Source organism: Variovorax sp. J31P207, from assembly GCF_030316965.1.
In the GTDB taxonomy this organism is placed as follows: Bacteria; Pseudomonadota; Gammaproteobacteria; order Burkholderiales; family Burkholderiaceae_C; genus Variovorax; species Variovorax ginsengisoli_B.
The window spans coordinates 489,707-601,651 of the sequence record NZ_JASZYN010000003.1 but is presented as its reverse complement, the minus strand read 5'-3'; the positions used below and the strand labels follow the sequence as shown (position 1 = coordinate 601,651).

Genomic DNA, 111,945 nt, shown 5'->3' with positions numbered 1-111,945 from the left:
GCTTGCGCGTCGGTGCGGCCACCGGTTCTGAACTGCTTGTGGCGCCAGAGGCGCTCGGCTCGTCGTTCTGCATGGGCGCGTGCAAAATGTAAAAAAATGATTCTCGCACGGGAACGTTAGCGCGCGCCAACCGGGCAAGCCCTGCCTGTCGCGCAGAATCGACAAATCATTCACGCTTCCGACACAAGACAGACCATGAGCCCAACCATTCTCGTGACCGGCGGCGCCGGATTCATCGGCAGCCACACCTGCGTCGCGCTGGCGGCTGCCGGCTATGTTCCGCTGGTGCTGGACAACCTGGGAAACAGCGACGTCCGTGTGTTCGAGCGGCTGGCGCGCATCATCGGCAGTGCGCCGCGCTTCGTCGAAGGCGACGTCCGCGACCGCGCCCTGCTCGACCGCCTGTTCGCCGAGCAGCCGATCGCCGGCGTGATCCACTTCGCCGGCCTCAAGTCGGTCGGCGAGTCGGTGTCCGACCCGCTGGCCTACTACGACAACAACGTGCACGGAAGCTTCGTGCTGGCCGCGGCCATGAAGGCCGCCGGGGTGCGCACGCTGATCTTCTCGTCGTCGGCGACGGTCTATGGCGACCCGGATCACTCGCCGATCCCAGAAGACGCGCCACGCCGACCGGCCAATCCGTACGGCCGCTCGAAGCTGATGGTCGAAGAGGCACTGGGCGACCTTCAGCGTTCGGACCCGACATGGCGGATTGCGCTGCTGCGCTATTTCAATCCCGTGGGCGCGCACGAGAGCGGGTTGATCGGGGAGCACCCGCAGGGGCGGCCCAACAACCTGATGCCTTTCGTCAGCCAGGTCGCCGTGGGCCTGCGCGACAAGCTCGCGGTGCATGGCGGCGACTACCCGACGCCCGACGGCACCGGCGTGCGCGACTACGTCCACGTGATGGACTTGGCCGAGGGCCACGTGGCGGCACTGAGGCATGCCGAAAGCCAGGCAGGACTCGCCACGCTCAACCTGGGGACCGGCCGGGGAGCATCGGTGCTTGAGGTGGTGAAGGCTTTCGAGCGGGCCTGCGGCCGCCCCATCCCCTACGAAATCGGTGAGCGCCGCCCGGGCGACGTCCCAGCCTACTGGGGCGATCCGGCACTGGCGCAAGCCACGCTCGGTTGGACGGCCCGCCGCGGCATCGACCAGATGTGCGCCGACAGCTGGCGCTGGCAGCAGGCCAACCCGCGGGGCTACGAAAGCTAGCCTGGCCCGGCGCCCTCAACGGGCGCGGATCATCGTGCCGTAGGCCTGGTCGGTGAGGATTTCCAGCAGCATCGCGTGCGGCACGCGGCCGTCGATGATGTGGACCGCATTGACGCCGCTCTTGGCGGCGTCGAGCGCGCCCTCGATCTTCGGCAGCATGCCGCCGGAGATGGTGCCGTCGGCGAACAGTTCGTCGATCTCGCGGGCGCTCAGGTCGGTCAGCAGCGTGCCGTTCTTGTCGAGCACGCCGGGGGTGTTGGTCAGCATCATGAGCTTTTCGGCCTGCAGCACGGTGGCCAGCTTGCCGGCGACGACATCGGCGTTGATGTTGTAGCTCTCGTTGTTCTCGCCGAAGCCGATCGGGCTCACCACCGGGATGAAGGCGTCGTCCTGCAGCGCCTTGACCACGCTCGGGTCGATCGAGACGATGTCGCCGACCTGGCCGACGTCGTGCTCGAGGTTGGGATCGTTGCGGTCGGCCATCTTGAGCTTCTGGGCCCGGATCAGGCCGCCGTCGCGCCCGGTCAGGCCCACCGCCTTGCCGCCGGCCTGATTGATCAGGCCCACGATGTCCTGCTGAACCTCACCGGCGAGCACCCACTCGACCACTTCCATGGTCTCGGAGTCGGTCACGCGCATGCCCTGGATGAAGTGGCCGGTCTTGCCGAGCTTCTTGAGCGCCGCCTCGATCTGCGGGCCGCCGCCATGCACCACCACCGGGTTCATGCCGACCAGCTTGAGCAGCACCACGTCCTCGGCGAAGTCGGCCTGCAGTTCGGGGTCGGTCATGGCATTGCCGCCGTACTTGATGACGATGGTCTTGCCGTGGAACTTGCGGATGTAGGGCAGCGCCTGGGCCAGGATCTCGGCCTTGTCGCGCGGAGGGATGTTGAGGACGGGATCAGTCATGGCGAGCGATGGAAAAGACGAATTTCCGGATTGTGGCGGAACTCGGCGACGCCGAGGTTACGGCCGCAGCCAGCGCGGCACCTTGAACCGGACGATCATCAGGTAGGCGGCGACGTAGGTGGCCACGAACAGGACGCAGAAGGCGATCAGCACCAGCGTGTTGTTCCAGAACAGCACCGCCGGCACCACGGTCAGCGCCGCGAAGATCCACAGGTACGGCGAGGTGCGGTTGTTGCGCGCCAGCAGCTGCCGGGCCTCGTCGTCGGCGAAGGCCACGCGCACGATGCGGCGGAAGATCAGCTGGTGGAAGTGCAGCGCGTCCGCCGTGCCCGGCGACTGGCCGCGCGCCACCTTGCGGTAGATCGAGAACAGCGTCTCCCAGACCGGGTAGATCAGCAGCAGCATCGGGAACCAGGGCGAGACCACGCGATGCCGCTGCACCAGCGTGACGGCGGCGATGGCGATCACCATGCCCCAGACATAGGCGCCGCCGTCGCCGGCGAAGATCTTGCCGCGCGGGTAGTTCCAGATCAGGAAGCCGAGCGTGGCGCCGACCAGGCAGATCACCATGGCGGCGAGCTGCCGGTCGCCGACCTGCAGCGCCACGTGCGAGATCGCCAGGCAGACCAGCACCGCGACCGTGCCGGCCAGGCCGTTGTAGCCGTCGATGATGTTGAAGGCGTGCGGCAGGCCGCCGATGGCCAGGGCGGCGAACACGATCGCGGCATAGGGCATGGCCTGCAGCCAGCCGTCGACCGCCGGGATGCCGACCCGCGCGAGGCCCAGGTTCAGCACCCAGCACAGCAGCAGCGCCGAGCCGATGGTCAGGCTGAGCCGGTAGCGCACCGACACCTGCTGGGTCACGTCCTCGATGATGCCGCCGAGCACGGCCGGCGCGATGCACAGCAGCGTCAGCGCCGAGCTCTTGAGCGGCCAGGAGACATTGAACGGGTCCGAGCCGATGCCCGCGACCAGCCAGGCGACGCCGGTGCCGATGAAGATGCCGGCCCCGCCCAGCCGCGGCACGTGCCCCTTGTGGAAGCGCTGCGGCATGTCGGCGCCGTAGCGACGTGCATGCCGACGGGCGCGGCGCATGAACAGCTGCACCGCGAAGGCGGAGAAGAGGAAGCTGATGACGATCAGGGCAATCATGGGTGGTGTTGGGGAACCCTAGAATTCCCGGACGAAATTAGACCATGCCGATGCCCCCCTCTTCCCCTGCCTCCATCACGGTGTCGATCGTGAGCCACGGCCAGCTCGACCTGGTGCGCCCCCTGATGGAGGAACTCGACCGCTTCAGCCGCGGCACGGTCGCCAAGGTGGTGCTGACGATCAACATCCCCGAGACCGACGCGCTCGCGGGCCTGCACTGGGGCTTCGAGGTGGAGCGGATCGAGAATCCGGCCCCGATGGGCTTCGGCGCCAACCACAACCAGGCCTTCGGCCACTGCGCGACGCCGTGGTTTTTGGTGCTGAACCCGGACATCCGTTTCGATCGCGACATCCTGGCGCCGCTGGTCGCCCAGGCGCGGCCGGACAGCGGCCTGCTGACGCCGCGCATCCTCGAGCCCGGCAAGGGCGAGCCCGAGCAGCACCGGGCGATCATCACGCCACACGAGATCCTGGTGCGCCGGCGGCCCGGGTACCAGCGCCCCGCGGTTCCGCACTGGATCCCGGGGCTGTTCATGCTGTTCCGCAGCGACGCCTACCGCGAGATCGGCGGCTTCGACGAGCGCTTCTTCATGTACGGGGAAGATTTCGACATCTGCGCCCGCACCCAGCTCGCGGGCTGGAAGCTGCAGGTGGCGGAAGACCTGTTGGCCCGGCACGACGCCCAACGCGCCAGCCGCACCAGCCATCGGCACCTGTACTGGCACGTGACCAGCCTGCTGAAGGTGTGGACGTCGCGGGCTTTCTGGCGGTTCAGAAAGCTGACGGACAGCTAGCCGAGCATGCGCCGCAAGGCGCGCAACCCCGGCAGCTTGGTGATCGCGCCGATCGTCCGGATCAGGCTCGGCGGACTGTGCTGCACCATGAAAACGGTCGCGTTCAACTTCGCCTTGGCAAGCCGGCCGACACTCGGGTTGGCGTTCACGATGGACGCGTACTCGGCCAGAATCCCGCTCATCTCGACCCGGCTCTCGTCCCCGGCCTTCGTCGCCTCGATCACATGGTCGACGAAGTAGCGGCCGAAGCGCGGCATGAGGTGGTCGCGCAGGTAGAAGCGATTGCGACGTGGCTCGTCCGGGAACATGCCGACCAGCTTCCTGAAATACTTGAAGCGACTGCGGATCATGCGCACGTCGAATGAAGTGCTGCCGGTATGAATACACCACACCGTCACCACCTTGTCGACGAAATGGTTCGTGTAGCCTTCGCGGAAGATGCGCAGGAAGAGATCGTCGTCCTCGAACCCCATGAACTGGGTGTCGAAACCTCCTACCGCCTCGAAAGCCCGTCGGCTTATCAGCGCCGCCGATGGCAGAACGAAGATGTCGTTGCGGAGCATGTCGAAGATGCTCTGCTTGGGATGCGCGCTGTGCTCCTTGACCATCGACGCGCGGATGATCCTGCCATCGCCATCGGCCTCGGCCAGGTCCCCGTACACATACCCGAATCGCGGTTCGTCGGAAGGAATGGCACGCGCAAGAATGCGGATGTGGTGCTCCAGGTAAAAGTCGTCCTGGTCGAGAAAGCAGATGAAATCGGATGTCGACGCCGCCACCCCGGCATTGCGCGCCGAACCCTGGCCACCATTGTCCTGGTCGATCAACTTGAACGGGTAGCGCGCCGTCAGGCCGTGCAGGAACTGCCGCTCATCGGGTCGCGAACCGTCGTTCACCACGACAACCTCGCGGGCGGGCTCGGACTGGGCGAAAACGCTGTCGAGCGCACGCTCGATGAAGCGCGCTCCGTTGTAGTACGGGATCACCACCGCCACGGAGGGCGGGACGGTCGGGGGGCAACGGCTCGTTTCGGACATCGAGGGAGACTTCAAGGCTTGGTGTTGTCAGACGGATTCGAACAGGTCACGGACCACGCCGCGCGCGCCCCGGCCGAACTTGTTGTAGCGCCCCGTCATCGCCTCGCGCAGCACGGGCACAGCCCGCGACCACCTGGAGGCCGGCAGCGCGGCACGAAAGCGCTGATGCTCCAGCTTGCTGCGCACTTTCTCGAGGGTGCCGCGCTCGACCTTGTCGCCGATCGTCTGCAGCCGCGCGAGCAGGAGTTCCGCCTTGACCGCCCGTTCGACGTGGGTGCTGCCACGCGAACCCAGTGCCTTGCGCACCTTCGCCAGCAGAGAGTCGCGGCGAGCTCCGATCTGGTTGGCCTCGTGCTGGCGATAGTCGATCAGGGGCACCTCGAGCACGTCCACACCAGCGACCGCGGCGGCAATGATCCCCAGCCACTCGTCATGCAGCCACTCGACCGGAAACGGCAACGCGAAGTCCAGCAGGGACCGTCGAAACACGGTGGTTGCTCCGGTCACCAGATTGCGACGCAGGTACACGTCGAACGCCGCGCCGGAATGGATGCGGTCCAGCTCATTGCGCTTGACCTCGAGGGCATGGAAAAGCGAGCCGCGCAAGGGCGCGCCCCGTGAGTCCACGAGGCATGCATCGGTGTGGAGCAGGGCCAGGTCGGGCCGTTGCGCGAAGCGGGCCGCCATCTGCGCCAGCCGCTCCTGATGCCATACGTCATCCTGGTCGGACAATGCGATCAGTTTCCCCCGGCAGGCGCGCACGGCCTGCTCGAAATTCCTGGTCACGCGCAACGCCGGGGAGTTTCGGAGTACGCGGAACTCGATCGACAGGCCTGGCCGCTCATCGAGACACTCCCTGTGCGCAGCGGCCGCCAGCTCGATGCAGCCGTCGACCGATGCGTCATCCGACAGGACGATTTCGCTGGGCGGCAGGGTCTGCAGGCAGATGCTGCGTACTTGCTCGCGAACGAAACGCGCACCGTTGTGAGTGCACAGGGCGACGGAAATGGCGGCCTCGGCCTCGGCCTCGGCGCTCGGTCGAGCCTCCGGGATTGTTGTCATGTTGCTTGCGTCCGATGCGCGCTCGGTGCGCGCGGCGGCCAAGCGTAGCCGAAGTTCTCGACCTCCAGGGTGAGGTTGGGGTTGTACGCCGGGTCTCTCGACAGCAGGTCTCCCCAGCGACTCTTCATGTGCGCTTCCTCGCTCTCGAAACGCGCACGCTGCGCCGGCGAGAGGTCGGATGGCCGCGTAGCCGATTCATGATGAAACAGCTCGGCATAGGGCGTCCAGATGTTGCGATACCCCGCCTCGCGCAAGCGAAGGCAGAAGTCGACATCGTTGTAGGCGACCTTCAGATTGCGCTCATCCAGACCGCCAACCTGTTCATAGAGTTCCTTGCGCACCACCAGGCAGGCGGCCGTCACGACCGAGAACGATTGCATCACTGCAGCGCGCCCGAAGTAGCCGTGGGCGCCCGCGGGCAGGTGCCGGTGAGCATGGTCGGCGACCTTGCCGCGATACCCCAGCACGACGCCACCATGCTGCAAGGTCATGTTCGGATACCAGAGCCTGGCCCCGACCGCACCGACGCCGGGCTGCCAGGCAATGCTGACCATTTCCGAGAGCCAGTCCGATGAAATGACCTCGACGTCGTTGTTGATCAGACCGACGATTTGCCCGGTCGCGACAGCGACGGCCTGATTGTTGAGTGCCGAATAATTGAAGTCGCGGTCGTCGCGCAGTACCCGCACGCCGGCCCGCCCGGCAACTTCCCGAAAGTAGTCCAGTGCGCCGACATCGTCCGAGCCATTGTCGACAAGGATGATCTCGTAATTGGGATAGCTCGTCTTGTCGAGGATGCTCTCGATGCACTGGCGTACCAACTGCAATGCGTTGCGCGTAGGGATGATCAACGACACACGGGGCGGATCGGCCGGGAGTTCATACCGCACCCGATAGCCGCCATCGGCGAGTTCGGCGCGTGCACGCACGCCCGTACGGCTCAAGTGCGCCTGCAACGCTCGCTCACCGCCGGCGGGCGCGTAGTCCCGGCCATCAGTCGCGTGGGCGTCGAATCCCGCCACGACATGCCTGTGATAGAGAATTTCGGGCACGTGGCCAACCTGGCTGCCGTCCAGCACTTCGACGCAGCGCAAGACCAGGTCGTAGACGGCCGTCGCATCTGCCTCTGAACCCCAACCACCCGCTGCCTCGACCAGATTCGCCTCGATCGCGCACAGGCGGGAAACATAGTCTTGAGAATAGAGCAGATCGACGTTCCAGTCCGGCTTGAAGTAGCCGGCCGACCTTTGGCCCTCGTCGTCGATGCGATCCTCGTCGGAGTAGATCAGTCGAGCATCGGGCGCGAGATCGATTTCCTCGGCGATCCGGAACAGCGCAACAGGGCTCAGCACGTCACGGAGATCGAATGGAATCATCCAATCGGCGCCGTCAACCCTCGACGCAGCGGGACCACTGCCGTCCACATGGATGCGCGGATCTATCGCGGCAATCGCCCGCACCGCGTCCAGCAACTCTTGAGGCAGCGCGTCATGGGCGACGATCCGCAACTGCCAGGAGGGATAGCACTGCGCCCGCACGGAGTCGATGGCGCGCGCTGCGATCCGAGCGGGCGGCGCTTCGTCGCAATTCACGACCAGTCCGAACACGGGTTGGGCCCTGAATTGCCCCATTCGGCGCGTCATGCGGGACCGGCCCATATCGTCGATCGGCTGATCGTAGCGGCGCACCCACTCACCGTACTGGAGCTGATCGGCGCGGGACGGATCCGCCATCAGAGGCGGGCCGTCTGCGCGCACCAGCACGTGGGCCGACCGAAAAAGACCTTGAACGCCAGATCGACGGAAGATCTGCCAGGCTCGGCGGGTGGCCCCGCCGACACCGCCGCCCTTGAGGATGGCATCGGAGACGAGGCGCTTGATGCGCTGCACCCGACCCGCGCAGGCGACAAAAAATGAGGACATCGATGCAAGAACGAATGAAGTGCGCTTGACGAGCGAGGACGTGGAACTCCAGGCAACCGCCACCAGTGAGCCACCGGGCCGAATCGGTTCGGACTGGCGCAGCGGATCGCGCATCAAACGACAATCCAAATCGCGCTCGATTCTACAAGCCTCCGCCCCCGGGCCTTCGAGCGTCTTGCGAACACTTATTCGGCGTTCCGCAGGATTCAATGGTCGATGACTGCTGTCGAGGCTTCATAAACGAAATTTCCTCCACCCCGCCGATCCAATTGGGCGGGTGCTCCAATTGCAGCGACGCTCTCTTTCGGTTCGCGAATTCCCATGACTCTCTTTTTCTCGGCAGAACCGAGACGACAAACAAATCCCTGGTTGATGTACTGCATCTGGAATCCGGAAAGCGGGGACGGCGCCGGCCGTCGCGACGCACGTGCCGAAGGAGCGCTCGACCGACATCGACGGCATCGACCGCCGGCCGCATTGGCGGTTTCCGGCCACGCATGCACCCCGACGGATCGCTTCTCAAGCGGGGCCGGAGGCCTGGCAAGGGTCGGCGGTAAACTTGGCGGGTTTCAGGACACACAAGGGGCAGTCATGGGGGTTCTTTCGGTTGTGCTTTCGGGAGGCGCCGGGTCCAGGTTGTGGCCGGTGTCGCGCAGTACGCTGCCCAAGCCTTTCCTGAAACTTGGCGGCGCCACGCTGCTGCAGCAGGCCATCGAGCGCGGCCAGGCCTGCGGCACGGGCGACCTCCTGGTCGTGACGAGCAAGGACCATCTCTTCCTGACGAAGGACGTGCTGCGCCAAATGGCCGACCCGCCCGAGACCACCTTCATGCTGGAGCCCAAGGGCCGCAACACCGGCCCCGCGATCGCGATCGCAGCCCTGCAATGCCAGCGGCAGTTCGGCGGAAGCACGGCGATGCTCGTCCTTTCCGCGGATCACCTCGTGCCGGATGTCGAGGCTTTCGTCGCCAGCGCGAGCGAGGCCATCCGGCTCGCAGAGACGGGAGCGCTGGTCGTGTTCGGAGTGAATCCGACCGGCCCGGATACCGGATTCGGCTACATCGAAGTCAAGCACGTATCGCGCGACAGCCAGCGCGTGGAACGCTTTGTCGAGAAGCCTGATCTCGAGACTGCTCAGCAATACCTCGCCACGGGCCGCTACTACTGGAACAGCGGCATGTTCTGTTTCACGGCCGACAGCATGATCGCCGCGTTGGAAGCGCATGCGCCGCAGGTCCTGAAGGCAGCCCGCCACGCGCTCGACTCCAGCAAGGCCGAAGGCCAGATGGTCAACTTCGATCTGCACGCCTTTGGCCTCCAGCCCGACATCAGCATCGACTACGCGGTCATGGAGCACTCGCGCAACGTTCACGTCGTTCCCGCGAAGTTCGGCTGGAGCGACGTGGGCTCCTGGCCAGCCGTCGCCAAGGCGCATCCGTCGGACGCCAGCGGCAACACCATGCCCGCGAATGTCGTGGCGATGGACACTACCGGGACCCATGTCCACGTGGACAGCCACGGCCCCAAGCTGGTCGCAACCCTGGGCGTGCACGATCTCGTGATCGTCGACACGCCCGACGCCCTGCTCGTCGCCCACAAGGACAGCGCCCAGAAGGTGAAGACCATCGTCGAGGCGCTCAAGGTGCGCAAGCACGAGACGGTCGACCTCCCGGCCGTGGTGCATCGCCCTTGGGGCACCTACGCCTCGCTGAAGGAGGAAGAGGGCTACAAGGTCAAGCGCATCACCGTCAAGCCCGGGGAGGCGCTTTCACTCCAGTACCACCATCAGCGCGCGGAGCACTGGGTGGTGGTGCAAGGCACGGCCCTGGTCCAGGTCGGCGATGCCGAACACGAAACGCTGCCGGGCCAGTACCGCTACATACCATTGAAGGAGAAACACCGTTTGACCAATGTCGGCAAGGATGAGTTGGTGCTCATCGAAGTCCAGTGCGGCGATTATCTTGGCGAGGACGACATCGTTCGCCTGGCAGACACCTACGGGCGCGCATGACACGCGCAGTCTCCAATCTGCACCGCAGCGCCTGGGCCGACTGGTGGGAAGGCACGCGCCGCACGGACATCTGGTGGACTCTGGCCTGGTTCGACATCGTCCTTCGCTACCGCCGATCGATGCTCGGGCCCCTGTGGCTCACGCTCAGCATGGGCGCCATGATCGGCGGCATGGGCCCGTTGTACAGCTCGCTGTTCGGCACGGAGCTGTCCAAGTTCTTTCCGCACCTGGCGCTCGGCATCATCTTCTGGAGCTTCTTCGCCAGCATGGTGACTGACGCTTGCAACGCCTTCGTGAGCTCGTCCAACTACCTCAAACAGGGGTATTTCCCGATCAGCTTGTTCGTCTGGCGCAGCATGGCCCGCAACCTGATCCAGTTTGCGCATCACATCGTCCTCTACGTACCGGTCGCCATCTGGGCCGGGATCACGCCGTCCTGGTCGATGCTCATGGTGGTGCCGGCGATGCTGGTGGCTCTCGTGAACGCGCACGCGCTGGGCCTCCTGCTGGGCCTGGTGTGCACACGTTTTCGCGATGTGACCCAGATCGTGACCAGCGTCATGCAGATGCTGATGTTCCTGACGCCGGTGTTCTGGCTCCCGTCGAGCCTGCCTGGACGTGCGCAGTACATCTTGTGGAATCCCTTCGCACAGATGCTGGACCTGCTTCGCACGCCCCTCATGGGGGGCGTCGCGGAATCCCACAATTGGTATGGCATCCTCATCTGGACAGCCATGACTCTGATCGCATCCAGCGTGCTGTTCAACAAGTACCGCAGACGCGTCGTCTATTGGCTCTAAGCATGGCTCTCATTTCCCTCAAGGACGTCTCGGTCAACTTCCCGATCTACGGTGCCGGTGCGGCGTCGTTCAAGAAGACGCTCGCCGCGTCGGTGACTGGCGGGCGCTTCGGCAAGGAAACCGGCGTCGCAGTGGTGCAGGCGCTCAGCAACATCACCCTGGAACTCAAGAGCGGCGACCGCCTCGGGCTCGTCGGACACAATGGAGCCGGCAAGTCGACGCTGCTGCGCACGCTCGCAGGCGTCTACGAACCATCTTCCGGCGAGTTCGTGCGACAGGGCTCGATTGCAAGCCTGATCGATCCATCCCTCGGCATCGAGCCCGATGCCACCGGCGTGGAGAACATCATGCTGCGCGGCCTCGTCATGGGCATGAGCAAGCGCATGGTCGATGACTTGACCCAGGACATCTGCGAGTTCAGCGGACTGGGCGACTATGTCAACATGCCCGTGCGAACCTACTCGACCGGCATGATGATGCGGCTGGCGTTTGCGATTTCCACCAGTGTGGAAGCCGACATCTTGCTGATGGACGAGTGGCTGTCGGTGGGCGACGCCGAGTTCACGGAAAAGGCCGAGAAGCGCATGCGCGACGTCGTCGCCAAGTCCGGCATTCTTGTTCTTGCGTCGCACTCGCCCGACCTGATCGCCAAGGAATGCAACCGGGTGATTCACCTGGAGCATGGACGCATCGTGGGCTAGCGCCTTGGAGCCACCGGCTGCGTTCCTGGCGCCCCGTGGCTCGAGCCACCCCAACCTCTTAGAATTGCGTCCCGCGCAGATTCGACGGAGTTCGGCACTCGACATTGAATTCGACGCCGCGGCCGAAACATACACCATAGGATTTCCATGAAAAAACGTGCAGTCGTTACCGGCATTACCGGCCAAGATGGGGCCTATCTGGCCGAGTTGCTGTTGAGCAAAGGCTACGTCGTCTATGGCACTTTTCGGCGCACCAGCTCGGTGAACTTCTGGCGCATCGAGGAGCTCGGCATTCAGAACAATCCCGACCTGCACCTGGTCGAACACGACCTGACCGACCTCGGAAGCTCGTTGACGCTGATCAAGAACGCCGCACCTCACGAGGTCTACAACCTGGCGGCGCAGAGCTTCGTCGGCGTGAGTTTCAACCAGCCGGAGGCGACCGCGCAGATCACGGGCATGGGCGCACTGCATCTGCTGGAGGCCATCCGGAACGTGGATCCCTCGATTCGCTTCTACCAGGCATCCACGTCGGAGATGTTCGGCAAGGTGCAGGCCATTCCTCAAAACGAGGATACGCCGTTCTATCCGCGCAGCCCCTACGGCGTAGCCAAGCTGTTTGCGCATTGGATGACCATCAACTACCGCGAGAGCTACGGCATATTCGGCTGCAGCGGCATCCTGTTCAATCACGAGAGCCCGTTGCGCGGCCGTGAATTCGTCACCCGCAAGATCACCGACAGCGTGGCCAAGATCAAGCTCGGCAAGCTCGAGGTGCTCGAGCTCGGCAACCTCGGCGCAAAGCGCGACTGGGGCTACGCCAAGGAATATGTCGAGGGCATGTGGCGCATGCTGCAGGCCGACGAACCGGACAGCTACGTGTTGGCGACCAACCGGACCGTCACGGTTCGCGACTTCGTCTCGATGGCCTTCAAGGCTGCCGGCTATGACTTGCGCTTCGAGGGCACGGAGCAGCACGAGGTCGGCATCGACACCCAGTCCGGCAAGACACTCGTGCGCGTCAATCCGAAATACTATCGCCCGGCCGAAGTCGACCTCTTGATCGGCAATCCGGCCCGGGCCAAGGAAAAGCTGGGCTGGGAGCCCAAGACGACGCTGGAAGAACTGTGCACGATGATGGTCGAGGCGGACCTGAAGCACAACATCAACGGGCAGTCGTTCTAGAGGCGCGAGGCGACTGAACCGCTGCACCGCAGCACCACCCCCGCTTCAGTCCCCCCGCAAGTCGAGCCTGCGCGTCCACGCAGGCTCGGAATCGGCGTCGCGCTGCGACGCAGCTTGGTAGTTTCCGAATCGATCATGATCTTCCGGCGTCTGGTACGACCGATCACGAAGCCGTTCATTCGGCTTTTCGCGCGCTATTTCGTACTTCGGTCCGAACACGAAGCCGTCTCCACGTCTCTCGGCCATTCGGTCGCCCGACTCGAAGAACTGACGATCGCGCAGGCCCGTCAGGCTGACGCGGCGATCGCACGTAGCAGCCAGCTGGACCAGTCGATCGCGCAGGTCCGACAGCACGCAGAGGCATCGATCGCACAACTCGTTCGGGACATCGCTTCCAGCAGGGAGCAGATTTCGGACTTGAGGACGGCCTGCGAGAAGTCCTTGTCCACGCTCGACAATCGAACAGGAGACCTGGAGCGCACGACAGCGTTCGATCGGCAAGCCATCCACGACCTCGGCCGCAGGATCTTCAGTTCACCGCCGAGCGAGGTCACGGGACCGGCCAGTGTCGGAGTGATCGTGCCCTCGTGTGATCGGCCATTGACGCTGGAGCGCGCGCTGTCATCTCTTGCGATCCAGACCCGGAAGCCGAACAAGGTGGTTGTGATCAACGACGGACGGGAGGATGTGACCCAGGTCGTCGAACGCTTTGCCAGCAGCCTGAATGTCGCAACCCTGAAGACGGCAACGCCGCGCAGTGGATCCTCGATCGCGCGGAACATGGCGCTGGACATGCTGGACACATCGCTTGTGGCATTCCTCGATGACGACAATCTGATGTGGCCTCGCTGGATCGAAGAAGCAGCCGCTTTTCTCGAAACAGACTCGACGATTGATATCGTTTATGGCGCACAATTGCGCGACGCAGAGGCCTCGACGATCAACAAGAGCTGGTTTCTTGTTCCCTTCGACTTCGAAAAGCTCAAGGAAGCCAATTTCATCGACCTGAATCAGGTCATGCATCGAGCGAGCGGCGTGCGCTTCAATCAGGATCTGAGACGCCTGGTCGATTGGGATTACACCTTGCGCTTGATCGACCATTCGCCAGATCGTATTGTTCCCGTGAATGCGATCGCTTCGATCTATTCGACTTCGGAGCCTGGTCGGATATCGGTCGTCCATTGGCCTCCCGACCTCGGTGAAATCGTCGGTCACCGCCTGCGCGGCGAGACCATGGTTCTTCCCGAAGGTAACCGTGCTTGCAGCTGCTGCGGCTACGTTGGCGAATTTTCACCCGGTCCCGGGCAGCGGCCCAAGGCGCAATGTCCTCGATGCGGATCGCTCGAGCGCCACCGCTTCCTCCAACTCCTGGCGCCCCTGCTGCGAACGCTCTGGATTCCAGAAACACGTCCCCATGCGAGGACAAGGATGATCGAAGTCGCGCCTTCGCACGCAACGCTGTCATTTCGCCGCATGTTCGGCGTCGTCACGACGGTGGGCGCGGATCCGGCCGCCGACGGCCGGATGGTGGATATCGTTGCCGCCTTGACGGAGTTGCCGTTTCCTTCGGAGTCGGCCGATGTCGCCCTTGTCTTGCGCGTTCTCGAGCACATTCCGGACGATCGCAAGGCAATGGCCGAAATCTTGCGCGTGTTGCGACCCGCCGGAATCGCGGTGCTTCAGGTTCCGCTCTCCGGACGGGAAGCAACGGATGAAGAGGTATTGGACAGTCCCGAGGAACGGAGCACACGCTATGGTCAGGCCGATCATGTCTGTCTGTACGGCGACGATTTCCTGACGCGTTTGGAGGAAGCGGGATTAACCTGCGCCGCGGTCAGCCCGCGAGAATCGATGCTTCCGGAAGCGATCGCCAAATTCGGACTGCTGCCTGATGAGGCTCTTGTCTTCGCCGTTCGATCCAGTTCCGCCTGGGCCAAGGAGCGGCTTGCGGCGTTCGAATCGATGCTTCGCAGGGGAAGTTGGGGTGTCGACGGCCGCGCGGGAGCTGACTCCACCGACGCCAGCGAGCCGGCCAACTGAAATGGTCTAAGAACATATGACGAACTCCGATTTCGATCTCGATTGGTATGTGACCACCTACCCGGATGTCTTATCCTTCGCCGCTGGGCCGCAGGAGCATTACCGCTTGTACGGAAACGCCGAGGGACGCCATCCCACGAAATCCGCCTACGAAGCTGCGCTGGGTTTCGATCGCAATTGGTATTTGACGGCGTACCCCGATGTCGCGGAAGCAGGAGGGGATCCGTTCGAGCATTATCTTTCGTATGGAAAAAAAGAGGGACGTCACTCCAACCAGTACTTTTCCTTCTTCCCCGGTCATCTGGAAGTACTGAAAAAATCATATCACTGTCCCCCCGACCCGCTCCGCGCAGAGCCTGCTGGCCAATCTTTCGACAGTGCGAAATACTGGTCCGATCGATATCGCACCGGGGGAAATTCAGGAGCAGGGTCCTACGGCAGATTGGCCCAGTTCAAAGCTGAAACAATAAATTCCTTCGTTCGCGAAAATGGAATTGACTCGGTCATCGAATTTGGCTGCGGCGATGGCGCCCAGCTTGCGCTGGCGGATTACCCCTCGTACCTCGGATTCGACGTTACGGATGCGAGCATCGAGCTATGCAAATCAAAATTCGGGCAGGACACGACCAAGAATTTTCTGAGTTCTTCCGCTTACGACTTCGAGCGTGCGGATCTCGTGCTGTCGCTTGACGTGATTTTCCATCTCATTGAAGATGAAGTTTTCCATGAGTACATGCAGAGGCTATTTGCATCAGCCGATCGCTATGTGATCATCTACTCATCGAACATGAATTCGGATTGGCCGGCGTCGCATGTCAAGCACCGGAAATTTTCCGACTGGATTGAAATCTATCATGCCGATTTCGAACGAGTCGGGTATGTTCCCAACCCTTACCCTCTCCATGGCGACCCTCAGAACGAGTCGTTCGCGGATTTCTACATCTATCGGAAGCGACCGCGCCACAAGCACTCATTGCCAGGCCAACTCCTGGTTTCGGTCACCAGCTACCCGAAACGCTTTAATACCCTTGAGCTGACACTGCGCCGCATCCTGCAGCAGAGCGTGCAGGCCGACGAGACGATCTTGTGGGTGGCGCAGGAGGACAGGGACCAGATTCCGCAAGGCGTCCTGGCTTTGCAGCGAAGTGGCTTGTCCATTCGCGTCACCGAGGATCTTCGTTCTTACAAGAAGATCATTCCCGCGCTAAAGGCCAGTCCCGCCAGCTTCATCCTCACCCTGGACGATGACACTGCCTACCCCCTCGATGTCATCGAGCCGCTGGTCGCCAACTACCGGCGCTCCGACGAAATACTCTGCCGCCGTGCTCATCGGGTCGCCTTCGACGAGAACGGCGAAGTGCTTCCCTACAAGCGCTGGCAATTCCAAACCGAGGTCGAGGAATCTTCGCCCAATCTGTTTCCTACCGGCGTGGGCGGCATTCTCTACCCGCCTGGTTCTCTTCACCCCGATGTGCTGGATCAGGCGACGTTCACGGCGTTGGCGCCGCTTGCAGACGACGTCTGGCTTTATTGGATGGAATGGTTGGCGGGCAGCACGGTCCGGCGCGTAGGGCCTGCGTACCTGGTGCAGCCATGGCCTGGATGCGACGAACAGGGCCTTTGGACTTCGCATAACTCAGCCGGTGGAAATGACAAGGCAATTCTCGGGCTCGGTGCACGCTACGGCTCGCCTTTTGGCGTCGATCATGCCCTGCCGAAATTGCCTGAACTACACACCCATTCTCCGCTGAGGTCCATGTTCAAGCGATTCGCTTGGTCGATCCCGTCTGCCGCGCGAAACGAACTGACCTGCCAGTACGAGCCCTTTCAGCCGTTCTTTTTTCTGAAGCTGGTGGCCCTTGCCCGCAGCAGGATTATTTTCGACGTCGGGGCCAACATTGGGGCGTACAGCATCCTTGCAAGCCAAGTGCCGACGATCGAGACCATTCACGCATTCGAAATCGAAGAAGCGGCTTACCAGCAGCTTGAATTTAACGTCTACGCCAATCGCCTGGAAGGCAGAGTCTTGCCTCATTTTCTGGCGGTGTCGAACAAGGATGGGGAGGTGGTTTTTGGCGTGGCACGTCCGATGGCCGGAAACAATGGCGTGATCGAAACCTCTTTTCACTCGCAAGATATCTACAGCGAGCAAAGAAGAGTGCGCTGCGTCGCCCTTGACAGCCTTCTTTCGTACGCCGACGAGCAAATTGCGCTGAAGATCGATATCGAGGGACATGAACTGCAGGCGCTTCAGGGCTGCAAGCGCATTCTTTCCAATAATCGATGCATGGCCCAGGTAGAAATCTACGAGAAAGACCAGGGGATCAAGTCCTTTCTGGAGGAAATCGGCTACAAGCTGATGTTCACTGCCGGCCCGGATCACTATTTTTCGAACATCGAAGATTTCTCCGACCCCAAAATCGTTCTGAGTGCCGTTGAATCATCGCTGGCTGATCTGCTGAAGTGCAGCCTGCGCGCTTAGCATCGGTGCGCAGCACGTGGCTGCAACTATCGACCTTCGGCAAAAAGCCAGATCGCACCCCCCATCGATCGATGCAGTAGTCGTCGCTCGACCTGACTTCTTCATTGCTCAATCCTCTGAGCGTGTTGCGCCCCCTCAAACCGCCGGCGATTCATGAGTTCGCGGCGACAAAATAGCTGCGCGCCGATGACGCGCGACAATAACCAACATGACATCCACCACTGCACTCGGCACACAAACGCAAGTCCTCTTGCCGCACAACCGCGGCGACCGTGTACGAGGCGTCGCAATCGCCATTTCAGCCGCCCTGACAATTCTGGCCCTCGTTCCTTTCATGCCTCAGTTTTCGGTCGCCAATCTGGATTCGTCTTGGTCATATGCGATGAACGTTGCAGTGGGCGAAGGTCTTCAGTTCGGACGAGATCTCATTTTCACCTATGGCCCCCTCGCGTCGATTGCCACGCATCAGTACTTCCCCGCGACCGACTCAATGATGATCATTGGGTCGTTGATCATCGCCGCCGCGGTCTTCCTGGTCTTCTGGGGCGTTTGCGACAAGCAGCGAGTGCTCTGGCTTCTCGCGCTTCCAGTGCTGCTCAGCCAGTCCTACCAACTCGATCCAGTCTTCACGTGTTTCCCGCTGCTATTTCTGTTGTTCTGCGTCAAGAACCGAGCAAGTGCAGTCGCGGAGCGTTTCATCATCATGGTCGGTGCGATCGCTCTCGGTCTAATGCCGCTGATCAAAGGAAATTATACGCCAGCCGTGCTCGCTTGCACGGCTGCTGCATTACCACTTATTTGGTAAAAATCTCATCGACTAACAATAATTTCTACGGCTGCTTTTGCAGCAACGATGCTCATTGCATGGAGCACAAGCCAACAGTCGATCCTCGGTCTACCGCGCTATTTTATCTCTCAGCTTCCAATCATTTCTGGATGCTCGGATGCGATGTCGTTGGAAGGACCAACATACGAAATCGCCATCTACATAGGATGCGCGTTGGCGCTTCTTATTACCATCTGGAAAGGCCGAACAAGGACTCCTTGGTTTGTCTTGCTCGCGGCCGCCCTCGTGTTGCTCCTCAATTTCAAGGGCGCATTTGTTCGACACGCGCACATGCGATCGCGGCCGGATTTGCGCTCGCTTATCTGTGCTATTTCGTTTTTCTGTGGAACCTTCGCTGCGAACGTTTGCACTGTTGATTGTGTCGATCGCCGCTTGGGCCGTGCTTTCGGCCAACTACATCGCGGTCAACCCTCAGACATTGGTGAACCGATTTTTGAACGGTGTCGCGGAACCTATTCGAGGGATTGGAATACGTTTGACCAACAGACAAAAACTCGATGAAAAACTGTCCCAAACCAACACAGAAATCAAGTCTAAATTCCCCCTTCCACTCACCGAGGGCGCTGCCGACCTCTACTCATCCAACCTTTCCGTGTTGTTCGCCAACGGCATCCGATGGGCACCTCGCCCGATCCTTCAAAGCTATTCGGCATATACGCCGGCACTTGCTATCCTGAACAGTGATCGGCTTGTGTCGGCGGGGACGAATCGAGTATTCTTCAAGATCGAACCCATCGACTGGCGGTATCCAGCTCTGGAAGATGGAAAGACTTGGATCACGCTGCTGACAAAATATCGGGCATCGGGCGTGGCGAGCGATTATGTCGTACTCGATAAGGCAACCGACTCGAATCGAGATCAGGTCGAAGTTCCCATATCCAGCTTCATTGGGCGCTTGGGGGAGGAGTTCAATGTACCGGATGTCAGCGGGGCAGTCGTGGCAAGCATCGACATACAGCCAACGCGGCTGGGGAAGCTGGCAACGCTTGCATTCGCGCCGACGCCCCTGCGCATGGCCGTCACCTACGACAACGGAAAGCAGGCTGAATACCGATATGTCGCCGAGATGGGCAGCAGCACCTTTCTCCTGTCACCGACGGTCTCCACCAGCAAGGAGTTCATGGCAATGCAGTCTGTCGTAGCGCAAGACTATTTCTATGGGCACAAACCGACCTCTATTCGAATTTTCGATCAAGGCGAGCTCGGTTTCTTGTGGAAAAGAGATTTCAAAGTACATCTGTCCCGTGTGCGCATCGAGCCCAACGAAGCCGTCGATGCAATGCTCTTTCAACAGCCGATCAAGGTTGGCAAGTTCGGAGAGTACAAGTCTTCGCCGGATTGCTTCATTGATTACGTCAACGAAGCCGACCCCAACGGCAGGCCCATCAGCACCGATTCCGACTTGCTCCGTTTGAAGGGCTGGGCAATGATTTCGGCGAAAGAGGGGATCCAGAGCGACGGTGTCTCTATCGCTTTGGTTTCGCCAGACGGCAGTGCATTGATCTACCCGCTTGATAAATCGAACAGGGAGGACGTCGGCATCCATTTCGGCCATCCCGATGCCAAGATGGTGGGCTTCGAAGATATGTTGAACATCAGGGCAGTTGACCCGGTGACAGACGTCAGAATCGTGCAAAAAGGGCGACGAGCACTATGTCTGCGATCGGACCTACCGCATGGAGCGGCGAGCCCGCGCTCCTGGGTAACTTGTAGCCGTCCACAAGGGCACGCGCCCGCCCACCGACAACGCGTGCGAGATCGAGCAATCGCTGTCGCAGCTCTGGCGCCCCGCAGACGGCGCGCCATCACGCCTGTCGACGCTGCGCGAGCTCCGGTCTGCGCGTGTTCGCTGCTCGGTGCGATTGATACTTCCGCAGCCTAGACCAACACGCTTGCCGGCGCAGCGTCGACGTCACGCGAAGTCACCTGGGCGCGCCAATTCGGAATCGCACCCAGCACGTCCCTGTGCTTCTTCGATTTCACCTGTGTCGCGAGCCAGGTAGCATCTACAGTCGCGCAGCCTCGCGCGCGCAAGCGGTTGCTGAGCATTTGCTCATTGAGAATCGCCATTGTCTTGCTCTCGAAGAACGACAGCGTCTCGGTGGTGAGCAAGAAGCGCGAATGCCACTCTGTCCCCTGGTCGGTGCCGTCGCCGGTCAGCCATCCCAAGATATTCTGGCGATAGCCTTCCGATATGGGGGCATCGACGCGAAACGGCGCGGCAGGATCGCCGCTGAAGAATCGTTCCCTGTCCGTGACACTGACAAAGGATCCCAACATGTCGATCTCCACCGGTGGCAGGAAAACGAAAGACGTCCGAAGCCACGACTGGCACGCCTGCCCGAGCAGGGTGACCGGATCGTTGTAGTAGTCGATGTGTCCCACCGCCGCCGCACGACCGTTGACCAGCTGCAACATTTGCGTGTCGAAGCGCTCAAGATAGGCGACATAGAGTTGGCGAAAGGCCGAGGTCGCCAAATGCACGAAATCGTAGGCGTGGAGCCGCTCGCCCAGGAAAGCAACGGCGCTATCCCAGGCCGAGAATTCCCACGCGGCGTTGGAACCACCAATGAGGGTCACGCCGGCGCTCACTGGTTCCACGTGTCCCACTGGCAACGCGTTGTCGACGATTACGGTTTCATGGCCCGCGTGGGGCATCCGACGCGCAAAAAGGGCATCGATGTCGCTTGCCGCATTGGTGTACTTGGCGACCCCATGGCGCGCAAGGAGTGTGACGATCTTCATGTTCGCTCTGCCGAAAGGCCAGCCAGCTGCAACGCTTCTTCACGGGCCATCCAGCGCGAAACCTCGGCCTGCGACAGGCAAGCGTCGACGACAGCGAGCGACTCCGCCGCGCACGAGCGCCATGAGACCGGCGACTCGCCATCGCGCAGGGCTGTCGCCGATGGAATGGTGTCCACGGGAAGCTCCGCGAGGACGCGGCCCAGGGCCTCGACGAGTGAGACGGTGTCATCGAATGCCACCATGCGACCGGCCAGGCGTGAGTGCGCGGCGATCTCGCTCCACAGAGCAGACGCCCGGACGAGCACCGGACGTCCATAGGCCAGCGCCTCGACCACCGGCAGGCCGAAGCCTTCGTAGAACGAGGGGAAGACGACAGCCCGGGCGGTCGCTATCAGGCGGTGGACTTCTTCATGGGATACCTTGCCACTCGGGATGACCTTGACCCTTGGCGAGGACGACTCGCGCCCTCCCAGCACAACGACCTGCTGCAAGGGGAAAGCGTCCAGAAGAATCGCCAGCGTGCGTTCTACGTCCTTGTGGTCATAGGCATTGCCGAACAACAGCACGTGATCGGCTGGCGGCAGATCGCGGCACGCAGGCAATACATGGTCCTCCTCTGCGAAGCTCAGGTGCACCACACGCTCCTTGACGCCGCCTTCCACCGGGAATCGCTGTCGAAAGCGATCGCGCGTGAAGCCGGAGATGTAGGACAAGCCATCCGAATGGCGCGCAACGAAACGCCACACCGCCTGAAGCCCCGCTTCGGCGGGATAGAGAATGTCCCAGGCGATGGTGTCGAGCATGTTGAACACAAGCACCAGCGCATGGTGGTGCAGTTCTGCGACCCGAAACAGCGCCCACGGCTGATTGGGGACCAGCGCAGCAGCGAAGCGGCCGCTGAGCGGGCCGTGTTGGTGCTCGAACGTCGGATAGCGTTGCGAGAGGCGATGGAACTCCGCTGCCTCGGCATCGCTCTGGACGTAGATGGCCCAGGGCGTCTTCAGTCCGGACATTCCATCCAGCAGCCCCAAGATGCATTCGGATGTTCCGTTGTGCCACGGCGCCAGGCCGCGACAGTCGACGAGGAGTCGTCGCGGCGCCCCATTGGCCGGATGGGCCGCCGTCAACAGCGATTCCAGCCTGCGCTGGGGTTCCCGATCGTTCTCCTCATCGGCACGGGCATGGTCCGGATACAGCGCGATCAGGCAGGTCGCATCGTCGGCGGGAATGCTCGGGTAGGCGGCCGCCAGGTCATGCATCGGGGTGGACGTCGACGGATGCTGGGAGGGGCTTCCGACTGGAGGCAGCGCCACGACAGTGTGATTGACCACCGCATTGCGGAAGCCGCGCCGCCGCGCGCGCACCAGCCCCAAAGCGAGCGCCCCCACCACGCTGACCACTTCTTCCGAAGCCTCCCATGCGGCGATGACTTCGCGGCGCAACAGAAGGCACCCGGCGGCCAACTCAGCGGTGACGGTCACGGCGGGCAATCGGGAAAGCGCGGCACGCGAACTCCAGGCCTCCATGACGACACGCCCGGAACGCGCTGGCAGCGGGCATATCCCATCCGTCAGCGCATTGGCGAATCTGGGTTGCGCGCTGCCGAAGAGCGGATCGACCTGCAAGGCCTCGAGCAACGGCGGCATCACCTCGTTGCGCGGCAAGACGGCACCGAAGACCACCAGAAGCGGACGTCGCGCGCTCGCGGCCCGCTCGACCGCGCGGAGAAATGCCGGCACGGGCTCGCCGTCCGATACCCACTGCGCGAACTCGCTCCCAATGTTGACGCCACCGGGCAGTACCGCGCTGATCCGAGACGATGCGAGATCAAAGCCGCAGACACGGACGAGTTGAGTGACATGGTGAGCGACCAGCTTCTGGTCAGGCGCCAAGCCCGAAAGGTCAGCGAAGACGTCATAGCTCCGCACGTCCACCGGAGCATTCAAAACGGCACCGCCGTGCGCATCATTTGATTTCATCGAGAACGTCGGCAAGTTGTGAGTAAACGACCCCAGGGGACAGGGCTTTTGCGAGCGCCACGCCATGCTCGGTCAGCGTCGACGCCGAAGGTGGTGACGCGAGCAGGCGCGCCACATGCTGGGCGAAGCCATACCAGTCCGTGGCAACATTGCAGAAAGGTGCGGCCGCTTCGTCGACACCATCGACGCCTGCGGGAAAAGTGACGAGGGGCCGCAGGAAGGAGAGCGCCTCGACAGTCTTGATCTTCAGCCCGGTCCCGGCGACCATTGGGTTGATGACCACGCCGGCCTCGGTGTAGGCCGCCTCGAGGTCGTCGAGCCTTCCGAGTATGTGCACGCCGTCGGGAACGATGCCCACGGACCGTCCCACGTCACCCACGACGCGAAACTCCGCCTCCGGCACCCGGCGCCGAATGAGCGGCCACGAGAAGCGAAGAAAATCGCGCAAACCCTTGGCATTCATCGCATTGTTGGAAGCGACGAGCAAAACCACTGACGGCGCTGAAGGCGCGCGAAACGCACGATCAACCGGAAAGTCAACGCCGGCATTGATGACCTTCGGATGCGAAGTCATGCGTGCAAGATCGAGCGTTTCCTGCGGCTGGATGCCAATGACGATGTTAGCCCTGTTCAAAAGCTTCGCTTCTTCCTCCTGGCTCAACGACAGGCCGTCCGAAATGCCGAATTGGCCGACCTTGCTCGCCTTCGTCGACAAGACGTCGTGCGTGTCCACGATCTTCGGCAGCTCAGGATTCAGGACCGCAAACGACCGCGTCATGAACACATACTCAGCCAAAAGGACGTCAGGCCGATAGGCGGCATCCAGCTTGCGCAGAAGTTCGACCAAGACATCCGGGCAGAAGGTCCGCATGATGCCCAGCAAATCGCTGTCGCGCCGGGTAATCCGACCATCTTCCTTCAACAAGCTGGTGAGGTCACGCGTGCGAAATCCGTCGATCGATCGCACCATCTCCGATGCTTCAGACAGGTTGTGTCGGATCGCACCATCCCGTCCACAAACGATCAATCCGGGGTAGACCGCAGCCGCCTCGGCAATTTGGCTGTCCGTCGGCATTTCGTTGGGCAACGGGCACACCACGAGGAGCACGTCATGACCACGATGTGCCAGCCAGCTCAGCATTCTATGAATGCGATATTCGTTGCCGGCGCGAGGCGGATAGGGCAGCACGTGCCCAACGCAAAGAACTCGCGTACCGGAGCCGCGGGGCAGCGAGGTCACCCCCCGACGACCTTCCTCGCCGATCAAAACGATCTTGGACGTCGTCAAGACCGGAAGCGATTGGAGTGCCGGCGCCGCGGGGCCCGCTCCGCCCGGGGGCGGGCCCGCGCGCAAGCGCCGCTGTGTCAGGAGTCGCCATCCGACCCGCGCCACACGGGCTGCACCAGCGCGCAGACGCGGGTGCCTTGACACGAAGTCGCGCAACCGGGCCGTCACCTGGGGATGGCGCGCCACGAAGAGGCGCAACGGAGCAGTCAAGCGCCAACTATGGGAGCTCAAGGTGGCATGCAGTTGCTGGCGTAGGTCCCGAAGGTCGGCGCGCAGCCGATCGACATCACCTTGCTGCACCAGGAGAGCCTCGTAGGTGACCATCAATCCCGCCAGTCGCTGCTCCAGTTCGTCCTCCCGGCCGGGTTCGGTTCGCCGGGGAGCTGCCACCCATCGCCCCTCCTCGACTCGCAACGCCTCCCGCACCTTCACTAGACTTTCCTGTGCGACAGCGAGTGCTTCCTGGAGAGGCAGGCCAGGCACATCGCACGACCGGCCCACCTGCGCCAGAATTCGGCCTTTGCGTGCGAGGTTGTTGTCCGACGATTGTTCCTGGTCGGTGCCAAGTTCGTCGCCCTTCGATTTGTCGTTCATCCCTCAACCTTATTTCATCGTCTGATCTCGATCGGGCAGCGCCCTGTTCGCCTGTTTGCCGCCCCACTATCGAATATTAAAGTGATGCAAACAGACACACTTTTCCCGTCAACATCTTGCTCAATCCTTGCCGGTCAACATCATCTCAGATGTCACCCGGGCCAAGCACCCGAGCCCCATCAGAATCGCAAACCAAAGCGTGACAAGGCGAACTGCGATGGCCGCTGCGACAGCCGTCGAATGAGACGTGCCGTGGTCGACCAGTTGGATCACCAATGAGGCCTCCATCGCTCCCAGCCCTCCCGGCACCATGCTGGCCGCTCCCAGAAGCGTCGCGTTGACGTAGATTTCCACGGCGCGTGAAAGCGGCAACGCGATGCCGACGCCGTCGCAGATCCAAGCGAAGACCAAGGCCTGGACGCCGTAGGCACAGGCAGCCAGGAAGGCAAAGAGCGCCGCATTCCGAAATGACCAGAGCCGCGCCCATTGCAAGATGGCCTCCGACAGCAGTCTTCCGGGTCTCCGGCCAATGAGTCCGATCAGTGTGGCGCAGCGCTCGAGCACGGGGGGATGCAGCGCTAAACACCGAATGAGGAAACAGGCCACGAGGAGAACGACCAGCGCCCAGCCTGCATAGTTGAATCGCGAATGGCCCAACCACCCGGCGAACGCACCCAGCAGGCAAACGCCCAGCACGTCCGACAGCCTGTCGGCAAGAAAAGCCGCGAGGCTTCGGGACACGGGCACTCCCCGGGGCGCAAGCAGCACTGAACGAATGGTTTCGCCGACTTTGCCTGGGGAGGCAGTGAGGGCGAGCCCCGATAGATAGATGGTGAGGTTGGCCGCGACCGGCACGCGGCTGCCCATCCAGGACAGCGCGGCATGCCAACGGGCAAAGCGCATGAAGAAACTGATGCTCGCCACACCAGCGGCCGCGAGCATCGCCGGCACTCCGAGCAATCCGAGCGCCTGCAAGATCTCGGCACGGCCGCTCCACAGCGCGGCGCCGAGATAGAGGGCCGCGCCGGCAAGCACGAAGAACACCAGGCGACGCACGAACTGCGGGCCAAGCAGGTCGCGCGATGGCGGTGTTCGCGGATTGCTCTCGCCTGCACTCATCGAAAGGTCAGCATCCGATGGCCAAAATAGCTCGTCACCGCCGGCACGGCCACGCCCACAAGGTGGCCGATGGCCTCCACGTGATCGACCACCCCCAAGAGTGGCAGCAGCCAGCGAGCCAGCAGAAGACTGATGATCAGCGTCTGCAGCACGGCCAACACGTTGACGGCTGCAAACTTGAGCACTTGCGGAGTGAGGGCACCCCCGCGCCCCGAGAAGACGTGATGTCGCATCAGGACGAACGCCACCAGCATCCCCACCAGGTAGGCCAGCACGATGGCGACGCCGTAGCCCAGCCACAGACTGAAGACGAAGCGCGAGCCGTAGTTGGCCGCCGCCGCCAGCCCTCCGGCCAGAAGAAAGCGAATGAACTGAGAGTTCGGCAAGACGCTCGTCACGTTGGGGAATCCGCCAGTTTGGCCGCCGCAGCGGAACGAGCAAGAAGGCGGCCGAAACCGATGCTCTCCGAGATGCCTCGATCTTCGGGGTAGTAGTGCGAGGTATCTGCAACCCACAGGCCCGGCACCGGCAGGGCGGCAGGCGGCAGGCGATCCAGATAGCCCGGCTCGCAGATCGGCTGCGCGAAGCGATAGCGGCTGGCCCGCATGTCCACGAAATCATCCTCGGTCAACGCCGGGTTGATCTTCATGCAATAGGACCTCACCTTGGACAAGAAGATCTCGTCCGTGTCTCGATACTTCGGATGCTCGCCGGGCATGTAGAACGGCACGTAGAGCACATGCGGATCCAGCGGCCGGAGGTTGCTGTATTCGACCAGTCCCGGAATGTCCATTTCCGGGTCGTTGATGTTCAGCCAGAAATTCTCCGTGAGAGGCTTGCGCAGCTTGGCGATCACGCAGACGACCGCAATGTTCTTCAAGGCGGCGAAGCGCTCGAGAATCGGTGCGGGGAGGTCAGGCACGAGGCGTGGAACATAGGGCAAGGGAACCGTGCTGACCACCTTGTCGAAACTCTCGAGTCCGGAGGCGGTCTGCAGCCCGCGCACGCATCCCTCCTCGATCACCACCCTCGACACAGGGGACGACAACCGAATCTCCCCGCCTTTGGCCTCGATGGCCGCCTTCAGCGCGTCGAGCAGTGTCTGGGAACCGCCTTCGAGGTAGCCGAGCTTTTCCTTGAACAAGTTGTAGCGGGATCTGCCGATGCGCCGAATGCGGCTCCAGATCCACGCGGCGGAGAGGTTGCTGCTGTAGTCGTAGAACTTGTACTCGAAGAGGCGTCGCCACAGCACTTCGTAGGCCTCGGCGCCTACCCAGCGCTTGATCCAGCCAACCGCATCGACATGATCGAGCGGCTTCCAGTCATCTCGCTTGGTCGATAGAAAGGCATGCAACCCATAGCGAAACTTCGCAATCCACCCCAAGCCCTTGAACCTCAGGAGGGCCATGGGATTGCCCCAGGGCTGCAAGCGGCCCTGATACCAATAGCCCATCTTGGTAGCGACCCAATGCATCTTTGAACTCAACCCGAGTTCGTTCAGGACTTGCAGGAACGCGGCGTCGGAGATGCAATGAAAATGGTAGTAGCGTTCAATCTGCAGGCCGCTGAAATCAAACGCAGCCGTCATGCCGCCGACCCGGTCGTCTGCTTCGAAGACCACCGGTCGATGGCCGTCGAGCACGAGCTGGTAGGCCACTGCGAGGCCCATGGGGCCCGCCCCCAGGACGGCGACGCGCTGCGAAGGGGGTGAAGAAGGCTGTGTCATCTCAGAATTCCAACGCAATGTGGCTGTAGACCGGATGGGTGAAGGTCTCTTCGATCGCCTTCGAGAAGGGCGTGCTCCGAATGCCGAAAATGCCTGGCCAGTCGATCACCTCGAACTCGTCTCGCGCGACCAGCGCCTGCAATTGCTGCGTGGTGAAAGGCGGACTGCGGTCGAACAGGGCCCAGACCCACAGGAGCGCATAAAAAAGGTTGTATGGAATCTTGACGATCCGTGCCCTGGCATGCGTGACACGCTTGATTTCGCGAATGATGTCGATGTAGTCGACCTGTTCATGGCCGGAGATATTGAAGGTGCCTTGAAGGACCTCGTTCTCGATGCAGCTGATGATCACATTGCAGAAATCGCCCACGTAGAGCGGCTGCCGCATGAAGCGCCCATCGCCCGGCACCGGAAACACCGGGACCTTCGCCATGAAGCGCGACAGCCATCCAAGGTGCTTTCTGTCGAACCAGCCGAACATGAGCGTGGGCCGGAGGATCGGGCATTCGATGCCACTGCTGCGCACCATGCGCTCCTGGTCCTTCTTGGTGTTCGTGTAGAAATCGTCGGCAGCGGATTCGACGACCGAGGAACTGATGTGAATCAACCGGGCAACCCCGTTGCGCTTGATTTCATCCAGGATGAGTTGGGTGGACGTCATGTTGTTGTCCACGAACTCCTGATAGTCGATGCCGCCGATCTGGGCCTGAAGCATGACGACCACATCGGCGTCCGCGAAGTGCCGCCGCCATTCGCCCGGGCTGGCCAGATCGGCATACTCGGCGACGACATCCGGCTGCGACTGCTGCAGAACTTGGAGGTTCGCGCGATGCTTGTCGATCACGACGATGTTCGAATAGCCGCGCTCGCGCAGACGAGCCACGAGGTTCTGACCAACCAGGCCGGCACCGCCCGGCAGCACGATTTTTTTTTCGAGGAGTTGATTCATGTTGTTTGATCCGGCGATTCCCGACTTGTCGTCGAGGACGCGCATATGAGGGCAAGACACGCAAGCACAGCGCCCAAGGCCAGGAATCGTTCGGCCAGGGCAAGCAGCCGATCGATCAGCGCATCGAATCTCCCGCTTCTCACAGGGTCGCCCACCGCCATCCAGCTCGACGGGCTGCTGTCGACGGCACGAAGCGCGAATGGCCCGGGCTTCACTTCAAAATACAGTGCCGCCCACTTCTCGCCCGGGTCCTCGCGCAGGCGGAGTGGCTTGACGACGCCATCCTGCACGACCTCGAGGCGGCCCGCTCGCGAAGGGTAGCCTGCCACTTTGACCTGCATCGTCTCGCGCTGGCCGGCGTTGGGGCGGGCCCCGTAGTGAACGGCAACCTCGCCGATCTGCGCATCGCCCGCAGAGCCATAGCTTCCGAGCGCGACGCAGCCGCAGTCGAGCGTCCCCGGATAGACACCTCCGCGGGTAAAGGCCTGACCCCCCGCATGCTCCACCGCCACGGGCACCAACGGCGTCTGCAGATTCATCGGCAGAAACGACCGAACGACCGGCGATTCGAGAATGCGTATCAGGCCACCTGCGTCGTAGTACGGCAGTTCGAAGAACGGCAACGCCTTGGCTGCTGTTTCATCGTCGGTTCGAAGATATCGCACCAGGTTCACTTCCTGCTTGACCGCACCGGCACGCTTGCCGGCGGCGTTGGCCAGGATGGTGTCCATCTGCGCCATCAACGCATTCACGAAGAACGCGAGCCAGCAGGCCGCCATCAGCACCGCGCCGACGCGCGCGCGTGTCTTCATCCCCGCCATCAGCGTGAGCAGTGCCGCGAAATTGATCAGCAGCCCGATCGAATGGAGGTCGAGGTAGCGAGAGACCATGACATCGGACGCCCTGCCGAATGCGATGGCCACCGTCTGTCCTGCCAACCAGACCCCCATCGCGACCAGGAACCATCTCGGGTCGTTCGCTGCAGCGCGCTGCCGGAACACGGATACGGTCAACAGAATCCAAGGCAGATTCCGAACCAGAGCTGCCGGACCGGTGTGGTGCATCGCTGGCCACGCCAGGGCCGCATTCGCGGCGCGAGCGAACTGCTGCACATTAGCGGCCCTGAGTGCGCCGTGCTCGGCCACGCGCGGCACGCTGAGGACGCAGGCAGCAAACAGCGCGAGCAAGAGCAGCAGGGCAACCCACTCGCGCCGGCCGCGATGCGTCACGAGGCAGCATCGGGCAGCGACCGTTGCCAGCGCAGCGGCCGGCGCGAACGCGCCCGAAGCGAATGAAAAATAGGCGATCACCGCCATCGCTACCCCACCCCACCATGGGTTGCTCAGCGGGGCCGCCGTGACCAGCCACCAGATCGACAGCACGCTGAACAAGAGCAGGAAGTAGAACTGGCCCTGAAACCCGGTGATCGTGTTTTCCCATGCATATGGCACGGCGAAGATCGTCAGCGTGAACAACAGCATGGCCGAAATGCCCGTTCGGCCGGTCGCCTTGCCGAGCAGCCACACCAAGGTGGCGAGCGCCAGGACGTGCAGGCCCGCATTGACGACCATCTCCATCAAGGGGCTCCACAACTGGTTGAGGTAGAGCAGCGCGACGGCGAGCATGCGCGTTGTGAGAATCCGGTGCTCGTTGTGAGCCGACAACCAACGATCCCATGCCCAGTCGCCGTTCAGCAGCCTCTCGAACAACCGGGCTTCGGCATCCCATTGATCCCAATACGGCGTTCCGTTGGCATAGACACGAATCAGCCACAGCTTGGCCCCGAACAAGGCGACTGCGAAAGCGAGAAACTGAAGGCAGAGAACGCCCCACCGCAGATCGCGATCGCGTCGGAGGCTGACTGTCTGGAGCTTCACAGGCTCAGGCGTTTGAAGATTCCGCCGGGAATCGCACGAATGATCCGCATGATCCAGGCCCAGAACCAGGGCGTATAGAGCACATCGCGCCCACGCGAGACCGCGCGCTCGATGTCCGCGGCGACGCGATCGGGCGTGACCGTCAATCGCACAGGCAAGTCCAGACGCGCCGTCATCGCCGTCGCGACGAAGCCGGGCTTGATGAGCAACAAGTGGGCCCCGCGCTTTGCGAGTCGGGCGCGCAAACCGGAAGCGCAAGCCTCCACCGCGGCCTTGGCCGCGCCGTACACGAAGTTGCTGGGTCGACCACGATCGCCCGCAACCGAGCCGATCACGGCCAAGGTGCCGCTGCCCTGCGCTTCGAAATGTCCGGCCAATGCAAGCATGCAGACGATCGCACTCTCGCCATTGATTCGCAACTGATCCACGGCATAGCCGAGATCGTTGGCGGCGCGCTCCTGGTCAGGCAAGGAGCCGTGTGCGATCAAGGCGAGGTCGATCGAACCCAGTTCCTTCCATGCGGCTGCAACGAACGCCGCAACCGCCGAATTGTCACTCGCCTCCCACACGACAGCGCCCGCCTGGCCGGCACCGCGCGCAAGGAGGTCGACGGCGATCGCGTCGAGTTTCGCGGCGTCTCGCGCCACCAGCACAAAGCGACCGCCCGCACTTGCGTAGCGGCGCGCGACGGCCTCCGCCATGCCGGAGGTCGCACCGATGATGAGGATGTTTTTCTTGATGGTCATAGGTTTTTGGGTCAGCCGGCGACGCGCCGCCAGAAGCGCGACATCAGCTTCGGGTCGCGCAATGCCTCGACTTGCTCCCACGCTGGGTAGGCGCCCCGGAAGTGCCGTGCACTCATGTGCGCATCCTTGGCCGGATAGAGTCGCCCGCCCGCCTCGTGCACGATCGCATCGAGACTGGCGAACAGGCGCTCGTTGGCGCGATCGTGCTGCGCGAAATCGAGAGCAAGCGAGGTGCCAGGCAGGGGAAAGGAAAGCAGGCCCGGCGACGCGATGTCGCCGCATTGCTTGAGCACGGCCAGAAACGATCCGGTGCCGCTGCGGGCAATCTCGCGAAGCACGCTGCGCACAGCCTCCCGTGCGTGCGCACGCGGCACCACGCACTGGTATTGCTGGAAGCCGGCACGGCCGTAGATCCGGTTCCAGTGCAACACCTTGTCGAGTGGATAGAAGAACGGGTCGTAGCCGACCGTGGCGCTCGCTTCCATCGCGCGCTGGCGATGGTAGTACAGCGCGTTGAACGCTCGCAGACTGAGCGTGTTGACCAGTGAAAACGGAGGATCGATCGGCATGCGCCGGGGCCGGGCCGAGGCAATCTCCAGGTTGCCGTCGTCGGCGTGGTCGCCGACGATGTAGTGGCCGCGTCCTGCCCGGCTTCCGGTGGCAAGGCAATCCACCCAGGCGACTGCATATTCGTGTTGTGCGTCGTGCTGCGTCGCCAGTTCGAAGAATGCGTCAAGGTCGCCAAACTTGATGCTGCGTTGCGCGACGCGACTGGATGCAACCCGGCGCAGTTGAAGCTCCACGGACAGCAGGACGCCCGTCAGCCCGAGCCCACCCACGGTGGCCGCGAACAGCGGGGCATTGGACTGCATGGAACATTCGACGACGCCTTCGCTGGACCGATACATCGTCAGGCGCCTAACATGGCGCCCGAACGTCCCCATCACGTGATGGTTCTTCCCATGCACATCGTTGGCAACCGCGCCGCCGAGAGTCACGAACTTGGTACCGGGGGTGACCGGCAGGAACCAACCGCGCGGCAGGGCGAAGCGAATCAACGCATCCAGCGTCAGCCCCGCCTGGGCCGTGATCCGGCCGGTCTGCCAATCCACGGCCAGGACGCGGTCCATGGCATCCATGGCAAGCACATGGTCGGATTCCGCCATGCACGAGTCGCCATAGCTGCGTCCTTTCCCATAGGCGATGCCGCCGCCCGAGCCCAATGTCGAGATGGAGGCCAAACCGCTCTCCACGTCCGCAGGCCAGTGCACGGGGTGCGCCACTTGCGGGTGCTTGGGGAAGCGGCCCCACGACTCGAGTTTCAGGGACATCAGTGCGCCGCCAGCATGAATGCCAGCGCGAAGGCGACGCCGACCCAGCGGCTCACTCGGTCGCGCAAGGCGAACACGATCGGATCGTCGTTCATCTGACCGCGGTGCGCCAGCAGCCATACACGGCTCAGCCAGAAGAGCAGCAGCGGGCAGGTCACCCACATGCGCTCGGGGTGCGCGTACAAGACCTGCGCCGCACTGTCGTTGATGTAGAGAGCCAGCACGAGCACAGCCACATAGCCTGCGGCCCCCCCCAGCGAGGCCAACAATTCGAAGTCGTTCGCCATGTAGCCTCGACCCGGCGTCGCCTGGTCGGTATTGCCCTTGACCTTCGCTTCGTGCAGTTCGGTGTATCGCTTGACGAAGGCCAGACTCAGGAAGATGAACATGCAGAACGCCAGGATCCAGAAGGTCGTCGGCACGGAGATCGCTGCGGTGCCAGCGACAACGCGCACCGTATAGAGCATGGCCAGCGCCACCACATCGACCATCACCATGCGCTTGAGCCATAGTGAATAGGCCAGCGTCAGCGCGTAGTAACCCAACAGCACGACCGAGAACGCTAGCGGCAAGCACAGCAACGCGACGCCGAACGCAACCAGCAGCAAGGCCGGCATCAAGAGCATCGCGTGCGCGATGGGGTATGCGCCTGCGGCGAGGGGCCGGAAGCGCTTGGTCCGGTGTTGGCGATCGTCTTCCAGATCAAGCAGATCGTTGAGCAGGTACACACTCGACGCGCAAGCTCCGAAGCACAGGAAGGCCAGCGTGGCATCCAGCAACAACGGCAGTTCGGTCAGCCTGTGCACGGCGAGCAAAGGCACGAACACGAGCAAGTTCTTGGCCCATTGGTGCATTCGCAACGCTCGGCGCAGCACGCCCAGATACCCGGCGCGGTCGTCGAACAATTCGCCCATGCGTCCGAGCCGACGCGCACGCACCAGCACGCCTCGATCCGGATTGGCGACGTGGGTCAATGTCGCGGCCTCCCAGACCGCGACATCGGCGCCGGAGTTGCCCACATATTCGAAGGCCCCCTGTCCGAAACGGCCGATCAGCGCGTCGCGCTTGTGCCTCGCGGCCAGGTTGCGATCCTCTGTCCCGAGCACCTCGTCGAAGATTGCCACGTGAGCGGCCACCCTCTGGGCCAGGCGCAGGTCCGAAGCTGTCGCCAGCACCAAGACCGCGCCCTCCGCCTTCCTCGCCTTCAGCCACGCGAGCAGGGGCTCGTTGTAAGGCAGCGTGTGCACGTCCGGCAACACGGCATCTGCGATTCGCCGCTTGAAGTGGGCCTTGCCCTTGAACAGCCAGACGAAAATGTTGAGAAAGCGCACGGGGTGCTTGCGCAAGAAAAGAAAGATGCTCTCGACCAGCAGATCGGAGCGAATCAGCGTTCCGTCCAGGTCGACGACGATGGTTCGCGTCATGTCAGAGCAGGCGCGGAAGCGTCGGAACGGCGATCGCGGCGAAACCGCGAAGGGCGTTCAAGCGAATGTCTCCGCGACGTCGAACCTGGCGCCGGCAGCGTCCTTGGCAGACAAGCTAGGTGCCTCGCCTTGCAAGGGCCACGCGATCGCCAGTTGAGGGTCGTCCCACACGATCGCGCGCTCGTGCGCCGGCGCATAGAAATCGGTCGTCTTGTACAGAAAATCTGCAGATTCGCTGGTCACGAGAAATCCGTGGGCGAAGCCTTCCGGCACCCACAATTGTCTGTTGTTCGCCTCGCTGAGTTCCACGCCAACCCACTCGCCGAAGGTCGGCGAGGAACGGCGGATGTCGACTGCGACGTCGAATACCGAACCTCGCACGACGCGAACGAGCTTCCCCTGCGTCTGCTGGACCTGGTAGTGCAGCCCTCGCAGCACACCCCTCGCAGACCGGGAATGATTGTCCTGGACGAACTCCACATGGCGGCCCACGGCTTCATCGAACACCTTCTGGTTGAAGCTCTCGCAAAAGAAACCACGGGCATCGCCGAAGACCTTGGGCTCGAAAACCAGCACATCGGGAATCGAGGCGCGCACCACGTTCATGAGTGCACCTTGTCTTCCAGCAGACGGGAGAGGTAGCGGCCGTAGTTGTTCTTGTTCAGTGCCGCCGCCAGCTGGGTCAGTTGCTCACGGTCTATGTATCCTCTGCGCCACGCGATCTCCTCGGGACAAGCGATCTTCAGCCCCTGCCGATGCTCCAGCGTCGCGATGAACTGCCCCGCTTCCAGCAAGCTCTCGTGCGTGCCGGTATCCAGCCACGCGTAGCCGCGCTGCATGATCTGGACATTGAGACTGCCGGCATCGAGGTACGTCTGGTTCACCGCGGTGATCTCCAGTTCTCCACGCGCGCTCGGCTTCACGGCCTTGGCAATGCCAACCACCTGGTTGTCGTAGAAATACAGCCCTGTGACCGCGTAGCTGCTCTTCGGATTGGACGGCTTCTCCTCGATGCTGCTCGCCTTCCCGTCGGCATCGAATGCCACCACGCCATAGCGCTCCGGATCCTGAACGTGGTAGGCGAACACCGTCGCGCCGGCGACCTTCTCGTCGGCATCGGAGAGCAGGTGCACGAGATCGTGCCCATAGAAGATGTTGTCCCCGAGCACCAGCGCACTGCTTGAATTCCCGAGGAACTTCTCTCCGATGATGAAGGCCTGCGCCAAGCCGTCCGGACTGGGCTGCACCGCGTACTGCAGGTTGATCCCCCACTGGCTGCCGTCCCCCAGCAGCTGCTGGAAGCGCGGCGTGTCCTGCGGTGTGCTGATGATCAGGATGTCGCGCATGCCGCCCAGCATCAAGGTGCTCAGCGGGTAGTAAATCATCGGCTTGTCGTAGACCGGCAGGAGTTGCTTGCTCATGGCCAGCGTCGCCGGGTGCAGCCGCGTGCCGGAGCCGCCTGCCAGGATGATGCCTTTGCGTTGGGTCATTCTTTGTCGTCTCGAATCAGAGGGTTTCGGCCAGCATGCGCGCGACGCCGGCCTGCCAGTGCGGCAGCTTTAGGCCAAAAGTCGCCTGCAGCTTGTCAGTATTCAGCCGGGAATTGTGTGGGCGAACCGCGGGCGTGGGGAACGCACTGGTCGGCACCGCATCGACCGCGTCGGGCGAAGCCTTGAGCGCGACCCCTGCCGCCTGGGCCTGTGCCAGCACGAAGCGGGCATAGCCATGCCAGGTGGTCTCGCCGCCCGCCACGAGGTGATACAGCCCCGCCTTGCCCGGGTCGGCAACGGTCGCGCGGATGGCATGGGCCGTCACGTCGGCCAGCAGTTCCGCCCCGGTCGGCGCACCGAACTGGTCGTCGATCACGGTCAACCGGTCACGCTCCTTCGCCAGCCGCAGCATCGTCTTGGCGAAGTTGCCGCCGCGCGCCGCATAGACCCAGCTGGTGCGAAAGATCAGGTGCCGCGCGCAATGCCGCGCGACCAGCAGCTCGCCTTCGAGCTTGGTGCTGCCATAGACGCTGAGCGGCGCCGTGAGGTCGTCCTCGAGCCAGGGCTTGTTGCCGCTGCCATCGAATACGTAGTCGGTCGAGTAGTGCACCATCAGGGCGCCGATTTCCTGCGCCGCCTGTGCCACCACGCCCGGCGAGGTCGCATTCAGCTTGCGCGCGAACTCCGGCTCGCTCTCGGCCTTGTCGACCGCGGTGTGCGCCGCCGAATTGACGACCACGTCGGGCCGCACCTTCAGCACCGTTTCGGCCAGCTGTTCCGGGCGGCTGAAATCGGCATGGAAGTCGGTGCTGTCGAAATCGAGCGCCACCACCTCGCCCAAGGGAGCCAGGCTGCGCTGCAGCTCCCAGCCCACCTGCCCGCCCTTGCCGAGCAGCAGCAGCTTCATGCCGCCGCCTTGGCGGGCGCAGCCTCGTACTGCTTCTGCACCCATTCGCGGTAGGCACCGCTCTGCACGTTGGCCACCCATTCGCCGTTGGCGAGATACCACTCGACGGTCTTGCGGATCCCGGTGTCGAAGGTCTCGGCCGGCTTCCAGCCCAGCTCGCGTTCGAGCTTGCGCGCATCGATCGCGTAGCGGCGGTCGTGGCCCGGGCGGTCGGTGACGTAGCTGATCTGCTCGCGGTAGCTCTTGCCGTCGGCCCGCGGACGCAGCTCGTCGAGCAGCGCGCACACGGTGTTGACGATCTCGATGTTGGGCTTCTCGTTCCAGCCGCCGACGTTGTAGGTCTCGCCCAACCGGCCGGCTTCGAGCACGCGGCGGATCGCGCTGCAGTGGTCCTTCACGTAGAGCCAGTCGCGCACCTGCATGCCGTCGCCATACACGGGCAGCGGCTTGCCGGCCAGCGCGTTGACGATCATCAGCGGAATCAGCTTCTCGGGGAAGTGGAAGGGGCCGTAGTTGTTCGAGCAGTTGGTCGTCAGCACCGGCAGGCCGTAGGTGTGGTGCCAGGCCCGCACCAGATGGTCGCTGGCCGCCTTGCTGGCCGAGTACGGGCTGTTGGGCTCGTACTTGTTCTCTTCGGTGAAGGCCGGGTCGGTGGCAGACAACGAGCCGTAGACCTCGTCGGTCGATACGTGCAGGAAGCGGAAGGCGGCCTTCTGGTCGGCCGGCAGCGCGCTCCAGTAGCCCCGCACCGACTCCAGCAGTCGGAAGGTGCCGAGCACGTTGGTCTGCACGAAGTCCTCGGGGCCGTGGATCGACCGGTCGACGTGGGACTCGGCCGCGAAGTTGACGATCGCGCGCGGCTTGTGCTCGGCCAGCAGCCGGTCGAGCAAGGCGCTGTCGCCGATGTCGCCCTGCACGAAGACGTGCTTCGGATTGCCGTCGAGCGACGCCAGGGTCTCGAGATTGCCCGCGTAGGTCAGCTTGTCCAGGTTGACCACGGCCTCGCCCTGTTGCGCAGCCCAGTCGAGAACGAAATTGGCGCCGATGAAGCCGGCGCCCCCGGTTACCAGGATCATGGGGGTCCCTCGTTATTGTCGAATGTCAAATGGTCGCCTGGCGGCGCTCGAACCGGCGATTATCCCATCCGCGGATGTTTCATTTTGCAGCTAGAACCTTAGCTCTACACCGACCCCCGGCCGCCGCGCTAGAGTGGCTGACCATCCCAAGGAAGACCCATGCCGACCTCCGACGACGACAAACCCGCCGACCGCATCAAGGACTCCGCCCAGCAGATCTGGCTCGCGGGCCTGGGTGCCTTCGCCAAGATGCAGCAGGAAGGCAGCAAGGCCTTCGAAGCCCTGGTCAAGGATGGGGCCGGCGTGCAGAAGAAGACCCAGCAGGCCGCCGAAGAAACCCTGGCCCAGGCGCAGGCCCGGATGGCCGGCTTCGCCAGCGAGTTCGGCACCAAGGCCGCGGGCGGGTGGGGCAAGCTCGAGAACATCTTCGAAGAACGGGTCGCCCGCGCCCTCGAAAAGCTCGGCATGCCGTCGGCCGACGAAGTCGCGGGCCTGCGAGCCCGGGTCGAGGCGCTCGAGGCGCAGCTCAAGCGCCAGGCCAGCGCCGCCGCGCCCCGCAAGACCGCCGCGCGCAAGACCTCGGAGCCGGCCAAGCCTTCGCAGCGGCACAAGCCGGGCGGCGCCGGCTGAAGCGCCCTGACCGGACCCTGAGCGCCCGCGCGGCGCTCGCCCGCCGGCGCGCCGCCTCCCCTGCTTTCGCGGACTTGCGCTAGAGTGCTCCCCACGAGACAAACGGGGCTACGACATGGCCAAAAAAGCGCCACGCCGCACTGCGCAACGCATCCTCGAAGCCGCACTTGACCTGTTCAACCGCTTCGGGGAACCGAACGTCTCCACCACCCTGGTCGCCGGCGAGCTCAACATCAGCCCCGGCAATCTCTACTATCACTACCCCGCCAAGGACGAGCTGATCAACCGGCTCTACGAGGGCTACGAAACCGAGCTGCTCGAACTGCTGCATGCCAGCGACGGCGTGCACGACGTCGAAGACGCCTGGTTCTTCATGCACAGCCTGTTCGAGCTGATCTGGCGCTACCGCTTCCTCTACCGCGACCTGAACGACCTGCTCAGCAAGAACCGCCATCTCGAGACCCAGTTCCAGCTGGTGCTCAAGAACAAGACCCGTGCCATCCGGGCCCTGATCGCCGGCCTGGGCCGCGCCGGCCACCTCGACATCGATGCGCGGGAGGTCGACACCCTGGCGCAGAGCATGGTGGTGGTGCTGACCTACTGGCTCAGCTACGAATACGTGCGCAACCCGCGCGAGGCCCTGGAGCCGGCGCACGCCCAGGGGGCGCTGATGCGCGGGGCCCACCATACCCTGCACCTGCTGGCGCCCTATCTCGCCACCGAGCAACGCCGCCACCTGCTGGCCCTCAGCAGCGCTTATGCTGGCGAAGATCAATCCGCGATGGCCTGACACCTCATAGAGCGAATGAATCCTCACCCACCTGACCCGCTTTCGCTGCTTTCGTCCCGGGAACCCGACACGGTGGGGCAATGGACCCGGCTGCCCTACCGCGACGGGCCTCGCTTCAACGCCGCCGACCTGCACCAGCACTGGCCCCGGCTGCATGTCGGTCAGGGCCTGCCGACGCCGCCGCAGGGTCCGCTCGCCGAGGGCTGGGCGCTCTATCACAGCGGGGATTTCGAACGCGCCGCCGCGCTCGGGCTGGCGCACGCGCCCGAAGGCCTGGCGCTCGCCAACCAGGCGACGGCGATCTACGCCAACTACCTCGAGCCGCGCGAATCCGTGCGGCAGGCGCTGTTCAAGCAGGTGGCCGAGCGCGCCACCGCGCAGCTCGCGTCGGATCCGGACGATTGCCAGGCCCTGTACTGGCAGGCCTACGCGCTGGGGCGCTACAGCCAGGGCATCAGCGTGGCGCGGGCCCTGGCGCAGGGCCTCGGGACCAAAGTCAAAGGCGCGCTCGAACACCTGATCGAGCTGCGGCCGCAGCACGCCGACGCCCATGTGGCGCTGGCGGCCTTTCACGCCGAGGTGATCGACAAGGTCGGCTCGCTGGTGGGCCGCATGACCTACGGCGTGCGCACCGACGCCGCCGTCTCGCTGTTCGAGCGCGGGCTCCAGCTCAACCCCCACTCGGCCAGCGCGCTGGTCGAATACGCCCGCGGCCTGCTGATGCTGCACGGCGATTCGCGCATGCCCGAGGCCACCCGGCTCTACGAGAAGGCGGCCCACCTCGAACCGGCCGACGCGCGAGAGCGGCTCGATGTCGAGCTGGCGCGGGCCGGATTGATCGATTGATCTATCTCAACGGCGCCGTCACTTAAGATCGCGCTTCGTTCCTCATCTTGCATCCATCTTTCATGTCCGACCTGAACGCCCTGTTCGAATCCGCCCAAGCCAACTCCAAGCTGCTCGCCGAGCGCCCGGACAACCCCACCCTGCTGAAGATCTACGGCCTGTTCAAGCAGGCGACGGCCGGCGACAACGCCGAGAAAAAACCCAGCTTCAGCGACATCGTGGCGCGCGCCAAGTGGGACGCCTGGACCGCACGCAAGGGACTGAGCGCCGACGAGGCGAAGCAGCAGTACGTCGACCTGATCGAGTCGCTGCGCTGAACGGCGCCCGGCTCAGGCCGGTGCCGCGCCGGCCAGCAATTCGTCGAGACTGCTTGCGAGCCGCTGCTCGATCTGACCGCTGAAGGCCGCGAACAGGAAACCCAGCGTGGCCTCGAGCCGGAGGCGGTCGGCGCCGACCTCGACCCGGCCATCGACGCCGTCGCGGGTGAACTCCGCCTGGTCGCCATCCGCGCCTTCGACATAGCGGCACTCCAGGCCGTACGCCTCCTCGGCCTTGCGCATCCACCGGCGCGAGACCTCCCGGGCACCGGCCAGGCCGAGTTGGTGGGCGCGTTCGATCACGATGTCAGCCACCTCGGCCTCCTTGCTGTTGTCGTTGATTTGTCGGGGCGCCCGCCGTCGCTGGCGCGGCCTCGGTCCGCAGCGCCTGCCGGCGCTCGGCCTTGGGCATTTCGGCCAGCCGCTTGACCGCCGCGTAAAAGCGCGGCCAGTCTTCGCCTTCGCGCTCGAACAGGGCCTCGAAGCCCGGCACCAGCTCGTCGTAGGCGGCCTGGGCGCCGAACATCGCGTTGTTGGCCCGCGCCACCCAGCCGTCGTAGACGCCCTGCCGCGGGCCGGTCCAGCCTTCGCGCAGCTTCGCGAAGCGTTGCCGGAAATCGGCCATCGCGTCGGCCTTCATGGCGTCGACCGCCGGCCAGTCCTGCGCCTTGGCCGCGGGCGAGCCGTAGACCGCCTCCAGCGCCCGCCGCGTCTCGGCCGTGAGCGCGCGGAACTGCTGGCGGCGGCCGTCGAACTGCGCGTAGTCGAGACGCGCCGCCTCGCTCGCATGCGTGCGCAGCCATCGGGCGCCGCCGATGCGTTCCACCGCGGTCGCGAAGGACTCGTTGAACATGGTGTCGTCGGGCACGTACAGCACCTGGTGCGCGAGTTCGTGGAACACCAGCCGGGCCAGCTCGCCTTCCGGATAGCCGATGAAGGTGGACAGCAGCGGATCGCCGCCGGCCCAGTTCATCCAGCCCAGGGTCGAGTACGCCGGCACCGGGTAGACGGCGGTCTCCAGGCCCTGCGACTGCTGGGCGGCGGCCTCGGCATTGGCGGCGGCCTCGTCGTAGTAGCCGCGGTAGCCGACGCAGCCCGCCACCGGGAAGCACCAGGTCTTCAGGGTCAGCGCGTGCGGCGGTGCGGCGACCACGTTCCACAGTGCCGCGTTGCGGTGCAGGTCGGCATAGGACTTGTAGCTGTCGTTGTCGGGCAGACCGAGTTCGGCCACCGCAAACTGGCGGATGCGCTGCGTCAGCGCCAGCTTGGTCTTGAGCGCCTCCGACGTGGCCGGATCGTCGAGCCACTCGGGCACCGGCCGGGCGGCGCGCATCAGGCCCAGGTGCCCGCTGGCCGACTGCCAGTAGTAGCCGAGGTCGGCGCAGCCCGCCAGCAGCGCCGACGCGGCGAGCACCGCCAGCGCTGCCGCGCCGCGCCTGCCTGGCCTCACCGGGTCACCTTCATGACGCGGCCGGCTCGGGGACCGCGACGGCTTCGACCTCGACCAGGCAGTCGTAGAAGGTGGGCCCGCGCCCGATGTCGGTCAGCCGCTGGCTGGTGAGCTGGTTGACATTGGTGCCGTCGAGCCCGAGCTTGCGCCACCAGATGCCAAGGCCATGCACCACGCCGGGCCGGGCGCGGCGCGAGATCTCGGCGCGGCAGCGGTGCTCGCCGCGCTGGTTGAAGATGCGCACCGTGGCGCCGTCGGCGATGCCGCGCGCGGCCGCGTCGGCGGCGTGGATCTCGAGCAGCGGCTCGCCCTCGATCGCGCGCAGGCTGCGCACGTTGACGAAGCTCGAGTTGAGGAAGTTGCGCGCCGGCGGCGAGATCATCGCCAGCGGGAACTCGGTCGAGCTGCCGAAGGCCTCGTGGTTGGGCAGGTGGTCGGGCAGCCCGTCCTGGCCCATTGCCGCCAGCGCTTCGCTGAAGAACTCGCAGCGCCCGGAAGCGGTCGGGAAATTGCCTTCGGCAAAGGGCGCGTCCGGCAGCTTCAGCGTCGCGAAGCCGCGCGCCTGCAACGCCCCGAAGTCGACCACCTCGGGCGCGAAGGCGCTGCGGCAGACGGCCTCGTCGTCGTCGGAGAAACACGGCTCGTCGAAGCCCATCCGCCGCGCCAGTTCGCGGAACACCCAGGTATTGCTGCGGGCCTGGCCGCGCGGCGCGACGGCCGGCTGGTTCAGCAGCACGTCGGTGTGGCCGTAGCTGGTGTGGATGTCCCAATGCTCGAGCTGCGTGGTGGCGGGCAGCAGGTAGTCGGCGTAGTCGGCGGTGTCGGTCTGGAACTGCTCCAGCACCACCGTGAAGAGATCTTCGCGCGCGAAGCCGGCCACCACCTTGCCCGAGTCGGGCGCGACCGCGACCGGGTTGCTGTTGTAGACGATCAGCGCCTCGACCGGGTTCGCCGTGTCGGTCAGCGCGTCGCCGATGGTGCTCATGTTGATGGTCCGCGGCCGGCGCCCCGCCAGCAGGTCGGGCCGCTGCAGGGCCGCCCGGTTCACGGGGTACTGGCCGGAGCTGCTCAGCAGCAGCCCGCCAGCCCGCTCGCGCCAGGCGCCGACCAGCGCCGGGAGGCAGGCCACGGCGCGCGCCGCATTGCCGCCGCCGCGCACCCGCTGCATGCCGTAGTTGAGCCGGATCGCGGCCGGCCGGGTGGTGCCGTAGGCGCGCGCCAGCGCCACGATCTGTGCCTCCGGCACGCCGCAGACCGCGGCGGCGCGGGCCGGCGGCCACTGGAGCGCACGCGCGCGCAGCTTGTCCCAGCCGATGGTGTGGCGCTGGATGTAGTCATGATCGAGCCAGTCGTTCACGATCAGCTCGTGCATGAGCGCCAGCGCCAGCGCCGCGTCGGTGCCCGGCAGCAGCGCCACGTGCTCGTCGCACTTGTCGGCGGTCTCGGTCTTGCGCGGATCGATGCACACCAGCCGTGCGCCGGCCCGTTTCGCGGCCTGCGCATGGCGCCAGAAATGCAGGTTGCTGGCGATCGAGTTGCTGCCCCAGATCAGGATCAGGCGGGCTTCGGCGAAGAACTCGACCCGCATGCCCACCTTGCCACCCAAAGTAAAACTTAAGGCTTCACCACCAGCGGTCGAGCAGATCGTGCGGTCCAGCAGCGACGCCCCGAGCTTGTGGAAAAAACGACGATCCATCGACTCGCCCTGCACAAGACCCATCGTTCCGGCGTAACTGTAGGGGACAATCCCCTCGGGATTGTTACCTTTCAACACATTCAGGCGGGAAGCGATGTCGTCGAGCGCCGCGTCCCAGCTCACCGGCTCGAAGTGGCCGCTGCCCTTGGGGCCGGCGCGCTTCATCGGCTGGACCAGGCGCTCGGGATGGTCGTTGCGCTCGATGTAGCGCGAGACCTTGGTGCAGAGCACGCCGGCGGTGTGCCGATGGTCGGGATTGCCTTGCAGCTTGACGGCGACGCCGTCCTGCACGGTGGTCACGAGGGCGCAGGTGTCGGGGCAGTCGTGCGGGCAGGCGCCGAGCACCTGGGTCACTGAATTCGAGAGGGTGGGGGAAGTCATTGTTCGACCGGAGCGAAGACCAACCCGCAAGTCTAGTTTGAACGATGCGAACACGCGCAAAGGGGTATTCACGATGATCAGCCGCAGACACTTTTCGATCGCCACCGGCGCCGCGGCGCTGGCCGGCTTCCAGCTGGCGCGGGCGCAAAGCGAGACGCCGATCATCCTCGGCCAGTCCGCCCCCTTCACCGGGCCGGCCGCGCAGCTGGGCATCCAGTTCTACGAAGGCGCCAAGCTGTACCTCGACCAGTACAACGCGCAGCCGGGCCATCGCGACGTGCAGATCAAGTTCCTGGACGACGGCTACGAGCCCGACCGCTGCGCGGCCAACACCAAGAAGCTGATCGACGAAGAGGCCTTCGCGCTGTTCGGCTACATCGGCACGCCGACCAGCCTGGCGGCGCTGCCGCTGGCGGTCAACGCGAAGGTGCCGTTCATCGCCCCCTTCACCGGCGCGATGGCGTTGCGCGAGCCTTTCCACAAGAACGTCTTCCACCTGCGCGCCTCGTACAACGACGAGACCGCGCTGATCGTCAAGCAGCTCACCCACCTGGGCCTCAAGAAGATCGCGGTCTTCTACCAGAACGACGCCTATGGCAAGGCCGGGCTCGACGGCGTGACCCTGGCGCTGGCCCAGCTCGACCTGAAGCCGACCGCGCTCGCCACCGTCGAGCGCAACTCGGTGGATGTCGCCGCCGCGGTGAAGACCATCGCCGCCGCGAAGCCCGACGCCGTGGTCCAGGTCAGCGCCTACAAGTCATGCGCGGCCTTCATTCGCGAGGCCCGCAAGGCGGGCTACGGCGGCACCTTCTTCAACGTGTCCTTCGTCGGCACGCAGGCGCTGTCGGACGAGCTCGGCAAGGACGGCGCCGGGGTGGTCGTGACGCAGGTCGTGCCCTCGCCCTACAACGCGGCGAACGCCATCACGCGCGAGTTCAACGACGCCCAGCGCAAGAGCGGCGGCGCCACCAAGGCCAACTTCTCGAGCCTGGAAGGCTACATCGCTGCCAAGGTGCTGGTCGAGGGGCTGCGCCGGGCGCCCGGCAAGGTGACGCGCGAGGGCCTGATCGCCGGGCTCGAGAGCATCGACCGGCAGCAGTTCGGCGGCTTCGAGGTCTCGTTCTCGCCGCGCAACCACGTGGCGTCGAGGTTCGTCGAACTGTCCATGATCACCGGCGACGGGCGAATCAGGACTTAGCTCGCGAGCCCATCCACCGCCTGGAACATCGCCTGCCTGGCCTGGCTGATGATCTGGCCGCGCCAGCCGTCGGTGTCGGTGTAGAAGGCTTCGAGCATCTGGGCCCGGATCGAGGCGGCCAGTTCGGGCGGCGCTTCGGGGTGCTTGTGCAGCCAGTGGTCGGCCCTGAGCGCGCCCACCACCTGCATCACCGGCACCGTGCCGTATTCGAGGGCGATGCCGGTGTACTCGGCCTCGGGGCATTCTTCGTAGATCGAGCTCCACATCAGGCCGGTCAGGAAGGCCGAGGTCGAGGAGCCGTCGTAGATCGATGTCACCGGCGCCGCCGGCGTGCCCCACCACGCGTTGGCGCGCGCATAGGCGGCCTTGTCGTCGCGGCAGGAAAAGATCCGTTCGCCGAGGCCGTTCGGGCCCAGCCCCGTGTGGAGGTCGATCCAGGCCAGCCGGCGCGCCGCCTGCACCTGCGTGCGCAGAACCTTGCGCAGCGTGTCGTTGCTCCAGGTCGGCGCCTTGCCACCGAAGAACAGGCCGTCGTCGAACTGGTACTGGCCGCGCGTCACGGCCGCCTGGTAGGCGGTGGGACCGCTCTTTTCGATCCAGGCGCCGAGGGCGGCCTCGTTGGCCGCGGTCGGCGGCCATTGCCCGGGCAGCAGCAGCGCGTGGATTTCCGCATAGTCCTTGTTGACCGGCAGCGGCTTGGCGAAATCGAAGAAGTTGCGGTTCAGGTCGCAGTTCTCGTTGGTCACGCGGCGGCCGTGCGAGAAGCCGTGCGGGTTGAGCGCATGCACGTACAGCACGGCCACGCCCTGCGCCCTGGCCTTCTCGCGCCACTCGGCGTCATGCAGGGCGAACACCTGCACGCCGCTGCCGCAGTGGCCCTCGACGCCATGGCAGGCGCTGGTGACGATCAGCATGCGCTCGGCCTGCGGATCGCCGTCGAGCGCGACGTCCATCGCGAGCTCTTCGCCGTCGCGTCCCTTCAGCGGGTGGACATGCGAGCGCACCGCGAGGCCGGCGCTGTCGCAGCCCTGCAGGAACTTCTGGCGGGCCTGCGCATAGCGCGCGGAGAAGGCTTCTGCGATGCCGATCATGCCGCGCCCCCTTCCGCCAGCTTCGGGCCGTTGAGGAACTGTTCGGCCAGTTGCACCCAGCAGGTGGCGCCGAGCGGGATCAGGTCGTCGTTGAAGTCGTAGCTCGCGTTGTGCAGCAGGCACGGTCCGCCGCCGTGGTGCATGGCGCGATGGCTGCCGTCGCCGTTGCCGATGAAGGCATAGGCGCCCGGCTTGGCCAGCAGCATGAAGGCGAAGTCTTCGGCGGTCATGGCGGGCTCCTGCACCAGCACGTTGTCGGCGCCGACGATGCCGGCCATCACGCGGCGCGCGAAGTTGGCCTCGGCGGCCGAGTTGATGGTCGGCGGGTAGTTGCGGTGGAAGCGGAAGTCGCACTCGGCCTCGTGGGCCGCGCAGACATGTTCGGCCACGGTCTTCATGCGCGACTCGATCAGGTCCAGCACTTCGAGCGAGAAGGTGCGCACCGTGCCCTTGATCTCGCAGCTGTCGGGGATCACGTTGCTGGCCTCGCCGCCGTGGATCATCGTGACCGAGATCACGCCGGGATCGGTCGGCTTCTTGTTGCGCGTGATGATGGTCTGGAAGGCCTGCACCATCTCGCAGGCCACCGGCACCGGATCGATGCCGGTGTGCGGCAGCGCAGCATGGCCGCCCTTGCCCGTGATCCTGACCGTGAACTCGTTGCTCGAGGCCATGGCCGGCCCGGGGCTGACCGCGAACTGGCCGGCCTTCATGCCAGGCCAGTTGTGCATGCCGAACACCGCCTCCATCGGAAACTGCTCGAACAGCCCCTCCTTGATCATCTCGCGGGCGCCGCCGCCGCCCTCCTCGGCCGGCTGGAAGATCAGGTAGACCGTGCCGTCGAAGTTGCGGTGATTCGCCAGGTGCTGCGCCGCCGCCAGCAGCATCGCGGTGTGGCCGTCGTGGCCGCAGGCGTGCATCTTGCCGTGGTGCTGGCTGGCGTGCTCGAAGGTGTTGAGTTCGGTCACCGGCAGCGCGTCCATGTCGGCGCGCAGGCCGACGGCGCGCTCGCTGGTGCCGTTCTTGACGATGCCGACCACCCCGGTGGTGCCGAGCCCGCGGTGGATCGGAATCCCCCACTCGGTCAGCTTGGCCGCCACCACGTCGGCGGTGCGCACTTCTTCGAAGCAGAGTTCGGGATGGGCATGCAGGTCGCGTCGGACCGCGGCGATGCCGGCCGCCTGGGTGACGAGGGAATCGATGAGTTTCATGGGCAAGAGTCTAGGCTTTGCGGGGAGCGCCCGCAAAGATCGTGCCCCTTCGCCTCAGCGCCCCATGTCCTTCACCCAGGCGCCGCGCGCCGCCAGCGCGGTGTCGGTGAAATCGGTGAAGACGCCGTCCACGCCGAGCCGGTAGAAGACGAGGTATTCGTTCGCCGGATCGCCCTTGTAGTCGCTGGCCAGCCGCCGCGACTCGTTGCGGAAGGTGAACGGGTGCACGAACAGCCCGGCCTTGTGGGCGTCGGCGACCAGCGTGGTCGGCGCGGTCGACACCGCGTCGGCGTCGTTGATCTTGCCGTCGCGGTTGACGTCGACGGGCTTGCCGTCGGCGCCGATCGTGCCCTTGGTGCTGACGATGTAGCGCTTCCACGGCCCGATGCCGTCGGCATAGGTCTTGATCTCGGCCAGGCCGGCCGGCGTCACCATGACGTCGAAGTTGCGGCGGTCGCCGCTCTTGGTCCATTCGTAGGGGCGATCGACCGGCACCGCGTAGGTCATGGCACCGGTCTTCAAGTCGATGCCGTCGCCGTCGATCAACTGCACCGTCTTCGTCTTCAGGCCCTTGCCCTTCATGTACTTGAGGCTGCCGGGCTCGAAGGACTGCACGAAGACCGGGGCGCCACGGCTGTTCCAGCCGGCGGCCTCGAGCATCGCGATCAGCTTGTCCTCCAGCGGCAGCCCGAGGTCGCGGAAGTAGGTCGGATTCTTGGTCTCGGGGTAGATGCCGATGGTGCGGCCGGTCTCGCGCGACTTGGCCTTGGCGAGGTCGATCACCTGCTGGAAGGTCGGCACCTTGTACTGGCCGTTGAACTGCTGCGGCCGCTCGGCATCGGTCGAGATGGCGCCCAGCCGCTGGATCTCGGCCAAGGTGAAATCGTTGCTGAACCAGCCGGTCTGGGTCTCGCCGTCGACCTGGATCGTCTTCTTGCGGGCCGCGAATTCGGGCCGGCTGGCGACGTCGGTGCTGATCGCCAGGTTGGGATCGTGGCGGGTGATCAGCACCCCGTCGCGGGTCGACACCAGGTCCATCTCGATGTAGTCGGCGCCCAGGTCGATGGCGCGGGCGTAGGCCTCCAGCGTCTCCTCCGGCAGGTAGCCCGAGGCGCCCCGGTGCGCGACGACCAGGGGCGGCTGGCCGTCCAGCGTAGGCAGGCGGGCGGTGGCACCGCCCCCCGGCGCGCCGCAGCCTGCGAGGCAGAGTGCCGCAGCCAGGGAGGCGACGGCGAACGGGGTCTTGCTTGGCATCATGTCGGGTCTCCGGGAAGGATTTAACGCTCCAGCCTACCGCACGGCCATGACACTTCGGCGGCCGCGGCACCATGGCGCCAACTTCCCGGACAATGGCCCGCATGTCACACGTGCTCTCCCCCCGCAGCCTCGAACTCGCGCAGACGCTGGTGCGCATGAACACCGTCAGCGCCAACAGCAACCTCGAGCTGATCGACTTCGCGCGCGACCACCTGGCCGGCCTCGGCGTGCGCAGCCGGCTCACCTACAACGCCGACAAGACCAAGGCCAACCTGTTCGCCACGCTAGGCGCCGGCAAGAAGGCCGGCGTGATCGTCTCCGGCCACACCGACACCGTGCCCTGGGACGGGCAGGACTGGAGCGTCGACCCGCTGTCGGCGATCGTGCAGGACTGGCCGACGGACGACGCCGATGCCGAATCGGCACGGGTCGAGCCGCGCCTCTACGGCCGCGGCGCCGCCGACATGAAGAGCTTCATCGCGATCGCCCTGGCCAATGCCGAGCGCTTCATCGAGAGCGACTCGCCGTTCGCGGTCCACTTCGCCTTCAGCTACGACGAGGAAGTCGGCTGCTTCGGCGTCCGGGAGCTGATCGCCGACATGAAGGACCAGGGCATCAAGCCGCTGGCCTGCATCATCGGCGAGCCCACGCTGATGATCCCGGCGATCGCGCACAAGGGCGTCTACCGCTACAAGTGCTGCGTGCGCGGCAAGGAGGCGCATTCGTCGCTGACGCCGCAGTCGGTCAATGCGATCGAGATGGCGGCGCGGGTGGTCGGAAAGCTGCGCGACATGGCCGAGGGCTTCGAGCGCGACGAGCGGCGCTACGAGGGTTTCGACGTCCCCTTCAGCACCGCCAGCGTGGGCCAGTTCCACGGCGGCATCGCCGACAACGTGGTGCCGCGCGACGCCGAGTTCCGCTACGAGTTCCGCAACCTGCCGACCGCCGACGCGGCGCGGATGCAGAAGGAGGTCGCGGACTACGCCAGCCGGACCGAGGTGGCGATGAAGAAGGTCGCGCCCGATGCCGGCTTCAGCTTCGAGACCATCTGCGAGATCCCGAGCTTCCTGAGCTCCGCCGACGAGCCTGTGACCCGGCTCGCGCAGCGCCTCGCGAAGGAGTCGCGCACCACGCTGGTGGCCTTCGGCACCGAGGCCGGCCTGTTCAAGAACGCCGGCATCCCGACCGTGGTCTGCGGCCCCGGCAGCATCACCCAGGCGCACCAGCCCGACGAGTACGTCACGCTGGAGCAGCTGGCGCGCTGCGAGCAGTTCCTGCAGGGGCTGGCCGCGGCCAAGGAGATCCGCTGACCCGGCCCACGGCATGAAACGCATCGCGCTGGCCCTGCTGGGCGCTGCCGCGCTGCTCTATGCGCTGGCGACGGCGCTGGAGGCCCGCCATCCGGCCTGGGGCTACGTGGCGGCCTTCGCCGAGGCGGCGATGGTCGGTGCCATCGCCGACTGGTTCGCGGTGGTGGCGCTGTTCCGCCATCCGCTCGGCCTGCCGATCCCGCACACCGCGATCATCCCGGCCAACAAGGACCGCATCGGGGCCCGGCTCGCCGGCTTCATCTGCAACAACTTCCTGAGCACGCCGCAGGTGCTGGCCAAGCTGGCGCAGCTCGATCCGGCCGCCCGCCTGGCGGACTGGCTCTCGCGGCCCGAGAGCGCCGACAAGCTCGGCGGCCACCTGGTGGCGGCGGTGCGCTACGGCCTGACGGCCTTCGACGACACCAGGGTGCGCGACTTCCTCGGCCGGATGGCCGCGGCCGGCCTGGCGCAGGTCGACCTGGCCCGGCTGGCCGGCCAGGCGCTCGATGCGCTGACCGCGGGCGGACGCCATCACGCGCTGCTCGACGACGTCCTGCGCCAGGTCACGGCCGTGGTCGAGGGCGAGGAGATGCAGGAGCGCATCACCGAGGCGATCGCGCGCGAGATCAAGACCTTGCGCTATGTCGGGCTGGACCAGATGGCGGCCCGGCTGGCGACGCGCAAGATCGTGGCCGCGGCGGTCCATACCCTGGGCGAGATGGCGGCCGAGCCGGCGCATCCGCTGCGGCTGCGCTTCGATGCCTACATGACCGGCTTCGTCGAACGGCTCAAGACCGACCCCGACTTCCAGCGCCGCGGCGAGGCGCTCCGGGCCGATCTGCAGGCCCATCCTGCACTCGGCGACTACCTGCACGGGCTGTGGAGCGAACTGCTCGCCTGGCTGCATGACGACCTCGCGAAGAGCGACTCGAGCATCCGGCAGCGGCTGGTCGCGATGATCGGCGCCCTCGGTGCCCGGCTCTCGGCCGACGAGGCGATGCGGCACTGGATCAACGAGCAGATCGTGGACGCCGCGCCGCGGGCGATCGAGCGCTACCGCGAGGACATCCGGCGCTACATCGTGGAGCGCGTGGCCGAGTGGAACGCCGACGAGATGACCGTTGAGCTCGAGCGCAACATCGGCCGCGACCTGCAGTTCATCCGGGTCAACGGCACGCTGGTCGGTGGCCTCGTCGGGCTCTTGATCCACACCGCCACGCAGCTATGGAAGGGCTGAGCGGTTCAGGCCGGCGCCGGGCCGCCCCAAGGCGGCCTGCGGCCCCCTCGGGGGGCAGCGACCACACGAAGTGAGGGAGCGTGGGGGCCACAGTCACCCCGCCAGCATCCGCTCCTGCGCGATGACCAACAGCCCGTCCATGATCAGACTGTCGACCAGCTCGAAATCGCCGTTCATGCTCGGCGCCATCTTCCAGCCCGCGCCGCCGGTCATGTAGCAGGCCGGCTCGGCGCCGCAATGGGCCCGCACGTGCTGCACCATGCGCTCCACCGCGCCGGCGATCGCGTAGGTGCCGCCGCTGGTCAGGGCGTCGCTGGTGTTGGTCGGGAACTCGCGCACCTCGCCGGTCGGCACATGCAGCCCGGCAGTGCCAGACTCGAGCGCGCGCAGCATGATGCCGTGGCCGGGCAGGATCAGGCCGCCGAGAAACTTGCCGTGCACGTCCACCGCCTCGACCGTCACCGCGGTGCCGATCATCACGACCACCATCGGCCGCGGCGCGCCCTGCGTCATCATCCGGTGGCGCGCGCCGATCATGGCCACCCAGCGGTCGGCACCCAGCCGGGTCGGGTGATCGTAGCCATTGACGATGCCGGCCTCGGCCTGGCTCGACACGACCCAGCGCGGCGAGCACTCGAAGCGCTCCACCAGCTGCTCCTCGGCCCGGCGCCGCACCGCATCGCCGGCGACCACGCAGCCGAGCATCGAATCGGGCGGCGGCAGGTCGGCCCACGGGCCCTCGGCCAGCCGCTCGATGTGGTCGAGGAACTCGGCCCCATGCGCGATCGGCACGGCGCCGGGCCGCGCCGCATCGTAGAGGGACCACTTGAGGCGGGTGTTGCCGATGTCGATCGCGAGGAATGCCATGCGCGGCATTATTGCGAGTTGTGCTTACGGCCGCTTGCACATTGCGACCGCGGCCTACGCGAAAGCGCCATCTTCCGCCGTTAAAGTGGCCCGTCCGATCCACCTAGCAAGAAGGAGAAAACCATGGGTTTGCTGAGTTTCATCAAGGAGGCTGGGGAAAAGCTGTTCGGCGGTTCGTCCGCGCACGCAGCCGAGCCGGACAAGGATGCGGCCGCCGCCACGGCCATCAAGACCTATATCGAGACCCAGAACCTGGGCCTGACCGACCTGGCGGTCACCTATGTCGCCACCAGCGGGGTCGTGACGCTGGCGGGCAATGCGCCCTCGCAGGAAGCCAGCGAGAAGGCCTCGCTCGCCGCCGGCAACGTGGCCAACGTCACGCAGGTCGACAACAACCTCGTCGCGCCCGCTGCCGACCCGGCGCAGTACCACGACGTGGTTCGCGGCGACACGCTGTCGGCGATTTCCAAGAAGTACTACGGCGACGCCAACAAGTACAACGCGATCTTCGAGGCCAACAAGCCGATGCTGAGCCACCCGGACAAGATCTATCCGGGCCAGAAGCTGCGGATCCCGAAGCTCTGAGTTCGCAAGGGCCGCGCCGGCCCGACCGGTGCGGCCTCAGCTTTGTTTCCAGGGCAGGCCGCGAAAACGCCAGCCACCCTGGCGGCCGCGGTGGCCTTCCTCGTCGGGATTGCCTTCGAAGCCTTCGAGGATGTTGTAGGACTCGATGCCGAGTTCGGTGGCGCGCCTGGCGGCCGCCACCGAGCGCACACCGCTGCGGCACAGCATCACCGCCTTGAGGCCCGCCGGCACGGCCGCCCTCACGCCTTCGTCGAAGCCGGGATTGAGCGCCATGCCCGGCCACTGCTTCCACGCCAGTCCCACCCCGCCCGGCACGTAGCCGACCCATTCGCGCTCAGCGTCGCTGCGCACGTCGACCAGCACGGCTTCGCCGCGGGCGACCCATTGCGCGGCCAGTTCGGGGGTCACGTCGCCTGCATAGCCGGCGGCCGGGCGGATGTCGTCGCGGCCGGCGGCGACGGTGGGGGAAGAGCGGTCGGAATCAGTCATACCCGGATTCTTCACCAAATCGAGAACATGGTTTTACCATCCCAACACCATCCATCTGGATGGTGGTAGGATGGCGCCATGCAAGTTCAGACCCCTCTTCCGGCCACCCGGCCCAAATTGCCCGAGGCCGAGAAGATCACCATCAACCTCGGCTACGTCGACCTCGGCCAGGTCGACCTGCTGGTGGCCGAGGGCTTCTATTCGAACCGCACCGATTTCATCCGCACCGCGATCCGCAACCAGCTGAGCGCCCACGGCGAGGCGCTGAAGCAGGTGGTCGCCCGCAAGATGCTGGTGCTCGGGCTGCAGCAGTTCAGCGCCGCCGACCTCGAGGCCGTGCGCCGCGCCGGCGAGAAGCTCGAGATCCGCGTGCTCGGACTGGCCACGATCTCGGCCGACGTCACGCCCGAGCTGGCGCTCGAGACCATCGGGTCCGTCACGGTGCTCGGCGCCCTGCATGCGAGCCCAGCGGTCAAGGCCGCACTGGCCGATCGTCTGCGTTGATGCCTTTCCTGCTTTCTTCTCTCCAAGGCTCCCCCATGAATCCCCTGCTCGAACGACTGATGCGCAAGGCCACCCGACTGACCCAGGTCGGCCAGCTGCAGGAGGCGACCCGGGCGATCCAGCGCGCCCTGGGCGGCGTCGCCGATGCAGGCACCCGCGCCACCGACCGGACCACCGCCACCCCGGCGGCGAACGACGAAGCCCGGGTCATCGATGTCGAGGCGCGCTTCGTCGAGCCCGCAACCGCGCCCGCGCCCGAAACACCGCCAGCGCCGCCGCCAACGGCGCGGGAAGCCGGCGTCGAGCAGTGGAGCGACGGCCTGTTCGCCCACCAGCACCGGCCCATCGCCTACAAGCTCTTCGTGCCCGGAACCCAGGCCGTGGGCCCTCGCCCGCTGGTCGTGATGCTGCACGGCTGCACCCAGAACCCCGACGACTTCGCCGCCGGCACCCGGATGAACCAGCTGGCGCGCGAGAACGGCTTCCTGGTGCTGTACCCGGCGCAGACCCAGCATGCCAACGCCTCGAAATGCTGGAACTGGTTCAAGTCGCAGCACCAGCAGCGCGGGCGCGGCGAGCCGGCCCTGCTGGCGGCGCTGACCCAGTCGGTGATCGACGCCCACGACGTGGACCCCGAGCGCATCTACGTCGCCGGCCTGTCGGCCGGCGGTGCGATGGCCGACATCCTGGGACGCAGCTACCCGGACCTCTTCGCGGCGGTCGGCGTGCACTCGGGGCTGCCCAGCGGTGCGGCCAGCGACCTGATGTCGGCCATGGCCGCGATGAAGAGCGGCCCCTCCGCGGCCGCCTCGCACATGACGGGCGGCCCGGGCGTGCCCACCATCGTCTTCCACGGCGATGCCGACGGCACCGTCCACGCCCGCAACGGCGAGGCGGTGGCCCAGGCCGCACTGGCGGCCCAGGACGGCGCCGCCACCCAGGTGCAGGCGTCGGACGGCCGATCGGCGCAGGGCCGCGCCTACACCCGCCGCGTGCATGTGGACGCGCACGGCCGGGCGGCGGTCGAGCAGTGGCTGCTGCATGGCGCCGGCCACGCCTGGTCGGGGGGCAGCGCGCGCGGCTCGTACACCGACCCTTCCGGTCCGGATGCGAGCGCAGAGATGCTGCGCTTCTTCCTGAGCCACCGGAATGTGACGGCCGCCGCCACGCCCTGAGAAGGCGCGCTCGCCCTGCAGCGGCGCGCAGGCTCGTCTTACACGCGGTTGCCTTCAAGGGCCAAATATTTCGTTGCTTTGCAAAGCGGATGCCGTCGCGGATCCGCTGTCGCGCGTTGAGTGCAGAGCGACGAAAGAACCCTTCGATGATGCACCGTACCCCCCTCCTTTGCGGCCGCGCGGCCAGCTGGCTGCTCGGCCTGGCGCTGCTGCTGGCCGGCCTGCCGGCCCTCGCCCAGCAAGACCCGCCCGGCCGGGTCGGCCGCCTGAACGACCAGCAGGGCACGGTGAGCTTCTCGCCGGCCGGCGACAGCGACTGGTTCGAGCTGGGCCCCAATCGCCCGGTCACGACCGGCGACCGCCTCTGGACCGACCGCAATGCGCGCGCCGAGCTCTCCCTGGGCGCCACGGCGCTGCGCCTCGACGAGCAGACCGCCATCACGCTCTCCGAGCTTGACGACGACACCGCCCGCATCACCGCCGCCCAGGGCCGGTTGCAGCTGCGGGTGCGCGAGGACCTGGCGGGCCAGCGCATCGAGGTCGACACCGCGAACCTCGCCATGGTGATCGACAGCCCCGGCGACTACCGCATCGAGACCGACCCCGCGGCCGGCACCACCCGGGTCGCCGTGGCCGCCGGCCAGGTGACGCTGTTCGGCGAAGGGGGCGAGTCGGTCGCCCTCGGCGCGCAGCAGCAGCTCACCACCTCGGGGCGCAACCTCGAGGCCGTGAGCGGCGCACCGGTGCGCGCCGGCACCGGCTTCGATCGCTGGGTGGCCGAGCGGGACCGCATCGAGGACCAATCGGTCTCGGCGCGCTACGTCTCGCGCGACGTGGTCGGCTACCAGCAGCTCGACGGCTATGGCGACTGGCAGAACGACCCGACCTACGGCAGCGTCTGGTACCCGCGCAACGTCGATGCCGACTGGGCGCCCTACCGCGACGGCCAATGGGTCGAGGTGGCGCCCTGGGGCTGGACCTGGATCGATGCCGCGCCCTGGGGCTTCGCGCCCGCCCACTACGGACGCTGGGCGCGCATCGGTCCGCGCTGGGGCTGGGTGCCCGGCCAGCGGCAGGCGCGCCCGGTCTATGCGCCGGCGCTGGTCGGCTTCGTCGGCGGCGCCGCCGGCGCCAACCTCGCGATCGGCAACGGCCGGCACGGCGTCGGCTGGTTCCCGCTGGCGCCCGGCGAGCACTGGCGACCGGGCTACCGCGCCAGCCAGCGCTATGTCGACGAGGCCAACCGGGCCGCCTTCCAGCGGCAGCTGGCGGCGCGCAATGGCGGCTTTGCCAACCAGCAGCTGCCTGGCGCCGTCACGGTGGTCCCCACCGACGCCTTCGGTCGCGGTCCGATCGGCCGGCGCGACATGGTCCGGCTGCCGCCCGCACAGCTGACGGGCGTGCCGGTCGGCATGGGCGCGCCGGTGCCGGCGGGCGACCGGGGTCATGGCGGTTTCGGCCGCCCCGGCACGCCACCGCCGCAGGCCGCGCTGCAACTGCGCCAGTTCCAGCAATTGCAGCAGGCACAGCAGATGCAACAGACGCCGCAGATCCAGCAGGCTCCGCAGCTTCAGCAACAGCAACAACAGCAACTGCAGCAGCGCGCGGCGCAGGCGCAGCAGATGCAGCAGGCCCAGCAGTTGCAACAGCAGCAGGCGCAACAGGCGCAACGGCAACAGGTCGAAGCCCAGCAGCGTGCAGTCCAGGCGCAGGCACAGGCCCAGCAGCAACAGCAGGCGCAGCGGCTGCAACAGGCACAGCAGCTGCAACAGCAGCAGGCCCAGCAGATGCAGCAGGCACAGCAGGCACAGCAGGCGCAACGGCAACAGATCGAAGCCCAGCAGCGTGCAGTCCAGGCGCAGGCCCAGGCCCAGCAGCAACAGCAACAGCAGCAGGCGCTGCAGATGCAGCAGGCACAGCAGGCACAACAGGCGCAAAGGCAGCAGATCGAGGCCCAGCAGCGCGCCGTCCAGGCGCAGGCACAGGCTCAACAGCAAGCCATGCACCTGCAGCAGGAGGCCCAGCAGCGCGCGGCCCAGGCGCAGGCCCAACAGCTGCAGGCGATGCAGCAGATGCAGGCCCAGCGCGCGCAGCAGCAGTTGCAGGCGCAACAGCAGGTGCTGCAAGCCCAGCAGGCGCAGCAGGCGAACGCGATGCGCCAGGCGCAGGAAGTGCAGCAGCGCGCCCAGCAGATGCAGCAGCAGCCCCGGGCACCGGGCGAATCGCGCGGCCCGCAGCGCAGCGGCGTGCCGGGCCAGCAACAGCCGCAGCCGGACCGCCCGTAGCCCGTGCAGCAGGAACGCCCCGCGCCGGCTACAGTCGGCGCGAAGGAGTTCCCATGCGCACTTTCGACTTCGACCTGTTCGTCATCGGCGGCGGCAGCGGCGGCGTGCGCGCCGCCCGCATGGCCGCTCAGCGCGGCGCCCGCGTGGCGCTGGCCGAATGCGCGGAACTGGGCGGCACCTGCGTCAACGTCGGCTGCATTCCCAAGAAGCTCTACAGCTACGCCGCCGGCTACGCCGAGGCCTTCGAGGAGGCCGCCGGCTTCGGCTGGGACCTGGGCGAACCGCGCTTCGACTGGAACCGCCTGAAAAGCAACCGGGCGCGCGAGATCCAGCGCCTCAACGAGGTCTACCGCAGCCTGCTCGAAGGCGCCGGCGCGACCCTGGTCCAGGGCTGGGCGCAACTGGCGGATGCCCATACGGTCCAGGTCGGCGAGCGCCGCTTCACGGCCCAGCACGTGCTGATCGCGACCGGCGGCATGCCCTTCGTGCCCGACCTGCCCGGCCGCGAGCACGTGATCGTCTCCGATGCGATGTTCGACCTCGACCCCTTCCCGAAGCGGCTGCTGGTGGTGGGCGGCGGCTACATCGCCTGCGAGTTCGCGTCGATCTTCAACGGCCTCGGCGCCGAGGTGGTCCAGCTGCAGCGCAGTGCGCACCTGCTGAGCGATTTCGACGAGGACATTCGCGAATTCCTGGCCAAGGAAATGCGCCGCGCCGGCGTCGACATCCGCTTCAACACCGAGATTGCCTCGATCCGCCGCCTGGACAGCGGCCTCTGCGCGATCTTGTCGCGCGGCCAGCGGGTCGAGGCCGACGCCATCCTGTTCGCCACCGGCCGGGTTCCGAACACCCAGGGCATGGGCCTCGAGGCGGCCGGCATCGTGCTCGACGCCCAGGGCCGCGTCGAGGTCGACGCGCACTACCGCAGCTCGGTGCCGTCGGTCTACGCCGTGGGCGACGTCTCGACCCGGCAGCAGCTCACGCCGGTGGCACTGGCCGAGGCGATGGTCGTGGTCGACGCGCTGTTCGGCACCGGCAAGCGCCGCCTCAACTACGACTACACGCCGACCGCCGTCTTCACCCATCCGAACATCGGCACCTGCGGCTACACGGAGGCCGCCGCGCGCGCGAAGTTCGGCGCGGTCACGCTGTATTCGAGCGAATTCCGCGCGCTGCGCCACACGCTCTCGGGCAGCGCCGAGCGCACCTTCATGAAGCTGATCGTCGACAAGGCCAGCGACCGCGTGGTCGGCCTGCACATGGTCGGCCCCGACGCCGGCGAGATCGTGCAGGGCTTCGCGGTCGCCATGCGCGCGGGCGCCACCAAGGCGATGTTCGACAGCACCATCGGCGTCCATCCGACGGTGGCCGAGGAGTTCGTGACGATGCGCGAACCGATGCCGGGCTGAGCCACAATGGCTTCATGCCCTACATGCCCGCCTTCATCGCGCCCGCCCGCTTCACCGATCCCGATGCCGCCCTGGCGCAAGTCCGCCTGATCTACAACGGCGGCCTGCAGCACCTGCGCGACGCGATGCTGCGCTTCGTGGCCGGCGAGAGCCTGCCGGGCCGGGTGCGGGCCTGCTACCCGTTCGTGCGGGTCCACACCCACACCGTCTCGCGCCGCACACCGGCGGCCAATGCCGGGCTGAGCTACGGCTTCGTCTCCGGGCCCGGCCGCTTCGAGACCACGCTGACCCGGCCCGACCTGTTCTCGCGCTACTACCGCGACCAGTTCCGCCTGCTGCTCGAGAACCACCAGGTCGAACTCGAGATCGGCACCAGCACGCAGCCGATCCCGATCCATTTCTCCTTCGCCGAGAACGACCACATCGAGGGCACCATGAGCGCCGAGCGGCGGGCGCTGATGCGCGACGTGTTCGACCTCCCCGACCTCGGCGCGATGGACGACGGCATCGCCAACGGAACCTACGAGGCCAAGGCCGGCGAGGCGCAGCCGCTGTCGCTCTTCACGGCAGCGCGGGTCGACTACTCGCTGCACCGGCTGCGCCACTACAGCGGCACGGCGCCCGAGTGGTTCCAGAATTTCGTGCTGTTCACCAACTACCAGTTCTACATCGACGAATTCGTGCGCCTCGGCCACGAGGCGATGACCGACGAGAACAGCGAATACATCGCCTTCATCGAGCCGGGCAACGTCATCACGCGGCGCCGCGGGCTGGCGGCGGGTTCGAGCTCGATGTACGGCGAGCTGCTCGACGGCTCGCAGGGCACGCCGCCGCCGCGCCTGCCGCAGATGCCCGGCTACCACCTGGTGCGCGAGGACTGCACCGGCATCAGCATGGTGAACATCGGCGTCGGTCCGGCCAACGCCAAGACCATCACCGACCACGTGGCGGTGCTGCGGCCGCACGCCTGGGTCATGCTCGGCCACTGCGCCGGCCTGCGCCAGGGGCAGCAGCTTGGCGACTACGTGCTCGCCCATGCCTATGTGCGCGAGGACCACGTGCTCGACGAGGAACTGCCGCTGTGGGTGCCGATCCCGGCGCTGTCCGAGATCCAGCTGGCGCTCGAGAAGGCGGTGGCCGAGGTCACCGGCACCCAGGGCACCGAGCTCAAGAAGATCATGCGCACCGGCACCGTGGCCAGCACCGACAACCGCAACTGGGAGCTGCTGCCGGGCAACCAGCCGCAGCGGCGCTTCAGCCAGAGCCGGGCGGTCGCGCTCGACATGGAAAGCGCCACCATCGCGGCCAACGGCTTCCGCTTCCGGGTGCCCTACGGCACGCTGCTGTGCGTCAGCGACAAGCCGCTGCACGGCGAGATCAAGCTGCCGGGCATGGCCAACCAGTTCTACCGCGAACGGGTCGAGCAGCACCTGCGCATCGGCATGGCGGCGATCGACATCCTGCGCCAGGAAGGGTCGAGCCGGCTTCACAGCCGCAAGCTGCGCAGCTTCGCGGAAGTGGCTTTCCAGTAGGCCGACGGGGCCGGACGCTCAGGCCAGCCCGAACAGCTCCGGCATCTCGCGCGCGGCCTTGGGCGTCAGGGCCAGCGCCCGGCCGTCGAGGTCCTGCCGCACCCAGCCGCGGCGCAGCGACAGTTGCAGGCAGGCCGCTCCCAGCGCACCGCCCAGGTGGGGCCGGCGTTCGCTCCAGTCGAGGCAGGCACAGGCGAAGCGGCGCCGGGCGGCGCGCGCCTGCGCCACGTCCAGGCCCAGGCTCTCCAGCGCCATCGCGCCCGCCGGCGTGAGCACGTAGTCGCCGCCCTCGGACGTCGCCCGCAGCCAGTCCTGGGCATGCAGGCTGTCGTGCAGCGCCACCCCTGCGCTGCCGGCCATGTGGTCGTAGCAGGTGCGCGCGGCGCGCAGCCGGCTGGGCGTGGTCGGGCGAAACTCGCCGCGCGGCGCGCCGGCGACCACCAGCAGGCCCTCGAGTGCGGCGGCCACCTCGGGACCCGCGAGCCGGAAATAGCGGTGCTTGCCCTGCGCCACCGCATGGACCAGCCGCTGTTCCTTGAGCCGCGCCAGGTGCGCGCTGGCCGTGGACGCCGCGACCTCGGCGACGGTGGCGAGTTCGGTCGCGGTGCGGGCATGGCCGTCCATGAGGCAGCACAGCATGCGCGAGCGCGCGGGCTCGGCGATCGCGCCCGCCAGGCGCGAGAGATGGGAATCGGCGGTGGAGGCGGCATCCATATTTCGATCGTAGACGAAGCGTGTCGGCATGAAAAGTCCAGACTGCGGGGCATGAACTCCATGGCCCCGCCCAGCGACGCGATCGCCGCCGTCACCCACGGCAACCCCTACCCCTGGTACGCCGGCCTGCGCAGCGGTCCGGCGCTGGTCTTCGACCCGAGGCTGAAGCTCTGGATCGCCAGCCGCGCCGAGGTGCTGCACGAGATCTTCGCCAACGATGCGCTGCGCGTGCGGCCGGCGGCCGAGGCGGTGCCACGCGCCATCGCGGGCACGCCGGCCGGTGAGCTGTTCGGCCTGCTGGTCCGCATGAACGACGGCGCGCTGCACACGGCCCACAAGCCGCTGCTGCAGCGCGCGCTCGCGGGCGTCGACCTCGAAGCGGCGCATGCGGCCACGCTGCGCGTCGCCGCAGCGATGCCCGCCATGACGCTGGCCGACCGGGCCTTCGCGCTGCCGGTCAGCGCGGTCGCGCACCTGCTCGGCTTCGCCGACGGCGAACTGCCGCAGGTCGCGCAATGGACGCGCGACTTCGTCGCCTGTCTCTCGCCCCTGTCGACCGACGGCCAGCTGGCGTCGGCGAGCGTCGCCGCGGCCCGGCTCATGGACCGCTTCGAAGGGCTGGTCGCTGCCCGGCCGGCCCGCCACGGCAGCCTGCTCGCCACCGTGCAGGCCGACGCGCCGGCGCCCCTGTCGCGGGCGCTGCGCGCCAACCTGGTGGGCCTGCTGACGCAGACCTGCGAGGCCACGGCCGGGCTGCTGGGCAACGGCCTCGCCGCGCTGGCGCGGGAACCGGGCCTGCGCCGAAAGATCGGCGACCGGCTGACGCTGATGCCTCTATTGGTGGCGGAAGTCGCGCGGCACGACCCCGCGGTCCACAACACACGGCGCTTCGTCGCTGCGCCCACCACGGTCGCCGGCCAGGCGCTGGCGCCGGGCGACGCGGTGCTGCTGGTGCTGGCGGCCGCCAACCGGGACCCGGCGCTCAACCCCGCCCCCGCGACTTTCGAACTGATGCGGACCGACCGGCGCTGCCTGGGCTTCGGCCACGGCCGCCATGCCTGCCCGGGCCAGGCGCTGGCCGGCACCCTCGCGGCCGCCGGCCTCCAGGCGCTGCTGGCCGAGGGGCTCGACACCGATGCGCTGCTGCGGCGCGGCTGGCACTACCGCCCGTCGGTCAACGCGCGGATCCCGGTGTTCCACTAGAGGGGGTGTTCCGGCCAACGCCCGGTGGGGGCGAGAAAGGGCGACGGCGCGGCCCGGCCCCAGCGCAGCGGCAATGCGCCCGGCCGGTGCAGCACCGACACCACCTGCATCCGCAGCAGGCGCTCGGCACCCGCGAAGGCGGCCAGCTCCGGTCCGTCCCAGATCACCTCCGCCCTGACCGCGAGCTGCAGCAGGTCGCCGCGTTCGAAGTCGATGAACAACAGTCCGGCGCGCGGATTCACCGCGATGTTGCCGAGCGTGTTGAAGAACGCGTTGCCGACGAAGTCGGGCGCGGTCAGCGTGCCTTCCCCGCTCACCTGCACGAAGCCCGGCCGGCCGCCCCGGTGCGAGACGTCCACCCCCTGCGCCGCGCCGCCCCGTCCGGCCGACGGATGTGCCGTCGCGATGAAGAAGGTGTCGGCCTCGCCGATCAGCCGCCGCGCCGCGGCATCGAGGCGGTCGGTCCACTGCGGCGCCGCGGCCGCCGGCGCGCCTTCGACGAAGACCGGCTCGCGCGCCTGGATGTACTTGGGGCAGTTGCCGAAGCTCTGCTGCACGTCGACCGAGAAGCCGGCGCCATCCACGCTCGCCACCACGCCGTTCATCCGATTGCGCCGGCGCGTGTGCGGCTCGATGCCGAGCAGGCCGATCGGCGCGGCGGGCGCCAGGGCCTGCGCCAGCGGATCGCCGTCCGCGGGCAAGGCGTCGATGCGCAAGCGCCGCGGGTCGGGCGAATGCGCGAAGCCCGGCGGCGCCGCCAGCACGCTGGCCCACGGCTGCGAAGCGGCATCCAGGCTGCCGACGACCAGGAACGGCAACTGGACGAAGAAGTCCCGGTGCTGGTCGGGCATATGGTCGCGCAGCACGCGCGCGCCGAAGGCCTCCATCCGCTCGCGCACACCGGCGAGCGTCTGCATCGCGCGTTCGCCCTCGTGCCAGGGGGTCGCGGCCGCGTTCATGCGGCCAGCCCGATGCGCGAGGCCGCCATCGGCACGAAGCCCGGCAGCGCCTCGATCCGCGCCAGCCAGGCGCGCACCCGAGGATAGGCCTCGAGCGAGACATTACCTTCCGGCGCATGGGCCACGTAGGTGTAGTTGGCGATGTCGGCCAGGGTGGCGGACTCTCCTGCGAGGAACGGACGCCGCGACAGTTCACGCTCCATCACGCGCAGCAGGTCGTGCGAACGCGCAATCACCTCGCCCGGGTCCCGCGCCAGGCCGAACAGCACGATCACCCGGGCCACCGCCGGGCCGGCCGCGAGCTGGCCGGCGGCCACCGACAGCCAGCGCTGAACCTGCGCCGCGGCGAGCGGATCGCGCGGATACCAGCGCGCCGGGTCGGCCGCATAGCGCTCGTTGAGGTAGACCATGATCGCGTTCGAATCGCACACGGTGACCTCGCCGTCCTCGATCACCGGCACTTGGCCGAAGGCGTTGCGTTCCAGGAAGTCGGGGCGCTTGTGCTCGCCCGCCCCCAGATCGACTTCGACGGTCTCGAACGGCAGTCCGAGCAGCGAGAGGAACAGCCGGACCCGGTGCGAGTGGCCGGAAATCGGCGAACTGTGGACCTTGATGGGTGCGGCGGGACGGGGTGCGGTCATGGGCTTCTCCTGGATGGGTGGGGGATGCCGCCATTCTTGTTTGTTCCCCCTCACGAAGTAATGGCCTCACCTGCATTTGACTGCTGCGTTTTCCGGTTTAATCGGCCCATGGACCGCCTCAAAGCCATGCAGACCTTCGTGCAGATCGCCGACCAAGGCAGCCTGACCCGGGCCGCGGATGCGCTGGGCAGCTCGCTGCCGGCGGTGGTGCGCGCGCTGGCAGCCCTCGAAACGCACCTGGGCGTGCGCCTGTTCCACCGCACCACGCGCCGCATCTCGCTGACCGAGGAGGGCCGCAGCTACCTGCACAGCGCGCGCGAGGTGCTGGCCGCCGCCGACGCCGCCGACCGCGCGCTCACGCTCGACGCGGCCGAGCCCGCCGGCCATCTCACGGTCACGGCGCCGGTGCTGTTCGGCCACATGTACGTGGCGCCGGCCATCGTGCGCTTCCTGCAGCGCCATGCGCGCATGCGCTGCAGCGTGCTGCTCCACGATCGCCCGGTGAACCTGCTCGAGGAGGGCGTCGATGTCGGCATCCGCATCAGCGCACTGGAAGACTCCTCGCTGGTCGCCCAGCAACTCGGCAGCATCCGTCGCGTGGTGGTCGCGAGCCCGGACTGGCTGCGCGCGAACGGCCGCCCCGCGCATCCGCGCGATCTGGCGCGCGCCAACTGCGTCTGCGTGCTGCCGAACACGTCCGGGCAATGGATGTTCCGCGAGAACGGCCGGCCGCTGCCGGTGGCGGTCAAGGGCAACATCGAGTTCAACCACATCGCACCGGCGATCGAGACCTGCGCCGCGGGCGTGGGCTGCGGCATGTTCCTGTCCTACCAGGTGCTGCCCCTGGTGGCCCAGGGCCGGCTCGAGATCTTGCTCGAGGGCTTCGAGGCGCCGCCCCGGCCGGTGAGCGTGATCTACCCGCACGCCCGGCTGCTGCCCGCGCGCACGCGTGCCTTCATCGACTGGATGAAGACCGAGTTCGACGGCCTGGCGCTCTGACCGGACCCGGCCAGCCCATGCGCCACAATGCCGCCGTGCCGCCACCCCTCTTCCAAGCCCGCCACCTTCGCAAGCGCTACGGCACCGCCACCGTGGTGGACGACCTCTCGTTCGAGATCGCACCCGGCGAATGCCTCGGCGTGATCGGCCCCAACGGCGCCGGCAAGACCACCACCATCCGCATGTGCCTCGGGCTCACGGCGCCCGACGAAGGCAGCATCGAGGCACTCGGCGGCCTGTCGATGCCGCGCGATGCGCGCGCCATCAAGGCGCAGCTGGGCGTGGTGAGCCAGTTCGACACGCTCGACCCCGACTTCAGCTGCGCCGAGAACCTGATGGTCTATGCGCGCTACTTCGGCATGCGCCGGCGCGAGATCGCGCCGCGCATCCCGCAGCTGCTCGAGTTCGCCGCGCTCTCGCACAAGGCCGATGCCAAGCCGGGCGAGCTCTCGGGCGGCATGCGCAGGCGGCTGTCGCTGGCGCGCGCGCTGGTCAACGATCCGAAGCTGCTGATGCTCGACGAGCCCACCACCGGGCTCGACCCGCAGGCGCGGCACCTGATGTGGGAGCGGCTGCAAGTGTTGCTGCAGCAGGGCAAGTCGATCCTGCTGACGACCCACTTCATGGACGAGGCCGAGCGCCTGTGCTCGCGGCTGCTGGTGCTCGACCATGGCCGCAAGATCGCCGAAGGGCGGCCGCGCGACCTGATCGCCGAGCACCTCGAACCCGACGTGGTCGAGTTGTACGGCGACGGCGCGCTCGAGCTCGCGCAGTCGCCGCTGAAGGACTTCGCGGCCCGGGTCGAGGTCAGCGGCGAGACCGTGTTCTTCTACACCCAGGATGCGCGCGGGCTGATGGCGGCCCTGGGCGACCGCAGCGGCCTGCGCACCTTCCACCGGCCGGCCAATCTCGAGGACCTGTTCCTCAAGCTCACCGGCCGCCAGATCCGCGAGGACGGCTAGGGCGTGTTCACACTATTTCCAGGGTCGCGAAGGCATGCCAAGGCGGGCCAATCAAGGCGCACGTCGCCGCATGTGCGTTGGCACATGCAAGGAGTGCAACGCGGAGTGGCACGCCTTGGCATGCCTTCCCTTCGGGTTGCCCGGCCAAGGGGCTGGATGCAAGGCGCCCGCGCGCAGCAAGGCTTTGGCCTTGCAAGCGCGGGCAACGCCGCAGACGGCCCCTTGGCCGGGCAACGCGATCCCTGGAAATAATGTGAACACGCCCTAATGAGCTCGAACGCAATGATCACTTCCGTGGCCGCGGCGCCTTCAGTCTGGCGACCGCCCGAACTCTCGATGCGCTGGTGGCCGGTGTTCCTGCGCAACCTGCTGGTGTGGCGCAAGCTGGCGATCCCGAGCCTGATCGGCAACATCGCCGAGCCGCTGATCTGGCTGGTGGCCTTCGGCTACGGCATGGGCGCGCTGGTCGGCGAGGTGCAGGTCGGTGGCACCGCCGTGCCGTACATCCTGTTCCTGGCCAGCGGCTCGGTCTGCATGAGCGCGATGAACGCGGCCTCGTTCGAGGCGCTCTACTCGGCCTTCTCGCGCATGCACGTGCAGAAGACCTGGGACGGCATCATGAACGCGCCGGTCGGGCTCGACGACGTGGTGCTGGCCGAGATGCTGTGGGCCGGCTTCAAGGCGATCTTCACCACCACCGCGATCATGCTGGTGATGCTGGCGCTGGGCATCAGCCACAGCCCGAAGCTGGTGGTCGCGTGGTTCGTGCTGGTCGGGGTCGGCATCACCTTCTCGTGCATCGCGCTGATCTTCAATGCGCTGGCCAAGGGCTACGACTTCTTCACCTACTACTTCACCTTGTTCATGACGCCGATGATGTTCCTGTCGGGCGTCTTCTTTCCGCTCGAGCAGTTGCCGGGCGTGGTGCGCGCGGTCGCCGCCTGGCTGCCGCTGTCCAATGCGGTGGCGCTGGTGCGGCCGCTCTTCATGGACCAGTGGCCGGCCGACTGGTGGCTGCATGCGCTGGTGCTGGTGGCCTACACGGTGGCGGCCTACTGGGTCGCCCTGGGATTGACCCGAAAACGCTTCAGGGCCTGACTCGGCTTGTCTCATGCGTGACTGCAAACCAGGCCTGCGCTGTTAGGGTCCGGTCACAACGAGGAGACGACATGAACCGCATCCTGAGCGGCGCCCTGCTGGCGGCCACACTCGCATTCGGCGCCTGCACCACCACCGCGCCGCCGCTGACCCGTCCCGCCGCCTGGGCACCGCCCGAGGCGATCGTCGCGCCCTCGTCCTTCGCCGGCGTGCACGGCCTCGCGATCGACGGCAAGGGCCGGCTGCTGGCCGGCTCGGTGGTCGGCAACACCCTGTGGGAGGTCGACCGCCAGAGCGGCGCCGCCCGCGTGCTGGTCAACGCCCCCGAGGGCCAGGCCGACGACATCGCGGTCGGCCCCAAGGGCGAGCTGGCCTGGACCAACTACCTCGTGGGCGCGCTGCGCATGCGCGACAGCGACACGGCGCCGATGCGCGTGGTCGCCAAGGACCTGCCGGGCCTCAACTCGCTGGACTTCGACCGCCGCAACGGCAAGCTCTATGCGTCGCAGGTGTTCCTCGGCGACGCCCTGTGGGAGATCGACCCCGCCGGCCAGAAGCCGCCGCGCCTGATCAAGAAGGACATGGGCGGCTTCAACGGCTTCGAGGTCGGGCCCGACGGCATGCTCTACGGCCCGCTGTGGTTCAAGGGCCAGGTGGTGAAGATCGATCCGGCCAACGGCGCCATGACCGTGATCGCCGACGGCTTCAAGATCCCGGCGGCCGCCAACCTCGACGGCAAGGGCAACCTGTGGGTGGTCGACGCCCGCAGCGGCGAACTGGTGCGGGTCGATCTCGCGAGCGGCCGCAAGACAGTCGCCAGGCAGCTCAAGCCCTCGCTCGACAACCTGGCGATCGCGCCCGAAGGCACGATCTACGTCTCGAACATGGCCGACAACTCGGTCGAGGCCTTCAACCCCGCGACCGGCGAACTGCGGCTGCTCACCGGCGGCAAGCTGGCGGTTCCGGCGGGCCTCAAGATCGACGGCAACGACCTCTGGGTGGCGGACATCTTCGGCTTCCGCCAGGTCGACGCCACCACCGGGGCGGTGCGCGACGTCTTCCGCATGCAGCGCGACCCCGAACTCGAATACCCGTTCGCGGTCGGCCTGTCGGCCACGCACTTCGCGCTCACCTCCTGGTTCACGGGCACGGTGCAGCTGGTCGACCGCAAGACGCTCAAGACCACCGGCATGCTGCACGGGCTGAAGGCACCGGTCGATGCGATCCCGATGGCCGACGGCAGCGTGATCTATGCCGAGATCGCGACCGGCAGCGTGACCCGCGCCAGCGGCCCCAAGTTCGAGGACCGGCAGGTGCTGGCCAGCGGCCTCGGCGGCCCGGTGCAAATGATCCTCGGCCGCGACGGCGCCCTCTACGTGACCGAGGCCGCAGGCAAGCTGACCCGCATCCCGCTCGACGCCAGTGCGCCGCTGCGCCCGGTGGCCGAAGGGCTGGCGATGCCCGAAGGCGTGGCGCAGACGCCGTGGGGCAGCTTCATCGTGGCCGAGACTGCAGCCCGTCGCCTGGTCGAGATCGACCCGGTCGGCGGCAGCCGTCGCACCGTGGCCGACAACCTGCCGATCGGCCTCGAGCCCGGGCCCGGCATGCCGCCGCCCTACGTGCCCACCGGCGTGGCGGTCGGCAGCGACGGCACGATCTACATGACGGCCGACCGCAACAACGCGCTGTACCGGATCCGGCCGCAGCGCTGACGCCCGGGCCGCCGGGAGGTCATTCGCTGCAGTAGGCGGTGAAGGCCGTCACCAGGTGCGCGAAGGTGGCGCGCACGCGGCGGATGCGGCGCAGGTCCTCGTGCATCGTGATCCAGGTCTCGAAGCCGAAGTCGATGGCCTCCGGCAGCACCGCGACCAGCGCCGGGTCGCGCCGCGCGATCGCCTTCTGGCAGAAGCCGATGCCGAGGCCGGCGCGGATCGCGCTCAGCTGGGCCAGGTGGCTGTCGGTGCGGCAGCTGAAGTTCTGCCTCGGCGGCCGCAAGCCCAGTGCGCCCAGGGCACGCAGGTCGGCCACCTCGCGGTCCGGGCCGATCAGCGCAAAGCGGCCCAGGTCGTCCAGGTTCGCCGGCGTGCCGTTCTGCCGCAGGTAGTCGGCGCTGGCGAACAGGCCCAGCGCGACGACGCCGGCCCGCGTGGCGACCATCGCGGCCTGCGTGGGGCGCACCATGCGCACCGCGATGTCGGCCTCCTGGCGCAGCAGGTCCTCGTTGCGGTTGGTCAGGCTGAGTTCGAACACCAGCCCCGGCTGGGCCGCCCGCAGCCCGGCGAGCATCGCCGGCAGCACCTCGACACCGACCATCTCGCTGGCGGTGATGCGCACCGTGCCGCGCACGGCATCGGTGTCGGCCGAGGCGGCCCGCGCGAAGGCATCGGCCGCGGCCGCCATCGCCTCGGCGTGGCCGCCGAGTTCGCGCGCGGCGTCGGTCGGCGACAGGCCGCCGGGCGAACGGGTGAAGAGGGCGACGCCGATCGAGCGCTCCAGCGCCTCGAGCCGGCGCCGCACCGTCGGCTGCGCGACCCCCAGCGCGCGCGCCGCCGCCGACAGGCTGCCGCCCCGCAGTACGGCGAGAAAGGCGCGCTGGCTCTCCCAGTCCAATGGATTCAGGCTCATACATTTCATACTAGCTGATAGCACCGCCATGACAATTGTGCTTATCGATGCCGCGGCCAAGAATCGATGCCTCAACACCAGGAATCGACATGAAACAAGCAACGGCATTGGTGCTCGGCGCGACGGGCGGAATCGGCGGCGAAACGGCGGCGGCGCTGCTGCGGCGCGGCTGGCAGGTGCGGGCGCTGGCGCGCGACCCGGCCCGGGCGGCGGCGCAATGGCCCGCCGGCACGGCGAGGCCGCAATGGGTGGCCGGCGACGCGATGGACGCCGACAGCGTCATCGCCGCGGCCCACGGCGCCTCGCTGATCGTCCATGCGGTCAACCCGCCCGGCTACCGCCACTGGGGTTCGCTGGTGCTGCCGATGATCGACAGCACGATCCGCGCGGCCGAAGCCTCGGGTGCGCGCATCGTGCTGCCCGGCACGGTCTACAACTACGGGCCCGACGCCTTTCCCTTCATCGCCGAGGACGCCCCGCAGCATCCGCGCACCCGCAAGGGCGCGATCCGGGTACAGATGGAACAGCGGCTGCGCGCAGCGGCCGACCGCGGCGTGCGCACGCTGATCGTTCGGGCCGGCGACTTCTTCGGCCCGCGTGCCGGCAACAACTGGTTCTCCCAGGGCCTGGTCAAGCCCGGCCGGCCGCTGGCCGCGATCGGCGATCCGGCGCGGCCCGGTGTCGGCCACCAGTGGGCCTACCTGCCGGATGTCGCCGAGACCATCGCCCAGCTGGTCGAGCGCGACACTGCGCTGCAGCCTTTCGACAGCTTCCACATGGGCGGCCACTGGGACGCCGACGGCACCCGGATGCAAGCCGCGATCCGCCGCGCCAGCGGCCGGCCCGGGCTGCCGCTGCGGCGCTTCCCGTGGGGGCTGATGGCGTTGGCGTCGCCCTTCGTGCCGCTGCTGCGCGAGCTGCGCGAAATGCGCTACCTGTGGCAGCAGCCGGTGCGGCTGGACAACGCGCGGCTGCTGGCGCTGCTCGGCAGCGAGCCGCACACCGCGCTCGACACTGCGGTCGGCGCCACGCTGGAAGGCCTCGGCTGCCTGGCACCCCGAAGCGGAGCGCTCGCGGCCGGCCACCCCTAGCCACTTGCCGCAAGCGCGGCAGGCCGGCTCGCCCTAGAGTGGCCGACGATGACCGCAGCCACGACCGGAGACCGGACTTGAACTACACGCACGAACACCTCGAGATCCAGAAGACGATGCGCCGCTTCATCGACGAGCGGATCAATCCGCACGTCGATGCCTGGGAGGCCGAAGAGGCCTTCCCGGCGCACGAGGTGTTCGCCGGCCTCGGCGCGCTCGGCCTGCTCGGACTCAACAAGCCCGAGGCCTACGGCGGCGCCGGCCTCGACTATTCCTACGCCATGGCGCTGGCCGAGGCGCTCGGCCACGTGCGCTGCGGCGGGGTGCCGATGGCCATCGGCGTGCAGACCGACATGTGCACCCCGGCGCTGGCGCGTTTCGGCAGCGACGAACTGCGCCGCGAATTCCTGGCGCCGGCCATCGCCGGCCAGACCGTCGGCTGCATCGGCGTCAGCGAGCCGGGCGCCGGCAGCGACGTCGCCGGCCTCAAGAGCCATGCCCGCAAGGACGGCGGCGACTACCTCATCAGCGGCCAGAAGATGTGGATCACCAACAGCCTGCAGGCCGACTGGATGTGCATGCTGGTCAACACCAGCGACGGCCCGGTGCACCGCAACAAGTCGCTCGTGATGGTGCCCATGGACAGCCCCGGCATCGAGAAGGCGCAGAAGATCCGCAAGATCGGCATGCATTCGAGCGACACCGGCCTGATCTACTTCGACGAGGTGCGGGTGCCGCAGCGCTATCGCATCGGCGAGGAGGGCCAGGGCTTCGTCTACCAGATGCAGCAGTTCCAGGAAGAGCGCCTGTGGTGCGCGGCGAGCTCGCTGGTGCCGCTCGACGACTGCATCGCCGAGACCATCGAATGGGCCCAGCAGCGCAAGCTCTTCGGCGGCACGCTGGCCGACCAGCAATGGGTGCAGTTCAAGCTGGCCGAGCTCAAGACCGAGGTCGAGGCCCTGCGCGCCCTCACCTACCGGGCCTGCGACCTGCACGTGCAGGGTCAGGACGTCACCGAACTGGCCTCGATGGCCAAGCTCAAGACCGGCCGACTCACGCGCGAGGTGGCCGACACCTGCCTGCAGTTCTGGGGCGGCATGGGCTTCACCTGGGACAACCGGGTCTCGCGCCTGTACCGCGACGGCCGGCTGGCCTCGATTGGCGGCGGTGCCGACGAAGTGATGCTGGGCATCCTCGCGAAGACGATGGGTATCGCCAAGCGGCCGCCGCGCGAGTGACGGCGGCGGCGCGGCCGTGGAGAATCGGGCGCATGCACGCGCGTCCGCCCCCGACATCGCACAGCGTCCAGCACCCCGCCCTGCGCACACGCGACGGCAGCGAAGCCAAGGTCAGGTACGAAGAGCTGTTCTTCGATCTGGTCTATGTCTTCGCAGTCACCCAGCTGTCGCACTACCTGCTGGGCCACCTGACGCCACTCGGCGCACTCGAGACGCTGCTGCTCTGGTTCGCGGTCTGGCTGGGCTGGCAATACACCTGCTGGGTGACCAACTGGTTCGACCCCCGGTCGGCGCCGATCCGGCTCATGCTGTTCGGCGTGATGCTGGCCGGACTGGTGATGTCGGCCGCCATCCCCCGCGCCTTCGCGGAGCGCGCGCAGGTCTTCGCCGCCGCCTTCGTGGCCATCCAGGTCGGCCGCTCGCTGTTCATCTGCCTCCTGCTGCCCCGGCACCACGTGCTGGCCGCGAACTTCCGGCGCATCCTCGGCTGGAACTGCATCGCCGCGGTGTTCTGGATCGCGGGCGCAATGAACGCCGGGCCGGCCCGCATGGCCTGCTGGGCCGTGGCGATCGCCTGCGAGTACGTCTCGCCGATGTTCGGCTTCCGCCTGCCCGGGCTCGGGCGCTCGCGCACCGCCGACTGGACCATCGAGGGCGGCCACCTGGCCGAGCGCTGCCAGCTTTTCGTCATCATGGCGCTGGGCGAATCGATCCTGCTGACCGGCGACACCTTCGCCAAGACCCACACGCTCGGCAGCCTCTCGACGGTCGCCTTCCTGAGCGCCTTCGCCGGCAGCCTGGCAATGTGGTGGCTGTACTTCGACACCAGCAGCGAGCACGGCAGCCACGTGATCGCGCATGCCGACGACCCGGGCCGCCTCGGCGCCTACTTCCACTACGTGCACGTGCTGATCGTCGGCGGCATCATCGTCACCGCCGTCGGCAACGAACTCGTGATCGCCCATCCGCACGGCCACATGGCGCTGCCGGAGCTGATCGTGATGCTCGGAGCACCCCTGGCCTACCTGCTCGGCAACGGGCTCTACAAGCGGATCGTGTACGGCGCCTTCCCGGCCTCGCACGCGGTCGGAATGGCGGCCACCGCGGCGCTGGCGGTCGCTGCGCCGCGGCTCGACCTGCTGGCCATGAACGTGCTGACCACCGCGGTGGTCCTGGCGGTGGCCGCCTGGGACACCTACCGTTCGCGCGCCGCCGTGCCGGCCGGCGCCTGAAGCGCGCGCAGCTTGTCCTTCTTGCTCGGCCGCTTGCCCTTGATGCCGCCGGTGCCCGGCTCGCCCGCCGGCGCGGGCGACGGCGCCTCGGCCGGCTCGAAGCCGACCACCCGCTCGCGCGGCACGTTGAGGCCCTGGCGCTTCTCGATCAGCCTGAAGTGCGCTTCGGTGGCCGCGCTCACGAAGCTCACCGCGACGCCGCTGGCGCCGGCCCGGCCGGTGCGGCCGATGCGGTGCACGTAGTCGACCGCCGAGCGCGGCAGGTCGTAGTTGACCACCACCGGCAGCTGCGCGACATCGATGCCGCGGGCCGCCAGGTCGGTGGCGACCACCACCTGTACCCGGGAGGCCTTGAAATCGGCCAGCACCTGCGTGCGCTTGCCCTGGCTCAGCAGGCCATGGAAGGGCTCGGCCTCGACCCCGGCGCGGCGCAGCTTGTCGGCCACCATCTCGGCGCCATGCTTGGTGGCGACGAAGACCAGCACGCGCGTCCAGCCGCTGCCCTTGACCAGCTGGCGCAGCAGCTGGGTGCGGCGTCCGGCATCGACCTCGATCGCCCGCTGCTGGATGGCGGCGGGCTCGCCGACCGGATCGTCCTGCGCTTCGACGCGCACCGGGTCGCTCAGCAGACGCTCGGCCAGCGACTGGATCGCCGGCGGGAAGGTGGCGGAGAACAGCAGGTTCTGGCGCCGCTCGGGCAAGAGCGCCAGGATGCGCCCGAGTTCCTCGGCAAAGCCGAGGTCGAACAACCGGTCGGCCTCGTCGAGCACCAGCATCGACACCGACGACAGCCGCAGCGCGCGATGGTCGAGCAGGTCGAGCAGGCGCCCGGGCGTGGCGATCATGACGTCGGCACCGCCGCGCAGCGCCATCATCTGCGGATTGATCGAGACACCGCCGAAGGCCACCGCGATGCGCATCGGCACCGGCAACTGCTGCGCCAGGCTGCGCATCGATTCGCCCACCTGCGCCGCCAGCTCGCGGGTCGGCACCAGGACCAGCGCCTGAAGCCGGCGCGGCTGATGGCGCCCGGCGCCCGCGAGGCGCTGCAGCAGGGGCAGCGAGAATGCGGCCGTCTTGCCGGATCCGGTCCGGGCGGCGCCCAGCAGGTCGCGGCCCTGCAGGATCGCCGGAATGGCCGCCACCTGGATGGCCGTGGGCGCGAGGTAGCCCTTGTCGGTGGCGGCCCGCACCAGGGAAGGATCGAGTCCCAGCGAATGGAATGGCATGAGCGGAGGGCCCCGCGAGGGGCCTGTGAACGAACGGGCGGCAACTGCCGCGGAGATCGAGGAGCATAGCCACCATGAACCCGGAAGACCTGGAAAAGCTCGTGAGCCGCGAAATGCCCTTCGGCAAGTACAAGGGCCGCCTGATCGCCGACCTGCCCGGCAACTACCTCACCTGGTTCGCCCGCGAAGGCTTCCCGCCCGGCGAGATCGGCCGCCTGCTGGGCCTGATGCACGAGATCGACCACAACGGCCTGAAAGCGCTCCTGAACCCCCTGCGCCGCCGTCCCCCGGGTTGATTTCGTCTCTTTTTTTGCGTTGCAGCATCAAATAGCCTGAAATTTCAAGAAGAAATTTACCCAAAAGTTCCTTTGTGCATGACAATGCCGAAGCGTTTCGGGCAATTCCATGCCGGATTCGTGAACCGGTGATCGGTCAGTTTCGCGCCACAGCGCCATTTGTTTGTTGTGATTCTGGGACTCCATCGCTTTGTTTTTTTGGTTTGATTAGGAGTCCCTCCATGGGCAAGAAACTCTACGTAGGCAACCTCGCCTACTCCATCCGCGACAACGACCTCGAACAGGCTTTCAGCCAGTACGGCTCGGTCGCCAGCGCCAAGGTCATGATGGAACGCGACAGCGGTCGCTCCAAGGGCTTCGGCTTCGTCGAAATGGGCACCGACGCGGAAGCGCTGGCAGCCATCGAAGGCCTGAACGGCCAAGCACTCGACGGCCGCAGCCTGACCGTCAATGAAGCCCGTCCGATGGAGCCCCGTTCGCCCGGCGGCTTCGGCGGCGGCGGCGGTGGCCGCAGCGGTGGTGGCGGTGGCTACGGCGGCGGCGGTGGTGGCGGCTACGGTGGTGGTGGTGGTGGCAACCGCAGCGGCGGTGGCGGCTACGGCGGCGGCGGCGGTGGCCGCGGCGGCTACTAAGCACCCCTCGGCTTTCAGCTGAAAAAAGGCTCCTTCGGGAGCCTTTTTCGTTGCGGCGCCAGGACCGGCTACGTGGAAGTCCGTACCACCCCGGTCAGCCAGCCGTCAGGCTCCGGCGACGACCCTCGAAGACACACAAAAGAGGGTCGAGACAATGCGCATCAAGAGTCAGGCTGACTTCTATTCAGGGGTCATGTTCACGGCGATAGGGGCGGCGTTTGCCGTCGGCGCCACCACCTACAACATCGGCGACGGGGCCCGCATGGGGCCCGGCTACTTCCCGCTGATGCTGGGCATCCTGCTGGCGGTGCTGGGCGCCGCCGTGATGTTCCAGTCGCTGGTGGTCGAGACCATCGACGGCGACCCGATCGGCAAATGGGCCTGGAAGCCGCTGTTCTTCGTGATCGCCGCCAACCTCGCCTTCGGCGTCCTGCTGGGCGGCCTGCCGAGCATCGGCGTGCCGGCCATGGGCATGATCATCGCGATCTACGCGCTCACCATCATCTCCAGCCTCGCGGGCGAGCACTTCAAGCTGCGCGACGTGCTGGTTCTCTCGACCATCCTGGCGGCAGGCAGCTACGTGGCGTTCATCTGGGCGCTCAAGTTGCAGATCCAGGTCTGGCCCACTTTCATTTCGGGCTGAGGAGACCATCGCCATGGAACTGTTCCACAACCTCGCGATCGGCTTCGGCGTCGCCTTCACCTTCACCAACCTGCTGTACTGCCTGGTCGGTTGTATTCTCGGCACGCTGATCGGCGTGCTGCCCGGCATCGGCCCGGTCGCCACCATCGCGATGCTGCTGCCGGCCACCTATGCGCTGCCGCCGGTGTCGGCCCTGATCATGCTGGCCGGCATCTACTACGGCGCCCAGTACGGCGGCTCCACCACCGCCATCCTGGTCAACCTGCCGGGCGAATCGTCCTCGGTCGTGACCTGCATCGACGGCTATCAGATGGCGCGGCAGGGACGGGCGGGCCCCGCGCTTGCGGCGGCCGGCCTCGGATCCTTCTTCGCCGGCTGCGTCGGCACGCTGATCCTGGCGGCCTTCGCGCCGCCGCTGACCGAACTGGCCTTCAAGTTCGGTCCCGCCGAGTACTTCTCGCTGATGGTGCTGGGCCTGATCGGCGCCGTGGTGCTGGCCTCGGGCTCGCTGCTCAAGGCGGTCGCGATGATCGTGCTGGGGCTCCTGCTCGGCATCGTGGGCACCGACGTCAATTCGGGCGTGGCGCGCTTCAGCTTCGACGTCCCCGAACTGACCGACGGCATCGGCTTCGTGGTCATCGCCATGGGCGTGTTCGGCTACGGCGAAATCATCGGCAACCTGTCGCAGCCGGACGAAGAGCGCGAGGTGTTCACCTCCGAGGTCAAGGGCCTGTTCCCGACCAAGGACGACTTCAAGCGCATGGCGCCCGCCGTGCTGCGCGGCACGGCCCTGGGCTCGGCGCTGGGCATCCTGCCCGGCGGCGGCGCGCTGCTGGCTTCGTTCGCGGCCTACGCGCTCGAGAAGAAGATCCGCATGCGGCCCGGCGAAGTGCCGTTCGGCAAGGGCAACATCCGCGGCGTCGCGTCGCCCGAGTCGGCCAACAACGCCGGCGCCCAGACCTCCTTCATCCCGCTGCTCACGTTGGGCATTCCGCCCAACGCCGTGATGGCGCTGATGGTCGGCGCGATGACGATCCACAACATCCAGCCGGGCCCGCAGGTCATGACCAGCAACCCCGAACTGTTCTGGGGCCTGATCGCCTCGATGTGGATCGGCAACGCGATGCTGATCATCCTGAACCTGCCGCTGATCGGCATGTGGATCAAGCTCCTGACGGTGCCCTACAAGTTCCTGTTCCCGGCGATCGTGCTGTTCTGTGCGATCGGCGTCTACTCGACCAACAACAACACCTTCGACATCTGGATGGTGGCGGCCTTCGGCTTCATCGGCTATCTCTTCATCAAGCTGCGGACCGAGCCGGCGCCGCTGCTGCTGGGCTTCATCCTGGGGCCGATGATGGAAGAGAACCTGCGCCGCGCCCTGCTGCTGTCGCGCGGCAGCTGGGCCGTGTTCGTGACCCGGCCGCTGTCGGCCGGCTTGCTGGTCGCGGCCTGCCTGCTGCTGGGGATCGTGCTGCTGCCGTCGATCAAGGCCAAGCGCGAAGAAGCCTTCGTCGAGGAATAAGCTCTCCCCCAGGTTGGCTCACTTCGTGTAGTCGCCCACACCCTTCCGGGGGCGATACCAGCGGCCCGGCAAAGCCGGTTCCGCGGTATCCCTGGAAGGGCACTCACAAAAAAGCCGCCCAAGGGCGGCTTTTTTGTTTTGCGCTATCTCGCTCTCAAGGTGCCAGGTAATCCGACACCACCTTCCACTTGCCGTCGACGATCTGCGACAGCCGCGACTGGTCGTTGCCGAGCCGCTTGGTGGCGCTGAAGGTCATCTTCGGGCTGCCGAACATGTCGGGCTCGAAGGTGCTGCTGTCCATCGCCTTGATGAAGCTGTCGGTGGTCAGGTTCGGTCCGGCCTTGTTGGCCGCCTGGATGAAGTCCTGGATGATCGAATAGCCGTAGACCGAGAACACGGTCGGGTCCTCGTTGAACTTGGTCTTGTACTTGTTGGCCCAGAAGCGCAGCGGCTGCGACTGCTCGTCGGTGTAGGGGTTCTGCACCGTCATGGTGGCGTAGACGCCGTCCATCGGCTTGCCGCCGAGCTTGTGGATCAGGTCGGTGTAGGCCGCGCTGGACCCGAGGAAGGTCGGGTTGAAGCCGGTCTTGCGGGCCTCGCCCACGGTGCCGATGGTCTCGCGGATGATGGTGCCCAGCACCACCAGGTCGCAGCCGGTCGCCTTCATCTTTGCGACCTGCGACGAGAAGTCGGTGGCGCCGCGCTTGAAGGAGGTCTTCTCCGCCAGCCGCATGCCGATGGCGGTCAGGCCCGCCTCGGCGCCGCGCTGCACCTCGAGGCCGAACTCGTCGTCCTGGTAGATGGTGCAGACGACCTTGGCGCCCTTCTCCTTGACCAGCTTGGGCAGCGCGATGCGGATCTGGTCGTAGTAGGTGGCGGCGAACGAATACTTGAGCCGGTTGAAGGGCTCGTACATCTCGCGCGCGGCGGTGATCGGGAAGAAGTTGACGATGTTCTTCTCGAACTGCACCGGCATCGCCGCCATGTTCTGCGCGGTGCCGATGTGGCCCGCCATGATGAAGATCTTTTCCTGGTTGACCAGCTTCTGCGCCGCCAGCACCGCCTTCTTGGGGTCGTAGCCCGAGTCCTCGACGAAGAGCTTGAGCTTGCGGCCCTGCACGCTGCCCTGCTCGTTGAGTTCGTCCACGGCCAGCTGCATGCCGTTGCGCGACTGCTTGCCGAAGCCGGCCAGCGGCCCCGAGAGATCCTGGATGGTGCCGATGCGGATCTCGTCCTTGCTCACGCCCTGCTGCTGCGCGGCGGCCAGGCCGGAGCCCAGCGCGAGACCGGCCGCGGCGGCCAGGGGGATCAATGTCTGGGTCTTCATACGGAGTCTCCTCTAGGTTGGCGAAAAAACAGGGTCACGCGTACATGGCGTCGATGCGCTCGGCGTACTTGGCCTGCACCAGCTTGCGCTTGAGCTTCATGGTGGGCGTCAGTTCCTCGTCCTCGGCGCTCAGCTGGGTCTCGAGCAGGAAGAACTTCTTGATCTGCTCGACCCGGGCGAACTTGGCATTGACGCGGTCGAGCTCGGCCTGGATCAGGTCCTGCACCTGCTGCGTGCGCGTCAGGCTCTGGTAGTTGCTGAAGGGCACGTCGTGGTCCTGGGCGAACTTCTCGACGTTCTCCTGGTCGATCATCACGATCACCGTCAGGTAGGGCCGGGCGTCGCCGATCACGACGGCATCCGTGATGTAGGGGCTGAACTTGAGCTCGTTCTCGAGTTCGCTCGGCGTGATGTTCTTGCCGCCCGCCGTGATGATGATGTCCTTCATGCGGTCGGTGATGCGGAAGTAGCCGTCGGCATCGACCGTGCCCACGTCGCCCGTGTGCAGCCAGCCGTCAGCGTCGATGGTCTCGGCGGTCTTCTCGGGCAGGTTCAGGTAGCCCATGAAGACGTTGGTGCCGCGCACCAGGATCTCGCCGGTGGCGGGATCGATGCGGACTTCGTTGTAGCCGGCCGCCGGCCCGATGGCGCCGGGCTTGATGCGCGCCGCCGGCACGCCGGTGGCGGCGCCGCAGGATTCGGTCATGCCCCAGACCTCGAGCATCGGCACGCCGAGCGCGAGATACCACTTGACCAGTTCGGGCGAGATCGGCGCCGCGCCAGTGACCAGGAAGCGCGCCCGGTGGATGCCGATCAGCTTGCGCACGTTGTCCAGCGCCAGCCAGCGCGCGATCCGGAACTTGAATCGCAATGCGGCGCCGACCGGCTGGCCGGCCAGCACGCGGTCGGCGATCTCGGTGCCGACGCCGATGCTCCAGGCGTAGGCGGCCTGCTGCACGCGGCTGGCTTCCTTGAGCGCGATCATCACGCCGGAATAGAACTTCTCCCACACCCGCGGCACGGCCGTGAACACGGTCGGCGCGATCTCGCGCACGTTCTCGGGCACGGTCTCGGGGTTCTCGACGAAGTTGAGGATCGAGCCGGTGTACATCGCGAAGTACTCGCCGCCCATGCGCTCGGCGATGTGGCACAGCGGCAGGAAGCACATGCGCTCGTCCTGCTCGTCCTGCGCCACCAGCGTGTTGTAGCCGCGCGTGGTGTAGACCAGGCCGCGGTGGCTGTGCATCGCGCCCTTGGGCTTGCCCGTGGTGCCCGAGGTGTAGACCAGGATCGCCAGGTCGTCGGGCCGGCAGGCGGCGACGCGCTGCTCGAGTTCCTGCGGATGGGCCTTGTTGTGGTCGCGGCCGAGCGCGCGCAGCGCATCGAGGCTGATGACGTCGGCGTCGTGCAGGTCGCGCAAGCCTTCCATGTCGAAGACCACGATCTTGCGCAGCAGCGGCAGCGCGGCGCGCACTTCGAGCGCCTTGTCGAGCTGCTCGTCGTCCTCGACGAAGAGCACGGTGGTGCGGGAGTCCTCGCAGAGATAGTGGACCTGCGAGGCGGCGTCGGTCGGATAGATGCCGTTGGCGACGCCGCCGCAGCTCAGCACCGCGAGGTCGCACAGCACCCATTCGATCACGGTGTTCGACAGGATCGAGGCGCACTCGTGCGGTGCGAAGCCGATCGCCATCAGGCCGCCGGCGATCTCGGCCACCGCGTCGGCAGTCTGCTTCCAGCTCCAGCTGCGCCAGATGCCCAGCTTCTTCTGCCGCATCCAGACGGTGTCACCGCGCAGGCGGGCGGCGTTCCAGAACATCGCGGCCATGGTCTCGCCGGGCACCACGATGTCGGTGCGCGACTGGATGCGGCCGAGGTCCCAGAGGCCGGCGGGCGCCTTGGCGTGCGTGGTGTTCTGGGTCATCTCCAGGTCTTCTTTTTCTTCCAGCGCCGCTCGCCGCGCACGCCGTCGTCCTTGAGGCCGAGGTAAAACTCCTTGATGTCTTCCTTCTCGCGCAGGCGCTCGCAGGTGTCCTCCATGACGATGCGGCCGTTCTCGAGCACGTAGCCGTAGTCGGCGGCGTTGAGCGCCATGTTGGCGTTCTGTTCGACCAGCAGGATGGTGGTGCCGCGCTCGCGGTTGATGCGCACCACGATCTCGAAAATCTCCTTGGTGAGCTTGGGCGAAAGGCCGAGGCTGGGCTCGTCGAGCAGGATCAGGTGCGGCGCGGCCATGATGGCGCGCGAGATCGCGAGCATCTGCTGCTGGCCGCCCGAGAGCAGGCCGGCGTCCTGCGTGGCGCGCTCCTTGAGAATCGGAAAGTAGCCGTAGACCGTCTCGACATCGCGCGCGACGCCGTCGCGGTCGCGGCGGGTGTAGGCGCCCATCAGGAGGTTGTCGCGCACCGACAGCAGCGGGAATACCTCGCGGCCCTCGGGCACGTGGCTCAGGCCCTGCTGGACGATGCGGGCCGGGTCCTGCGCCGTGATGTTGCTGCCCTTGAACTCGATGCTGCCCTTGCGCGGGTCGATGATGCCGGAGATGGTCTTGAGAATGGTGGTCTTGCCGGCCCCGTTGGAGCCGAGCACCGTGGCGATCTCGCCGGCGCGCACCTTGAGGCTGACGCCGCGGATGGCCTTGATGGGGCCGTAGGCGCTTTCGACGTTGAGGAGCTGGAGGACGATGTCTGTCATGGACGGTCCTGGAATTGAATGCATCCGGGGCGGCGATGGCGGGCGGTATGCCCTGGACCGGCCGACGTCACCGGCCCTTCGGGCTTCCCTGCGCTGCTCGCGGTACGCGGGGTCCGCGCAAACTCGCTTCGCTCAAACACGCGCGGCCCTTTTTCCGCGCACCGCTGCGCTGCTCGGCGGTGCCTCAACGGCCGGCCCAGGGCATACCGCCCACCACCGCTGACACGTCGGGATTGCATCGGCGTTGGAGACGTCAGGACTGCTCGCACACCCCCGCACCGCGTGCCGGGCGCCCGCCCCGAAGACCACGAGGTAGCCAACGAAGAAAACATCAAGCAGCCCTCCGCAAACTGCTCACGTCATCGACAGTCCCGAGATACGCCTCGATCACCTTCGCATCCGACTGCACTTCCGAAGGCGTCCCCGAAGCCAGCGCCTCGCCCATGTTCATCGCCAGCACCCGGTCCGACACCTTCGACACCAGCGACATGTCGTGTTCCACCATCAGCACCGAGATGCCGAGTTCATGCTGGATGTCCTGGATCCAGAACGCCATGTCGGCCGTCTCCTCGACGTTGAGCCCCGACGAAGGCTCGTCGAGCAGCAGCAGCTTGGGCTCGGTGCACAGCGCCCGCGCCAGCTCGACCACCTTGCGCACGCCGTAGGGCAGACCCGCCACCATCGAGTCACGGTGGTGCTGCAAGTCGAGCAGGTCGATCACCTGCTCGGCCTTCTCGCGCGCCGCGATCTCGGCCCGGCGGGTGGCGGGCGTGAAGAACACCTCGCTCCAGAAACCGGTCTGGCGGTGCGTGTGGCGGCCGATCAGCAGGTTGTGCAGCACGGTCGCGTGCTCGAACAGCTCGATGTTCTGGAAGGTGCGCGCGATGCCCAGCGCCGCGATCTCGTGCGGCGCCTGCTCGGTCAGCGCCAGCGGCGCGCCGCCGCCATGCCAGACGATCTCGCCGGTGGTCGGCGTGTAGATGCGGCTGATCAGGTTGAACACCGTGGTCTTGCCCGCACCATTCGGCCCGATCAGCGTGAAGACCTCGCCCCGGCGGACGTCGAAGCTCACCTTGTTGACCGCCAGCACGCCGCCGAAGCGCACGCTCAGGTCCCGGGCGGAAAGCAGGATGTCGGGTGTCGTCATCTGAGCCGGTCCGACTTGGTGAAGGACTTCTGCCGCTTGAACAGGCCGCGCCGGTAGAACGGAAACAACTGCAGCCAGGTCCGCACCTTGAGCCAGCGCCCGTAGAGGCCGAGCGGCTCGAACAGCACGAAGGCGATCAGCACCAGGCCGTAGACCAGGCCCTGCAGCCCGGGCGCCTGGCCGATGGCCTCGGGCAGCCAGTCCTTGGCCGACGCGATCAGCTGCGGCATCGCGATCAGGAAGATCGCACCGAGGAAGGCGCCGTGCACCGAGCCCAGGCCGCCGATCACCACCAGCAGCAGCAGGTCGATCGACTGCAGGATGCTGAACTGGTCGGGCGAGATGAAGCTCAGCTTGTGCGCGTACAGCGCGCCGCCCAGGCCCGCCAGCGCGGCCGAGATCGCGAACGACATCGTCTTGTAGCGCGCGAGGTGGATGCCCATGCTCTGCGCCGAGATCTCGGAATCGCGGATCGCGACGAAGGCCCGGCCGGTGGGCGAGCGCAGCAGGTTGAGGATGGCGAGCGTGCACAGCACCGCGACGATCAGGCAGACCATGTAGAAGCTCTCGCTCGAGTTGAGCTCCCAGCCGAACAGGCTGGCGGACTTCACGTGCAGGCCCGAGTTGCCGCCGGTGACGCTCTCCCAGCGCGCGAACACCTCCTCGACGATGAAGCCAAAGGCCAGGGTGGCAATGCCGAGGTAGATGCCCTTCACGCGCAGCGCCGGCAGCGCCACCACCACGCCGACCGCGGCCGACAGCGCCGCCGCCGCGACCAGCGCCACCGGGAACGGCACCCCCATGTTGCTGAGCACCGCCTGCGTGTAGGCCCCCGTGCCGAGGAAGGCCGCGTGGCCGATCGAGAACTGGCCCGTGAAGCCCGCCAGCAGCATCAGGCCGAGGCCGACGATGCCATAGATGAGCACGAAGGTCAGTTGCGCCAGCCAGTACTCGGGCACCACCCAGGGCGCGGCGATCAGCGCCACGCCGAGGAGGCTATACCAGAAGACATGGCCGCCATGCCTGGCGAGGTCGATGTCCTGCGTGTAGCTGGTCTTGAAGATGTAGCGCATGAAATTGGCGTCCTCAGACTTTCTTGCGCAGCTTTTCGCCGAACAGGCCGTTGGGCTTCACCATCAGCATGACCAGCACCACGATGTACGGCGCCGTGTCCTTGAAGCCGTCCGGCAGGTAGAAGCCCGCGAAGGACTCGACGATGCCGATCACCAGGCCGCCGACGATCGCGCCCGGCAGGCTGCCGAAGCCGCCCACCACCGCGGCCGGGAAGGCCTTGAGGCCGATGAAGCCCATGTTGGCGTGCACGAAGGTGATCGGCGCCAGCAGCATGCCGGCGATCGCCGCCACCGCCGCGGCCAGGCCCCAGACCAGCCCGTTGAGCCGCTTCACCGGAATGCCCATGTAGTAGGCCGCCAACTGGTTCTGCGACGAGGCCTGCATCGCGACGCCGAGCTTGCTGTAGCGGAACATCGCGAACAGCAGCCCGCACAGCACGGCCGTGGCGGCGATGATGGCCAGCTGCTCGAGGTTGACCACCAGCTCGCCGAGCTTCCATATCTGATCCTTGTAGGGCACCGGCAGCGTGTGGGTCTCGGTGCCGATGCCCGGGATCATCGTCACCAGGCCGCGCGCCACGTAGCCGATGCCGATGGTCAGCATGACGATCGAGAACTGCGGCTGGCCCAGGATCGGGCGGATCACGACCAGTTCGAGCAGCACGCCGAAGGCGACCATGGCCGCGACCGCCAGCAGCGCGGCGAGCCAGAAGGGCAGCCCGAACAGCGACATGCCGGCGAAGGCGCAGAAGGCGCCGACCATCATGAGTTCGCCCTGCGCGAAGCTCACGGTCTCGGTGGCCTTGTAGATCAGCACGAAGCCCAGCGCGATCAGACCGTAGATGCAGCCTTGTGCGATGCCTGAGAGCAGGAGCTGAATAATTTGCAAGAAGAAGTGTCTCGTTCGGGTTTCGCGGTTTATAGCGGCGACTCGTGCACCCCCTGCAGAGGGTTGTCCCGCATCGGCTTCGCGCGGGCGGCCCCCGCGCGCCTCATTGGTGCACCGCGAGCCGCCGCGATCCGGCGAGGATGTCGCTGGGGCGCAGGCCGTAGACCTGGCGGATCGAGTGGCTGAAGTGGGTCGAGTCGGGGTAGCCGGTGTCGAGTGCGATGTCGGTCAGCGTGGCGCTCTGGCGCACGTGGCGCAACAGGCTGCGGGCCCGCTTCCAGGCCCTGAAGGCGCGAAAGGTCAGGCCGGTCTCCTGCTTGAACAGATGCAGGAAGCGCGAGAACGACAGCGTCACCGAGGCGGCGCATTGCTCGGCCGAGGCCGGCGCCGCGGGATCGGCGTTGATGCGCTCGATCACGCTGCGGATGCGCGGATCGAGCGGTCGCGGCGCCAGCGGCCCGTCGAACAGCAGCGTGTCGAAGTCGAAGCGCTCGAAGCTCTCTCGTCCCGAGGCGGCGGCCAGCAGCGCATGGACGTCACGCACCCGCTGCACGAAGGCCGGCGCATCGACCGGCCCGCAGCGCTGCAGGAATTCAGGCATCTGCGCCGGGTCGACGAACTCGGGTTCGATCAGCAGGCTGAGGATGCTGCGGTGATCGGTCGCGATCTGGTGCGGCACCAGGGGTGGCACCACCATGAGCTCGCCGCGCTGCCAGGCGCCGCCGCCGATGCGGATGCGCAGCGGCGCGCCGGTGGGCGACAGGTAGATGCCGTGGCCGCCGATGCTGCGCTCCGCCGCCGCGCCCAGGAGCCCGGCGTAGAACACGCGCTGCGAGGTAATCCACATGAGGCGCTCGTCGCGGTCGTTGCCGCGCGGCGCGTGCTTCGCTTGCCTGCTGACCAATGCCGTCTCCTCCGCTGGGCGACGGACAGCCCGGTGGCCGGCGGCGCCATCGGTCGATCGTAGCGGCGGACGGCGCCCACCGGGTCGGCGATCGCGCGGGGACTTTCCCTAACGGACCAACGCGCGGCGCAGTTCGGCGGCGCACAGCGCCACCGCCGTGTTGGCTTCGTCGAGCAGCCGGCCCATGGTGATGAAGCCGTGGATCTGGCGCTCGAAGCAGACGTAGCTCGCCCGGTTGCCGGCGGCGGTCAGCGCCCGGGCGTAGTCCAGGCCCTCGTCGCGCAGCGGATCGTAGCCGGCGGTGAGCACCAGCGCCGGCGGCAGGCCCGCGAGGTCTTCGCGCAGCAGCGGCGAGGCGCGCCAGTCGAGGTCCTGCGCCGCATCCGCGATGTAGTGGTCGTGGAAATAGCCGATGGTGTCGCTGGTCAGCACGTAGCCCTGGCCGTTGGTGGTGTGCGACGGGTGGACGCGGCGCATGTCGGTGGCCGGGTAGATCAGCAGCTGGTAGGCCACGGGCAGGTCGCCGGCGTCGCGCGCCGCGATCGCGACCACGGCCGCCAGGTTGCCGCCCGCGCTGTCGCCGCCCACCGCGAGCCGTGCGGCATCGACGCCGAGCGCGGCCGCCTCGCGGCGCACCCAGCGCGTCGCCGCCAGCACGTCGTCGACCGCCGCCGGAAAGCGGTGTTCCGGCCCCATGCGGTAGTCGACCGCCACCACCGCGCAGCCCGAGCCGTTGCAGAGCGCGCGGCACAGCGTGTCGTGGGTGTCGAGGTCGCCGATGGTCCAGCCGCCGCCGTGGTAGTACACCAGCACCGGCAGCAGCGCGGAGGCGGCGCTGCCGAGCGGGCGATAGAGGCGCAGCGGAATCGGGCCGTGCGGGCCGTCGGCCTGCAGCTCGCGCACCTGCGCCACCTCGGCGGGATCGGGCTGCGTCAAGGCGCGCCGCTCGCGGTAGAACTTGCGCGCCTCGGCCGGCGTCAGCGTGTGCGTGGGCGGCACGCCGCGCTGCACGAGGAGGTCGATGAAGGCCTGGGCCTGGGGGTGCAGCATCTGTGTGGGGCTCCGGGGTTGGGAGAATCAGGCCTTGCGCGGCTTGACGCGCGAGGCAGCTTCCTTGGCATTGCGCCGCGCAGTGTCGATGTCGGCCGCATGCGCCAGCGCCACGCCCATGCGGCGCTTCACGAAACTCTCGGGCTTGCCGAACAGCCGCAGGTCGACGCCCGGCACCACCAGCGCCTCGGCCACGCCGTCGAAGGCGATGCCGGTGGCATCGACGCCACCATAGATCACGGCGCTGGCGCCGGGGCTCTTGAGCGTGGTGTCGACCGGCAGCCCGAGGATCGCGCGGGCGTGCAGCTCGAACTCGTTCTGCCACTGGGTCGCCATGGTCACCATGCCGGTGTCGTGCGGCCGCGGGCTGACCTCGCTGAACCAGACCTGGTCGCCCTTGACGAACAGCTCGACGCCGAACAGGCCCTGGCCGCCGAGGTCGGCGGTGACGGTCCGGGCGATCTGCTGCGCCAGTTGCAGGGCGGTCGGCGCCATCGGGTGCGGCTGCCAGCTCTCGACATAGTCGCCGCTCACCTGCACATGGCCGATCGGCTCGCAGAACTGCGTCTGCACCACGCCGGCGGCGTCGGGCGCGCGCACGGTCAGAAGCGTGATCTCGTAGTCGAAATCGATGAAGCCCTCGACGATCACCCGGCCGTGGCTGACCCGGCCGCCGGCCATGGCGTAGTCCCAGGCCTTCTGGACGTCGGCCGGGCCGTCGATCTTGCTCTGGCCCTTGCCCGAGCTGCTCATCACGGGCTTGACGATGCACGGATAGCCGATCCCGCCATCGATCGCCGCCTGCAGCTCGGCCAGGGAATCGCAGAATTTGTAAGGGCTGGTCGGCACGCCCAGCGTCTCCGCGGCCAGGCGGCGGATGCCTTCCCGGTCCATCGTGAGGCGGGCGGCCCGGGCGGTGGGGATCACCCGCACCACGCCGGCGTCCTCCAGCTCTTGCAGCATCGGGGTGGCGATGGCCTCGATCTCGGGCACCACCAGCTGCGGCCGCTCGGCCTCGATCAGCGCCTTCAGCTGGGCCGGGTCGCTCATCGTGATGGTGCGGGCGTGGTGGGCCACCTGCTGGCCGGGCGCGTTCTCGTAGCGGTCGACCGCGAGGGTCTCGACGCCGAGGCGCTGGAGGGCGATCAGCACCTCCTTGCCGAGCTCGCCGGAGCCGAGCAGCATCACGCGGGTGGCGGAAGGGGAAAGGGGCGTGCCGAGGGTGGTCATGGGTCGATTCGTGGGCGGAAGAAAAGAACGCGGCACTTTAAATCACTCCCGGCCGCTGCGGCGCTGTCACGGACGGCAACGTGGGCCCTCGCGCTCTGTTTCACAATCACAGCCACGGGATGCCGCCCCGGGCGGCGCCCCTCCTCTTTCATTTCTCAGTTCAAGGAGCATTTCTCATGGCAATCCAGACGGTCGGCATCATCGGGGCGGGAACGATGGGCAACGGCATCGCGCAGGCCTGCGCGGTCGCGGGGGTGAACGTGGTCATGGTCGACATCGCCCAGGCCGCGGTCGACAAGGGCGTCGCCACGGTGGCGGGCAGCCTCGACCGCCTGATCAAGAAGGACAAGCTCACGGCCGCCCAGAAGGACGCCGCGCTGGCGCTGATCAAGGGCTCGACGAACTACGACGACCTGAAGGCGGCCCAGTTGGTGATCGAGGCGGCGACCGAGAACCACGCGCTCAAGCTCAAGATCCTCAAGCAGGTCGACGAGCTGCTGGCGCCCGAGGTGATCATCGCGTCGAACACGTCGTCGATCTCGATCACGCAACTGGCTGCGGCCACCTCGCGCGCCGACCGCTTCATCGGCATGCATTTCTTCAACCCGGTGCCGATGATGGCGCTGGTGGAGATCATCCGCGGCTACCTGACCAGCGACGCCACCCACGACGCGGTGAAGGAACTGGCGGTGAAGCTCGGCAAGTCGCCGATCACGGTGAAGAACGCGCCGGGCTTCGTGGTCAACCGGATCCTGGTGCCGATGATCAACGAGGCCTTCTTCGTCCTGGCCGAGGGCCTGGCGACCGCCGAGGACATTGACGCCGGCATGAAGCTCGGCTGCAACCAGCCGATCGGCCCGCTGGCGCTGGCGGACATGATCGGGCTGGACGTCTGCCTGGCCGTGATGGAGGTCTACCTCGAACAGTTCGGCGACTCCAAGTACCGACCCTGCCCGCTGCTGAAGGAAATGGTGGCGGCCGGCCAGCTCGGGCGCAAGACCAAGCGCGGCGTGTATACGTACTGAGAGTTTGCGGGACAGACCAAGAAACTGCGCAGCAGTTTTTGCTCTGTCCCGATGCTGAGACCTTTGCGGGACAGACCAAGAAACTGCGCAGCAGTTTTTGCTCTGTCCCCAACTGACTAGGAAGGAGACAAGCACAGATGACCGCCACCCCCACCACCCCGCCCATCGAAGGCTGCATCGACACCCAGGTGCTCGACCACGTGCTGCTGATCGGCATCAACCGGCCCGCCAAGCGCAACGGCTGGACGCCGCCGATGTTCAAGCAGCTGGCCGAGGCCTACACGCGCCTCGACGACGATCCCGCGCTGCGCGTGGGCGTGCTGCATGCGTTCGGCGACCACTTCACGGCGGGGCTCGACCTGCCGGCCGTGGCCGAATACATGAAGCGCGGCGAGAAGGCCGTGCCGCAGGGCCTGGTCGAGCCGCACGACTTCGGCCTGGCCGGCTACCGCCGGCGCACCAAGCCGATGGTGGTGGCGGTCAAGGGCATCTGCTTCACGGTCGGCATCGAGCTGATGCTGGGCGCCGACATCGTGGTGGCGGCCGACAACTGCCGCTTCTCGCAGATGGAGGTGCAGCGCGGCATCATGGCCACCGGCGGCGCCACCTTGCGGATGGCCGAGCGCGCCGGACTGGGCAACGCGATGCTGCACCTGCTCACGGCCGACGAATTCGACAGTGCCGAGGCCTTCCGCCTCAACTTCGTGCAGCGCGTGGTACCGGCCGGCAAGGAGCTCGACGAGGCGCTGCGCATCGCGCAGCGGATCGCGGCCCAGGCGCCGCTGGCGGTGGTCGCGACGCGGCTGAACGTCATCAAGGCGATCGAACAGGGGCCGCTGGCGGCAGTCGAGGAATTCATCCCGGTGCAGCAGCGCCTCGCGAACAGCAAGGACGCGGCCGAGGGCGTGCGCTCCTTCGTCGAGCGCCGGCCCGCGCGCTTCAGCGGTCGCTGAAGCGCGGGTTTCGGCCGCCAGGTGGTGGCCGAAGCGGCAAAGGCCCTGCAGCCAACATTTATATTGCTCGCAATTTAATTGCTCGCTACAATCCAACCCATGCCCTCCACGAGCCTCTCCACCGACGAACTGCTGAAGCTGGACAACCAGCTCTGCTTCGCGGTCTATTCGGCTTCGCTGGCCATGACGCGGCTGTACAAGCCGCTGCTCGAGAAGCTCGGCCTCACCTACCCGCAGTACCTGGTGCTGCTGGTGCTGTGGGAGCGCGATGGCCTCACTGTCTCCGAGCTCGGCGAGCGGCTGTCGCTCGACTCGGGCACCTTGACTCCGCTGCTCAAGCGGCTCGAGGCCAGCGGCCTGGTGGCGCGGATCCGCGACACCGCCGACGAGCGCCGCGTGCATATCAGCCTCACGGCCGCGGGCCGCAGGCTCAAGGCCCGCGCGGCCGAGGTTCCGGGCTGCCTGATGGCGGCCTCCCAATGCTCGGTGCCCGAGCTGATTTCGCTGACGCAGCAGGTCCAGGCCCTGCGCGACCGCATCAAGAAGGCGGCCTGAACCCGGTCCCCTGCCCCTTTTTTTTCGTCCCTCCCACCAACCACTGCAAAGGAATCACCATGACCACCAAGCTCGACAAGGTTCTCTACACCGCCGAAGCCCACACCATCGGCGGCCGCGACGGCGCCGGCAAGTCCAGCGACGGCGCGATCGACGTCAAGCTCAGCTCGCCCGGCTCGGGCAAGCCCGGCACCAACCCCGAGCAGCTGTTCGCGGTCGGCTACGCCGCCTGCTTCATCGGCGCCATGAAAGCCGTCGGCCCGAAGATCAGCGTCAAGGTGCCGGACGACGTCGCCATCGACTCCAGCGTCTCGCTCGGCCCGATCAACGAAGGCAAGGCCTACGGCATCGCGGTCAAGCTGGCGATCACGCTGCCGGGCCTGGACGACGCGCAGAAGAAGCTGCTGGTCGAGACCGCGCACCAGGTCTGCCCGTACTCGAACGCCACCCGCGGCAACATCGACGTCGAACTGTCGATCGTCTGATCGACCGATAGCGCCAGCCCGGCCCGGCGTCGCCTGAGCGACCGCCCGCCGGGCTTTTTCTCATGCGCCCGCGCGCCCTCTGCGCTAAGGTCGCCGGATGAGCAACGACACCCTGCTGGTCCGCAAGGACGACCTCCACACCACCCGCCTGCACGGCGCCGACGAACAACCGCTCGCCGACGGCCAGGTGCGCGTGCGCATCGAGCGCTTTGCGCTGACCTCGAACAACATCACCTACGCGGCCTTCGGCGAGGCGATGAGCTACTGGCAGTTCTTCCCGAGCGGCGAAGAGGGCTGGGGGATCGTTCCGGTGTGGGGCTTCGCGACGGTGTCGCAGTCGCTGCATCCGGGCGTGGCCGTGGGCGAGCGTCTTTACGGCTACTTCCCCATGGCCGCCAGTGCGGTGCTGACGCCCGAGCGCCTGTCGCCCGAGCGCTTCACCGACGCCGCCCCGCACCGCAGCGCCTTGCCCGCGGTCTACAACCACTACCTGCGCACGCGCACCGACCCACTCTACAGCGCCGGCACCGAAGACCTGCAGGCCCTGCTGCGGCCGCTGTTCCTCACCGCCTGGCTGATCGACGACTTCCTCGACGACAACGACTTCTTCGGCGCCCGCCCGGGTGTCGCGCTGCTGTCGAGCGCATCGAGCAAGACCGCTTACGGCACCGCCTTCCAGCTGGCCCGGCGCGAGGGCGTCGAGGTGGTCGGCCTGACCTCGGCGGCCAACAAGGCCTTCTGCGAGAGCCTGGGCTGCTACCACCGCGTGCTGACGTATGACGAGCTCGACCAGGTCGCGGCTGACGCGCCCTGCGTCTACGTCGACTTCGCCGGCAACGGCGCGCTGCGGCGCGAGATCCACACCCGCTTCACGAACCTGAAGCACAGCGCCTCGATCGGCGGCACCCATGTCGAGCAGCTGGCGGCGAGCGGCGCCGGCAAGGGCCTGCCCGGCCCGCGCGCCACCTTGTTCTTCGCCCCGGCGCAGGTCAAGAAGCGCAGCGCCGACTGGGGCCCGGCGCAGTTCAACGAACGCATGGTGCAGGCCTGGGAGGCCTTCCTCGGCCAGGTCGTGGACCCGAAGGCGCCCTGGCTTACGGCCGAGCACCACGTGGGCGCAGCGGCCGTGCAGGAGGCCTATGCGGCGGTGCTGGCGGGCCGCGGGGATCCGCGGGTCGGGCACATCCTCACGCTCACCCGTGAAAACCCGTAAACGGGTGAATTGACGAACCCGCGCGATCGATTTTCGAGGACATTTGCAAGCGCTCGGCGAGGCACGCCTCGCTCGAAGCGCCCATTCGTTCAGGAGACATAGATGCGCCGTTCATCGACATTCGTCCGTCTGACCCTGGTCGGGCTGCTGGCCGCCGGGGCGGGCCTGCTGCACGCCCAGGACATCAAGATCGCCAACATCGTCGAACTCTCGGGCCCCGGCACGACGTCCGGCACGATGTTCAAGAACGGCGTCGAAATGGCCATCAAGGAGATCAACGCCGCGGGGGGCATCCAAGGCAAGAAGATCAGCTTCACCACGGAAGACACGCAGACCAATCCGGGGGTGGCCAAGGGCCTCACCCAGAAGGCGGTCGACAACGAGGTCTTCGCCATCTTCGGTCCGGTGTTCTCGGGCTCGATCATGGTGTCGATGGCGGAGAGCAAGCGCGCGGAGACGCCCAACTTCACGGGCGGCGAGGCGGCGTCCATCACCCAGCAGGGCAACCCCTACGTGTTCCGGACTTCGTTCGGGCAGAGCGTCGCGTTCCCCAAGGTGGCGCGCTACATCAATGCCAAGTCGAAGAAGCTGGCCGTCATCTACGTCAACAACGATTTCGGCAAGGGCGGCCAGGCGGCCATCAAGCAGCTGCTGGCCAGCTCGCCGACCCAGATCGTGGCCGAGATCTCCACCGAATCGGGCCAGGTGGATTTCTCCGCCGCAGTGATCCAGGCCAAGCAGTCGGGGGCCGATGCCCTGTTCGCCTACACCAACGAAGAAGAGTCGGCCCGCCTGCTGCGCGAGCTGCGCAAGCAGGGCTGGAACAAGCCGATGATCGGCGAGACGACCCTGACCAGCGCCAAGGTGGTCGAACTCGCGGGCGAGGCGGCCAACGGTGCCGTGGCGCACGTCGGGCTCACGGTGGACGCGCCCCAGCTGCAGGACTTCGGCAAGCGCTACCAGGCCCAGTACAACACGGTCTCCGACCACAACGGCGTCAAGGGCTACACCGGCGTGTACATCCTGAAGGCGGCGATCGAGAAGGCCGGCAAGCTCGATCGCAAGGCCGTGGCCGCCGCGCTGCGCAACAGCTGCTTCAGTGCCAAGCAGAACCCCGGAATCTTGATGGACGTGTGTTTCGACGACAAGGGCGACCTCGACCGCGAGAGCTTCATGACGGAGATCCGCAACGGCAAGACCCTGGTCGTCGAGACCCTTCCGCCGCTGAACAGCAAGAAGTAGCGCGCGGCCCGCGGCAGCAGGCGGGCGGTGCGACCGTTCGATGAGGCCTTCCGCGCGATGCACGCATGACCGACTTCCTGCAGCTCTTCTTCAGCGGCCTGGCCACCGGCAGCATCTATGCGCTGGCCGCCCTCGGCTTCACCCTGCTGTGGCAGGCCTCGGGCACCATCAACTTCGCCCAGGGCGAGTTCGTGATGCTGCCGGCGTTCATGATGCTCATCCTGCTGCACCACGGCGCCTCCCTGGGCTTGAGCTTCGCGCTGACGGCGGTGGTCGCCGTCGTGGTGCTGGGGTGGCTGTTCAAGCGCGGCCTGGTCGATCCGCTCTTTCGCTTCGGCATGATGCCCATCGTGGTGGCGACCATCGGCCTGTCGATCGCCCTGCGCAACGGCGTGCGCGCTGCCTACAGCGCCGAGCCGCAGCCGTTTCCGCAGCTGTTCCCGGACCGGGTGTTCGAACTGGCCGGCGTCGTGCTGTCGCCCACGGACATCGGCACCTTCGCATTCGCCGTGGCACTGGTCGTGGGGACCCAGATGTTCCTGGCCAAGACCGTCACCGGGCGCGCCATGCAGGCGGTGGCCCAGAACACCGAGAGCGCGGCGGTGCTGGGCATCAACGTGCCGCGGATGATCTTCTACACCTTCGCGATCAATGCCCTGCTCGCCACCGCCGCCGCGCTGCTCGTGACGCCCACCTACCTGGCCAAGTTCGACATGGGCGAGTCGCTGGGCAACAAGGCCTTCTTCGCCGCCATCATCGGCGGCTTCAACAACTCGCGCGGCGCCCTGCTGGGCGGCCTCATCGTCGGCGTGGGCGAGAACCTGGCGGCGGCCTACGTGTCGCCGGCCTACAAGGATGCCGTGGCGCTGCTGATCTTCATGGTGGTCATCCTGTTCAAGCCGCAGGGGCTGCTGGGCCGCAAGCCGGAGCGCAAGGTATGAAAAGGACGTCGCTGGTGCTGGGCGCGCTGGCCCTGGCCCTGCTGCTGGCAGTGCCCGCCTTTCTCAAGAACTACGGCATCCACCTGTTCACGACCTGGCTGGTGTTCGTGATCGCGAACATGGGGCTGAACCTCACCGTGGGCTATGCGGGACAGAAATCGCTCGGGCATGCGGCGTTCTTCGGCATCGGTGCCTACACCACCGCCATCCTGCTGCGCGAAGGCTTCAGCTTCTGGCTGGGACTGCCCGCGGGTGCGCTGCTGTGCTTCGCCGTCGGCCTGGGTCTGGGCTTTCCGGCGCTGCGCGTGCAGACCATCTACCTGGCCTTCGCCACCCTGGGCTTCAACACCGCGCTCTGGCTGGTGATGCGCAACGAGGAGTGGCTCACCGGCGGAACCTTCGGCATCAACAACATCCCCCGTCCCAGCCTGGGCGGACTGAGCCTGGACCGCAACCTGGCCTTCTACTACCTGGTGCTGGCGGTCGCGCTGCTGCTGGCCTGGCTGATGGGGTCGCTGCTGCGCAGTCCCTGGGGCAAGGCCTTCAAGGCCCTGCGCGACAATCCGATCCGGGCCGAGAGCCTGGGCATCGACACCCGCCGCTACACGCTGCTGAGCTTCGCCATCGGCGCCACTTACGCCGGCATCGCCGGTGGCCTCTATGCCGCGCAGGTCCAGTTCATCGATCCTTCGCTCTTCACGGTGGGCCAGTCGATCATGATGTACCTGATGGTGGTGGTCGGCGGGCCCGGCTACTTCCTCGGCCCCTTGCTCGGTTCCGCGGTGGGGGTGGTCCTGCCGGAGTGGCTGCGCTTCGCCCAGGCCTGGTACCTGTTCGTGTTCGGCACGGCCGTGGTGCTGCTGATGATCTGGCTGCCCGACGGCTTGCTGAGCCTGCCCGACCGGATCCGGGCGCGGCGGCTGTCACGCCGGGCCCTGGCCGCACGCGCACTGTAGATGCAATGACTCATCAACCGCTCCTGAGAGTCTCCGGCCTCAAGAAGGCGTACGGCGCCATCCAGGCCGTGGCCGGCGTGAGCTTCGAGATCCACCCAGGCGAGATCTTCGGCGTGATCGGGCCGAACGGCTCCGGCAAGACCACGCTGTTCAACAGCATGCTGGGACAGATCGAACCCGACGAGGGAAAGATCGAGTTCAAGGGCGAGGACGTGACGGCGCTCGGGCCGCTTCAACTCAACCGCCGGGGTGTGGGCCGCACCTTCCAGACGCTCCAGGTGTTCGGCAAGATGAGCGTGCGCGACAACCTCATCGTGGCGGCGCAGGAGCACCGCGGCTCGATGTTCGGCCGCATGTTCGCGCCGACCGATTCCGGGCTCGGGCCCCGCGCCGATGCGCTGATGGACCGTTTCCGCATCCGGCACATGGCCGACAAGAAGGCCGGGGAGCTCTCCTACGGCCAGCAGAAGCTGGTGGACATCGCGATGGCCTTCATGAGCGAGCCGGACGTCGTGCTGCTCGATGAACCGTGTGCGGGCGTCAACCCGGGGCTGGTCGGCGGCATCGGCACGCTGCTGAAGGAGCTCAATCTCGGCCCGTCCGAAGGCGCCCGCAGTTCGTTCGTGGTGATCGAGCACAACATGGACTTCGTGATGGACCTCTGCCATCGCGTCATGGTGATGGTGGAAGGCCGGGTGATGGCGATCGGAACCCCGGCGGAGATCCGTGCGAACAAGCAGGTGCTGGACGCCTACCTGGGCAACTGAGCATGAACGACCGCACCTGCATCGAATTCCGGAACGTCGTGGCGGGCTACAAGGACTTCATGATCCTCAACGAGCTCTCGTTCCGGATTCCCGCAGGCGCCATCAGCCTGCTGATCGGGCCGAACGGCGCCGGGAAATCGACCGTCCTGAAGACCTTGTTCGGACTGCTCAAGCCGCGCGCAGGCCGGATCACCTTCGAGGGCCGGGACATCACAGGCGCCTCGCAAAAGGCACTGCTGGCCGAGGGCATCGCCTTCGTCCCCCAGGGGCGGAACCTCTTCGGCCAGCTGAGCGCGTTCGAGAATCTCGAACTCGGCGGCATCACCATCGGGATGAAAGCGACCCACGAGCGGATTCCGGAAGTGCTCGACTTCTTCCCGCGACTGAAAGAGCGGCTGCACTCGCCGGCGTCCTCGCTGTCGGGCGGCGAGCAGAAGCAGCTGGAAATCGGCCGGGCGCTGCTGCTGCGGCCCAGGGTGATCCTGATCGACGAGCCTTCGATCGGCCTGTCGCCGATCGTGGTGCAAGACGTCTTCAGGTTGCTGCGCAGCCTGGCCGATCGCGGCGCCACGGTGCTGATGGTCGAGCAGAACGTCAAATCGGCGCTGCGCCATTCGGACGACGCGATCGCGCTGGAATCCGGCCGGCTGGTGCTGCACAAGCCGGCCGCCGAGATCCTGGCCGACCCGCGGATGGACCGGCTGTTTCTGGGTGGCATGCACAGCGGCTCGCCCTAGGTCGACCTGCGAATCCTCTTCGACGGCGCCCGGCGCGCGGCAGGCTTCGGCGCGCCCGCGCGCAGCACCGCCTCCCACGCCCGCCCGGCCCACAGCGCCGCTTCATGGCGGTCCTCGAACAGCTCGGGCGGCGCCTCGTAGTACGAGATCCGGGCCGTCTGCCCCTGACGCTGGTACTCGAAGGCCGGCAGCTGCCGGGCCTCGAAGAAGCCCGCCGTTTCGGCATCTGCCTTCAGGTAGAGACGGCCGCCCGAGATCAGGCCGAACATGCGGCCGTCGTGGAACACGCCATGGCCGCCGAACATCCGGCGCAGCGTGATGCGGCCGAAGCGCTCGAAAACATCGTGAAGCTCTTCCGCGAATTCGTTCATGCGGCGATTCTGACGCCCGAGCCATTGCTCACGCGCCCACGCGCAAGACCGCGAACACGACAGCCACCAGCACCACGATGACCGCGGTGGCGAGAACCAGTCGATCGGCGAACAAGCGGCGCATGGGATCTGTCTCCTAGACGAAGCTGTAGCGCTCCGAGTGGTACTTCGAGAGCGGCACCTTCATCTGGCCCAGCGCCGCCTCGATGGCGTCCATCATCACGTCCGGGCCGCAGATGAAATACTCGTGGTCGGCATAGCCCGGGGGCAGATGCCGCTTGAACAGGGCGGCATCGATGTAGCCGCTTTCACCGGCCCAGCCTTCCGGCGGCTGCGACAGCACGTAGACCACCGTGAGGTCGACCCGCTTCGCCAGCACATCCAGTTCATCCCTGAAGGTCAGGGATTCGAGGTCCTTGCCGCCGTAGAGCAAGATCAGCGGCCGCTTGTCGCCGCGGTCGATCAGCGTGCGGATCATGCTCATCATCGGCGTGATGCCGATGCCGCCCGCGATCAGCACATGCATGTCCGCCGGGTTGCCGATGGTGAAGGCGCCATACGGCCCGTCGAGGTAGACGCGCCGCCCCACCGGCACCTTGGCGATGCCGCTGGTGAAATCGCCGAGGTTGCGGATCGTCATCTCGACCCGCCCGTCGGCGGCCTCCGCGCTCGACGAGAAGGAGAAGGGGTGGCCGGTGATCCGGAACGGGCTGCCCCACAGCGTCAGCCAGCCGAACTGGCCGGGCCGGAAGCGGAAGCCGGCGTGGCCCTCGGGCCGCATCACCAGCGTGGTCGTGTCGCCGCGCTCGGCCCGAACCTCGGCCACGCGGTAGGGCCGCCGCAGCATGAACAGCGGCTTCACGATGCGCACGTACAGCAGCAGCGCGATCCAGAAGATCGTCATGCCGATCCACAGCGCGCGCTTCACCGGATCGGCCAGGTAGAAGCCCCAGCCCACCATGTGGAGCAGCCCACCGCCGACCGCGACCAGCGCGAGCCCGATGTGCGTGAAGTGCCAGAACTCGTAGCTGATCTTCAGCCGGGTGCGCCAAAGCGCCATCACGACCAGCAAGACCAGCGCGCCGAGCGAAAGCACCGCGAACACAGCGCCCAACGGCACCTCGGCCAGTGAGTCGGGCATGGCCATCTTCTCGGAGCCGTTGGCGAGCAGGATCAGCGGATGCACCACCACCAGCCCGACCGCGAGCAGCGAGACCCGGCGATGGAAGTGGTAGATGACGTCCTCGCCCCACGGATCGGTGACATGCCGGAAGCGCGCCGTGAGCCCGAACTGCAGTCCCATCATCGCGAGGCCGGTGTAGCCGAGCGCGACCGAGCATTCGGTCCAGAAATCGCGCGCCGGCGGCAGCGCGCCGGTCAGCAGCGCCAGCAGCGGCGCCAGGATGAACAGCAGGTAGATCACGGACCAAACGACCCGGCGCTGGAAATCTCGGTCACGGAACTGCATGGTGTTCGGCGTTGAAACGGGCTCGTGTTCGCGATCAGATGCAGGCGCTGAGAAACAGCGGCGGACCGAGCGCGAGCACGCCGCTCGCGAATGCGGTGATCGTGGTCCAGACGATCGCGGTGTGCAGGAAGCTCCCGGTCTCTCCCGATCCGGGGTCGGGCGCTCCCTTGGCGAACCGGCCCCACATCCATCCGATCACGACCAGGTGCGCGATGAACACGAGGACCAGGGTCCAGCGCAGCGCGCCCGCCGACCAGCCGAAGGCACAGCCGATCGCATGGATCGCATAGAGCGCCGCCAGCGCGACGCACCAGACGATGAAGCCGGCCGCGAGCCACCAGATACGCCGGGGTGGAACCGTCGTCACGGCATTCATGGCCGGGCTCCCAGCACGGTGACCAGCGACGGCAGCGCCAGCACCAGGGCCAGCGCGATGACGCCGGTCACCAGCGTGTAGTCGATCCAGAGCCGCGTCAGGCGCAGGTCGGTGCAGCGCAAGCGCGAGATGTAGCCGCTGCGCACGCGCTGGAAGTTGCTCATCAGGAACAGCAGCCCGGCAGCGGCATGAAAGCCCACATAGCCCAGCAGCACCGACGCTGTGGCGCCGAGCGCATGCGCGCGCGGGTGCGGCGTGACGCCCGCGATCAAGTCCACGATCATCCCCGCCGCCGCCATCAGCGCGACCGCGGCGATCGCCATCCAGCCTGATGTCTTGCCGCTGGCGACCACGACCCTGAGCGCGCCGCGCGCCGCCACCGCCGCGACCACCAGGCAGGCGATGACGCCGAAGGCCAGCAGCCGGCTCGGCTCGGGCGGCGGCATCTTTTGCCAGTCGCCGCCGGACAGCCAGAGGTAGAACGTGCCGAACACCAGCGAGGTGAACAGCGTGCCGTTGGCGACCAGGGCGCAGATCAGCGCCAGCCAGGACGGCGAACTCGCGGCCTCGGTGTGCGGCGGCACCGAGACGCCCAGGCCGACGGGCAAGGGCCCGTAGTCGCGCGGCAGGCCCGCGCGCCGCCCCGCGAAGACGAACAGGCCGAAGGTGACGAGCGCCAGCGCCAGCGACACCCAGTACGCCTTGAAGAGGAAGCCCAGCACGGCGCCACCCGTGAACAGCGCCGTGACCAGCGGCAGGTAAGTCGGGTTCGGCAGCACGATCAGCTGCTCGGGCTTGCCGCTCGTGATGTGCACGCCCAGCGCCTCCTGCCAGCCGTTGCGCGTGGAGCCCAGGTAGCCCTCGCCACGCGCCAGCGAAACCGCCAGCTCGGCCTTCGGCACGCCCTCGGTCTGCGGCCCGACATGCGGGATCGAGGCAAAGGCATAGGGCGCCGGCGGCATCGGCATCGCCCATTCGAAGGTCTGGGCCCGCCAGGGGTCGCGCCGCGCGCGGCGCCCATGGCGCAGCTGCACCACGAGGTCGATGATCAGCAGCCCGAAGCCGATGGTCATCACGAAGCTGCCGACCGAGGACAGCAGGTTGAGCCAGTTCCAGCCTTCGTCGCCGCGGTAGGTGTAGACGCGCCGCGGCATGCCCAGGAGGCCGGTCAGGTGCATCATGAAGAAGGTCATGTTGAAGCCGATGAAGATCAACCAGAACGCCGGCACCGACAGGCGCTGCACAGCGGCGCGCCCGGTCAGGAGCGGCAGCCAGTAATAGAGCGCCGCCACCATCGGGAAGGCGAGCGCGCCGGCCACCACGTAGTGCATGTGGGCGACCACGAAGTAGGTGTCGTGCGCCTGCCAGTCGAAGGGCACCATCGCGAGCATGACGCCGGTGAGCCCGCCCATCGCGAAGACGAAGAAGAAGCCGAAGACGTAGAGCATCGGCACGTCCCAGCGCGGCCTGCCGTGCGACAGCGTCGCCAGCCAGGCGAAGACCTGCACCGCAGTCGGCACCGCGACGATCGCCGAGCCGGCCGAGAAGAAGGCCAGTGCCAGGTGCGGGATGCCCACCGTGAACATGTGGTGCACCCAGATGCCGAAGCTCAGGAAGGCCAGCGCGACGATCGCCACCACGATCGCGCGGTAGCCCACCAGCTGCCGGTTGGCGAAGACCGGGATCATGGTCGACAGCACGCCGGCCATCGGCAGGAAGATGATGTAGACGTCCGGATGGCCGAAAAGCCAGAACAGGTGCTGCCACAGCAGCGAGTCGCCGCCGCGCGTCGGATCGAAGAAGGGAAGGCCGAAGGCGCGCTCGAGCTCGAGCAGGATCGAGGCCAGGATCAGCGGCGGGAAGGCGACGATCATCATCATCGCGGTGACCAGGATGTACCAACCGAAGATCGGCATGCGGTCGAGCGACATGCCGGGCGCGCGCATCTTGAGGACCGACACCACGATCTCCATCGCCAACGACAGCGCCGAGATCTCGACGAAGGTGATGCCGAGCAGCCAGACATCCGCATTCACGCCCGGCGTGAAAGCGTTGGAGCTCAGCGGCGTGTACATGAACCAGCCGCCGTTGGGCGCGACGCCAAGGACCAGCGAGACGGTCACGATCGAGGCGCCGAACAGGTAGCACCAGTAGCCGTAGGCCGTGAGCCGCGGGAAGGCGAAGTCGCGGGTGCCGAGGATCTTCGGCGTCAGGTAGACCGCGAAGCTCTCGACCATCGGGATCGCGAACAGGAACAGCATCATCGAGCCATGCACCGAGAACACCTGGTTGTAGGTCTCGGGGTCGAGGAAGAGCGAATGCGGCGTGGCCAGCTGCACGCGGGTCAGCATGCCCAGCAGCCCGGCGATCAGGAAGAAGGCGAAGGACGTGATGAACATCCGCATCCCGATGACCGAATGGTTGACCGCGGCGAGCCGCTGCCATCCCGGCCCGGTGGCCCAGATCTTGTTCAGCTCCCGGTGCAGCCGCAGTGCGCGGGCGCCTCCTGGCTGCGGATCGACGACGGGTCCACTCATTTCTTCGCCTCCGGTGCTGAGAGCGCCTGCATCAACGCGGCTGAAAAATCCTCCGGCCGATGCACGATGACCGCGAAGCGCATGCCCGTGTGGCCTATGCCGCAGAACTCGTCGCAGGTGCCTTCGAAGCGGCCGGGCTGGTCGGCCTGGATGCGCAGCCGGTTGACCCGCCCGGGAACCGCATCGACCTTGCCCGCGAGCCGCGGCACCCAGAAGGCATGGATCACGTCCTTGCTCGTCACCACCATGTCGACCGGCTGGCCGACGGGCAGCAGCAGCACGTTGCGGGTCTCGGCGCCGCCGTGGCCGGGATAGCGGAAGGTCCAGGTCCACTGCGACGCGATCGCCTCGATGCGCTGCGGCGACGCGCTGCCGGGCAGAGGCAGAAGGCGCTCGCCGGTGACCAGGCCGTAGGCCAGCAAGGGCAGCAGCACGAAGGCCGGCAGCACCAGGCCGCCGAGCACGATCCAGCGCGTCGGCGAGACGCTCGAGCCCCAGCCCGGCCGCCGGATCACCAGGATGAAGATGCCGACGACGAGCAGGAACAGCAAGGCCGAGCCGATCAGCATGACCCACCACATGGTCGCGATCGAGGCTGCAGCAGGACCGGAGGTATCGAGCGTGGAGAGCGGTCCGCTGCAACCGCTCAGCAGCGCCAGCGATCCGGCTTGGAGCGCCGCGCGCAAGCCGCTACGATGGCCGCTCATCGGAAGCACCCGCTGCGAAGAAGGAGACGCACCATGGCGAACAAAGGCGACACCACCCCACCCCGCAGCGAGGTTCTGCTCGAACTGCAGCGGCTCGAAGTCGGTTCGGCGGTCGCGCTGGTCGGCCATCCGCTGCACGTGATGCTGGTGCACTTCCCGGTCGCGTTCGTGGTCGCCACGCTCGGCGTCGATGTCTTCTACTGGTGGTCGGGAGATGTGTTCTGGCTGCGTGCGGGACTCTGGGCCGCCGGCATGGCCTTCTGGAGCGGTGTCGCGGCCAGCCTGGTCGGCACCGGAGAGCTGCTGCTGGTGCGCGGCATCCGGCTGCACGAGGCCAGCTGGTCGCATGCCATCGCCGCAATGACGCTGGTCGCCATCTCGGGCGCCAGCTGGGGCCTGCGCCTGACCGACCCGGCCTCGGTGCTGCCGCACGGCCTGATGCTGTCGGTGCTGGCGTCCGTCATGGTCGGCTTCGCCGGCTGGCATGGAGGCAAGCTGGTGTTCGATCATGGCATCGGCATCCTGGTGTCGCCGAAGGACTGATGCCACAAGCGTGACAGCCCGCCGGGCTCGAACAGGTGGGTGGCGAACTGGTTCGAATCGATCTGCGGCTTGGCCAGCACCACCCACAAGATGGCGAGGATCAGCACCGCGTAGGTGGCTGACAAGCTGATGAACGAGAAGCGTCCGAAGCGACCCGTGGGCGAAAACAGCTGGTGCACCACCAGGCCCGCCACCACGTGCAGCATCGCCATGATGCCGACCAGCACCATCTTGATCGAGAACCACTCCTCGTAGGTGGCCTGCAGAAAGATCAGCGCGGTGCCGCTGCCGACCGCGACGAAGGCGGCCGGCGAGGTCAGCTCCACATACACCAGCCGGACGATCCGGTGCAGCTGGTCGAGCTCGGCGCCGGCCTCGAGCCCGCGCCGCTGCCAGAACAGGAAGGGCAAGACCAGCAGGCCGCCCGACCAGACCGCGATCGTCGCCAGATGGACGAACTTGAGGAAGGTCGTCACAGGGCCGCCTCCGCGGGCCGCAGGCTGGTCCAGGCGCGCCAGAGTCCGGCGCCCAGGTAGGGCAGCATCGCCGGCACCCACATCAGCAGCCCGGCGAGCTGCTGGTCGGCCAGTGGCGTGAAGCCCCAGGCCAGGGTGCTCGCGAAATGCACCGGATAGAGCGGCTGCGCCGCGAAGACGATCAGGGCGCCCAGCAGACCCATCTGCCCGATCGTCACGGCGAGCGCGACCAGCGCCAGGCCCGAAGGCGTGGCCGGCGACAGGACGGCCCGCCACATCAGCCAGGCGCTGCCGAGCAGCGTGAGCTGCATCAGCCAGTAGGCCGGGACGCTCGCGAGCCCCCAGGCATAGGCGCCGGGCGCATGCCAGACCCACAGGGCGACCGCATGGGCCGCGACCAGCATCGGGAGGGGAACCGGGCTCGCGCGCCGCTGCGGGAAGGCCAGCGCCAGCAAGGGCGCCACCGCGCTCACCAGGATCACGTGATGCAGCACACGGACCGAGAACAACGCCGACGACAGGGCGCAAAGCGGCGACACGAAGACCACGGCCATCAGCGCCAGCGCGCCCCAGCCGGCGCGGGCATCGGCGCCGCGGCCGCGGGCGACCACGAACGCCAGGGCGGCGAGCGCGACCAGCAACGGCGGATCGAAGTTCCAGCGCGACCACGCATCGTCAGGCACCGCGGCGGCACCGCAGTAAGCGATCAGCGAATTCACCATGGCGGTTTCCTTCCCCCGTGCCGCGGCCGTGCACGCCCCGCGGACTGCTTGGTTTGGAAAATACTAGTCCAGCACGCCCGGCCTGTCGAAGGGTTCGACTCGAATGACAAACGCCCGTTTCTGTGCGAGGCGGGCGAAACCCGGCCGGCGGCACACGCCAGGCCCGACAATGCCGGGGTGCCTCCTTCCAACTCCCCCCCTTCGCCTGCGGCCTCGGCCGCCCACCCTTACGAGAGCCTCACGCCCGACGTGGTGCTGGATGCGCTGGCCGCAATCGACCTGCATGGCGACGGCCGTCTCACGGCCCTGAACTCCTACGAGAACCGGGTCTACCAGGTCCACCTCGAAGACCGCAGCGCCGTGGTGGTCAAGTTCTACCGGCCCGGCCGCTGGAGCGACGAACAGATCCTCGAGGAGCACGGCTTCGCACTCGAACTGGCGGCGGCCGAAGTGCCGGCCGTGGCGCCGATCGCGGTCGCCGGCCGCACGCTGCACCACCATGGCGGCTTCGCCTTCAGCGTCAGCCCCTACCGCGGCGGCCGCGGCCCCGAGCTCGACGACTTCGAGGTGCTCGAATGGGTGGGCCGGTTCCTGGCGCGCATCCACGCGGTCGGCGCCCGCACGCCCTTCGTCACCCGTCCGGCCCTCGATCTCCAGACCTTCGGCCTCGCGTCCCGCGACTGGCTGCTCGGCCACCAGATGGTGCCGCTGGACGTCCAGCGCGAATGGGAGGCCGCCTGCAACACCGCCTTCGAGATGATCGCCGGCAGCGCGCTCGGCATCGGCCATGACGGCGACAACGACCCGCCGCTGAAGCGGCTGCGGCTGCATGGCGACGTGCACCCCGGCAACATCCTCTGGACGCCGACCGACCGCCCCGGCGGCGGCCCGCACTTCGTCGACCTCGACGATGCCCGCACCGGCTTCGCTGTGCAGGATCTCTGGATGCTGCTGTCGGGCGACCGCGCCCAGCAGACCGGGCAACTGAGCGGCCTGCTCGACGGCTACGAGCAGTTCCGCGACTTCGACCGCCGCGAGCTGGCGCTGGTCGAGCCGCTGCGCACCTTGCGCCTGATCCACTACAGCGCCTGGCTGGCGCGGCGCTGGGAAGACCCGATCTTCCCGATCAACTTCCCGTGGTTCGGCTCCAGCGACTACTGGAAGGGGCAGATCCAGATGCTGCAGGACCAGTGCGAGGCGATGGCCGAGGAGCCCCTCTACGCCTGATCGGCGGCCGGCACGCCGGCCCGCACGGCGCGAAGAAAGCCCTGCACCACCGCGTTCTCGGGCCCTTCGCGCCAGACGCAGTAGGCATCCGAGCCGGCCACGTCCTCGTCGAGCGGGCGGAACAGCGCGCCGCGCAGCGCGGCCCGGCGCAGCGCGCTCGGCACCAGCGCCACGCCCATCCCCTGCGAGACCAGCGAGACCACCGACAGCCAGTGCCGCACCTCGTGCCGCACTTCGGGCCGGAAGCCGGCGTCGGCGCAGATCGCGAGGATCCGCTCGTGGTAGTCGGGCGACGCGCTGCGCGAGAACAGGACGAAGGGTTCGTCGCGCAGGCTGGCGATGGCCACCGTGCGCCTGCGCGCGAGGCGATGCCCGACCGGCAGGCAGGCGACGAAGGGCTCCGACAGCAGCAGCTCGTGGCGCAGCTCGGCCGGCATGCGGCTGGTGTGGACGAAGCCGAAGTCCAGCCGGTCGTGCAGCAGCTCGGTGATCTGTTCGCCCGAGTTGAGCTCGGCCAGCGTGACGCGCACCGCCGGATGCCTGGCCTGGAACTTGGCCAGCGCCTGCGGCAGGCCGCGATAGAGCGTGGCGCCGACGAAGCCGATCCGCAAGCGCCCCGCCGAGCCCTGCGAGACGTCGTGCGCCTCGAGGGCCGCCTCCTCGGCCTGGCGCAGCAGCCGCCGGGCCGAGGCCTGCAGCGCCTGGCCGGCCGGGGTCAGCCGCACCTCCTTGCTGTTGCGGTCGAACAGCCGCGCGCCGACCGATTCCTCGAGCTGGCGGATGGCGACGCTCAGCGGCGGCTGCGAGATCGACAGCCGGCGTGCCGCGCGGCCGAAATGAAGCTCGTCGGCGAGGACGACGAAGTAACGCAGGTGCCGAAGTTCCATGCGGGGCAGTTTTCCACAATAGGCAAATCAGATCAATCAAGTCATATCTGATATTGGACAAGCATCGTCAACCGCGAAAAGATGCGCGTCCGACAAGGAGACGAGACATGTCCAGCACACCCGCCCATCCCGTGCCCGACCGCCACGGGCAGAACCTCTTCACCACCGACGCCGAGCTGCACCGGATGCTCGCGCTTTATCTGCCGCCCGAACTGGTGCGCCACATGCGCCCGCACTTCGAGCGCCTGGGCGCCCTCGCCGGCGGCCGGCTCGACGAGCTGGCGCAGACCGCCGACAAGAACCCGCCGACCCTGTCGCTGCGCACCCGCACCGGCATCGACCAGCAGAAGGTCAACAAGCATCCCGCCTATGTCGAGATGGAGCGCCTCGCGCTCAGCGAGTTCGGGCTGGCCGCGATGTCGCACCGCGAAGACACGCTGGGCTGGAAAGGCAAGATGCCGCCGCTGGTCAAGTACGTGCTGACCTACCTCTTCGTGCAGGCCGAGTTCGGGCTCTGCTGCCCGGTCTCGATGACCGACTCGCTGGCCCGCACGCTGAAGAAGTTCGGCAGCCCCGAGCTGGTCGAGCGCTTCCTGCCGCGCTTCCAGTCGCTGGACTTCGACACCCTGGCCCAGGGCGCGATGTTCATGACCGAGCAGGCGGCCGGCTCCGACATCGCGGCCACCCTCACGCTGGCCCGCAAGGACGCGGCCGGCCAATGGCGCCTCGAAGGCGACAAGTGGTTCTGCTCCAATCCCGACGCCGACTTCGCGATGGTGCTGGCGCGTGCCGACGATGCGCCGGCCGGCATGAAAGGCGTCTCGCTGTTCCTGCTGCCCAGGCAGCTGGAGGACGGCAGCGCCAACCACTACCGCATCCTTCGTCTCAAGGACAAGCTGGGCACCCGCTCGATGGCCAGCGGCGAGATCCGCCTCGAGGGCGCGCTCGCCTACCTGGTCGGCGAGCCGGGACGCGGCTTCCAGCAGATGGCCGACATGGTCAACAACTCGCGCCTGTCGAACGGCGTGCGCGCCGCCGGCCTGATGCGCCGCGCCGTCGCCGAGGCCGAGTTCATCGCGGGCGAGCGCCGCGCCTTCGGCCGCCGGCTGGCCGACATGCCCCTGATGCAGCGGCAGCTGAACAAGCTCAGGCTGCCGGCCGAGCAGGCCCGCACCATGGTGTTCCAGACCGCCCAGGCGCTGGCCCGCTCCGACGCCGGCGAAGCGGGTGCCTATGCGCTGCTGCGGATCCTCACGCCGCTCATCAAGTTCCGCGCCTGCCGCGATGCCCGCAAGCTGACCGGGGATGCGATGGAAGTCCGCGGCGGCTGCGGCTACATCGAGGAATGGAGCGACCCGCGCCTGGTGCGCGATGCCCACCTGGGCTCGATCTGGGAGGGCACCAGCAACATCGTCGCCCTCGACGTGATCCGCGCCGTCAAGCGCGAGAACTCGCTGCCGGCGCTGCAGGCGCATTTCGGTGGCCTGCTCGACGACACCGCCGTGGCGCCGGCCTTTGCCGACGCCCTGCGCGATGCGCTGGCGCGCGCGGCGGCACTGGCCGCAACCGCGGCGCACGAAGACGGCGACGTCCTGGCACGGCAGGCAGCCTCCGCCCTCTATCACGTCTGCAGCGCGATCGCGATGGCCTGGGAAGGCGCGCGCAGCGGTTCGCCGCAGCGTATCGAGTGGGCGCAGGGCGTGCTGCTGCACCGCGTGCTGCCGCGCGATCCGCTGGCGCCGGATGCGGTGCCGGCCGCGTGGCACGGCCCGGCGATCGCGAAGCAGGCCGCCACCGCCTGACGAACCCCACAGAACATCAAGGAGACACCATGAAACTGCTCAAGACCCTCGTCCTCGCCGCCGGCGTCTGCGCCCTGCCGGCACTGCCCATCGTGTCGACGGCGCAGGCCCAGGCTTTTCCGACCAAGCCGATCTCGCTGATCATCCCGTTCCCGCCGGGCGGGCCCACCGACGCGATGGCGCGCACCCTGGCCGCAGAGATCAAGGGCAGCCTGGGCCAGCCCGTGATCGTCGAGAACCGCGCCGGCGCCGGCGGCAACATCGGTGCCGACTTCGTGGCCCGCGCCCTGCCCGACGGCCACACGCTGCTGTTCGGGACCTCGGGCCCGCTGGCCATCAACGCCAGCCTCTACCGCAAGATCAGCTACGACCCGACCACCAGCTTCGCGCCGGTGATCCAGATCGGGCAGCTGCCCAACATCCTGGTGGTGAACCCCTCGCTGCCGGTGAAGGACGTGCGCGAGCTGATCGCCTATTCCAAGGCCCACCCCGGCCGGCTCAGCTATGCCTCGTCAGGCAACGGCGCCTCCTCGCACCTGGCGGGCGTGCTGTTCAACGGCATCGCCGGCACCGACCTGCAGCACGTGCCCTACAAGGGCACCGGGCCGGCGCTCAACGACCTGCTGGGCGGCCAGGTGTCGATGAGCTTCACCGACGTCCTGACCGCGCTGCCCTACATCAAGGCCGGCAAGCTGCGCCCGCTCGGCATCGCCACCGCGCAGCGCTCGCAGGCCCTGCCCGACCTGCCGACGCTGGCCGAGCAAGGCGTCACGGGCTACGACGTCAGCGTGTTCTTCGGCATCGTGGCGCCGGCCGGCACGCCGCCCGAGACCATCGCCAGGCTGAACAAGGCCTTCACCGAGGCGCTCGCGACGCCCAAGGTGAAGCAGCTGTTCGCCTCGCAGGGGTTCGAGCCGGCGACCGACGCCTCGCCGCAGCAGCTCGGCCGATTCATCGCGGCCGAGACCGCCAAGTGGAAAGACGTCGTGAAGAAGTCCGGCGCCCAGCTCGATTGACGCCATGACCACCACCACCACAGTCAACACCGGCGCGCTGGCCGGCATCCGCGTCCTCGACATCTCGCGCATCCTCGGCGGGCCGTACTGCGGCCAGATCCTCGGCGACCATGGCGCCGACGTGCTCAAGGTCGAACCGCCGCAGGGCGACGACACCCGGACCTGGGGCCCGCCCTTCAAGGACGGCGTGGCCTCGTACTACCACGGCCTCAACCGCAACAAGCGCACCATGGCGCTCGACCTCGGCAGCGCCGAGGGCCGCGAGGCCCTGCTGGCCCTGGTGGCCGAGGCCGACGTGCTGATCGAGAACTTCAAGACCGGCACCATGGAGCGCTGGGGCATCGGCTACGAGGCGCTGTCCGAGCGCTTCCCGCGGCTGGTCTGGTGCCGCGTGTCGGGCTTCGGCGCCGACGGGCCGCTCGGCGCGCTGCCGGGCTACGACGCCGCGGTGCAGGCCATGACCGGCATCATGAGCATCAACGGCGAATCCGAGGGGGGTCCATTGCGCGTCGGACTGCCGGTGGTCGACATGGTGACCGGGCTCAACGCGGTGATCGGCGTGCTGCTCGCGCTGCAGGAGCGCCAGCGCAGCGGACGCGGCCAGTTCGTCGAGGCGGCGCTCTACGACAGCGGCCTGTCGCTGCTGCACCCGCATGCCGCCAACTGGTTCCTCGACGGCCGCACGCCGCGTCGCACCGGCAACGCGCACCCCAACATCTATCCCTACGACGCCCTACGTACCGGCACCGATCCGATCTTCCTGGCCGTCGGCAACGACCGCCAGTTCGCGAGCTTCTGCCGCACCATCGGCCTGCCGGAGCTGAGCGACGACCCGCTCTACCGCGACGCCGGATCGCGCTCGGTGAACCGCGACGGCCTGAAGCAGCGGCTCGAAGCGCAGCTGGCGACATTCGACGGCCGCCAGCTGGTCGACCAGCTCATGGCCGCGGGCGTGCCGGCAGCGCCGGTGCTGTCGGTCGATGCGGCGCTCGAGCATCCGCACACGGCGCATCGCGAGATGGTGGTCGAGATGGAAGGCGGCTGGCGCGGCATCGGCTCGCCGGTGAAGCTGAGCCGCACCCCGGCCAGCTACCGGCATCCGCCGCTGACGCCGGGCACGGGATTCGAGTAATCGCTACTTCAGGTAGGACCGCAGCGCCGCCACCACGGCCTCGGTGTCCTGGCCCCGCTGTGCCGGGTCGGCCTCGGGCCCCAGGTGCTCGCGGACGTGGCCTTCGAGGACTTCCAGCATCAGCCCGTTGACGGCACCGCGGATCGCGGCGATCTGCTGCAGGATCGCCATGCACTCGGTGCCCGCGCCGAGCGCGCTCTCCAGCGCCGAGGCCTGGCCCTTGATACGGCGCACCCGCGCCAGCAGCTTCGCGCTTCCCGTGATGGTGTGGCTCATGGGGCGATTCTAGGCGGCCGTCCATATACTGGGGTAGAGTATCTGGCCATGCAGACTTTTCAAACCGCCCGGGGCTGGCAGCACGCCCACGTCTTCGACGACGGCAATCCCCTGGCCCAACGCGCCACGCTCTGGGCGGCGGTCCTTACCGCCGTGATGATGGTGATCGAGATCGCGGGCGGATGGATCTTCAATTCGATGGCACTGCTGGCCGACGGCTGGCATATGAGTTCGCACACCGTGGCCCTGGGCCTGTCGGTGGCCGCCTATGCGGCGGCGCGGCACTTCGCCGACGACCGGCGCTTTGCCTTCGGCACCTGGAAGATCGAGATCCTCGGCGGCTACACCAGCGCGATCGTGCTGGCGCTGGTGGCCGCGTCGATGCTCTGGCAATCCGTCGAGCGCCTGCTGGCCCCGAGCGCGATCCACTACGACCAGGCGATCGCGATCGCCGTGCTCGGACTGGGCGTGAACCTGGCCTGCGCCTGGCTGCTGCGCGGGGAAGACCACGGCCATGCCCATCACGGCCACCACGGCCACGACGGCCATGGGCACCACGACCTGAACCTGCGCGCGGCCTACCTGCATGTGGTGGCCGATGCCGCGACCTCGGTGCTCGCGATCGTCGCGCTGTTCGGCGGCAAGCTCTGGGGCGCCGACTGGCTCGACCCGCTGATGGGCATCGTCGGCGCCGGGCTGGTCGCGGTCTGGGCCGCCGGGCTGATGCGCGAGTCGGGTCGGGTGCTCCTCGACGCCGAGATGAATGCGCCGGTGGTGGCCGAGATCCGCGAGGTGATCGATGCCAGCCCGGTGCCGGCCACGCTGTGCGATCTCCATGTGTGGCGGGTCGGCAAGGGCAAGTACGCCTGCATCGTCTCGCTGGCCACCGCCGGCGATGTCGGGCCGGACTACTTCAAGCAGCGGCTGCGCATCCACGAGGAGCTGGTCCACATCTCGGTCGAGGTGAACCACCTGGCGGCGGCCCCCGGGCTCAGGCCAGCAGCTGCACCGTGATGAGCTGCCAGTGCTGCGGCTCGACCGGCGTGATCGACAGCCGGTTGCCCTTGCGCAGCACCAGCATGTCGGCCAACGCCGGCGTGGCGCGCAGTTCCGGCAGCGACAGCAAACGCGTCTTGCGCAGCGCCTCCACGTCCAGCAGCAGCCAGCGCGGCTGCTCGGCCTTGGACGCGGCATCGAAGTAAGGCGAGGCCGGATCGAACTGGGTCGGATCGGGCCGGGTACCGGATGCCACGCGCGCGATGCCGACGATGCCGGGCTCCGGGCAGCTCGAGTGATAGAACAGCACCCCGTCGCCGACCTGCATCGCATCGCGCATGAAGTTGCGCGCCTGGTAGCTGCGCACGCCGGTCCAGGGCACCGTCGACTTCGGCGCCGCGAGGGCGTCGTCGATCGAGCACTCGTCGGGCTCGGACTTCATCAACCAGTAGCCGGACATGGCGGCGTCGCGCAGCGCGTGCCTCAGACCAGCAGGGCGTTGACCCGGCGCACGTAGGCGGCGGGGTCGGCCGGCAGGCCGCCTTCGGCCAGCAGCGCCTGGTCGAACAGGATGTTGGCCAGGTCGTCGAAGTGCGCCGACCCCTCCAGCTTCTTCACCAGCGGATGCTCGGCGTTGACCTCGAGCACCGGCTTGAGCTCGGGCGCCGGCTGGCCGGCCTGCTTGAGCATGCGCGCCAGCTGGGTGCTCATGCCGCCGTCCTGCACCACCAGGCAGGCCGGCGAATCGACCAGTCGGGTGGTGACGCGGACGTCCTCGGCCTTGTCCTTGAGTGTCTCCTTGAGCCGCTCCAGCAGCGGCTTGAAGGACTCGGCGGCTTCCTCGGCCGCCTTCTTCTCGGCCTCGTCCTGCAGCTTGCCCAGGTCGACCGCGCCCTTGGCCACGCTCTGCAGCGGCGTGCCGTCGAACTCGGTCAGGTAGTTGAGCGCCCACTCGTCGACCCGGTCGGTCATCAGCAGCACCTCGATGCCCTTCTTCTTGAAGATCTCGAGCTGCGGGCTGTTCTTGGCGGCGGCCAGCGTGTCGGCCGTGATGTAGTAGATCGCGTCCTGGCCGTCCTTCATGCGCGACTTGTAGTCGGCAAAGCTGACGCTGACCGTGTCGCTGGTGCTGGAGGCGAAGCGCAGCAGCTTGGCGATGCGCTCGCGGTTGCCGAAGTCCTCGCCCAGGCCTTCTTTCAGGACCGCGCCGAACTCGGCATAGAAGCGGGCGTACTTGCCCGATTCGTCGGCGTATTCCGCAGCGGCTTCGGCCGCGGGCGTGCTGTGGTCGGCCTTCTTGTCGACCACGTCGGTCACGCCTTCGGTCGGCTCGGGCGCCGGCACCGACTCGCCGGAGCCGACGTCGATCTTGCCCTCGCCGCTCTCGGCCGCCGTCTTCTGCTTCTTTGCCAGGTCCTCGAGCATGCCCAGCACGCGCTTGGTGCTGCCTTCGCGGATCGCCTTGACGTC

106 protein-coding genes (2 of these 106 only partly in view) are annotated in these 111,945 nt (G+C 67.0%); 51 read left to right on the top strand and 55 right to left on the bottom strand.

What is annotated here, in order from left to right; all coding sequences use genetic code 11:
* Window positions 1-73: the 5' portion of a nucleoid occlusion factor SlmA gene (slmA, locus tag QTI68_RS14150; protein ID WP_286522167.1), read on the bottom strand. It extends 578 nt beyond the left edge of the window; 73 of the gene's 651 nt are visible here — the first part of the coding sequence; it begins with the start codon at window positions 71-73; the stop codon falls past the left edge of the window.
* A 122-nt stretch (window positions 74-195) separates the two neighbouring features.
* Between slmA and galE the strand changes: the two genes are divergently transcribed.
* Window positions 196-1,215 (top strand): UDP-glucose 4-epimerase GalE, encoded by a 1,020-nt coding sequence (galE, locus tag QTI68_RS14145; RefSeq protein ID WP_286522165.1) that lies wholly within the window; start codon window positions 196-198, stop codon window positions 1,213-1,215.
* Window positions 1,216-1,230: 15 nt separating this feature from the next.
* On the opposite strand, the gene argB is transcribed toward galE, so the two are convergent.
* Both argB and QTI68_RS14135 read right to left on the bottom strand, forming a co-directional pair.
* Window positions 1,231-2,124 (bottom strand): acetylglutamate kinase, encoded by an 894-nt coding sequence (gene argB / locus QTI68_RS14140; RefSeq protein ID WP_286522163.1) that lies wholly within the window; start codon window positions 2,122-2,124, stop codon window positions 1,231-1,233.
* A 57-nt stretch (window positions 2,125-2,181) separates the two neighbouring features.
* Window positions 2,182-3,276, bottom strand: coding sequence for a glycosyltransferase family 4 protein (locus QTI68_RS14135; RefSeq protein WP_286522159.1), 1,095 nt, complete (start codon window positions 3,274-3,276; stop codon window positions 2,182-2,184).
* Between the two features lie 44 nt (window positions 3,277-3,320).
* Between QTI68_RS14135 and QTI68_RS14130 the strand changes: the two genes are divergently transcribed.
* Window positions 3,321-4,070 (top strand): glycosyltransferase family 2 protein, encoded by a 750-nt coding sequence (locus QTI68_RS14130; RefSeq protein WP_286522158.1) that lies wholly within the window; start codon window positions 3,321-3,323, stop codon window positions 4,068-4,070.
* Here the strand turns inward: QTI68_RS14130 and QTI68_RS14125 are convergent.
* From QTI68_RS14125 to QTI68_RS14110, 4 genes are all read right to left on the bottom strand, one after another.
* Window positions 4,067-5,107 carry a glycosyltransferase family 2 protein gene (locus tag QTI68_RS14125; protein WP_286522156.1) on the bottom strand — a complete coding sequence of 347 codons (1,041 nt, stop codon included), beginning with the start codon at window positions 5,105-5,107 and terminating at the stop codon, window positions 4,067-4,069. The two genes, QTI68_RS14130 and QTI68_RS14125, sit on opposite strands and share 4 nt — an antisense overlap.
* 27 nt (window positions 5,108-5,134) lie before the next feature.
* Window positions 5,135-6,169, bottom strand: a complete 1,035-nt coding sequence (locus QTI68_RS14120; RefSeq protein WP_286522154.1) for a glycosyltransferase family 2 protein — start codon at window positions 6,167-6,169, stop codon at window positions 5,135-5,137.
* Entirely contained in the window at window positions 6,166-8,205 is a 2,040-nt protein-coding gene (locus QTI68_RS14115; protein WP_286522152.1) for a glycosyltransferase family 2 protein, read from the bottom strand. The genes QTI68_RS14120 and QTI68_RS14115 overlap by 4 nt, the downstream gene beginning before the upstream one ends.
* Window positions 8,206-8,297: 92 nt before the next feature.
* Window positions 8,298-8,474: a hypothetical protein gene (locus QTI68_RS14110; protein WP_286522151.1), complete on the bottom strand. Its 177-nt coding sequence runs from the start codon at window positions 8,472-8,474 to the stop codon at window positions 8,298-8,300.
* A 208-nt stretch (window positions 8,475-8,682) separates the two neighbouring features.
* Between QTI68_RS14110 and QTI68_RS14105 the strand changes: the two genes are divergently transcribed.
* The 8 genes from QTI68_RS14105 (at window position 8,683) to QTI68_RS14070 (ending at window position 20,038) form a co-directional block, all read left to right on the top strand.
* Entirely contained in the window at window positions 8,683-10,101 is a 1,419-nt protein-coding gene (locus QTI68_RS14105) for a mannose-1-phosphate guanylyltransferase/mannose-6-phosphate isomerase (protein WP_286522283.1), read from the top strand.
* Entirely contained in the window at window positions 10,098-10,901 is an 804-nt protein-coding gene (locus tag QTI68_RS14100) for an ABC transporter permease (protein WP_286522149.1), read from the top strand. The genes QTI68_RS14105 and QTI68_RS14100 overlap by 4 nt, the downstream gene beginning before the upstream one ends.
* 2 nt (window positions 10,902-10,903) lie before the next feature.
* On the top strand, window positions 10,904-11,602 hold the full coding sequence (locus QTI68_RS14095) for an ABC transporter ATP-binding protein (protein ID WP_286522148.1): 699 nt from the start codon (window positions 10,904-10,906) through the stop codon (window positions 11,600-11,602).
* Between the two features lie 147 nt (window positions 11,603-11,749).
* Window positions 11,750-12,787: a GDP-mannose 4,6-dehydratase gene (gene gmd / locus QTI68_RS14090; protein WP_286522146.1), complete on the top strand. Its 1,038-nt coding sequence runs from the start codon at window positions 11,750-11,752 to the stop codon at window positions 12,785-12,787.
* A gap of 135 nt (window positions 12,788-12,922) precedes the next feature.
* Window positions 12,923-14,827: a glycosyltransferase gene (locus QTI68_RS14085; protein ID WP_286522144.1), complete on the top strand. Its 1,905-nt coding sequence runs from the start codon at window positions 12,923-12,925 to the stop codon at window positions 14,825-14,827.
* Window positions 14,828-14,843: 16 nt separating this feature from the next.
* Entirely contained in the window at window positions 14,844-17,309 is a 2,466-nt protein-coding gene (locus QTI68_RS14080; protein WP_286522142.1) for an FkbM family methyltransferase, read from the top strand.
* 208 nt (window positions 17,310-17,517) lie between these two features.
* Window positions 17,518-18,114: a hypothetical protein gene (locus QTI68_RS14075; protein WP_286522139.1), complete on the top strand. Its 597-nt coding sequence runs from the start codon at window positions 17,518-17,520 to the stop codon at window positions 18,112-18,114.
* Between the two features lie 394 nt (window positions 18,115-18,508).
* A complete protein-coding gene (locus tag QTI68_RS14070; protein WP_286522137.1) occupies window positions 18,509-20,038 on the top strand; it encodes a hypothetical protein in 1,530 nt (509 codons plus the stop codon).
* On the opposite strand, the gene QTI68_RS14065 is transcribed toward QTI68_RS14070, so the two are convergent.
* From QTI68_RS14065 to rfbB, 15 genes are all read right to left on the bottom strand, one after another.
* Window positions 20,035-20,901: a hypothetical protein gene (locus tag QTI68_RS14065; protein ID WP_286522135.1), complete on the bottom strand. Its 867-nt coding sequence runs from the start codon at window positions 20,899-20,901 to the stop codon at window positions 20,035-20,037. The genes QTI68_RS14070 and QTI68_RS14065 overlap by 4 nt on opposite strands.
* A complete protein-coding gene (locus QTI68_RS14060; RefSeq protein WP_286522134.1) occupies window positions 20,898-22,880 on the bottom strand; it encodes a glycosyltransferase in 1,983 nt (660 codons plus the stop codon). Before QTI68_RS14060 ends, QTI68_RS14065 begins: the two co-directional genes overlap by 4 nt.
* A complete protein-coding gene (locus QTI68_RS14055) occupies window positions 22,867-24,762 on the bottom strand; it encodes a glycosyltransferase (RefSeq protein ID WP_286522132.1) in 1,896 nt (631 codons plus the stop codon). The genes QTI68_RS14060 and QTI68_RS14055 overlap by 14 nt, the downstream gene beginning before the upstream one ends.
* 120 nt (window positions 24,763-24,882) lie before the next feature.
* Entirely contained in the window at window positions 24,883-25,881 is a 999-nt protein-coding gene (locus QTI68_RS14050; protein ID WP_286522130.1) for a lysylphosphatidylglycerol synthase transmembrane domain-containing protein, read from the bottom strand.
* Window positions 25,878-26,279, bottom strand: coding sequence for a GtrA family protein (locus tag QTI68_RS14045; RefSeq protein WP_286522128.1), 402 nt, complete (start codon window positions 26,277-26,279; stop codon window positions 25,878-25,880). Before QTI68_RS14045 ends, QTI68_RS14050 begins: the two co-directional genes overlap by 4 nt.
* Complete coding sequence (locus QTI68_RS14040) at window positions 26,276-27,607, bottom strand: NAD(P)/FAD-dependent oxidoreductase (protein WP_286522127.1); 1,332 nt, start codon at window positions 27,605-27,607, stop codon at window positions 26,276-26,278. Before QTI68_RS14040 ends, QTI68_RS14045 begins: the two co-directional genes overlap by 4 nt.
* A gap of 1 nt (window position 27,608) precedes the next feature.
* Complete coding sequence (locus QTI68_RS14035; RefSeq protein WP_286522282.1) at window positions 27,609-28,556, bottom strand: NAD-dependent epimerase/dehydratase family protein; 948 nt, start codon at window positions 28,554-28,556, stop codon at window positions 27,609-27,611.
* A complete protein-coding gene (locus tag QTI68_RS14030) occupies window positions 28,553-30,346 on the bottom strand; it encodes a hypothetical protein (RefSeq protein ID WP_286522126.1) in 1,794 nt (597 codons plus the stop codon). The genes QTI68_RS14035 and QTI68_RS14030 overlap by 4 nt, the downstream gene beginning before the upstream one ends.
* An 83-nt stretch (window positions 30,347-30,429) precedes the next feature.
* Window positions 30,430-31,179: an SDR family oxidoreductase gene (locus QTI68_RS14025; RefSeq protein WP_286522125.1), complete on the bottom strand. Its 750-nt coding sequence runs from the start codon at window positions 31,177-31,179 to the stop codon at window positions 30,430-30,432.
* Window positions 31,180-31,190: 11 nt separating this feature from the next.
* Window positions 31,191-32,510 (bottom strand): FAD-binding oxidoreductase, encoded by a 1,320-nt coding sequence (locus QTI68_RS14020; protein WP_286522124.1) that lies wholly within the window; start codon window positions 32,508-32,510, stop codon window positions 31,191-31,193.
* Complete coding sequence (locus QTI68_RS14015; RefSeq protein ID WP_286522123.1) at window positions 32,510-33,934, bottom strand: UbiA family prenyltransferase; 1,425 nt, start codon at window positions 33,932-33,934, stop codon at window positions 32,510-32,512. Before QTI68_RS14015 ends, QTI68_RS14020 begins: the two co-directional genes overlap by 1 nt.
* Before the next feature lie 57 nt (window positions 33,935-33,991).
* Complete coding sequence (gene rfbC / locus QTI68_RS14010) at window positions 33,992-34,540, bottom strand: dTDP-4-dehydrorhamnose 3,5-epimerase (RefSeq protein ID WP_286522122.1); 549 nt, start codon at window positions 34,538-34,540, stop codon at window positions 33,992-33,994.
* A complete protein-coding gene (gene rfbA, locus QTI68_RS14005) occupies window positions 34,537-35,424 on the bottom strand; it encodes a glucose-1-phosphate thymidylyltransferase RfbA (RefSeq protein WP_286522120.1) in 888 nt (295 codons plus the stop codon). Before rfbA ends, rfbC begins: the two co-directional genes overlap by 4 nt.
* A gap of 16 nt (window positions 35,425-35,440) precedes the next feature.
* Window positions 35,441-36,331 carry a dTDP-4-dehydrorhamnose reductase gene (gene rfbD / locus QTI68_RS14000; protein ID WP_286522119.1) on the bottom strand — a complete coding sequence of 297 codons (891 nt, stop codon included), beginning with the start codon at window positions 36,329-36,331 and terminating at the stop codon, window positions 35,441-35,443.
* Window positions 36,328-37,407 carry a dTDP-glucose 4,6-dehydratase gene (gene rfbB / locus QTI68_RS13995; RefSeq protein WP_286522117.1) on the bottom strand — a complete coding sequence of 360 codons (1,080 nt, stop codon included), beginning with the start codon at window positions 37,405-37,407 and terminating at the stop codon, window positions 36,328-36,330. Before rfbB ends, rfbD begins: the two co-directional genes overlap by 4 nt.
* Before the next feature lie 159 nt (window positions 37,408-37,566).
* Here rfbB and QTI68_RS13990 point away from each other — a divergent pair, with 159 nt between their 5' ends.
* The 4 genes from QTI68_RS13990 (at window position 37,567) to QTI68_RS13975 (ending at window position 39,990) form a co-directional block, all read left to right on the top strand.
* Entirely contained in the window at window positions 37,567-38,037 is a 471-nt protein-coding gene (locus QTI68_RS13990) for a phasin family protein (RefSeq protein ID WP_286522115.1), read from the top strand.
* A 115-nt stretch (window positions 38,038-38,152) separates the two neighbouring features.
* Window positions 38,153-38,827 (top strand): TetR/AcrR family transcriptional regulator, encoded by a 675-nt coding sequence (locus QTI68_RS13985; protein WP_286522113.1) that lies wholly within the window; start codon window positions 38,153-38,155, stop codon window positions 38,825-38,827.
* Between the two features lie 15 nt (window positions 38,828-38,842).
* A complete protein-coding gene (locus QTI68_RS13980; protein ID WP_286522110.1) occupies window positions 38,843-39,673 on the top strand; it encodes a tetratricopeptide repeat protein in 831 nt (276 codons plus the stop codon).
* Window positions 39,674-39,735: 62 nt separating this feature from the next.
* On the top strand, window positions 39,736-39,990 hold the full coding sequence (locus QTI68_RS13975) for an acyl-CoA-binding protein (protein ID WP_286522108.1): 255 nt from the start codon (window positions 39,736-39,738) through the stop codon (window positions 39,988-39,990).
* 12 nt (window positions 39,991-40,002) lie between these two features.
* On the opposite strand, the gene QTI68_RS13970 is transcribed toward QTI68_RS13975, so the two are convergent.
* From QTI68_RS13970 to QTI68_RS13960, 3 genes are read right to left on the bottom strand one after another with little or no spacing between them, the layout of a single operon-like run.
* Window positions 40,003-40,305: a polyhydroxyalkanoic acid system family protein gene (locus QTI68_RS13970; RefSeq protein WP_286522106.1), complete on the bottom strand. Its 303-nt coding sequence runs from the start codon at window positions 40,303-40,305 to the stop codon at window positions 40,003-40,005.
* Entirely contained in the window at window positions 40,298-41,440 is a 1,143-nt protein-coding gene (locus QTI68_RS13965) for an aminopeptidase (RefSeq protein WP_286522105.1), read from the bottom strand. Before QTI68_RS13965 ends, QTI68_RS13970 begins: the two co-directional genes overlap by 8 nt.
* A 10-nt stretch (window positions 41,441-41,450) precedes the next feature.
* Window positions 41,451-43,517: a molybdopterin-containing oxidoreductase family protein gene (locus tag QTI68_RS13960; protein WP_286522103.1), complete on the bottom strand. Its 2,067-nt coding sequence runs from the start codon at window positions 43,515-43,517 to the stop codon at window positions 41,451-41,453.
* Between the two features lie 73 nt (window positions 43,518-43,590).
* Between QTI68_RS13960 and QTI68_RS13955 the strand changes: the two genes are divergently transcribed.
* Entirely contained in the window at window positions 43,591-44,715 is a 1,125-nt protein-coding gene (locus QTI68_RS13955) for an ABC transporter substrate-binding protein (protein WP_286522102.1), read from the top strand.
* Here the strand turns inward: QTI68_RS13955 and QTI68_RS13950 are convergent.
* The 3 genes from QTI68_RS13950 to QTI68_RS13940 are packed head-to-tail and all read right to left on the bottom strand — an operon-like array spanning window position 44,712 to window position 48,274.
* Window positions 44,712-45,806: a M14 family metallopeptidase gene (locus QTI68_RS13950; RefSeq protein WP_286522100.1), complete on the bottom strand. Its 1,095-nt coding sequence runs from the start codon at window positions 45,804-45,806 to the stop codon at window positions 44,712-44,714. The genes QTI68_RS13955 and QTI68_RS13950 overlap by 4 nt on opposite strands.
* Window positions 45,803-47,017, bottom strand: a complete 1,215-nt coding sequence (locus QTI68_RS13945; RefSeq protein ID WP_286522099.1) for a M20 aminoacylase family protein — start codon at window positions 47,015-47,017, stop codon at window positions 45,803-45,805. The genes QTI68_RS13950 and QTI68_RS13945 overlap by 4 nt, the downstream gene beginning before the upstream one ends.
* Before the next feature lie 54 nt (window positions 47,018-47,071).
* The gene (locus QTI68_RS13940) at window positions 47,072-48,274 is read right to left on the bottom strand and encodes a glycerophosphodiester phosphodiesterase (protein WP_286522098.1); all 1,203 of its coding nucleotides are present in this window, start codon (window positions 48,272-48,274) and stop codon (window positions 47,072-47,074) included.
* A 101-nt stretch (window positions 48,275-48,375) separates the two neighbouring features.
* Between QTI68_RS13940 and argE the strand changes: the two genes are divergently transcribed.
* The gene (argE, locus tag QTI68_RS13935; RefSeq protein ID WP_286522097.1) at window positions 48,376-49,584 is read left to right on the top strand and encodes an acetylornithine deacetylase; all 1,209 of its coding nucleotides are present in this window, start codon (window positions 48,376-48,378) and stop codon (window positions 49,582-49,584) included.
* 13 nt (window positions 49,585-49,597) lie between these two features.
* Window positions 49,598-50,821, top strand: coding sequence for a DUF445 domain-containing protein (locus QTI68_RS13930; protein ID WP_286522096.1), 1,224 nt, complete (start codon window positions 49,598-49,600; stop codon window positions 50,819-50,821).
* A gap of 93 nt (window positions 50,822-50,914) precedes the next feature.
* Here the strand turns inward: QTI68_RS13930 and QTI68_RS13925 are convergent, their stop codons facing one another.
* The gene (locus QTI68_RS13925; RefSeq protein ID WP_286522095.1) at window positions 50,915-51,688 is read right to left on the bottom strand and encodes a type III pantothenate kinase; all 774 of its coding nucleotides are present in this window, start codon (window positions 51,686-51,688) and stop codon (window positions 50,915-50,917) included.
* A 123-nt stretch (window positions 51,689-51,811) separates the two neighbouring features.
* Here QTI68_RS13925 and lysM point away from each other — a divergent pair, with 123 nt between their 5' ends.
* The gene (gene lysM, locus QTI68_RS13920; protein WP_286522094.1) at window positions 51,812-52,273 is read left to right on the top strand and encodes a peptidoglycan-binding protein LysM; all 462 of its coding nucleotides are present in this window, start codon (window positions 51,812-51,814) and stop codon (window positions 52,271-52,273) included.
* A gap of 36 nt (window positions 52,274-52,309) precedes the next feature.
* Here lysM and QTI68_RS13915 read toward each other — a convergent pair whose 3' ends face one another.
* Window positions 52,310-52,762, bottom strand: coding sequence for a rhodanese-like domain-containing protein (locus QTI68_RS13915; RefSeq protein WP_286522093.1), 453 nt, complete (start codon window positions 52,760-52,762; stop codon window positions 52,310-52,312).
* Window positions 52,763-52,840: 78 nt separating this feature from the next.
* On the opposite strand from QTI68_RS13915, the gene QTI68_RS13910 reads away from it, so the two are divergent.
* From QTI68_RS13910 to QTI68_RS13890, 5 genes are all read left to right on the top strand, one after another.
* Entirely contained in the window at window positions 52,841-53,266 is a 426-nt protein-coding gene (locus QTI68_RS13910) for a ribbon-helix-helix domain-containing protein (protein WP_286522092.1), read from the top strand.
* A gap of 35 nt (window positions 53,267-53,301) precedes the next feature.
* Window positions 53,302-54,441 (top strand): extracellular catalytic domain type 1 short-chain-length polyhydroxyalkanoate depolymerase, encoded by a 1,140-nt coding sequence (locus QTI68_RS13905; protein WP_286522091.1) that lies wholly within the window; start codon window positions 53,302-53,304, stop codon window positions 54,439-54,441.
* A gap of 146 nt (window positions 54,442-54,587) precedes the next feature.
* Window positions 54,588-56,726 (top strand): DUF6600 domain-containing protein, encoded by a 2,139-nt coding sequence (locus QTI68_RS13900; RefSeq protein WP_286522090.1) that lies wholly within the window; start codon window positions 54,588-54,590, stop codon window positions 56,724-56,726.
* Window positions 56,727-56,779: 53 nt separating this feature from the next.
* Window positions 56,780-58,135, top strand: a complete 1,356-nt coding sequence (gene gorA / locus QTI68_RS13895; RefSeq protein WP_286522089.1) for a glutathione-disulfide reductase — start codon at window positions 56,780-56,782, stop codon at window positions 58,133-58,135.
* Between the two features lie 14 nt (window positions 58,136-58,149).
* The gene (locus QTI68_RS13890; protein WP_286522088.1) at window positions 58,150-59,667 is read left to right on the top strand and encodes an AMP nucleosidase; all 1,518 of its coding nucleotides are present in this window, start codon (window positions 58,150-58,152) and stop codon (window positions 59,665-59,667) included.
* A gap of 18 nt (window positions 59,668-59,685) precedes the next feature.
* Here QTI68_RS13890 and QTI68_RS13885 read toward each other — a convergent pair whose 3' ends face one another.
* Window positions 59,686-60,411 carry an ArsR/SmtB family transcription factor gene (locus QTI68_RS13885; RefSeq protein WP_503011673.1) on the bottom strand — a complete coding sequence of 242 codons (726 nt, stop codon included), beginning with the start codon at window positions 60,409-60,411 and terminating at the stop codon, window positions 59,686-59,688.
* Between the two features lie 21 nt (window positions 60,412-60,432).
* On the opposite strand from QTI68_RS13885, the gene QTI68_RS13880 reads away from it, so the two are divergent.
* Window positions 60,433-61,584, top strand: a complete 1,152-nt coding sequence (locus QTI68_RS13880) for a cytochrome P450 (RefSeq protein ID WP_286522087.1) — start codon at window positions 60,433-60,435, stop codon at window positions 61,582-61,584.
* Here the strand turns inward: QTI68_RS13880 and QTI68_RS13875 are convergent.
* Window positions 61,581-62,543 (bottom strand): pyridoxamine 5'-phosphate oxidase family protein, encoded by a 963-nt coding sequence (locus QTI68_RS13875; protein ID WP_286522086.1) that lies wholly within the window; start codon window positions 62,541-62,543, stop codon window positions 61,581-61,583. The genes QTI68_RS13880 and QTI68_RS13875 overlap by 4 nt on opposite strands.
* Window positions 62,540-63,184, bottom strand: coding sequence for a glutathione S-transferase family protein (locus tag QTI68_RS13870; protein WP_286522085.1), 645 nt, complete (start codon window positions 63,182-63,184; stop codon window positions 62,540-62,542). The genes QTI68_RS13875 and QTI68_RS13870 overlap by 4 nt, the downstream gene beginning before the upstream one ends.
* Before the next feature lie 108 nt (window positions 63,185-63,292).
* Between QTI68_RS13870 and QTI68_RS13865 the strand changes: the two genes are divergently transcribed.
* The 4 genes from QTI68_RS13865 (at window position 63,293) to QTI68_RS13850 (ending at window position 67,955) form a co-directional block, all read left to right on the top strand.
* Complete coding sequence (locus QTI68_RS13865) at window positions 63,293-64,183, top strand: LysR family transcriptional regulator (protein ID WP_286522084.1); 891 nt, start codon at window positions 63,293-63,295, stop codon at window positions 64,181-64,183.
* Window positions 64,184-64,200: 17 nt separating this feature from the next.
* Window positions 64,201-65,145: an ATP-binding cassette domain-containing protein gene (locus QTI68_RS13860; protein ID WP_286522083.1), complete on the top strand. Its 945-nt coding sequence runs from the start codon at window positions 64,201-64,203 to the stop codon at window positions 65,143-65,145.
* Between the two features lie 282 nt (window positions 65,146-65,427).
* Complete coding sequence (locus QTI68_RS13855; RefSeq protein ID WP_286522082.1) at window positions 65,428-66,243, top strand: ABC transporter permease; 816 nt, start codon at window positions 65,428-65,430, stop codon at window positions 66,241-66,243.
* 71 nt (window positions 66,244-66,314) lie between these two features.
* On the top strand, window positions 66,315-67,955 hold the full coding sequence (locus tag QTI68_RS13850; RefSeq protein ID WP_286522081.1) for an NHL repeat-containing protein: 1,641 nt from the start codon (window positions 66,315-66,317) through the stop codon (window positions 67,953-67,955).
* 19 nt (window positions 67,956-67,974) lie between these two features.
* Here the strand turns inward: QTI68_RS13850 and QTI68_RS13845 are convergent, their stop codons facing one another.
* Window positions 67,975-68,868, bottom strand: coding sequence for a LysR family transcriptional regulator (locus QTI68_RS13845; protein WP_286522080.1), 894 nt, complete (start codon window positions 68,866-68,868; stop codon window positions 67,975-67,977).
* An 89-nt stretch (window positions 68,869-68,957) separates the two neighbouring features.
* Here QTI68_RS13845 and QTI68_RS13840 point away from each other — a divergent pair, with 89 nt between their 5' ends.
* From QTI68_RS13840 to QTI68_RS13830, 3 genes are all read left to right on the top strand, one after another.
* Window positions 68,958-69,959, top strand: coding sequence for an NAD-dependent epimerase/dehydratase family protein (locus QTI68_RS13840; RefSeq protein WP_286522079.1), 1,002 nt, complete (start codon window positions 68,958-68,960; stop codon window positions 69,957-69,959).
* A 77-nt stretch (window positions 69,960-70,036) separates the two neighbouring features.
* Window positions 70,037-71,197, top strand: a complete 1,161-nt coding sequence (locus QTI68_RS13835) for an acyl-CoA dehydrogenase family protein (protein WP_286522078.1) — start codon at window positions 70,037-70,039, stop codon at window positions 71,195-71,197.
* Window positions 71,198-71,229: 32 nt separating this feature from the next.
* Window positions 71,230-72,429 (top strand): low temperature requirement protein A, encoded by a 1,200-nt coding sequence (locus QTI68_RS13830; RefSeq protein WP_286522077.1) that lies wholly within the window; start codon window positions 71,230-71,232, stop codon window positions 72,427-72,429.
* Here QTI68_RS13830 and QTI68_RS13825 read toward each other — a convergent pair.
* Window positions 72,393-73,658: a DEAD/DEAH box helicase gene (locus QTI68_RS13825; RefSeq protein ID WP_286522076.1), complete on the bottom strand. Its 1,266-nt coding sequence runs from the start codon at window positions 73,656-73,658 to the stop codon at window positions 72,393-72,395. The genes QTI68_RS13830 and QTI68_RS13825 overlap by 37 nt on opposite strands.
* 74 nt (window positions 73,659-73,732) lie before the next feature.
* On the opposite strand from QTI68_RS13825, the gene QTI68_RS13820 reads away from it, so the two are divergent.
* The 4 genes from QTI68_RS13820 (at window position 73,733) to QTI68_RS13805 (ending at window position 76,754) form a co-directional block, all read left to right on the top strand.
* Entirely contained in the window at window positions 73,733-73,954 is a 222-nt protein-coding gene (locus tag QTI68_RS13820; protein ID WP_286522075.1) for a DUF3820 family protein, read from the top strand.
* 221 nt (window positions 73,955-74,175) lie between these two features.
* Window positions 74,176-74,586, top strand: coding sequence for an RNA-binding regulator (gene rbp, locus QTI68_RS13815; RefSeq protein WP_286522074.1), 411 nt, complete (start codon window positions 74,176-74,178; stop codon window positions 74,584-74,586).
* Between the two features lie 154 nt (window positions 74,587-74,740).
* A complete protein-coding gene (locus QTI68_RS13810; protein ID WP_286522073.1) occupies window positions 74,741-75,229 on the top strand; it encodes a tripartite tricarboxylate transporter TctB family protein in 489 nt (162 codons plus the stop codon).
* A 13-nt stretch (window positions 75,230-75,242) separates the two neighbouring features.
* Window positions 75,243-76,754, top strand: coding sequence for a tripartite tricarboxylate transporter permease (locus tag QTI68_RS13805; RefSeq protein ID WP_286506628.1), 1,512 nt, complete (start codon window positions 75,243-75,245; stop codon window positions 76,752-76,754).
* Between the two features lie 154 nt (window positions 76,755-76,908).
* Here the strand turns inward: QTI68_RS13805 and QTI68_RS13800 are convergent, their stop codons facing one another.
* The 9 genes from QTI68_RS13800 to purT form a co-directional block, all read right to left on the bottom strand.
* The gene (locus QTI68_RS13800) at window positions 76,909-78,081 is read right to left on the bottom strand and encodes an ABC transporter substrate-binding protein (protein WP_286522072.1); all 1,173 of its coding nucleotides are present in this window, start codon (window positions 78,079-78,081) and stop codon (window positions 76,909-76,911) included.
* A 34-nt stretch (window positions 78,082-78,115) separates the two neighbouring features.
* Entirely contained in the window at window positions 78,116-80,002 is a 1,887-nt protein-coding gene (locus QTI68_RS13795) for an AMP-dependent synthetase/ligase (RefSeq protein ID WP_286522071.1), read from the bottom strand.
* Window positions 79,999-80,772 carry an ABC transporter ATP-binding protein gene (locus tag QTI68_RS13790; RefSeq protein WP_286522070.1) on the bottom strand — a complete coding sequence of 258 codons (774 nt, stop codon included), beginning with the start codon at window positions 80,770-80,772 and terminating at the stop codon, window positions 79,999-80,001. Before QTI68_RS13790 ends, QTI68_RS13795 begins: the two co-directional genes overlap by 4 nt.
* Window positions 80,773-81,103: 331 nt before the next feature.
* Window positions 81,104-81,919 carry an ABC transporter ATP-binding protein gene (locus QTI68_RS13785; RefSeq protein WP_286522069.1) on the bottom strand — a complete coding sequence of 272 codons (816 nt, stop codon included), beginning with the start codon at window positions 81,917-81,919 and terminating at the stop codon, window positions 81,104-81,106.
* A complete protein-coding gene (locus QTI68_RS13780; RefSeq protein ID WP_286522068.1) occupies window positions 81,916-82,992 on the bottom strand; it encodes a branched-chain amino acid ABC transporter permease in 1,077 nt (358 codons plus the stop codon). Before QTI68_RS13780 ends, QTI68_RS13785 begins: the two co-directional genes overlap by 4 nt.
* 13 nt (window positions 82,993-83,005) lie before the next feature.
* On the bottom strand, window positions 83,006-83,881 hold the full coding sequence (locus QTI68_RS13775) for a branched-chain amino acid ABC transporter permease (RefSeq protein ID WP_286522067.1): 876 nt from the start codon (window positions 83,879-83,881) through the stop codon (window positions 83,006-83,008).
* Between the two features lie 103 nt (window positions 83,882-83,984).
* Window positions 83,985-84,728, bottom strand: a complete 744-nt coding sequence (locus QTI68_RS13770) for a helix-turn-helix domain-containing protein (RefSeq protein ID WP_286522280.1) — start codon at window positions 84,726-84,728, stop codon at window positions 83,985-83,987.
* Between the two features lie 165 nt (window positions 84,729-84,893).
* The gene (gene lipP1, locus QTI68_RS13765; RefSeq protein ID WP_286522066.1) at window positions 84,894-85,835 is read right to left on the bottom strand and encodes a LipP1 family hormone-sensitive lipase; all 942 of its coding nucleotides are present in this window, start codon (window positions 85,833-85,835) and stop codon (window positions 84,894-84,896) included.
* 27 nt (window positions 85,836-85,862) lie between these two features.
* Window positions 85,863-87,065 carry a formate-dependent phosphoribosylglycinamide formyltransferase gene (gene purT / locus QTI68_RS13760; protein WP_286522065.1) on the bottom strand — a complete coding sequence of 401 codons (1,203 nt, stop codon included), beginning with the start codon at window positions 87,063-87,065 and terminating at the stop codon, window positions 85,863-85,865.
* A gap of 176 nt (window positions 87,066-87,241) precedes the next feature.
* On the opposite strand from purT, the gene QTI68_RS13755 reads away from it, so the two are divergent.
* The 10 genes from QTI68_RS13755 (at window position 87,242) to QTI68_RS13710 (ending at window position 95,939) form a co-directional block, all read left to right on the top strand.
* Window positions 87,242-88,090 carry a 3-hydroxybutyryl-CoA dehydrogenase gene (locus tag QTI68_RS13755; RefSeq protein WP_286522064.1) on the top strand — a complete coding sequence of 283 codons (849 nt, stop codon included), beginning with the start codon at window positions 87,242-87,244 and terminating at the stop codon, window positions 88,088-88,090.
* 137 nt (window positions 88,091-88,227) lie between these two features.
* On the top strand, window positions 88,228-89,043 hold the full coding sequence (locus QTI68_RS13750) for a crotonase/enoyl-CoA hydratase family protein (RefSeq protein WP_286522063.1): 816 nt from the start codon (window positions 88,228-88,230) through the stop codon (window positions 89,041-89,043).
* 99 nt (window positions 89,044-89,142) lie between these two features.
* Window positions 89,143-89,598, top strand: coding sequence for a MarR family winged helix-turn-helix transcriptional regulator (locus tag QTI68_RS13745; protein WP_286522062.1), 456 nt, complete (start codon window positions 89,143-89,145; stop codon window positions 89,596-89,598).
* A gap of 59 nt (window positions 89,599-89,657) precedes the next feature.
* On the top strand, window positions 89,658-90,083 hold the full coding sequence (locus QTI68_RS13740) for an organic hydroperoxide resistance protein (protein WP_286522061.1): 426 nt from the start codon (window positions 89,658-89,660) through the stop codon (window positions 90,081-90,083).
* 97 nt (window positions 90,084-90,180) lie between these two features.
* Window positions 90,181-91,296: a DUF2855 family protein gene (locus QTI68_RS13735; RefSeq protein ID WP_286522060.1), complete on the top strand. Its 1,116-nt coding sequence runs from the start codon at window positions 90,181-90,183 to the stop codon at window positions 91,294-91,296.
* Between the two features lie 102 nt (window positions 91,297-91,398).
* Window positions 91,399-92,538: an ABC transporter substrate-binding protein gene (locus QTI68_RS13730; RefSeq protein ID WP_286522059.1), complete on the top strand. Its 1,140-nt coding sequence runs from the start codon at window positions 91,399-91,401 to the stop codon at window positions 92,536-92,538.
* Between the two features lie 65 nt (window positions 92,539-92,603).
* Complete coding sequence (locus QTI68_RS13725) at window positions 92,604-93,479, top strand: branched-chain amino acid ABC transporter permease (protein ID WP_286506609.1); 876 nt, start codon at window positions 92,604-92,606, stop codon at window positions 93,477-93,479.
* Window positions 93,476-94,435: a branched-chain amino acid ABC transporter permease gene (locus tag QTI68_RS13720; RefSeq protein ID WP_286522058.1), complete on the top strand. Its 960-nt coding sequence runs from the start codon at window positions 93,476-93,478 to the stop codon at window positions 94,433-94,435. The genes QTI68_RS13725 and QTI68_RS13720 overlap by 4 nt, the downstream gene beginning before the upstream one ends.
* A gap of 5 nt (window positions 94,436-94,440) precedes the next feature.
* Complete coding sequence (locus QTI68_RS13715) at window positions 94,441-95,202, top strand: ABC transporter ATP-binding protein (protein ID WP_286522057.1); 762 nt, start codon at window positions 94,441-94,443, stop codon at window positions 95,200-95,202.
* A gap of 2 nt (window positions 95,203-95,204) precedes the next feature.
* Complete coding sequence (locus QTI68_RS13710) at window positions 95,205-95,939, top strand: ABC transporter ATP-binding protein (RefSeq protein ID WP_286522056.1); 735 nt, start codon at window positions 95,205-95,207, stop codon at window positions 95,937-95,939.
* Here the strand turns inward: QTI68_RS13710 and QTI68_RS13705 are convergent.
* The 5 genes from QTI68_RS13705 to coxB all read right to left on the bottom strand — a co-directional run bounded on the left by QTI68_RS13705 (window position 95,936) and on the right by coxB (window position 101,398).
* Window positions 95,936-96,310 carry a TfoX/Sxy family protein gene (locus QTI68_RS13705; protein WP_286522055.1) on the bottom strand — a complete coding sequence of 125 codons (375 nt, stop codon included), beginning with the start codon at window positions 96,308-96,310 and terminating at the stop codon, window positions 95,936-95,938. The genes QTI68_RS13710 and QTI68_RS13705 overlap by 4 nt on opposite strands.
* Before the next feature lie 136 nt (window positions 96,311-96,446).
* Window positions 96,447-97,778, bottom strand: coding sequence for a ferredoxin reductase family protein (locus tag QTI68_RS13700; protein WP_286522054.1), 1,332 nt, complete (start codon window positions 97,776-97,778; stop codon window positions 96,447-96,449).
* 34 nt (window positions 97,779-97,812) lie between these two features.
* A complete protein-coding gene (locus QTI68_RS13695; RefSeq protein WP_286522053.1) occupies window positions 97,813-98,154 on the bottom strand; it encodes a hypothetical protein in 342 nt (113 codons plus the stop codon).
* Window positions 98,151-100,691 (bottom strand): cytochrome c oxidase subunit I, encoded by a 2,541-nt coding sequence (ctaD, locus tag QTI68_RS13690; protein WP_286522052.1) that lies wholly within the window; start codon window positions 100,689-100,691, stop codon window positions 98,151-98,153. The genes QTI68_RS13695 and ctaD overlap by 4 nt, the downstream gene beginning before the upstream one ends.
* A complete protein-coding gene (gene coxB, locus QTI68_RS13685; RefSeq protein WP_286522051.1) occupies window positions 100,688-101,398 on the bottom strand; it encodes a cytochrome c oxidase subunit II in 711 nt (236 codons plus the stop codon). Before coxB ends, ctaD begins: the two co-directional genes overlap by 4 nt.
* 33 nt (window positions 101,399-101,431) lie before the next feature.
* On the opposite strand from coxB, the gene QTI68_RS13680 reads away from it, so the two are divergent.
* Window positions 101,432-101,941, top strand: a complete 510-nt coding sequence (locus tag QTI68_RS13680) for a DUF2231 domain-containing protein (protein ID WP_286522050.1) — start codon at window positions 101,432-101,434, stop codon at window positions 101,939-101,941.
* Here QTI68_RS13680 and QTI68_RS13675 read toward each other — a convergent pair.
* Window positions 101,905-102,417 carry a HemJ family protein gene (locus QTI68_RS13675; protein WP_286522049.1) on the bottom strand — a complete coding sequence of 171 codons (513 nt, stop codon included), beginning with the start codon at window positions 102,415-102,417 and terminating at the stop codon, window positions 101,905-101,907. The genes QTI68_RS13680 and QTI68_RS13675 overlap by 37 nt on opposite strands.
* Window positions 102,414-103,139 (bottom strand): cytochrome c oxidase assembly protein, encoded by a 726-nt coding sequence (locus QTI68_RS13670; RefSeq protein WP_286522048.1) that lies wholly within the window; start codon window positions 103,137-103,139, stop codon window positions 102,414-102,416. The genes QTI68_RS13675 and QTI68_RS13670 overlap by 4 nt, the downstream gene beginning before the upstream one ends.
* A gap of 177 nt (window positions 103,140-103,316) precedes the next feature.
* On the opposite strand from QTI68_RS13670, the gene QTI68_RS13665 reads away from it, so the two are divergent.
* Complete coding sequence (locus QTI68_RS13665) at window positions 103,317-104,366, top strand: serine/threonine protein kinase (RefSeq protein WP_286522047.1); 1,050 nt, start codon at window positions 103,317-103,319, stop codon at window positions 104,364-104,366.
* Here QTI68_RS13665 and QTI68_RS13660 read toward each other — a convergent pair.
* A complete protein-coding gene (locus tag QTI68_RS13660) occupies window positions 104,357-105,253 on the bottom strand; it encodes a LysR family transcriptional regulator (protein WP_286522046.1) in 897 nt (298 codons plus the stop codon). The two genes, QTI68_RS13665 and QTI68_RS13660, sit on opposite strands and share 10 nt — an antisense overlap.
* Window positions 105,254-105,360: 107 nt before the next feature.
* On the opposite strand from QTI68_RS13660, the gene QTI68_RS13655 reads away from it, so the two are divergent.
* From QTI68_RS13655 to QTI68_RS13645, 3 genes are read left to right on the top strand one after another with little or no spacing between them, the layout of a single operon-like run.
* Window positions 105,361-107,055 (top strand): acyl-CoA dehydrogenase family protein, encoded by a 1,695-nt coding sequence (locus QTI68_RS13655; RefSeq protein WP_286522045.1) that lies wholly within the window; start codon window positions 105,361-105,363, stop codon window positions 107,053-107,055.
* Between the two features lie 29 nt (window positions 107,056-107,084).
* Window positions 107,085-108,071 carry a Bug family tripartite tricarboxylate transporter substrate binding protein gene (locus tag QTI68_RS13650; RefSeq protein WP_286522044.1) on the top strand — a complete coding sequence of 329 codons (987 nt, stop codon included), beginning with the start codon at window positions 107,085-107,087 and terminating at the stop codon, window positions 108,069-108,071.
* Between the two features lie 4 nt (window positions 108,072-108,075).
* Window positions 108,076-109,203 (top strand): CaiB/BaiF CoA transferase family protein, encoded by a 1,128-nt coding sequence (locus QTI68_RS13645; RefSeq protein WP_286522043.1) that lies wholly within the window; start codon window positions 108,076-108,078, stop codon window positions 109,201-109,203.
* A gap of 3 nt (window positions 109,204-109,206) precedes the next feature.
* Here the strand turns inward: QTI68_RS13645 and QTI68_RS13640 are convergent, their stop codons facing one another.
* On the bottom strand, window positions 109,207-109,479 hold the full coding sequence (locus QTI68_RS13640; protein ID WP_286522042.1) for a metal/formaldehyde-sensitive transcriptional repressor: 273 nt from the start codon (window positions 109,477-109,479) through the stop codon (window positions 109,207-109,209).
* A 48-nt stretch (window positions 109,480-109,527) separates the two neighbouring features.
* Between QTI68_RS13640 and dmeF the strand changes: the two genes are divergently transcribed.
* Complete coding sequence (dmeF, locus tag QTI68_RS13635; RefSeq protein ID WP_286522041.1) at window positions 109,528-110,493, top strand: CDF family Co(II)/Ni(II) efflux transporter DmeF; 966 nt, start codon at window positions 109,528-109,530, stop codon at window positions 110,491-110,493.
* On the opposite strand, the gene QTI68_RS13630 is transcribed toward dmeF, so the two are convergent.
* The gene (locus tag QTI68_RS13630) at window positions 110,471-110,935 is read right to left on the bottom strand and encodes an EVE domain-containing protein (protein ID WP_286522040.1); all 465 of its coding nucleotides are present in this window, start codon (window positions 110,933-110,935) and stop codon (window positions 110,471-110,473) included. The two genes, dmeF and QTI68_RS13630, sit on opposite strands and share 23 nt — an antisense overlap.
* Before the next feature lie 23 nt (window positions 110,936-110,958).
* On the bottom strand, window positions 110,959-111,945 hold the 3' end of the coding sequence (gene htpG / locus QTI68_RS13625) for a molecular chaperone HtpG (RefSeq protein ID WP_286522039.1). It continues 1,056 nt past the right edge of the window; the window shows 987 of its 2,043 coding nt (coding positions 1,057-2,043); its start codon lies off the right edge, out of view; its stop codon occupies window positions 110,959-110,961.

Coding starts and splice junctions, on each gene's coding strand:
- galE (WP_286522165.1), top strand. CDS start 196: ATGAGCCCAACCATTCTCGTGACCGGCGGCGCCGGATTCATCGGCAGC.
- argB (WP_286522163.1), bottom strand. CDS start 2,124: ATGACTGATCCCGTCCTCAACATCCCTCCGCGCGACAAGGCCGAGATC.
- QTI68_RS14135 (WP_286522159.1), bottom strand. CDS start 3,276: ATGATTGCCCTGATCGTCATCAGCTTCCTCTTCTCCGCCTTCGCGGTG.
- QTI68_RS14130 (WP_286522158.1), top strand. CDS start 3,321: ATGCCGATGCCCCCCTCTTCCCCTGCCTCCATCACGGTGTCGATCGTG.
- QTI68_RS14125 (WP_286522156.1), bottom strand. CDS start 5,107: ATGTCCGAAACGAGCCGTTGCCCCCCGACCGTCCCGCCCTCCGTGGCG.
- QTI68_RS14120 (WP_286522154.1), bottom strand. CDS start 6,169: ATGACAACAATCCCGGAGGCTCGACCGAGCGCCGAGGCCGAGGCCGAG.
- QTI68_RS14115 (WP_286522152.1), bottom strand. CDS start 8,205: ATGCGCGATCCGCTGCGCCAGTCCGAACCGATTCGGCCCGGTGGCTCA.
- QTI68_RS14110 (WP_286522151.1), bottom strand. CDS start 8,474: ATGCAGTACATCAACCAGGGATTTGTTTGTCGTCTCGGTTCTGCCGAG.
- QTI68_RS14105 (WP_286522283.1), top strand. CDS start 8,683: ATGGGGGTTCTTTCGGTTGTGCTTTCGGGAGGCGCCGGGTCCAGGTTG.
- QTI68_RS14100 (WP_286522149.1), top strand. CDS start 10,098: ATGACACGCGCAGTCTCCAATCTGCACCGCAGCGCCTGGGCCGACTGG.
- QTI68_RS14095 (WP_286522148.1), top strand. CDS start 10,904: ATGGCTCTCATTTCCCTCAAGGACGTCTCGGTCAACTTCCCGATCTAC.
- gmd (WP_286522146.1), top strand. CDS start 11,750: ATGAAAAAACGTGCAGTCGTTACCGGCATTACCGGCCAAGATGGGGCC.
- QTI68_RS14085 (WP_286522144.1), top strand. CDS start 12,923: ATGATCTTCCGGCGTCTGGTACGACCGATCACGAAGCCGTTCATTCGG.
- QTI68_RS14080 (WP_286522142.1), top strand. CDS start 14,844: ATGACGAACTCCGATTTCGATCTCGATTGGTATGTGACCACCTACCCG.
- QTI68_RS14075 (WP_286522139.1), top strand. CDS start 17,518: ATGACATCCACCACTGCACTCGGCACACAAACGCAAGTCCTCTTGCCG.
- QTI68_RS14065 (WP_286522135.1), bottom strand. CDS start 20,901: ATGAAGATCGTCACACTCCTTGCGCGCCATGGGGTCGCCAAGTACACC.
- QTI68_RS14060 (WP_286522134.1), bottom strand. CDS start 22,880: ATGAAATCAAATGATGCGCACGGCGGTGCCGTTTTGAATGCTCCGGTG.
- QTI68_RS14055 (WP_286522132.1), bottom strand. CDS start 24,762: ATGAACGACAAATCGAAGGGCGACGAACTTGGCACCGACCAGGAACAA.
- QTI68_RS14050 (WP_286522130.1), bottom strand. CDS start 25,881: ATGAGTGCAGGCGAGAGCAATCCGCGAACACCGCCATCGCGCGACCTG.
- QTI68_RS14040 (WP_286522127.1), bottom strand. CDS start 27,607: ATGACACAGCCTTCTTCACCCCCTTCGCAGCGCGTCGCCGTCCTGGGG.
- QTI68_RS14035 (WP_286522282.1), bottom strand. CDS start 28,556: ATGAATCAACTCCTCGAAAAAAAAATCGTGCTGCCGGGCGGTGCCGGC.
- QTI68_RS14025 (WP_286522125.1), bottom strand. CDS start 31,179: ATGACCATCAAGAAAAACATCCTCATCATCGGTGCGACCTCCGGCATG.
- QTI68_RS14020 (WP_286522124.1), bottom strand. CDS start 32,510: ATGTCCCTGAAACTCGAGTCGTGGGGCCGCTTCCCCAAGCACCCGCAA.
- QTI68_RS14015 (WP_286522123.1), bottom strand. CDS start 33,934: ATGACGCGAACCATCGTCGTCGACCTGGACGGAACGCTGATTCGCTCC.
- rfbC (WP_286522122.1), bottom strand. CDS start 34,540: ATGAACGTGGTGCGCGCCTCGATTCCCGATGTGCTGGTTTTCGAGCCC.
- rfbA (WP_286522120.1), bottom strand. CDS start 35,424: ATGACCCAACGCAAAGGCATCATCCTGGCAGGCGGCTCCGGCACGCGG.
- rfbD (WP_286522119.1), bottom strand. CDS start 36,331: ATGAAGCTGCTGCTGCTCGGCAAGGGCGGGCAGGTGGGCTGGGAGCTG.
- rfbB (WP_286522117.1), bottom strand. CDS start 37,407: ATGATCCTGGTAACCGGGGGCGCCGGCTTCATCGGCGCCAATTTCGTT.
- QTI68_RS13990 (WP_286522115.1), top strand. CDS start 37,567: ATGCCGACCTCCGACGACGACAAACCCGCCGACCGCATCAAGGACTCC.
- QTI68_RS13985 (WP_286522113.1), top strand. CDS start 38,153: ATGGCCAAAAAAGCGCCACGCCGCACTGCGCAACGCATCCTCGAAGCC.
- QTI68_RS13980 (WP_286522110.1), top strand. CDS start 38,843: ATGAATCCTCACCCACCTGACCCGCTTTCGCTGCTTTCGTCCCGGGAA.
- QTI68_RS13975 (WP_286522108.1), top strand. CDS start 39,736: ATGTCCGACCTGAACGCCCTGTTCGAATCCGCCCAAGCCAACTCCAAG.
- QTI68_RS13960 (WP_286522103.1), bottom strand. CDS start 43,517: ATGACTTCCCCCACCCTCTCGAATTCAGTGACCCAGGTGCTCGGCGCC.
- QTI68_RS13955 (WP_286522102.1), top strand. CDS start 43,591: ATGATCAGCCGCAGACACTTTTCGATCGCCACCGGCGCCGCGGCGCTG.
- QTI68_RS13950 (WP_286522100.1), bottom strand. CDS start 45,806: ATGATCGGCATCGCAGAAGCCTTCTCCGCGCGCTATGCGCAGGCCCGC.
- QTI68_RS13945 (WP_286522099.1), bottom strand. CDS start 47,017: ATGAAACTCATCGATTCCCTCGTCACCCAGGCGGCCGGCATCGCCGCG.
- QTI68_RS13940 (WP_286522098.1), bottom strand. CDS start 48,274: ATGATGCCAAGCAAGACCCCGTTCGCCGTCGCCTCCCTGGCTGCGGCA.
- argE (WP_286522097.1), top strand. CDS start 48,376: ATGTCACACGTGCTCTCCCCCCGCAGCCTCGAACTCGCGCAGACGCTG.
- QTI68_RS13930 (WP_286522096.1), top strand. CDS start 49,598: ATGAAACGCATCGCGCTGGCCCTGCTGGGCGCTGCCGCGCTGCTCTAT.
- QTI68_RS13925 (WP_286522095.1), bottom strand. CDS start 51,688: ATGGCATTCCTCGCGATCGACATCGGCAACACCCGCCTCAAGTGGTCC.
- lysM (WP_286522094.1), top strand. CDS start 51,812: ATGGGTTTGCTGAGTTTCATCAAGGAGGCTGGGGAAAAGCTGTTCGGC.
- QTI68_RS13915 (WP_286522093.1), bottom strand. CDS start 52,762: ATGACTGATTCCGACCGCTCTTCCCCCACCGTCGCCGCCGGCCGCGAC.
- QTI68_RS13910 (WP_286522092.1), top strand. CDS start 52,841: ATGCAAGTTCAGACCCCTCTTCCGGCCACCCGGCCCAAATTGCCCGAG.
- QTI68_RS13905 (WP_286522091.1), top strand. CDS start 53,302: ATGAATCCCCTGCTCGAACGACTGATGCGCAAGGCCACCCGACTGACC.
- QTI68_RS13900 (WP_286522090.1), top strand. CDS start 54,588: ATGATGCACCGTACCCCCCTCCTTTGCGGCCGCGCGGCCAGCTGGCTG.
- gorA (WP_286522089.1), top strand. CDS start 56,780: ATGCGCACTTTCGACTTCGACCTGTTCGTCATCGGCGGCGGCAGCGGC.
- QTI68_RS13890 (WP_286522088.1), top strand. CDS start 58,150: ATGCCCTACATGCCCGCCTTCATCGCGCCCGCCCGCTTCACCGATCCC.
- QTI68_RS13885 (WP_503011673.1), bottom strand. CDS start 60,411: ATGCCGACACGCTTCGTCTACGATCGAAATATGGATGCCGCCTCCACC.
- QTI68_RS13880 (WP_286522087.1), top strand. CDS start 60,433: ATGAACTCCATGGCCCCGCCCAGCGACGCGATCGCCGCCGTCACCCAC.
- QTI68_RS13875 (WP_286522086.1), bottom strand. CDS start 62,543: ATGAACGCGGCCGCGACCCCCTGGCACGAGGGCGAACGCGCGATGCAG.
- QTI68_RS13870 (WP_286522085.1), bottom strand. CDS start 63,184: ATGACCGCACCCCGTCCCGCCGCACCCATCAAGGTCCACAGTTCGCCG.
- QTI68_RS13865 (WP_286522084.1), top strand. CDS start 63,293: ATGGACCGCCTCAAAGCCATGCAGACCTTCGTGCAGATCGCCGACCAA.
- QTI68_RS13860 (WP_286522083.1), top strand. CDS start 64,201: ATGCGCCACAATGCCGCCGTGCCGCCACCCCTCTTCCAAGCCCGCCAC.
- QTI68_RS13855 (WP_286522082.1), top strand. CDS start 65,428: ATGATCACTTCCGTGGCCGCGGCGCCTTCAGTCTGGCGACCGCCCGAA.
- QTI68_RS13850 (WP_286522081.1), top strand. CDS start 66,315: ATGAACCGCATCCTGAGCGGCGCCCTGCTGGCGGCCACACTCGCATTC.
- QTI68_RS13845 (WP_286522080.1), bottom strand. CDS start 68,868: ATGAGCCTGAATCCATTGGACTGGGAGAGCCAGCGCGCCTTTCTCGCC.
- QTI68_RS13840 (WP_286522079.1), top strand. CDS start 68,958: ATGAAACAAGCAACGGCATTGGTGCTCGGCGCGACGGGCGGAATCGGC.
- QTI68_RS13830 (WP_286522077.1), top strand. CDS start 71,230: ATGCACGCGCGTCCGCCCCCGACATCGCACAGCGTCCAGCACCCCGCC.
- QTI68_RS13825 (WP_286522076.1), bottom strand. CDS start 73,658: ATGCCATTCCATTCGCTGGGACTCGATCCTTCCCTGGTGCGGGCCGCC.
- QTI68_RS13820 (WP_286522075.1), top strand. CDS start 73,733: ATGAACCCGGAAGACCTGGAAAAGCTCGTGAGCCGCGAAATGCCCTTC.
- rbp (WP_286522074.1), top strand. CDS start 74,176: ATGGGCAAGAAACTCTACGTAGGCAACCTCGCCTACTCCATCCGCGAC.
- QTI68_RS13810 (WP_286522073.1), top strand. CDS start 74,741: ATGCGCATCAAGAGTCAGGCTGACTTCTATTCAGGGGTCATGTTCACG.
- QTI68_RS13805 (WP_286506628.1), top strand. CDS start 75,243: ATGGAACTGTTCCACAACCTCGCGATCGGCTTCGGCGTCGCCTTCACC.
- QTI68_RS13800 (WP_286522072.1), bottom strand. CDS start 78,081: ATGAAGACCCAGACATTGATCCCCCTGGCCGCCGCGGCCGGTCTCGCG.
- QTI68_RS13795 (WP_286522071.1), bottom strand. CDS start 80,002: ATGACCCAGAACACCACGCACGCCAAGGCGCCCGCCGGCCTCTGGGAC.
- QTI68_RS13790 (WP_286522070.1), bottom strand. CDS start 80,772: ATGACAGACATCGTCCTCCAGCTCCTCAACGTCGAAAGCGCCTACGGC.
- QTI68_RS13785 (WP_286522069.1), bottom strand. CDS start 81,919: ATGACGACACCCGACATCCTGCTTTCCGCCCGGGACCTGAGCGTGCGC.
- QTI68_RS13780 (WP_286522068.1), bottom strand. CDS start 82,992: ATGCGCTACATCTTCAAGACCAGCTACACGCAGGACATCGACCTCGCC.
- QTI68_RS13770 (WP_286522280.1), bottom strand. CDS start 84,728: ATGTGGATTACCTCGCAGCGCGTGTTCTACGCCGGGCTCCTGGGCGCG.
- lipP1 (WP_286522066.1), bottom strand. CDS start 85,835: ATGCTGCACCCCCAGGCCCAGGCCTTCATCGACCTCCTCGTGCAGCGC.
- purT (WP_286522065.1), bottom strand. CDS start 87,065: ATGACCACCCTCGGCACGCCCCTTTCCCCTTCCGCCACCCGCGTGATG.
- QTI68_RS13755 (WP_286522064.1), top strand. CDS start 87,242: ATGGCAATCCAGACGGTCGGCATCATCGGGGCGGGAACGATGGGCAAC.
- QTI68_RS13750 (WP_286522063.1), top strand. CDS start 88,228: ATGACCGCCACCCCCACCACCCCGCCCATCGAAGGCTGCATCGACACC.
- QTI68_RS13745 (WP_286522062.1), top strand. CDS start 89,143: ATGCCCTCCACGAGCCTCTCCACCGACGAACTGCTGAAGCTGGACAAC.
- QTI68_RS13740 (WP_286522061.1), top strand. CDS start 89,658: ATGACCACCAAGCTCGACAAGGTTCTCTACACCGCCGAAGCCCACACC.
- QTI68_RS13735 (WP_286522060.1), top strand. CDS start 90,181: ATGAGCAACGACACCCTGCTGGTCCGCAAGGACGACCTCCACACCACC.
- QTI68_RS13730 (WP_286522059.1), top strand. CDS start 91,399: ATGCGCCGTTCATCGACATTCGTCCGTCTGACCCTGGTCGGGCTGCTG.
- QTI68_RS13725 (WP_286506609.1), top strand. CDS start 92,604: ATGACCGACTTCCTGCAGCTCTTCTTCAGCGGCCTGGCCACCGGCAGC.
- QTI68_RS13720 (WP_286522058.1), top strand. CDS start 93,476: ATGAAAAGGACGTCGCTGGTGCTGGGCGCGCTGGCCCTGGCCCTGCTG.
- QTI68_RS13715 (WP_286522057.1), top strand. CDS start 94,441: ATGACTCATCAACCGCTCCTGAGAGTCTCCGGCCTCAAGAAGGCGTAC.
- QTI68_RS13710 (WP_286522056.1), top strand. CDS start 95,205: ATGAACGACCGCACCTGCATCGAATTCCGGAACGTCGTGGCGGGCTAC.
- QTI68_RS13705 (WP_286522055.1), bottom strand. CDS start 96,310: ATGAACGAATTCGCGGAAGAGCTTCACGATGTTTTCGAGCGCTTCGGC.
- QTI68_RS13700 (WP_286522054.1), bottom strand. CDS start 97,778: ATGCAGTTCCGTGACCGAGATTTCCAGCGCCGGGTCGTTTGGTCCGTG.
- QTI68_RS13695 (WP_286522053.1), bottom strand. CDS start 98,154: ATGAATGCCGTGACGACGGTTCCACCCCGGCGTATCTGGTGGCTCGCG.
- ctaD (WP_286522052.1), bottom strand. CDS start 100,691: ATGAGTGGACCCGTCGTCGATCCGCAGCCAGGAGGCGCCCGCGCACTG.
- coxB (WP_286522051.1), bottom strand. CDS start 101,398: ATGAGCGGCCATCGTAGCGGCTTGCGCGCGGCGCTCCAAGCCGGATCG.
- QTI68_RS13680 (WP_286522050.1), top strand. CDS start 101,432: ATGGCGAACAAAGGCGACACCACCCCACCCCGCAGCGAGGTTCTGCTC.
- QTI68_RS13670 (WP_286522048.1), bottom strand. CDS start 103,139: ATGGTGAATTCGCTGATCGCTTACTGCGGTGCCGCCGCGGTGCCTGAC.
- QTI68_RS13660 (WP_286522046.1), bottom strand. CDS start 105,253: ATGGAACTTCGGCACCTGCGTTACTTCGTCGTCCTCGCCGACGAGCTT.
- QTI68_RS13655 (WP_286522045.1), top strand. CDS start 105,361: ATGTCCAGCACACCCGCCCATCCCGTGCCCGACCGCCACGGGCAGAAC.
- QTI68_RS13650 (WP_286522044.1), top strand. CDS start 107,085: ATGAAACTGCTCAAGACCCTCGTCCTCGCCGCCGGCGTCTGCGCCCTG.
- QTI68_RS13645 (WP_286522043.1), top strand. CDS start 108,076: ATGACCACCACCACCACAGTCAACACCGGCGCGCTGGCCGGCATCCGC.
- QTI68_RS13640 (WP_286522042.1), bottom strand. CDS start 109,479: ATGAGCCACACCATCACGGGAAGCGCGAAGCTGCTGGCGCGGGTGCGC.
- dmeF (WP_286522041.1), top strand. CDS start 109,528: ATGCAGACTTTTCAAACCGCCCGGGGCTGGCAGCACGCCCACGTCTTC.
- QTI68_RS13630 (WP_286522040.1), bottom strand. CDS start 110,935: ATGTCCGGCTACTGGTTGATGAAGTCCGAGCCCGACGAGTGCTCGATC.